Origin of the sequence: Candidatus Planktophila lacus (assembly GCF_002288385.1) — a bacterium.
GTDB classification, from domain to species: Bacteria; Actinomycetota; Actinomycetes; order Nanopelagicales; family Nanopelagicaceae; genus Planktophila; species Planktophila lacus_D.
Map to the genome: position 1 here is coordinate 1,083,454 of NZ_CP016783.1, position 114,696 is coordinate 1,198,149.

121 protein-coding genes, 3 tRNA genes and 2 pseudogenes (2 of these 126 cut by a window edge) are annotated in these 114,696 nt (G+C 48.1%); 6 read left to right on the forward strand and 120 right to left on the reverse strand.

Annotated elements, in window-relative coordinates; genetic code table 11:
- From A1sIIB60_RS05450 to pcrA, 16 genes are all read right to left on the reverse strand, one after another.
- Positions 1–399, reverse strand: partial view of a phosphotransferase family protein gene (locus tag A1sIIB60_RS05450; protein ID WP_095689425.1) — the beginning only. 573 nt of this gene lie to the left of the window's left edge; only the first 399 of its 972 coding nucleotides appear in the window; its start codon is at positions 397–399; the stop codon falls past the left edge of the window.
- 27 nt (positions 400–426) lie between these two features.
- The gene (locus A1sIIB60_RS05455) at positions 427–1,320 is read right to left on the reverse strand and encodes a carbohydrate ABC transporter permease (protein WP_095689426.1); all 894 of its coding nucleotides are present in this window, start codon (positions 1,318–1,320) and stop codon (positions 427–429) included.
- A complete protein-coding gene (locus A1sIIB60_RS05460; RefSeq protein ID WP_095689650.1) occupies positions 1,317–2,150 on the reverse strand; it encodes a carbohydrate ABC transporter permease in 834 nt (277 codons plus the stop codon). The genes A1sIIB60_RS05455 and A1sIIB60_RS05460 overlap by 4 nt, the downstream gene beginning before the upstream one ends.
- Positions 2,151–2,369: 219 nt before the next feature.
- Positions 2,370–3,635 (reverse strand): ABC transporter substrate-binding protein, encoded by a 1,266-nt coding sequence (locus tag A1sIIB60_RS05465; protein WP_095671467.1) that lies wholly within the window; start codon positions 3,633–3,635, stop codon positions 2,370–2,372.
- Positions 3,636–3,825: 190 nt separating this feature from the next.
- A complete protein-coding gene (gene araA / locus A1sIIB60_RS05470) occupies positions 3,826–5,337 on the reverse strand; it encodes an L-arabinose isomerase (protein ID WP_095689427.1) in 1,512 nt (503 codons plus the stop codon).
- Between the two features lie 21 nt (positions 5,338–5,358).
- Complete coding sequence (locus tag A1sIIB60_RS05475; protein ID WP_095671469.1) at positions 5,359–6,066, reverse strand: Type 1 glutamine amidotransferase-like domain-containing protein; 708 nt, start codon at positions 6,064–6,066, stop codon at positions 5,359–5,361.
- 2 nt (positions 6,067–6,068) lie between these two features.
- The gene (locus A1sIIB60_RS05480; protein ID WP_095689428.1) at positions 6,069–7,283 is read right to left on the reverse strand and encodes an NADP-dependent isocitrate dehydrogenase; all 1,215 of its coding nucleotides are present in this window, start codon (positions 7,281–7,283) and stop codon (positions 6,069–6,071) included.
- Positions 7,284–7,295: 12 nt separating this feature from the next.
- Positions 7,296–8,276: a malate dehydrogenase gene (gene mdh, locus A1sIIB60_RS05485; protein ID WP_095689429.1), complete on the reverse strand. Its 981-nt coding sequence runs from the start codon at positions 8,274–8,276 to the stop codon at positions 7,296–7,298.
- A 44-nt stretch (positions 8,277–8,320) separates the two neighbouring features.
- The gene (locus A1sIIB60_RS05490; RefSeq protein ID WP_095671472.1) at positions 8,321–8,548 is read right to left on the reverse strand and encodes a hypothetical protein; all 228 of its coding nucleotides are present in this window, start codon (positions 8,546–8,548) and stop codon (positions 8,321–8,323) included.
- The gene (locus A1sIIB60_RS05495; protein ID WP_095689430.1) at positions 8,536–9,378 is read right to left on the reverse strand and encodes a bifunctional methylenetetrahydrofolate dehydrogenase/methenyltetrahydrofolate cyclohydrolase; all 843 of its coding nucleotides are present in this window, start codon (positions 9,376–9,378) and stop codon (positions 8,536–8,538) included. The genes A1sIIB60_RS05490 and A1sIIB60_RS05495 overlap by 13 nt, the downstream gene beginning before the upstream one ends.
- A 39-nt stretch (positions 9,379–9,417) precedes the next feature.
- Positions 9,418–10,959, reverse strand: coding sequence for a bifunctional phosphoribosylaminoimidazolecarboxamide formyltransferase/IMP cyclohydrolase (purH, locus tag A1sIIB60_RS05500; RefSeq protein ID WP_095689431.1), 1,542 nt, complete (start codon positions 10,957–10,959; stop codon positions 9,418–9,420).
- Positions 10,956–11,531, reverse strand: a complete 576-nt coding sequence (gene purN / locus A1sIIB60_RS05505; RefSeq protein WP_095689432.1) for a phosphoribosylglycinamide formyltransferase — start codon at positions 11,529–11,531, stop codon at positions 10,956–10,958. Before purN ends, purH begins: the two co-directional genes overlap by 4 nt.
- Complete coding sequence (locus A1sIIB60_RS05510) at positions 11,528–12,604, reverse strand: cell division protein PerM (RefSeq protein ID WP_223298667.1); 1,077 nt, start codon at positions 12,602–12,604, stop codon at positions 11,528–11,530. The genes purN and A1sIIB60_RS05510 overlap by 4 nt, the downstream gene beginning before the upstream one ends.
- A 7-nt stretch (positions 12,605–12,611) precedes the next feature.
- Positions 12,612–13,493: a succinate--CoA ligase subunit alpha gene (gene sucD, locus A1sIIB60_RS05515; protein WP_095689433.1), complete on the reverse strand. Its 882-nt coding sequence runs from the start codon at positions 13,491–13,493 to the stop codon at positions 12,612–12,614.
- Positions 13,493–14,659 carry an ADP-forming succinate--CoA ligase subunit beta gene (gene sucC, locus A1sIIB60_RS05520; protein WP_095689434.1) on the reverse strand — a complete coding sequence of 389 codons (1,167 nt, stop codon included), beginning with the start codon at positions 14,657–14,659 and terminating at the stop codon, positions 13,493–13,495. The genes sucD and sucC overlap by 1 nt, the downstream gene beginning before the upstream one ends.
- A gap of 76 nt (positions 14,660–14,735) precedes the next feature.
- The gene (gene pcrA / locus A1sIIB60_RS05525; protein WP_095689652.1) at positions 14,736–17,015 is read right to left on the reverse strand and encodes a DNA helicase PcrA; all 2,280 of its coding nucleotides are present in this window, start codon (positions 17,013–17,015) and stop codon (positions 14,736–14,738) included.
- 28 nt (positions 17,016–17,043) lie between these two features.
- On the opposite strand from pcrA, the gene A1sIIB60_RS05530 reads away from it, so the two are divergent.
- Positions 17,044–17,769 carry a PIG-L deacetylase family protein gene (locus A1sIIB60_RS05530; protein ID WP_095689435.1) on the forward strand — a complete coding sequence of 242 codons (726 nt, stop codon included), beginning with the start codon at positions 17,044–17,046 and terminating at the stop codon, positions 17,767–17,769.
- A 13-nt stretch (positions 17,770–17,782) separates the two neighbouring features.
- Here the strand turns inward: A1sIIB60_RS05530 and A1sIIB60_RS05535 are convergent, their stop codons facing one another.
- From A1sIIB60_RS05535 to A1sIIB60_RS05555, 5 genes are read right to left on the reverse strand one after another with little or no spacing between them, the layout of a single operon-like run.
- Positions 17,783–18,460, reverse strand: a complete 678-nt coding sequence (locus tag A1sIIB60_RS05535) for a peptidylprolyl isomerase (protein ID WP_095689436.1) — start codon at positions 18,458–18,460, stop codon at positions 17,783–17,785.
- Positions 18,461–18,470: 10 nt separating this feature from the next.
- Positions 18,471–20,024, reverse strand: coding sequence for a glutamine-hydrolyzing GMP synthase (gene guaA, locus A1sIIB60_RS05540; protein ID WP_095689437.1), 1,554 nt, complete (start codon positions 20,022–20,024; stop codon positions 18,471–18,473).
- On the reverse strand, positions 20,025–21,134 hold the full coding sequence (locus A1sIIB60_RS05545) for a GuaB3 family IMP dehydrogenase-related protein (protein ID WP_095689438.1): 1,110 nt from the start codon (positions 21,132–21,134) through the stop codon (positions 20,025–20,027).
- Between the two features lie 11 nt (positions 21,135–21,145).
- A complete protein-coding gene (gene guaB, locus A1sIIB60_RS05550; RefSeq protein WP_095689439.1) occupies positions 21,146–22,261 on the reverse strand; it encodes an IMP dehydrogenase in 1,116 nt (371 codons plus the stop codon).
- A 44-nt stretch (positions 22,262–22,305) separates the two neighbouring features.
- Positions 22,306–23,181, reverse strand: coding sequence for a MerR family transcriptional regulator (locus A1sIIB60_RS05555; protein WP_095689440.1), 876 nt, complete (start codon positions 23,179–23,181; stop codon positions 22,306–22,308).
- Positions 23,182–23,327: 146 nt separating this feature from the next.
- On the opposite strand from A1sIIB60_RS05555, the gene A1sIIB60_RS05560 reads away from it, so the two are divergent.
- Complete coding sequence (locus tag A1sIIB60_RS05560) at positions 23,328–23,627, forward strand: WhiB family transcriptional regulator (RefSeq protein ID WP_095689441.1); 300 nt, start codon at positions 23,328–23,330, stop codon at positions 23,625–23,627.
- Between the two features lie 58 nt (positions 23,628–23,685).
- Here the strand turns inward: A1sIIB60_RS05560 and groL are convergent, their stop codons facing one another.
- From groL to rpsL, 67 genes and pseudogenes are all read right to left on the reverse strand, one after another.
- Entirely contained in the window at positions 23,686–25,323 is a 1,638-nt protein-coding gene (groL, locus tag A1sIIB60_RS05565; RefSeq protein ID WP_095689442.1) for a chaperonin GroEL, read from the reverse strand.
- 2 nt (positions 25,324–25,325) lie between these two features.
- Complete coding sequence (gene groES / locus A1sIIB60_RS05570; protein WP_095526936.1) at positions 25,326–25,619, reverse strand: co-chaperone GroES; 294 nt, start codon at positions 25,617–25,619, stop codon at positions 25,326–25,328.
- A gap of 52 nt (positions 25,620–25,671) precedes the next feature.
- Positions 25,672–26,703: a tRNA (adenosine(37)-N6)-threonylcarbamoyltransferase complex transferase subunit TsaD gene (tsaD, locus tag A1sIIB60_RS05575; protein WP_095689443.1), complete on the reverse strand. Its 1,032-nt coding sequence runs from the start codon at positions 26,701–26,703 to the stop codon at positions 25,672–25,674.
- The gene (gene rimI / locus A1sIIB60_RS05580; RefSeq protein ID WP_095689444.1) at positions 26,700–27,158 is read right to left on the reverse strand and encodes a ribosomal protein S18-alanine N-acetyltransferase; all 459 of its coding nucleotides are present in this window, start codon (positions 27,156–27,158) and stop codon (positions 26,700–26,702) included. The genes tsaD and rimI overlap by 4 nt, the downstream gene beginning before the upstream one ends.
- Positions 27,155–27,688 carry a tRNA (adenosine(37)-N6)-threonylcarbamoyltransferase complex dimerization subunit type 1 TsaB gene (tsaB, locus tag A1sIIB60_RS05585; RefSeq protein WP_095689445.1) on the reverse strand — a complete coding sequence of 178 codons (534 nt, stop codon included), beginning with the start codon at positions 27,686–27,688 and terminating at the stop codon, positions 27,155–27,157. The genes rimI and tsaB overlap by 4 nt, the downstream gene beginning before the upstream one ends.
- A complete protein-coding gene (gene tsaE, locus A1sIIB60_RS05590) occupies positions 27,685–28,122 on the reverse strand; it encodes a tRNA (adenosine(37)-N6)-threonylcarbamoyltransferase complex ATPase subunit type 1 TsaE (RefSeq protein ID WP_223298669.1) in 438 nt (145 codons plus the stop codon). Before tsaE ends, tsaB begins: the two co-directional genes overlap by 4 nt.
- Before the next feature lie 80 nt (positions 28,123–28,202).
- On the reverse strand, positions 28,203–29,807 hold the full coding sequence (locus tag A1sIIB60_RS05595) for a hypothetical protein (RefSeq protein ID WP_095677632.1): 1,605 nt from the start codon (positions 29,805–29,807) through the stop codon (positions 28,203–28,205).
- A gap of 4 nt (positions 29,808–29,811) precedes the next feature.
- Positions 29,812–31,161: an ABC transporter substrate-binding protein gene (locus A1sIIB60_RS05600; RefSeq protein WP_095677633.1), complete on the reverse strand. Its 1,350-nt coding sequence runs from the start codon at positions 31,159–31,161 to the stop codon at positions 29,812–29,814.
- A 184-nt stretch (positions 31,162–31,345) separates the two neighbouring features.
- Complete coding sequence (locus tag A1sIIB60_RS05605; RefSeq protein WP_190277169.1) at positions 31,346–32,344, reverse strand: branched-chain amino acid ABC transporter permease; 999 nt, start codon at positions 32,342–32,344, stop codon at positions 31,346–31,348.
- On the reverse strand, positions 32,337–33,248 hold the full coding sequence (locus A1sIIB60_RS05610) for a branched-chain amino acid ABC transporter permease (RefSeq protein ID WP_095671492.1): 912 nt from the start codon (positions 33,246–33,248) through the stop codon (positions 32,337–32,339). The genes A1sIIB60_RS05605 and A1sIIB60_RS05610 overlap by 8 nt, the downstream gene beginning before the upstream one ends.
- A complete protein-coding gene (locus tag A1sIIB60_RS05615) occupies positions 33,248–33,961 on the reverse strand; it encodes an ABC transporter ATP-binding protein (RefSeq protein ID WP_095671493.1) in 714 nt (237 codons plus the stop codon). The genes A1sIIB60_RS05610 and A1sIIB60_RS05615 overlap by 1 nt, the downstream gene beginning before the upstream one ends.
- On the reverse strand, positions 33,954–34,742 hold the full coding sequence (locus A1sIIB60_RS05620; protein ID WP_095671494.1) for an ABC transporter ATP-binding protein: 789 nt from the start codon (positions 34,740–34,742) through the stop codon (positions 33,954–33,956). The genes A1sIIB60_RS05615 and A1sIIB60_RS05620 overlap by 8 nt, the downstream gene beginning before the upstream one ends.
- Positions 34,739–35,839 (reverse strand): alanine racemase, encoded by a 1,101-nt coding sequence (gene alr / locus A1sIIB60_RS05625; protein ID WP_095677635.1) that lies wholly within the window; start codon positions 35,837–35,839, stop codon positions 34,739–34,741. Before alr ends, A1sIIB60_RS05620 begins: the two co-directional genes overlap by 4 nt.
- The gene (locus A1sIIB60_RS05630; RefSeq protein WP_095677636.1) at positions 35,836–36,177 is read right to left on the reverse strand and encodes a holo-ACP synthase; all 342 of its coding nucleotides are present in this window, start codon (positions 36,175–36,177) and stop codon (positions 35,836–35,838) included. Before A1sIIB60_RS05630 ends, alr begins: the two co-directional genes overlap by 4 nt.
- A 20-nt stretch (positions 36,178–36,197) precedes the next feature.
- Complete coding sequence (locus tag A1sIIB60_RS05635) at positions 36,198–36,866, reverse strand: phosphatase PAP2 family protein (protein ID WP_223298670.1); 669 nt, start codon at positions 36,864–36,866, stop codon at positions 36,198–36,200.
- Between the two features lie 2 nt (positions 36,867–36,868).
- Positions 36,869–38,713 (reverse strand): glutamine--fructose-6-phosphate transaminase (isomerizing), encoded by a 1,845-nt coding sequence (gene glmS / locus A1sIIB60_RS05640; protein WP_095671497.1) that lies wholly within the window; start codon positions 38,711–38,713, stop codon positions 36,869–36,871.
- A gap of 6 nt (positions 38,714–38,719) precedes the next feature.
- Positions 38,720–40,096: a phosphoglucosamine mutase gene (gene glmM, locus A1sIIB60_RS05645; protein ID WP_095671498.1), complete on the reverse strand. Its 1,377-nt coding sequence runs from the start codon at positions 40,094–40,096 to the stop codon at positions 38,720–38,722.
- Between the two features lie 18 nt (positions 40,097–40,114).
- Positions 40,115–40,609, reverse strand: a complete 495-nt coding sequence (gene rpsI / locus A1sIIB60_RS05650) for a 30S ribosomal protein S9 (protein WP_095671499.1) — start codon at positions 40,607–40,609, stop codon at positions 40,115–40,117.
- Between the two features lie 14 nt (positions 40,610–40,623).
- Entirely contained in the window at positions 40,624–41,076 is a 453-nt protein-coding gene (gene rplM / locus A1sIIB60_RS05655) for a 50S ribosomal protein L13 (RefSeq protein WP_095671500.1), read from the reverse strand.
- 153 nt (positions 41,077–41,229) lie between these two features.
- Complete coding sequence (locus tag A1sIIB60_RS05660) at positions 41,230–42,831, reverse strand: ABC-F family ATP-binding cassette domain-containing protein (RefSeq protein WP_095689447.1); 1,602 nt, start codon at positions 42,829–42,831, stop codon at positions 41,230–41,232.
- A complete protein-coding gene (gene truA, locus A1sIIB60_RS05665) occupies positions 42,831–43,667 on the reverse strand; it encodes a tRNA pseudouridine(38-40) synthase TruA (RefSeq protein ID WP_095671502.1) in 837 nt (278 codons plus the stop codon). Before truA ends, A1sIIB60_RS05660 begins: the two co-directional genes overlap by 1 nt.
- Positions 43,668–43,712: 45 nt before the next feature.
- Positions 43,713–44,066: pseudogene (rplQ, locus tag A1sIIB60_RS05670) on the reverse strand (50S ribosomal protein L17); the annotation flags it as partial.
- A gap of 11 nt (positions 44,067–44,077) precedes the next feature.
- Positions 44,078–45,088 (reverse strand): DNA-directed RNA polymerase subunit alpha, encoded by a 1,011-nt coding sequence (locus tag A1sIIB60_RS05675; RefSeq protein WP_095526917.1) that lies wholly within the window; start codon positions 45,086–45,088, stop codon positions 44,078–44,080.
- A 61-nt stretch (positions 45,089–45,149) separates the two neighbouring features.
- Entirely contained in the window at positions 45,150–45,776 is a 627-nt protein-coding gene (gene rpsD / locus A1sIIB60_RS05680) for a 30S ribosomal protein S4 (protein WP_095671504.1), read from the reverse strand.
- 16 nt (positions 45,777–45,792) lie between these two features.
- On the reverse strand, positions 45,793–46,212 hold the full coding sequence (rpsK, locus tag A1sIIB60_RS05685) for a 30S ribosomal protein S11 (RefSeq protein ID WP_095671505.1): 420 nt from the start codon (positions 46,210–46,212) through the stop codon (positions 45,793–45,795).
- Positions 46,212–46,589: a 30S ribosomal protein S13 gene (rpsM, locus tag A1sIIB60_RS05690; protein WP_095671506.1), complete on the reverse strand. Its 378-nt coding sequence runs from the start codon at positions 46,587–46,589 to the stop codon at positions 46,212–46,214. The genes rpsK and rpsM overlap by 1 nt, the downstream gene beginning before the upstream one ends.
- 173 nt (positions 46,590–46,762) lie before the next feature.
- On the reverse strand, positions 46,763–46,876 hold the full coding sequence (rpmJ, locus tag A1sIIB60_RS05695) for a 50S ribosomal protein L36 (protein WP_017955275.1): 114 nt from the start codon (positions 46,874–46,876) through the stop codon (positions 46,763–46,765).
- 19 nt (positions 46,877–46,895) lie between these two features.
- A complete protein-coding gene (gene infA, locus A1sIIB60_RS05700) occupies positions 46,896–47,117 on the reverse strand; it encodes a translation initiation factor IF-1 (protein WP_095527782.1) in 222 nt (73 codons plus the stop codon).
- 191 nt (positions 47,118–47,308) lie between these two features.
- On the reverse strand, positions 47,309–48,280 hold the full coding sequence (locus A1sIIB60_RS05705; protein WP_095671507.1) for a DUF4436 family protein: 972 nt from the start codon (positions 48,278–48,280) through the stop codon (positions 47,309–47,311).
- An 8-nt stretch (positions 48,281–48,288) separates the two neighbouring features.
- Positions 48,289–50,055: a hypothetical protein gene (locus A1sIIB60_RS05710; RefSeq protein WP_095671508.1), complete on the reverse strand. Its 1,767-nt coding sequence runs from the start codon at positions 50,053–50,055 to the stop codon at positions 48,289–48,291.
- Positions 50,056–50,059: 4 nt separating this feature from the next.
- Positions 50,060–51,769: a hypothetical protein gene (locus A1sIIB60_RS05715; RefSeq protein ID WP_095671509.1), complete on the reverse strand. Its 1,710-nt coding sequence runs from the start codon at positions 51,767–51,769 to the stop codon at positions 50,060–50,062.
- Positions 51,766–53,448, reverse strand: a complete 1,683-nt coding sequence (locus A1sIIB60_RS05720; RefSeq protein ID WP_095689448.1) for a hypothetical protein — start codon at positions 53,446–53,448, stop codon at positions 51,766–51,768. The genes A1sIIB60_RS05715 and A1sIIB60_RS05720 overlap by 4 nt, the downstream gene beginning before the upstream one ends.
- A gap of 123 nt (positions 53,449–53,571) precedes the next feature.
- Positions 53,572–55,458, reverse strand: a complete 1,887-nt coding sequence (locus A1sIIB60_RS05725; RefSeq protein WP_095671511.1) for a hypothetical protein — start codon at positions 55,456–55,458, stop codon at positions 53,572–53,574.
- 105 nt (positions 55,459–55,563) lie between these two features.
- Positions 55,564–56,211, reverse strand: coding sequence for a hypothetical protein (locus tag A1sIIB60_RS05730; RefSeq protein WP_095671512.1), 648 nt, complete (start codon positions 56,209–56,211; stop codon positions 55,564–55,566).
- Complete coding sequence (locus A1sIIB60_RS05735) at positions 56,204–56,806, reverse strand: RNA polymerase sigma factor (protein WP_095671513.1); 603 nt, start codon at positions 56,804–56,806, stop codon at positions 56,204–56,206. The genes A1sIIB60_RS05730 and A1sIIB60_RS05735 overlap by 8 nt, the downstream gene beginning before the upstream one ends.
- Positions 56,807–56,827: 21 nt before the next feature.
- A complete protein-coding gene (locus A1sIIB60_RS05740) occupies positions 56,828–58,768 on the reverse strand; it encodes an MFS transporter (protein ID WP_095689449.1) in 1,941 nt (646 codons plus the stop codon).
- A complete protein-coding gene (locus A1sIIB60_RS05745) occupies positions 58,769–60,265 on the reverse strand; it encodes a tripartite tricarboxylate transporter permease (protein ID WP_095671515.1) in 1,497 nt (498 codons plus the stop codon).
- Positions 60,262–60,750, reverse strand: coding sequence for a tripartite tricarboxylate transporter TctB family protein (locus A1sIIB60_RS05750; protein WP_095671516.1), 489 nt, complete (start codon positions 60,748–60,750; stop codon positions 60,262–60,264). The genes A1sIIB60_RS05745 and A1sIIB60_RS05750 overlap by 4 nt, the downstream gene beginning before the upstream one ends.
- Before the next feature lie 6 nt (positions 60,751–60,756).
- Positions 60,757–61,878 (reverse strand): Bug family tripartite tricarboxylate transporter substrate binding protein, encoded by a 1,122-nt coding sequence (locus A1sIIB60_RS05755; protein WP_095671517.1) that lies wholly within the window; start codon positions 61,876–61,878, stop codon positions 60,757–60,759.
- 142 nt (positions 61,879–62,020) lie between these two features.
- The gene (gene map, locus A1sIIB60_RS05760; RefSeq protein WP_095671518.1) at positions 62,021–62,833 is read right to left on the reverse strand and encodes a type I methionyl aminopeptidase; all 813 of its coding nucleotides are present in this window, start codon (positions 62,831–62,833) and stop codon (positions 62,021–62,023) included.
- 16 nt (positions 62,834–62,849) lie between these two features.
- Positions 62,850–63,482, reverse strand: a complete 633-nt coding sequence (locus tag A1sIIB60_RS05765; protein WP_095671519.1) for an adenylate kinase — start codon at positions 63,480–63,482, stop codon at positions 62,850–62,852.
- Entirely contained in the window at positions 63,482–64,777 is a 1,296-nt protein-coding gene (gene secY / locus A1sIIB60_RS05770) for a preprotein translocase subunit SecY (RefSeq protein WP_095671520.1), read from the reverse strand. Before secY ends, A1sIIB60_RS05765 begins: the two co-directional genes overlap by 1 nt.
- A gap of 54 nt (positions 64,778–64,831) precedes the next feature.
- Entirely contained in the window at positions 64,832–65,272 is a 441-nt protein-coding gene (gene rplO, locus A1sIIB60_RS05775) for a 50S ribosomal protein L15 (protein ID WP_095671521.1), read from the reverse strand.
- A 2-nt stretch (positions 65,273–65,274) separates the two neighbouring features.
- Positions 65,275–65,457: a 50S ribosomal protein L30 gene (rpmD, locus tag A1sIIB60_RS05780; protein WP_095526899.1), complete on the reverse strand. Its 183-nt coding sequence runs from the start codon at positions 65,455–65,457 to the stop codon at positions 65,275–65,277.
- Positions 65,457–66,098 carry a 30S ribosomal protein S5 gene (gene rpsE, locus A1sIIB60_RS05785; RefSeq protein WP_095671522.1) on the reverse strand — a complete coding sequence of 214 codons (642 nt, stop codon included), beginning with the start codon at positions 66,096–66,098 and terminating at the stop codon, positions 65,457–65,459. Before rpsE ends, rpmD begins: the two co-directional genes overlap by 1 nt.
- Positions 66,098–66,475 carry a 50S ribosomal protein L18 gene (gene rplR, locus A1sIIB60_RS05790; protein ID WP_095671523.1) on the reverse strand — a complete coding sequence of 126 codons (378 nt, stop codon included), beginning with the start codon at positions 66,473–66,475 and terminating at the stop codon, positions 66,098–66,100. Before rplR ends, rpsE begins: the two co-directional genes overlap by 1 nt.
- Positions 66,475–67,014 carry a 50S ribosomal protein L6 gene (gene rplF, locus A1sIIB60_RS05795; RefSeq protein ID WP_095671524.1) on the reverse strand — a complete coding sequence of 180 codons (540 nt, stop codon included), beginning with the start codon at positions 67,012–67,014 and terminating at the stop codon, positions 66,475–66,477. The genes rplR and rplF overlap by 1 nt, the downstream gene beginning before the upstream one ends.
- 6 nt (positions 67,015–67,020) lie before the next feature.
- A complete protein-coding gene (rpsH, locus tag A1sIIB60_RS05800; protein ID WP_095671525.1) occupies positions 67,021–67,425 on the reverse strand; it encodes a 30S ribosomal protein S8 in 405 nt (134 codons plus the stop codon).
- Between the two features lie 107 nt (positions 67,426–67,532).
- Positions 67,533–67,718 (reverse strand): type Z 30S ribosomal protein S14, encoded by a 186-nt coding sequence (locus A1sIIB60_RS05805; protein WP_095526894.1) that lies wholly within the window; start codon positions 67,716–67,718, stop codon positions 67,533–67,535.
- Between the two features lie 2 nt (positions 67,719–67,720).
- Positions 67,721–68,278, reverse strand: a complete 558-nt coding sequence (gene rplE / locus A1sIIB60_RS05810; RefSeq protein WP_095671526.1) for a 50S ribosomal protein L5 — start codon at positions 68,276–68,278, stop codon at positions 67,721–67,723.
- Positions 68,278–68,589 (reverse strand): 50S ribosomal protein L24, encoded by a 312-nt coding sequence (gene rplX / locus A1sIIB60_RS05815; RefSeq protein WP_095671527.1) that lies wholly within the window; start codon positions 68,587–68,589, stop codon positions 68,278–68,280. The genes rplE and rplX overlap by 1 nt, the downstream gene beginning before the upstream one ends.
- Positions 68,590–68,591: 2 nt before the next feature.
- Positions 68,592–68,960 carry a 50S ribosomal protein L14 gene (gene rplN, locus A1sIIB60_RS05820; RefSeq protein ID WP_095526891.1) on the reverse strand — a complete coding sequence of 123 codons (369 nt, stop codon included), beginning with the start codon at positions 68,958–68,960 and terminating at the stop codon, positions 68,592–68,594.
- Between the two features lie 15 nt (positions 68,961–68,975).
- Positions 68,976–69,239 carry a 30S ribosomal protein S17 gene (rpsQ, locus tag A1sIIB60_RS05825; protein WP_095689450.1) on the reverse strand — a complete coding sequence of 88 codons (264 nt, stop codon included), beginning with the start codon at positions 69,237–69,239 and terminating at the stop codon, positions 68,976–68,978.
- A complete protein-coding gene (gene rpmC, locus A1sIIB60_RS05830; protein WP_095671529.1) occupies positions 69,239–69,451 on the reverse strand; it encodes a 50S ribosomal protein L29 in 213 nt (70 codons plus the stop codon). The genes rpsQ and rpmC overlap by 1 nt, the downstream gene beginning before the upstream one ends.
- A 1-nt stretch (position 69,452) precedes the next feature.
- Positions 69,453–69,866: a 50S ribosomal protein L16 gene (gene rplP / locus A1sIIB60_RS05835; RefSeq protein WP_095671530.1), complete on the reverse strand. Its 414-nt coding sequence runs from the start codon at positions 69,864–69,866 to the stop codon at positions 69,453–69,455.
- The gene (rpsC, locus tag A1sIIB60_RS05840; protein WP_095689451.1) at positions 69,867–70,652 is read right to left on the reverse strand and encodes a 30S ribosomal protein S3; all 786 of its coding nucleotides are present in this window, start codon (positions 70,650–70,652) and stop codon (positions 69,867–69,869) included.
- A complete protein-coding gene (rplV, locus tag A1sIIB60_RS05845; RefSeq protein ID WP_095689452.1) occupies positions 70,652–71,113 on the reverse strand; it encodes a 50S ribosomal protein L22 in 462 nt (153 codons plus the stop codon). The genes rpsC and rplV overlap by 1 nt, the downstream gene beginning before the upstream one ends.
- Positions 71,106–71,387, reverse strand: coding sequence for a 30S ribosomal protein S19 (gene rpsS, locus A1sIIB60_RS05850; protein WP_095671533.1), 282 nt, complete (start codon positions 71,385–71,387; stop codon positions 71,106–71,108). Before rpsS ends, rplV begins: the two co-directional genes overlap by 8 nt.
- Positions 71,388–71,399: 12 nt before the next feature.
- Positions 71,400–72,233, reverse strand: coding sequence for a 50S ribosomal protein L2 (rplB, locus tag A1sIIB60_RS05855; RefSeq protein ID WP_095689453.1), 834 nt, complete (start codon positions 72,231–72,233; stop codon positions 71,400–71,402).
- 40 nt (positions 72,234–72,273) lie between these two features.
- Entirely contained in the window at positions 72,274–72,567 is a 294-nt protein-coding gene (gene rplW, locus A1sIIB60_RS05860) for a 50S ribosomal protein L23 (protein ID WP_095689454.1), read from the reverse strand.
- Positions 72,564–73,247, reverse strand: coding sequence for a 50S ribosomal protein L4 (gene rplD / locus A1sIIB60_RS05865; protein WP_095671536.1), 684 nt, complete (start codon positions 73,245–73,247; stop codon positions 72,564–72,566). The genes rplW and rplD overlap by 4 nt, the downstream gene beginning before the upstream one ends.
- Before the next feature lie 2 nt (positions 73,248–73,249).
- Entirely contained in the window at positions 73,250–73,948 is a 699-nt protein-coding gene (gene rplC / locus A1sIIB60_RS05870) for a 50S ribosomal protein L3 (RefSeq protein ID WP_095671537.1), read from the reverse strand.
- A gap of 16 nt (positions 73,949–73,964) precedes the next feature.
- Positions 73,965–74,273 (reverse strand): 30S ribosomal protein S10, encoded by a 309-nt coding sequence (gene rpsJ / locus A1sIIB60_RS05875; protein WP_017955300.1) that lies wholly within the window; start codon positions 74,271–74,273, stop codon positions 73,965–73,967.
- Between the two features lie 129 nt (positions 74,274–74,402).
- Positions 74,403–75,596 (reverse strand): elongation factor Tu, encoded by a 1,194-nt coding sequence (tuf, locus tag A1sIIB60_RS05880; protein WP_095671538.1) that lies wholly within the window; start codon positions 75,594–75,596, stop codon positions 74,403–74,405.
- A 62-nt stretch (positions 75,597–75,658) separates the two neighbouring features.
- Positions 75,659–77,713 carry an elongation factor G gene (gene fusA, locus A1sIIB60_RS05885; RefSeq protein ID WP_236857349.1) on the reverse strand — a complete coding sequence of 685 codons (2,055 nt, stop codon included), beginning with the start codon at positions 77,711–77,713 and terminating at the stop codon, positions 75,659–75,661.
- Positions 77,714–77,813: 100 nt separating this feature from the next.
- A complete protein-coding gene (rpsG, locus tag A1sIIB60_RS05890; protein ID WP_095671540.1) occupies positions 77,814–78,284 on the reverse strand; it encodes a 30S ribosomal protein S7 in 471 nt (156 codons plus the stop codon).
- Entirely contained in the window at positions 78,284–78,664 is a 381-nt protein-coding gene (gene rpsL, locus A1sIIB60_RS05895) for a 30S ribosomal protein S12 (protein WP_095526877.1), read from the reverse strand. Before rpsL ends, rpsG begins: the two co-directional genes overlap by 1 nt.
- 273 nt (positions 78,665–78,937) lie before the next feature.
- Between rpsL and deoD the strand changes: the two genes are divergently transcribed.
- A complete protein-coding gene (deoD, locus tag A1sIIB60_RS05900) occupies positions 78,938–79,639 on the forward strand; it encodes a purine-nucleoside phosphorylase (protein ID WP_095689456.1) in 702 nt (233 codons plus the stop codon).
- On the opposite strand, the gene A1sIIB60_RS05905 is transcribed toward deoD, so the two are convergent.
- The 10 genes from A1sIIB60_RS05905 to A1sIIB60_RS05950 form a co-directional block, all read right to left on the reverse strand.
- The gene (locus A1sIIB60_RS05905) at positions 79,636–80,268 is read right to left on the reverse strand and encodes a pyridoxamine 5'-phosphate oxidase family protein (protein WP_095689457.1); all 633 of its coding nucleotides are present in this window, start codon (positions 80,266–80,268) and stop codon (positions 79,636–79,638) included. The two genes, deoD and A1sIIB60_RS05905, sit on opposite strands and share 4 nt — an antisense overlap.
- A gap of 119 nt (positions 80,269–80,387) precedes the next feature.
- Positions 80,388–84,200: a DNA-directed RNA polymerase subunit beta' gene (locus A1sIIB60_RS05910; protein WP_095689458.1), complete on the reverse strand. Its 3,813-nt coding sequence runs from the start codon at positions 84,198–84,200 to the stop codon at positions 80,388–80,390.
- Positions 84,201–84,217: 17 nt separating this feature from the next.
- Positions 84,218–87,670: a DNA-directed RNA polymerase subunit beta gene (gene rpoB, locus A1sIIB60_RS05915; protein WP_223298671.1), complete on the reverse strand. Its 3,453-nt coding sequence runs from the start codon at positions 87,668–87,670 to the stop codon at positions 84,218–84,220.
- A 261-nt stretch (positions 87,671–87,931) separates the two neighbouring features.
- Positions 87,932–88,318, reverse strand: coding sequence for a 50S ribosomal protein L7/L12 (rplL, locus tag A1sIIB60_RS05920; protein WP_095689459.1), 387 nt, complete (start codon positions 88,316–88,318; stop codon positions 87,932–87,934).
- 18 nt (positions 88,319–88,336) lie between these two features.
- Positions 88,337–88,981, reverse strand: a complete 645-nt coding sequence (gene rplJ / locus A1sIIB60_RS05925; protein WP_095689460.1) for a 50S ribosomal protein L10 — start codon at positions 88,979–88,981, stop codon at positions 88,337–88,339.
- A gap of 278 nt (positions 88,982–89,259) precedes the next feature.
- Positions 89,260–89,964 carry a 50S ribosomal protein L1 gene (rplA, locus tag A1sIIB60_RS05930; protein ID WP_095671547.1) on the reverse strand — a complete coding sequence of 235 codons (705 nt, stop codon included), beginning with the start codon at positions 89,962–89,964 and terminating at the stop codon, positions 89,260–89,262.
- Positions 89,965–90,067: 103 nt separating this feature from the next.
- The gene (gene rplK / locus A1sIIB60_RS05935) at positions 90,068–90,496 is read right to left on the reverse strand and encodes a 50S ribosomal protein L11 (protein ID WP_095671548.1); all 429 of its coding nucleotides are present in this window, start codon (positions 90,494–90,496) and stop codon (positions 90,068–90,070) included.
- 30 nt (positions 90,497–90,526) lie between these two features.
- A complete protein-coding gene (gene nusG / locus A1sIIB60_RS05940) occupies positions 90,527–91,276 on the reverse strand; it encodes a transcription termination/antitermination protein NusG (RefSeq protein ID WP_095671549.1) in 750 nt (249 codons plus the stop codon).
- A gap of 8 nt (positions 91,277–91,284) precedes the next feature.
- Positions 91,285–91,509, reverse strand: coding sequence for a preprotein translocase subunit SecE (gene secE / locus A1sIIB60_RS05945; protein ID WP_095671550.1), 225 nt, complete (start codon positions 91,507–91,509; stop codon positions 91,285–91,287).
- Positions 91,510–91,594: 85 nt separating this feature from the next.
- Positions 91,595–91,668: transfer RNA gene (locus A1sIIB60_RS05950), tRNA-Trp, on the reverse strand.
- Positions 91,669–91,792: 124 nt separating this feature from the next.
- Between A1sIIB60_RS05950 and A1sIIB60_RS05955 the strand changes: the two genes are divergently transcribed.
- Entirely contained in the window at positions 91,793–92,989 is a 1,197-nt protein-coding gene (locus tag A1sIIB60_RS05955; protein WP_095671551.1) for a pyridoxal phosphate-dependent aminotransferase, read from the forward strand.
- Here A1sIIB60_RS05955 and A1sIIB60_RS05960 read toward each other — a convergent pair.
- From A1sIIB60_RS05960 to A1sIIB60_RS06035, 16 genes and pseudogenes are all read right to left on the reverse strand, one after another.
- Entirely contained in the window at positions 92,976–93,995 is a 1,020-nt protein-coding gene (locus tag A1sIIB60_RS05960) for a UDP-N-acetylmuramate dehydrogenase (RefSeq protein ID WP_095689461.1), read from the reverse strand. The genes A1sIIB60_RS05955 and A1sIIB60_RS05960 overlap by 14 nt on opposite strands.
- A 759-nt stretch (positions 93,996–94,754) precedes the next feature.
- Positions 94,755–94,871: pseudogene (locus tag A1sIIB60_RS07380) on the reverse strand (CysS/YqeB C-terminal domain-containing protein); the annotation flags it as partial.
- A gap of 14 nt (positions 94,872–94,885) precedes the next feature.
- Positions 94,886–95,293: a MaoC/PaaZ C-terminal domain-containing protein gene (locus tag A1sIIB60_RS05970; protein WP_095689462.1), complete on the reverse strand. Its 408-nt coding sequence runs from the start codon at positions 95,291–95,293 to the stop codon at positions 94,886–94,888.
- On the reverse strand, positions 95,290–95,679 hold the full coding sequence (locus A1sIIB60_RS05975; RefSeq protein WP_095671554.1) for an FAS1-like dehydratase domain-containing protein: 390 nt from the start codon (positions 95,677–95,679) through the stop codon (positions 95,290–95,292). The genes A1sIIB60_RS05970 and A1sIIB60_RS05975 overlap by 4 nt, the downstream gene beginning before the upstream one ends.
- Entirely contained in the window at positions 95,679–95,849 is a 171-nt protein-coding gene (gene rpmG, locus A1sIIB60_RS05980) for a 50S ribosomal protein L33 (protein ID WP_017955317.1), read from the reverse strand. Before rpmG ends, A1sIIB60_RS05975 begins: the two co-directional genes overlap by 1 nt.
- A gap of 126 nt (positions 95,850–95,975) precedes the next feature.
- Positions 95,976–96,049 (reverse strand) — tRNA-Met (locus A1sIIB60_RS05985).
- Between the two features lie 18 nt (positions 96,050–96,067).
- Positions 96,068–96,140, reverse strand: a tRNA-Thr gene (locus A1sIIB60_RS05990).
- A gap of 47 nt (positions 96,141–96,187) precedes the next feature.
- Positions 96,188–97,138: a quinone oxidoreductase family protein gene (locus A1sIIB60_RS05995; protein ID WP_095689463.1), complete on the reverse strand. Its 951-nt coding sequence runs from the start codon at positions 97,136–97,138 to the stop codon at positions 96,188–96,190.
- Between the two features lie 155 nt (positions 97,139–97,293).
- Positions 97,294–98,475 carry an FUSC family protein gene (locus A1sIIB60_RS06000; protein WP_095689464.1) on the reverse strand — a complete coding sequence of 394 codons (1,182 nt, stop codon included), beginning with the start codon at positions 98,473–98,475 and terminating at the stop codon, positions 97,294–97,296.
- 13 nt (positions 98,476–98,488) lie between these two features.
- Positions 98,489–99,586: a RuBisCO large subunit C-terminal-like domain-containing protein gene (locus tag A1sIIB60_RS06005; RefSeq protein WP_190279200.1), complete on the reverse strand. Its 1,098-nt coding sequence runs from the start codon at positions 99,584–99,586 to the stop codon at positions 98,489–98,491.
- 34 nt (positions 99,587–99,620) lie between these two features.
- Positions 99,621–101,591, reverse strand: a complete 1,971-nt coding sequence (locus A1sIIB60_RS06010; protein ID WP_095689466.1) for an SDR family oxidoreductase — start codon at positions 101,589–101,591, stop codon at positions 99,621–99,623.
- Positions 101,588–102,601, reverse strand: a complete 1,014-nt coding sequence (gene mtnA / locus A1sIIB60_RS06015) for an S-methyl-5-thioribose-1-phosphate isomerase (protein WP_095689467.1) — start codon at positions 102,599–102,601, stop codon at positions 101,588–101,590. The genes A1sIIB60_RS06010 and mtnA overlap by 4 nt, the downstream gene beginning before the upstream one ends.
- Before the next feature lie 58 nt (positions 102,602–102,659).
- A complete protein-coding gene (locus tag A1sIIB60_RS06020; protein ID WP_095677662.1) occupies positions 102,660–103,445 on the reverse strand; it encodes an SDR family NAD(P)-dependent oxidoreductase in 786 nt (261 codons plus the stop codon).
- Positions 103,438–105,201 (reverse strand): D-apionate lactonase family protein, encoded by a 1,764-nt coding sequence (locus A1sIIB60_RS06025; protein ID WP_150131917.1) that lies wholly within the window; start codon positions 105,199–105,201, stop codon positions 103,438–103,440. Before A1sIIB60_RS06025 ends, A1sIIB60_RS06020 begins: the two co-directional genes overlap by 8 nt.
- A gap of 7 nt (positions 105,202–105,208) precedes the next feature.
- The gene (locus A1sIIB60_RS06030; protein ID WP_095689469.1) at positions 105,209–106,243 is read right to left on the reverse strand and encodes a Gfo/Idh/MocA family protein; all 1,035 of its coding nucleotides are present in this window, start codon (positions 106,241–106,243) and stop codon (positions 105,209–105,211) included.
- Complete coding sequence (locus A1sIIB60_RS06035; protein WP_095689470.1) at positions 106,240–107,088, reverse strand: sulfurtransferase; 849 nt, start codon at positions 107,086–107,088, stop codon at positions 106,240–106,242. The genes A1sIIB60_RS06030 and A1sIIB60_RS06035 overlap by 4 nt, the downstream gene beginning before the upstream one ends.
- A gap of 47 nt (positions 107,089–107,135) precedes the next feature.
- On the opposite strand from A1sIIB60_RS06035, the gene ilvD reads away from it, so the two are divergent.
- Positions 107,136–108,821, forward strand: a complete 1,686-nt coding sequence (ilvD, locus tag A1sIIB60_RS06040; RefSeq protein WP_095689471.1) for a dihydroxy-acid dehydratase — start codon at positions 107,136–107,138, stop codon at positions 108,819–108,821.
- Here the strand turns inward: ilvD and A1sIIB60_RS06045 are convergent.
- Genes A1sIIB60_RS06045 through A1sIIB60_RS06065 form a run of 5 tightly spaced genes read right to left on the reverse strand, consistent with a single transcriptional unit; the run spans position 108,818 to position 113,224 of the window.
- Complete coding sequence (locus tag A1sIIB60_RS06045) at positions 108,818–109,831, reverse strand: YeiH family protein (protein ID WP_095689472.1); 1,014 nt, start codon at positions 109,829–109,831, stop codon at positions 108,818–108,820. The two genes, ilvD and A1sIIB60_RS06045, sit on opposite strands and share 4 nt — an antisense overlap.
- Entirely contained in the window at positions 109,832–110,839 is a 1,008-nt protein-coding gene (locus A1sIIB60_RS06050) for an Ldh family oxidoreductase (RefSeq protein ID WP_095689473.1), read from the reverse strand.
- Positions 110,839–111,777 (reverse strand): NAD(P)-dependent oxidoreductase, encoded by a 939-nt coding sequence (locus tag A1sIIB60_RS06055; RefSeq protein ID WP_095689474.1) that lies wholly within the window; start codon positions 111,775–111,777, stop codon positions 110,839–110,841. The genes A1sIIB60_RS06050 and A1sIIB60_RS06055 overlap by 1 nt, the downstream gene beginning before the upstream one ends.
- Positions 111,777–112,943 (reverse strand): UxaA family hydrolase, encoded by a 1,167-nt coding sequence (locus A1sIIB60_RS06060; RefSeq protein WP_095689475.1) that lies wholly within the window; start codon positions 112,941–112,943, stop codon positions 111,777–111,779. Before A1sIIB60_RS06060 ends, A1sIIB60_RS06055 begins: the two co-directional genes overlap by 1 nt.
- Positions 112,922–113,224 carry a UxaA family hydrolase gene (locus A1sIIB60_RS06065; RefSeq protein WP_095689476.1) on the reverse strand — a complete coding sequence of 101 codons (303 nt, stop codon included), beginning with the start codon at positions 113,222–113,224 and terminating at the stop codon, positions 112,922–112,924. Before A1sIIB60_RS06065 ends, A1sIIB60_RS06060 begins: the two co-directional genes overlap by 22 nt.
- 123 nt (positions 113,225–113,347) lie before the next feature.
- Between A1sIIB60_RS06065 and A1sIIB60_RS06070 the strand changes: the two genes are divergently transcribed.
- Positions 113,348–114,451 (forward strand): Gfo/Idh/MocA family protein, encoded by a 1,104-nt coding sequence (locus tag A1sIIB60_RS06070; RefSeq protein WP_095689477.1) that lies wholly within the window; start codon positions 113,348–113,350, stop codon positions 114,449–114,451.
- Here the strand turns inward: A1sIIB60_RS06070 and A1sIIB60_RS06075 are convergent, their stop codons facing one another.
- Positions 114,452–114,696: the 3' portion of a hypothetical protein gene (locus A1sIIB60_RS06075; RefSeq protein ID WP_095689478.1), read on the reverse strand. The gene runs 637 nt beyond the window's last position; only the last 245 of its 882 coding nucleotides appear in the window; its start codon lies off the right edge, out of view; it ends in the stop codon at positions 114,452–114,454. It lies immediately after the preceding gene.

Here is a 114,696-nt window from a genome sequence, read left to right on the forward strand (position 1 = left end):
CCATTGCGCCAAGATCTTGCCGAGTTTTTCACCCATTTCCGGGTGGATTCGTCCCTCCAACATATCTTGCTTCCAGTTGGTGCAGGTGTTGGGCAGACGTGACATTGATAAAGTGAAATTGGCTTCATCGCAATCAATCAACTCTGGAACGCTATCTGGAGTAATTGATTGATAGACGCGCATCGCCTCTGCCTCAACAATTGCGCGGCGTTGATCTGCCACCCACTTTGCTTTCGTCTTTAGTTCGGGCAGAGCCTGCTTAACAACTATCTCGCGCTGCGCACTTTTGACCGCTAAAACAACACAGGAAACGCCACCTGTGAGAACTTCCACGGTGGCGTTGCCTGAAATTAATCCGCGCTCATTAAGGTAGGAAATTACCGAACCTTCATCGAGCACGAGGTCTTGTTACTTAATCTCTTGAAACTAACCCTTTAGCGAGCCGGACAAGAGGCCACGCAAGAAATAACGACCTAAGAATAGGTAGACCAGAAGCGTTGGGATCGAAACGATCAACGATGCGGTCATGTTATTTCCGTAGTAAACCTGGTTGCCAGAACCGGTGATGAAGTTAAGCGCTGTTGTTGCAACAGATAACTTCGGAGAACCACCAGTTAAGAAGATCGCAAAGAGGAAGTCGTTCCAGGCAGATGTGAACTGCCAGATAAGCACGACGACGAAGCCGGGAATCGAGAGTGGCAAGAAGATAGTGCGGAAGATACGTACCATTCCGGCGCCATCAACACGTGCGGCCTCAATTAGCTCATTAGGAATCGCTGCATAGTAGTTACGGAAGATCAAGGTACAGATCGGAATACCGTAGATAACGTGGGCAAATACCAATACGTAGATCGTGTTACCGATTCCGGCCCACTGGTTGAACTTAGTTAGCGGAATCATGATCGCTTGGTAAGGGATAAACATTCCGAATAGGAATGTTGTGAAGACAAATGTAGATCCGCGGAAGCGCCACTTAGCGAAGACGAATCCATTGATCGCACCGATTATCGCCGAAATAATTGAGGATTGAACAACGAAGAAGAGGGTGCGGAACATTGGCTCTCGCAAGATCTCCCATGTTGGGCCCCAGGCGCTGAAATCGAGTGAAGTCGGTGGAATAAATGCCGCTGACTGAGTTACACCGGTAATTCCCTTTACGGAGTTGATCACCATGATGTAGATAGGCAGAGCGGCGATTACAAAGAGAATGGTTAGCGCGAAATAGCGAAATACCAACCAGAATTGACCGACGCCATCGAGTTTCTTCTTATTGCGAACATCAACCTTGCGGGTGACGCGGGATGCGATATCTGAACTCATTTGTTCGCCTCCTCTGTCTTATTTACATAGATTAGATATGGAATGACTGCTAAAGCGATCATCAAGAGGATCAAGATCGCAATTGCAGCTCCCTTGGCGTAGTTCTGGAAATCGAAGATAACTTGCCACATATAGATCGCAAGAACCTTGGTTACATAGCTCTTAGTTGCGATACCGAAGATGAGGTCGAAGACCTTCATCGAAATATGGCCCAAGATAATCAAGACCGTTAAGAATGTTGGTGATAGTTGTGGGAACAAGATGTGGCGATAGATCTTAAATTCGCTGGCGCCATCTACACGCGCTGCTTCGCGAAGATCATCTGGAATGCCACGGAAGCCGGCTAAGAAGAGCGCCATTACATAACCCGCCATCTGCCAGATAGCAGGCAGTGACATCGCATACATGGAACCAGCCTCAGATGTGTACCAGTCGCTCTGAAGAGCGCCTAGACCTACTTGCTGCAATAGGTAGTTAAGGCCTGTTGCATCTGCATCGCGGGCTGAGTCCATCAACCAGCGCCATGAAGTTCCCATAGCGATAAATGAGATCGCCATTGGATAGAGATAAGTAGAGCGGAAGAAGCCTTCGCCCTTGATTCCCTTTTCTAACAATAAAGACATAATCAAGCCGGAGAGCAAACATCCGATCATAAATACTGCAGTGAATTTTAGAAGGTTAGAGAGTGCGTGTGTAAATTCAGGATCTTGCCAAAGTTCTACATAGTTGGCGAAACCTACATAGCTAACATCTTCGGTGTATGAGTTGGTGCGATTCATCAAAGATTCACGAAGTGTGTAACCAATCATTCCGTATACGAAAACCGCCATCGCGATAATTGATGGGAGTACGAAAAAGAATCCGCCCCATGGGCTATGGACTCGATTTTTCTTTACTTTCACTTAGGTGTCGCCTCTCAAAATATTTAGACTATTTAGAAACTTAAGAATCTCTAGAAATATTAAAAGTGTCGAAGTTCTGGCGAAACCTTTCGATTCCGCCAGAACTTCGACAACTTCTTTAAAACACTTACCTAAATAACTAATTAATTAGCTATTTACGTGTGCCTTTAGAGCTGCATCGAGTGCCTTTGCAAAGCCCTTCTTATCTTTTCCTCCGCCTGAATAGAAGCGTCCAACTGCTGAGTTGTACGCAGCCATTCCAGCATTGCCCCAGTTAACGCCGTGGACAGTTGAACCGACTAGGCGATCCTTCTTCCATGACTTCATTGCTGCCTGGAGGTAGCTGTCATATAGCTTTGGATTTGAATCTGTACGAACTGCGATTGAACCCTTCTTAGGGTTGAAGGCATCCTGTCCAGCCAAAGATCCGCAGACCTTCAACCAGGCGATACCTGCATCGCGGTTTACAGCGCCCTTAGGCAATGTAAATGAATCTGATAGCCACTGGTAGATACCGTTAGTACCTGGACCTGGAGCCCATGTGTAGTCCTTGCCTAGCTTTAGGCCTTCTGACTGCCACTGTGATGAAGCCCAGTCGCCCATGATGAAGAAGCCGGCTTTACCTGTTGTTACAAGCTTGCCTGCATCTGGCCAGTCAAGTGACTTGCTTGAGTTACCGAATGCAAGAATCTTTGCAAGGTAATCAATTGCCTTAGCAACTTCTGGACCGCTCCACTTTGTCTTACCTGTCCATAGACCGTTGAACTTATCTGGTCCCATTGAAGCAAGTAGTACGTAGTCGAATAGGTGAGCAATCGCCCAGTCGCCGTTACCAGCAAGTGCGATTCCGTCGATTCCGACCTTCTTGAACTTGGCCATGTCAACGAGCATTGCATCTAGTGATGCAGGAGCCTTAGTGATTCCAGCCTTCTTTGCAGCTGCTGGGTTCCACCATAGAACGTTTGAACGGTGAATGTTTACAGGAACTGAGTAGATCTTTCCGTTTGTTGTAAGGGTCTTTACGAGATCCTTAGGGAAAATCTTGTCCCATCCTTCTGACTTGTAAAGGAATGAAAGGTCTTCAACCTGTCCAGCCTTTACATATGATGAAAGTTCTTCACCAGCATGTGCCTGGAATGTGTCAGGTGGATTTCCAGCTTGCATACGTGATACAAGAACACCCTTTGCGTTAACGCCAGCTGCACCTGCAACTGTTGCGTTAATAAATGGAGTCTTTGGGTTCTTTGCATTGAACTCAGTTGTCATTCCTTCTAGACCTGCAGCTTCTCCGCCTGATGCCCACCAGGTAAAGATTTCAAGTTGCTTATCAGTTGCAGCAGATGATGCTGGAGCTGTTGTTACAACAAGTGCAAGTGCAGCGAAGACAGCTGCTACTTTTGACTTCTTTAGCATGTAACGCCTTTCTCGATGTAGAGGGATTTCCTACTACGGGATATGTATCAGCCTGGATTTTTGGGGACCAGGAATCTACATATAGGTATCTTTGTTCGGGGCTAGGGGTGAGTCAACCCATTGCGGCCCTTTGGCGGTAACGTTTAGGTTACAAAGGGCGGGCTAAAAACCCCGCCCAACGAAGGGTTCTCTAGGTAAGAGAAGAGAGCTTGTAATAAGCGCCATTCCACTTGATTTCCTTGTGGAACTCATCGCTGGTGGTCCCGGCGCTGATGCGCAAGTGCTCTACGGAGGCGATATTGGCGAAATCATTTAGGGTCTCGATATCTAGGGATGTACTCAGGACGGTGTGGTGGGAGCCGCCGGCGTAGATCCAGGATTCGGCCGAAGTGGCAAGAGATGGGGCCGGCTTCCAGACCGCACATGCAACAGGTAACTTCTTTAACTCTTTATCTGGCTTAACAACTTCGATGTCATTTGAAACGATGCGAAAACGATCACCGAGATCCATTAAACCAACTACGCGACCTTGTGCAGGTGTTGCGTTGAAAACTAAACGAACTGGGTCATCTTTTCCACCGATACCAAGTGGATGAATTTCGCACTTTGGTTTTTGATCTGTAATTGTGGGACAGACTTCGAGCATATGTGCGCCCAAAACTTTTGGTTCGCCAGGTCCGAAGTGATAGGTGTAATCCTCCATAAATGAAGTTCCACCTTTCAGGCCTTCGGTCATGCTCTTAATAATGCGAAGCAGTGCTGATGTTTTCCAGTCTCCTTCCCCACCAAAGCCATAACCCTTCGACATCATGCGTTGCACTGCTAAACCTGGGAGTTGCTTGAGAGCTCCTAGATCTTCAAAGTTAGTTGTAAATGCGGTGAAGTTTCCGGCTTCTAAGAATCGCTCGAGCGCAATTTCAAGAGATGCCTGATAGCGCAGTGAATCGTGGCGGGCTCCACCTTTTTTAAGTTCGGCAGAAACTTCAAAGATCTTTTCATACTCGGCAACTAGCGAATCAATTGCGCTCTCTTCAACTGCAGCAACGGCGTCGACAAGTGCGTTTACACCGTATGCCTCAATAGACATGCCAAGTGCAATCTGGGCACTTGTCTTATCACCATCGGTAACTGCTACATAACGCATATTGTCGCCGAAGCGTGCGAGCTTTAAGTTTTGCGCTGTATGCCAACCAATAGCAGCGCGCATCCAATGTGCGATACGAGTTGTAACGTTCTTATCGCTTACATGCCCGGCAACTACTTTGCGCGCCATATGCAGGCGTGCTTGCACGTGGCCATGTTCGCGATCGCCGTGCGCGGCCTGATTTAGATTCATGAAATCCATATCGATGCTTTCCCATGGAAGTTCAGAATTCGCCTGAGTATTTAAATGCAGGATTGGAACTTGAAGTGCGTTAAGGCCACCGATCCACATTTTGGCTGGTGAAAATGTATGCATCCAAGTAATTACGCCTATGCAGTTGGGATTCGCTGAAGCTTCTAGACAAAGCGCTTTAATTGCTTCAGGTGTTGTAAGGACTGGCTTCCAAGTCGCCTTAATTGGAAGATCACTTGCGGCATTTAGCGTTGCTACTACTTGCTTAGATTGTTCGGCAACTTGAGCCAAAATATCATCGCCGTAGAGTGGCTGGCTTCCGGTGAGAAACCAAACTTCTAAACCTTTTTCGCTAAGTGATTTCATTCTGCAGATAGTACATGAGCGTTAGTTAATGGGAAATAGATCCGTGGCTATCTCAATATCCCCACGCAAAATATGTACATTTCCACTTCCATATTTGCGCCAATTATCAGTAAGAACTAAGGCGGTATTCTCATCTATTCCCACAAGGGCGGTACCGGCATCTTTACGCATAATCGCCGCGGTAACGCGATCAGGTAGCCATCCTAAAAATTTGTCGTAATGCGGAATTACTTCGATTTCAGGTAAGAGATTTAACCCAGGACTAATGTGCGATCGGCGAATTCCAATAATCTTGCCGCAGAAGGCCATCGCTCCTGCAGAGCAACCAGCTAGCGAAGCTCCTTCACGCCATGCGCTAACTATCGCTTCCCACATAGGAGTGTCTGCAAATACTTCAGATAAATGAACTGGGTCTCCCCCAGAAAAGTAAATTAATCCGGCGCTCTTTATCGCTTCGATCCACTGCTCATTGAAAGCATCTTCACGGCTAAGCACCGGCAAGTATCTAACTTCGCAGCCAATGCGCGCTCCTTGATCGGCGCCGCGTCGTCGCCAGAAATCTAAACGGTCATCGCCTTCTTTCCCGGCGGCGGTAGGAATCTGTACATAAGTATTTGATTTACCGCGAGAAATACCTAAGCGCAGTAGCTCTGTTTCGAGCAACTGCGCTTCGGGTAAATACTCTCCAGAACCAACTAGCGCTAAAGCACCCGGTTGGTTAACAGACATCTTTAGGCCATTGCAACTTTCAAGTTTTCATCAATTGAATTGAGGAACTCTTGAGTTGTTTGGTAAGGAGCAGTCTTTGAGATTAGCAGCGCAAGATCTTTGGTCATCTTCCCTGATTCAACTGTTTCGATGCAGATGCGTTCTAGCGTTGAACAGAACTTCGCAAGCTCAGCGTTGTTATCTAACTTGGCGCGGTGAGCAAGCCCCTGAGTCCAAGCAAAGATTGATGCAATCGGATTAGTTGAAGTCGCCTTACCTGCTTGGTGATCGCGGTAGTGGCGAGTAACTGTTCCGTGCGCTGCCTCTGATTCGCAGATCTTTCCATCTGGAGTCATAAGTACTGAGGTCATCAAACCTAGTGAGCCGTAACCTTGTGCGACGGTATCTGATTGCACATCTCCGTCGTAGTTCTTACATGCCCAGACATATCCACCTTCCATACGAAGTGACATAGCGACCATGTCATCGATTAGGCGGTGTTCGTACCAAATGCCAGCAGCATCAAATTGTGGCTTGAACTCAGCTTGGAAGATCTCTTCAAAGATATCTTTAAAGCGACCGTCGTATGCCTTAAGAATTGTGTTCTTGGTTGAAAGGTAAACCGGGAACTTACGAAGTAGTCCGTAGTTAAGTGAAGCGCGGGCAAAGTCGCGGATTGAATCATCTACGTTGTACATCGCCATTGCCACGCCTGAAGATTCGAAGTTGAAAACTTCAGTGTTAATTGGCGCAGAGCCATCTTCAGGAACGAATGAGATCGTTAGCTTTCCTGGACCTGGAACTTTGAAATCAGTTGCGCGGTATTGGTCACCGAATGCGTGACGGCCGATAACGATTGGCTTGGTCCAGTGTGGAACCAAACGTGGCACGTTAGAGATGATGATTGGCTCGCGGAAGATCACTCCACCCAAGATATTGCGGATTGTTCCGTTAGGTGACTTCCACATCTTCTTAAGGCCGAACTCTTCAACGCGGGCTTCATCAGGGGTAATAGTTGCGCACTTGATACCGACGCCATGCTTTTGGATAGCGCGGGCAGAGTCAACAGTTACTTGATCATCAGTGGCATCGCGGTGTTCCATACCTAGGTCGTAGTACTCAAGATTTACATCAAGGTAAGGAAGGATTAAGGAATCTTTGATGAACTGCCACATGATGCGGGTCATCTCATCGCCATCTAGTTCGACGACAGTTCCGGTTACTTTGATTTTGCTCATATCTTTTCCTTACTAGAGAGTCTGTACATCTGCCTGCTTGGCACGGACTGCTTCCGCAGCTTCCTTTAGCCCAGCAAGTTCTGAATCGGTGAGTTTTGTTTCGACAACTTTCTTTACACCAGAGCGGCCTATCTCAGCTTCCACTCCGAGGTAAACGCCTGAAATTCCATATTCGCCATCTACCCAAGCGCATACTGGCATTACCGCACCTGAATCTTCGATTACCGCTTTAGCCATACGCGCCGCTGCAGCTGATGGTGCGTAGTAAGCAGAACCGGTCTTGAGGAGCGCAACAACTTCTGCGCCACCGTTACGAGTGCGATCTACAAGTTCATCAATTTCTGCCTGTGAAAGAAGTTCAGAGAGTTGCTTGCCATCTACTGTGCAGCGACTTGGAACTGGAACCATGGTGTCGCCATGTGAACCCAAAGTCAGAGTCTTAACTGAACCAACGGCAACGCCGAGCTTTTCAGCGACAAAGTTGGTAAAGCGCGCGGTATCGAGCATTCCAGCCTGGCCCATTACGCGATTCTTTGGAAAGTTAGTTGCGATCTGAGTAAGTGCAGTCATTTCATCGAGTGGATTTGATACGACGATGATCACTGCGTTTGGTGAGTGCTTTGCAATATTTTCGGCAACGCCACGGACGATTCCGGCATTTACACCGATCAGATCCATACGGCTCATGCCTGGCTTACGTGGCAGGCCTGCAGTAATTACAACGACATCAGAGTTTGCAGTCGCTTCATATCCTGCGCCATCAGCAGTTGTTGTAGCGCCAATAATTTTTGTTTCAAATCCCTCTATTGAACGTGATTGATTCATATCGAGAGCCAAGCCTTCAGGCTTTCCTTCGAGGATATCTGTGAGTACCACAGTTTCGAAGATGTCGTATTCAGCTAAGCGAAGGGCAGTTGTTGAACCGTAGAAACCAGCACCAACAACGGTAACTTTTCCTGAAACAGCATTTTCTAAATTAGATTGTGCGGACATGGCAGTTTCTTTCTCCCGTATTTCTCTTGACGTCAAGCGAAACTCTACAACCCGCGCGGAAGTGAAATCGCCACGGCCAAGAGAGCCAGCGCTATTCCGAGGGCTAAATACCGTTCAACTTTTCCAGTTTTCCAATGTGCGATCGCAATCACACCCATACCGATGGCGATCGCGATCGAGCCGAGGCGAACAAAGGATGCCACCCCAGCTAGAAAACCAAGGCCAATGATTAGGTATGCCAGACGCACACCGATTGAATTTATCTCTCGCATGCTTCAACAACATTCTGTAGCAACATCGCCCGAGTCATCGGTCCGATTCCACCAGGCATAGGCGCAACAAAAGAGGCAATGTTCATAACACCTGGGTCAACATCTCCGAGTAAACCAGCAGAAGTTCTAGAGATTCCAACATCAATAACAACTGCGCCCTGTTTAATATCGCTCGCCTTTAAGAAATGTGCGCTACCAATTGCAGCGATAACAATGTCGGCACGCTTAGTGTGTGAAAGCAAATCTTTAGTGCCGGTGTGGGTCAGAGTTACTGTGGCATTTTCTTGCTTGCGAGTTAGCAGCAACCCAAGTGGACGTCCCACTGTTAGGCCGCGACCAATAACCACAACTTCTGCACCTGCTAGCGGAATTTTGTAATGGTTGATTAATTCGACGATGCCTCGCGGAGTGCATGGAAGTGGTGCATCAAAACCAGAGACTAGTCGACCTAAGTTAATTGGATGTAGACCATCAGCATCTTTTACCGGATCAATTGATTCCAGAACTAATTGAGTATTTATCCCTTTGGGAATCGGCAGTTGCACGATATATCCAGTGCACTCTTTAGCGTTGTTTAAATCCTTGATTGCTGCAAGCACATCGGCTTGCGATGCATCTGCCTTTAGATCAACGCGAATTGAATTGATTCCGACTTCTTGGCAGTCGCGATGTTTTCCCGCAACATAAGAAATAGAACCTGGGTCATCGCCAACGAGAACTGTTCCGAGACCTGGCGCAATCCCATTAGCCTTTAGCGAGGTTACGCGTGCAGCAAGTTGCCCTTTGATGGTGGCGGCAAGTGCTTTGCCATCAAGGATTGTTGCTGTCATAACTCCAGATCCTATTCGAGTTAGTTGTGGCTAGCGAAATTAGGCGTGCGAGAAGTGGCGGGTATCAGTGAAAAACATTGCAATTCCTGCGGCGTTTGCTGCTGCAATTACTTCTTCATCGCGAACGCTGCCACCTGGCTGCACAATCGCTGTTACACCGGCATCGATCAGAATCTGTAAACCATCTGCAAATGGGAAGAAGGCATCACTTGCCGCAACTGTTCCGGCAACGCGATCACCAGCGCGCGCAACTGCAAGTTTTGCAGAGTCCACGCGATTTACTTGGCCCATTCCGATTCCGATTGCTGCCCCATTGTGTGCCAACAAGATCGCATTGCTCTTAACTGCGCGCACCGAGCGCCAAGCAAATTCGAGATCAGCTAACACTTCAGCGGAAACTGCAGCACCTGTCACTTGCTTCCAGTTAGCTGGAGAATCACCTTCGGCGCTGATCTTGTCGGTATCTTGAAGAAGTACTCCACCTGATACGGGGCGAATTTCAAAGGGCGATAGAAAGGTATTAGCGCAGGTGAGAATTCTGATGGAAGGTTTACGCATCAGAATTTCCAACGCTGCTGGTTCGTACTCTGGAGCGATTATTACTTCAGTAAAAATCTGAGACAGCGGTTCGGCCATAGCAACGGTTACTTTGCGATTTGCTGCTACGACTCCCCCAAATGCTGAAACGGGATCACATGCATGCGCTGCTAAATAAGCGCTAGCGATATCTTTACCAGTTGCTATTCCACATGGGTTGGCATGTTTAATGATTGCAACACAAGGCTGTTGGTGATCTAACGCTGCGCGCCAAGCGGCATCAGCATCGGTGTAGTTATTAAATGACATCTCTTTGCCATGGCTCTGCACGGCGTTAACAATTCCCGGAGGACCACCGCGATAGATCGCCGCCTTTTGATGTGGGTTCTCGCCATAACGAAGTGAACTCTCACGGTTCCAGATCAAGCCAAACCAATCTGGAATATCGGTGCTGATCTGTGTGCCAAGCCAAGATGCAATTGTTAAATCGTATTCAGCGGTGGTGCGAAAGACTTCTAGGGCAAAGCGGCGACGTTCATCGAGCGTAGTTCCGCCAGCTTTAATCGCTGTAAACAGATCGTCGTACTGTGAAACTTTTGAGATAACAGCAACTGAGCCGTGGTTCTTAGCTGCACCGCGCAACATCGAAGGACCGCCGATATCAATTTGTTCAATGCACTCGACATATTCAGCGCCCGACATAATCGTCTGTAAGAACGGATAAAGGTTAATTACAACTAAATCAAAGGGTTCGATATCTAAATCTGCGATCGCCGCTAAATGTTCGGGATTCTCTTGATCAGCCAAAATTCCTGAGTGGATCTTGGGATGTAGGGTCTTTACGCGACCACCCATGATCTCGGGAAAGCCGGTGTAAGAACTGACTTCGGTAACTGCGTAACCTGCTTGGGCTAAAGTCTTTGCTGTAGATCCAGTTGAAAGAATTTCGATCTTGGCATCTGTTAATACTTTGCCGAGTTCCAAAAGGCGATCTTTATCGTAAACGCTTACCAGCGCCCGACGAATAGCTTTACGATCACTCATGAAAACCTCAAAACATCGGTAAGTAGCTTCTGCAACGTCGCGACATAGAGACGTCTTTCGACAATCTTAATGCGTTCATGCAGCGACTCTTCAGTATCGCTAGGCGTAATCTCAACTTCTTCCTGAGCGATTATGGCGCCGGTATCTACACCAGCATCAACCCAGTGGATTGTGGTTCCAGTTTTTCTGGCGCCGGCAGCCAGGGCATCTCGAACCGCGTGGGCGCCTGGAAAGAGCGGTAACAACGCCGGGTGGCTATTTACGATCTTAAATTTGCTTACGCATTCGGCAGAGAGAATTCGCATAAAGCCTGCGCTTGCGATGAGATCGGGTTGTAGATCAGTTAGCGCTGCAACAATTTCTTTATCCCAGTCCGTACGATTTTCGGTCATCGCAATAATTTTGGTTGGAATTCCTGCCGCTTCGGCGCGTTCTAAAACTCTGGCACTTGCTTGATCGGAGATAACGCAGACGATCTCGGCCTTTAACTCACCGCTGTGCTGCGCATCGATTATTGCTTGGGCGATACTTCCGCTTCCTGAAGCAAGTATGACGATGCGCGGATTGGTCATCGTTTAGTGCGAATTCTTATCTGCGGCAGTAGAACTACTAGCGCAATCCCGATCGCTATTTCTAATGCAATTGAAAGCGTGAACTTCCAGATCGATAATCCAACCGCGCTCATCGCTGGCGTCATTAACGAACCGCTGGTTAGATAACTTAAAAGAGCGGTTGCGATCAAGAGCTGCACGAAACTTTGAATAAGTGTTGTGGTACTAGAGCTCTGTGCCCAGATCGCAAGAGCAGCGCCTACGACTACAACTAGTGCGACCGCAATTAGCGCCCACCGTGAAGAAGTTGTAGGAAGCACTGATAGAAGAGGAAGTGCGGGTAGTTCACCTAAGCGATGTGTAAATGGTGAGACCAGAGTTCCAGCGCCAACTGCAAAGCCAGTTCCGGTGAAGTATCCGAGTATCGATAGCGCCGCATTGGGAAGATAGAAAGCATTTAGCGCAAATAGTAAGAAGGAGCCGAGGATTCCTGGCTGTAAGACAATTGAGATATTTTTAAAGGTAGCAGTATTTGTAAAGATTAAGATGGCAAGAATAATAAATGAGAAGCCAAGCAAGATTGCTAGTACTCGGCTTGCCAAAGATGCGGCCTGCGAAATTCGAACTCGTGATCCAGCAGTTAACGTCGCTAGGTATGCAATCCCAAAGGTAAATATGGGCGTTAGATACCACTGTGGTGACACGTTGGTTGAACGGCTAAAGAGCGAAAGAAGTGTTGCGACCAATGCATATTGACCGGCAAAGATTGAACGAACGCTATTAATGTTATGAAAGTCGCCGTGTAATTTACTAAGGGCTTTAGTGAATCCAACTCGAAGCGCAAAGAATGGGATCAACATCGCACCAATCGGAAGGAAAGATAGATACCCAATCGTTGTTCCGCTTAAGTTAAATGGAATGTGGTGCGCACCTAGCCAGAGCCAGAGCGCTGCCCGCATTGGATCTGAAGTATTTCCAGTTGCGCTTCCAGCTGTCGCCCAGGCGATTAGAGATATAAAGGCAAGCGGAAGAAGGATTACAAAGACGCTACGCAAAACCTGTGCAAACGAGACCGCTAGGACACGTTGCAACATTTGACCGCTAGCGACCGAGTATGGCGCGCATTAAGCGCGCAGTTTCACTTGGAGTTTGTCCGACCTTAACGCCAGCTGCCTCAAGAGCATCTTTCTTTGCTTGCGCAGTTCCAGATGACCCAGAAACGATTGCGCCTGCATGGCCCATCGTCTTTCCTTCTGGCGCAGTAAATCCAGCGACGTAACCTACAACTGGCTTGGTTACATATTCAGCGATAAATGCAGCAGCGCGCTCTTCAGCATCTCCGCCGATTTCACCGATCATAACAATTGCAGTTGTATCAGGATCATCTTGAAAAGCCTTTAGGCAATCAATATGTGTTGTACCGATTACGGGATCTCCACCGATACCAACTGCAGTAGAAAATCCAATATCGCGAAGTTCGTACATCATTTGGTAGGTAAGAGTTCCGGACTTAGAAACTAATCCGATTGGTCCGCGCTTGGTGATATCTGCAGGGATGATTCCGACATTTGACTGTTCTGGGCTGATCAGACCTGGGCAGTTTGGCCCGATGATCTGAGTTGTGCCTTTTTGAACTGAATATGCGTAGAAGTATGCAGAGTCATGAACTGGAATACCTTCGGTGATCACAACAACGAGAGGCATCTTGGCATCAATCGCATCGATGACCGCAGCCTTTGCAAACTTTGGCGGAACGAATACAACTGAAACATTTGCGCCAGTTGCAGCCATTGCCTCAGCAACGGTGTTAAAGACTGGAAGTTGATGGCCATCGATATCGACAACCTGTCCACCCTTACCTGGCGTAACTCCACCAACAACTTTGGTGCCTGATGCCAACATGCGACGGGTGTGCTTGGTTCCTTCGGAACCAGTCATTCCCTGAACGATTATCTTGCTTGCAGAATTGATAAAGATTGACATTACTTTGCCGCCAATTCTGCAGCGCGTGATGCTGCTCCATCCATAGTTTCAGCTTGCTCAATCAACGGGTGATTGGCTGCCTTCAAAATTGCGCGACCTTCAAGGACGTTGTTGCCATCAAGGCGAACAACGATTGGCTTAGTGGCCTTTGCGCCAAGTAGTTCAAGTGCTTGAACGATGCCGTTTGCAACAGCATCACAAGCGGTGATTCCGCCGAATACATTTACAAATACGCTCTTTACATCGGGATCACCCAAGATGATTGAGAGTCCATCGGCCATAACTTGGGCAGATGCACCGCCGCCGATGTCGAGGAAGTTTGCCGGGCGCATACCGCCGAATTTTTCACCAGCGTATGCAACGACATCGAGCGTTGACATAACCAGGCCAGCACCGTTGCCGATGATTCCGACCTGACCGTTATCTAGCTTTACGTAATTCAAACCTTTTTCTTTGGCGGCGGCTTCGAGCGCATTTGCCGCATCATGATCTACAAGCGCCTCATGTGTTGGTTGACGAAATTCCGCGTTGTCATCGAGAGTCACTTTGCCATCGAGTGCGATGATGCGACCATCTTCGGTCTTAACAAGCGGGTTGATTTCAACGAGGGTGGCATCTTCAGATTGGAAGGTCTCCCATAGTTTTACAAGAACATCTGCGACTTGATCTGCGATATCTGCTGGGAACTTTGCCTGCGCAACGATCTCTTTCGCTTTTGCAAGTGAAATTCCATCAACAGCGGTTACTGGAACCTTGGCAAGTTTTTCAGGTGCAGTGTGTGCAACTTCTTCGATATCCATACCGCCGGCAACTGATGCCATTACAAGGAATGTACGGTTTGAGCGATCTAGCAAAATCGACATGTAGTACTCGTCCACAATTGGCGCAGCTTGCGCGATCATAACTTTGTGAACAGTGTGGCCCTTGATATCCATTCCGAGAATGGCGCCGGCTTTCTCTTTCGCATCGTTTGCATCAACGGCTAGTTTTACTCCGCCTGCTTTTCCGCGACCGCCAACTTTTACTTGTGCCTTAACAACTACTTTTCCGCCCATTTTGCTAGCAGCAGCGAAGGCTTCATCAGCGGTAGTTGCAACAGCGCCTGCTAAAACAGGTACGCCGTGCTTTTCAAAGAGGTCACGTGCTTGATATTCAAAGAGATCCACAGATAACTACCATTCGAAGAATTACTAGCTCGTCTTTGCGCTAGCGGATATGGGTAATCCTAATCCTTGGTAAAGGCTACAAAACCACAACTGGGGCATAGCGCAGTAAGAGGCGTTTTTCTCCGTATTGGCCGAAGTTGATCGTCGCCTCTGATTTATCGCCTTCACCCGCTAGCGCTACAACTGTGCCGAGACCGAATGTGTCATGTGACACACGCTGACCAACTTCAAGAACCATCGCAGAAGATGTTTTGCCGGTCGCTCTCGGTGGCGGAGTAGTTGGAGTGCGACGGCGAAGTCCAGAACTACCAGATGAAGATGAGGAACGCGCTTCGTTCTTCCATTCGATTAAATCAGTTGGAATTTCATCTAAGAATCTTGAACCAGGGTTGTATTTAGGGGTTCCGAAAGTTAAACGATATTCAGCGCGGGAAATATAGAGTCGTTTTTCCGCGCGCGTTAAACCAACGTATGCCAAGCGACGTTCTTCTTCAATCTCTTTGGGATCATCCAAGGTGCGGGCATGCGGAAAGATTCCATCTTCCATGCCGGTTAGAAATACCGTTGGAAATTCCAGACCCTTTGCGGTGTGCAGAGTCATCAAGGTAACAACTCCCCCGTGATCTTCACCGTCCGGCAATCCATTCAATCCCGAATCGCTTTGCTTATCGGGAATGTCGTCTGCATCGGCAACTAGCGAAACTTTTTCCAGGAATCCTGAGAGTGAAATTTCTTCATCTTCACCAAGTTCTTCAAAGGGACGCTCTTCATATTCCATTGATGCCGAGACAAGTTCCTTTAAGTTTTCAACTCGTACTTCATCTTGCGGATCGGTGCTGGCCTCAAGTTCAGTCAGTAACCCTGATTGTTCAAGCACCGCTTCGATAATCACAGATGGCTTGGTCTTGGCTTCAACGAGTACAGAAAGGGCGGTAAGCATTGAGGTAAATGTGCCGATGGATTGCGCCGCTTTATTGGGAACACTTGTTGCCTCAGTAACGCGCAGCAGCGCTTGCCAGAAAGAGATTCCGTTGGCCTGAGAAAAGATTTCCACTTCTTCGAGGGCGCGATCGCCAACCCCACGTTTTGGAAAGTTGATGATGCGGCGTAGTGAGACTTCATCATCTGGATTAGCCAGTACGCGCAGGTAGGCGAGGAGATCTTTAACTTCTTTCCGTTCATAGAAACGCAAACCACCCACGACTTTGTAAGGAATGGCAGCGCGCATAAAGATCTCTTCAAAGATACGAGATTGGGCATTTGTACGATAGAAAACCGCAGTATCTCCTGGATTGGAGTAACCCATATCTTGCAGTGAGCGGATCTCAGACTTTACGAATTCAGCTTCGTCATATTCGGATTCGGCGACATAACCAACTAGCGGCGCACCAGAACCGGCATCAGACCACAAGTTCTTCTCTTTGCGAGATTCATTCTGGGTAATAACTGCGTTCGCTGCATTAAGGATATTTTGTGTTGAACGATAGTTTTGCTCTAGTAACACGGTGGCAGCATTTGGATAGTCGACTTCGAATTGCAAAATATTGCGGATCGTTGCGCCTCGGAAACCGTAGATAGATTGGTCGGCATCTCCCACCACACAAAGCTCGGCAACTGGAAAACCATCGCCTTCGGTGCCGGTGAGCTCTTTAACTAAGACGTATTGTGCGTGGTTGGTGTCCTGGTACTCATCCACCAGAATGTGGCGAAAGCGGGAACGGAAGCGCGCCTTGGTTTCAGGGAATTGCTGCAAAACCTGCACGGTCTTCATAATCAAATCATCAAAATCTAACGCGTTTGCCTGTTTCAGGCGCTTTTCATACATCGTATAAACATCGGCGACGATAGTTTCGAATTGATTCTGCGCTGCAGATAGGTATTGATAAGGAGTTTGTAGCTCGTTCTTGGCGTTGGAAATAAGTGATTGGAATTGGCGCGCTGGATAGCGCTTGGGATCTAGGTTTAAAGTCTCCATTACCCGCGAAATTAACTTCTGCGAATCAGCAGAGTCGTAGATACTGAATGTACTGCTGTAACCCAGACGTTCGATCTCTTGGCGAAGCAAGCGCACGCAAGCAGAGTGAAAAGTTGAGACCCACATTGATTTTGCGATCGGACCTACAAGTTCGGTGACGCGATCTTTCATCTCACCAGCTGCTTTATTGGTAAAGGTGATCGCCAAAATTTCGTAGGGTTTAACTGAACGAGCCGCCATTAAGTAAGCGATACGACGAGTTAGAACTCGCGTCTTTCCAGAACCCGCACCTGCCACCACTAAAAGAGGTGCGCCTTCGCTGGCAACCGCTTTCTGCTGCTGCGGATTGAGCCCCGCCAGTAGCGCTTGCGTATCAACCATGGCGCGGAGTCTATTAGGCTTAACTGTCATGGAGCCGCTACCAAATTCAGAGATAAAGCGCGTACTAGTCATCAACGCACATCCCGATGACTCTGATTTTGGCGCATCCGGAACTATCGCCCAATGGGTCAAGGCGGGCATTGAAGTCGCCTATGTCTTCTGCACCAATGGCGATCAAGGCGGCGAAGAATCAGGATTTACCAAAGAGGAGATGCCGGCGATCCGCCAGCGCGAACAACGCGCAGCAGGAGCAGCAATCGGCGTCACCGACATTACATTTTTAAATTATGTTGATGGCCATCTCGAACCAACACTTGGACTTCGTAAAGATATTGTCCGTCGTATTCGCATAAGCAAACCAGATCGCATGGTCTGCCAATCACCAGAGCGCAATTGGGATCGGATCGGCGCAAGCCACCCAGATCATTTAGCTGCCGGTGAAGCTGCGATCCAAGCGGTTTACCCAGATGCACGAAATCCTTTCGCATTTACTGACTTACTTGATAACGAGGGCTTGCAACCACATCGCGTTAAAGAAGTTTGGATGATGGGCTTTGCAAACCCTGATCACTGGGTTGATATCACCGATACCTTTGATTTGAAGATGAAGGCGTTAAACGCACATGCATCACAGACTGCGCACAATAAGGAACTTGAAAATATGGTGCGCGAGTGGGGTCACCGCAACGCTGGAATGGGCGGCTTACCTGAAGGTCGTATCGCTGAAGCCTTTAAGATTATCAATACCAATTAATAAATCTAAAAAATTATCGAACTGTTACCGATTTAATTTCAATTGGCTGTACCGGAATTCCATCGCCCGCGTAGTAAGCGTTTCCGGTTGATTGATCAACTTGGTATGCCCCAACTTTTTCAATGCGCAGCAGGAGCGGCAAACCAGTTTTAATCTTTCCCCAGATTGTGTAGCTCGGTGGCAGCGTTGTGTCCTTATAGACCAAGAAGAACTGGCTGCCGTTGGTATTTGGGCCAGAGTTAGCCATGGCTACTGTTCCTGCGGGATAGGTAAGAATCTTCTTAGTTGGAAGGTTCTCGTCTTTGTAACCTTTCCAAGAACCAGGTGAACCATTTCCTTGCGCAGAAGGATCTCCGCATTGCAGAACGTAGATACCTTCAGTAGTTAGGCGGTGACAGAAAGAGCCATCAAAATATTTTGAGCGCGCAAGTGTTGCGAGGTTGGTAACGGTTTGAGGCGCTGCTGGATCTAGCTCGATAGTAATGACGCCACAATTTGTAGTAATCGTCATCGTTTTAGCAAGTTTCTTATCAACGCTAGTTGGCTGCTTAAGCGTTGCTGGCACATGCGCCTTCGCAGTTGGCTTAGCGCAACCCTTAACTGAAGTTGGGCGCTCAGCGGCTGTCGAAGTAACAGGAGCTAACGAAGCCACGGCGATTGCCAAGGCACAGAGCGCAGACATTCTTTTCATAGTCGAGTTCCTACTCCCATTCGATCGTTCCAGGCGGCTTACTAGTTACATCAAGTACAACGCGATTTACTTCGCGAACCTCATTGGTAATTCTCGTAGAAATCTTCTCTAGAGTTTCGTAAGGCACGCGCGACCAATCTGCAGTCATCGCATCTTCACTTGATACTGGACGCAAAACTATTGGGTGGCCATAAGTACGGCCATCACCTTGCACACCAACGCTGCGCACATCCGCCAAGAGAACTACCGGGCATTGCCAGATCTGACGATCAAGTCCTGCCGCCTTTAGCTCTTCGCGCGCAATTAAATCTGCATGGCGCAGAATTTCCAGGCGATCTTGCGTTACTTCACCGATGATGCGGATACCAAGACCCGGACCTGGGAATGGTTGCCGCCAAACGATTTCTTCAGGAAGACCGAGTTCTAAACCGACCTGACGAACTTCATCTTTAAACAAAGTACGAAGTGGCTCTACAAGAGTGAACTTCAAATCATCTGGAAGACCACCAACGTTGTGGTGTGACTTGATATTTGCAGTACCTGTACCGCCACCTGATTCAACAACATCCGGGTAAAGGGTGCCCTGAACTAGGAATTCAACATCTCCCCCAGCGGCAATGTCGCGCGCTGCCTTTTCAAAGGAGCGGATAAATTCACGGCCAATAATCTTGCGCTTAGTTTCCGGATCAGTAACACCAGCAAGGGCACTTAAAAATTGATCAACCGCATCTACAACAACTAGATCAATACCGGTGGCTGCTACAAAGTCTCGCTGTACTTGTTCGGATTCGCCACTGCGCAACAATCCGTGATCTACGAATACGCAGGTCAACTGTGATCCGACTGCGCGCTGCACGATTGCGGCAGCAACTGCTGAATCAACGCCACCTGAAAGTCCGCAGATAACGCGCTTGCTGCCAATGAGCGCCTTCGCTTTAGCAACTTCATTCTCGGCAATGTTTCCGGTTGTCCAGTTTGGTGTGCAACCGGCAATATTGATCAACCAGTTTTTCAGGATTGCCTGGCCATGTTCTGAGTGAAGAACTTCGGGGTGGAACTGCACGCCAGCGATTTTTCCGGTGGCATCTTCAAATGCTGCGATAGGAGTATCAGCTGTTACTGCACAGATTGTGAATCCAGCAGGTGCTTGTGTAACGGCATCGCCGTGCGACATCCAAACGCTCTGTGACGCAGGTAGCGTTGCAAAGATCTTCGAACTTACTTCTGCCTTAATTTCAGTGCGGCCGAATTCTGATTTACCTGTCTGGCTTACAACGCCGCCAAGTGCTGCCGCCATCGCTTGGAAGCCGTAACAAATTCCAAATACTGGAATACCAAGTTTGAGAATTTCAGCATCGAACTTTGGCGCGCGACCTGCATAAACGCTTGAAGGCCCGCCCGATAGAACAATTGCTGATGGCGCCTTGGCCGAAACTTCTGCAGCGGTGATATGTGATGGAACAATTTCCGAGAAAACATTTGCTTCGCGAACTCGGCGTGCGATCAACTGCGCATATTGCGCACCGAAATCAACGACCAGTACGCCGTTCTGCGAATTACTCATTTACGCTCCGTGAATGATTACTTCTACGCGCTGGAATGACTTAACATCTGAATAACCAGAAGTTGCCATTGCGCGACGAAGTGCGCCAAAGAGGTTCATTGAGCCATCAGATGTATGTGATGGTCCGTTAAGAATTTCTTCGAGTGTGCCAACGGTGCCAACGTTTACGCGTTCGCCACGTGGAAGTTCTTGGTGATGTGCTTCAGATCCCCAATGCCAGCCGAGTCCGGGCGCCTGTGTTGCCTTCGCAAGTGGGGAGCCCATCATTACTGCATCTGCGCCAACGGCAATTGCCTTTGCGATATCGCCAGAGCGACCAACTGAACCGTCTGCAATAACGTGAACATATCGTCCACCTGATTCATCTAAATATTCACGGCGCGCTGCAGCAACTTCAGCAACAGCAGATGCCATCGGAACTTCGATACCTAAAACTTTACGAGTCGTGTGTGCAGCACCGCCACCGAAACCAACTAGAACACCAGCTGCTCCTGCGCGCATCAAGTGCAGCGCACCTGTTGCAGTAGCAACTCCACCAACAATTACTGGCACATCGAGTTCGTAGATGAATTTCTTAAGGTTTAGCGCTGAGTCATCGTTACCAACGTGCTCTGCAGAAACTGTTGTTCCACGAATTACGAAGATATCTACACCAGCATCGATAACTGCCTTGTGAAGTTCAGCGGTGCGCTGTGGGGAAAGTGATGCCGCAACTGTGACACCTGAGTCGCGAATTGTTTTGATGCGCTCTTTGATTAACTCTGGGCGAATTGGCGCGCTGTAAATTTCTTGCATGCGACGAGTGGCATGCTTATCTGGCATTGATGCTATTTCACCAAGTGGAATACGTGGATCGTCATAACGAGTCCAGAGGCCTTCTAGGTTTAGAACGCCGAGTCCGCCGAGCTTTCCAATTTCAATTGCAGTTTCAGGAGAAACAACAGAGTCCATTGGCGCTGCCATCATTGGAATATCAAATTTATAAGCATCGATCTGCCAAGCAGTTGAAACATCTTCGGGGTTGCGAGTACGGCGGCTTGGAACGATGGCGATATCGTCAAATGAGTAAGCCTGGCGGGCGCGTTTTCCTGGTGCGATCTCGATATCCATGGCGGCCTTCCTTAGCTCTTCTTGCTGTAATTAGGGGCATCGGCAACGTGCAAGACATCGTGAGGATGGCTCTCTTGTAGCCCTGCTGCAGTAATTTGAATCAAGCGACCTTCACGGCGCAGCGTTTCGATATCGGGTGCGCCGGCATAACCCATTCCGCTGCGCAGACCGCCAACGAGTTGGTGCACAACTTCAGCAACTGGGCCGCGGTAGGCAACTCTTCCTTCGATACCTTCAGGGACAAGTTTGTCTTCAGATAAAACATCGTCTTGCATGTAGCGATCTTTGGAATATGACTTCTGTTCTCCGCGAGATTGCATCGCACCTAGTGAACCCATGCCGCGATATGCCTTGTACTTTCGGCCATCGATTTCAACGAGTTGTCCTGGTGATTCTTCGCAACCGGCAAGAAGTGAACCAAGCATTACTGAATTTGCGCCAGCAACAATTGCCTTAACAATGTCACCTGAATATTGAAGACCACCATCTGCGATTAGCGGAATGCCGGCCTTGTTACATGCCTTAGCTGCTTCCATGATTGCGGTGATTTGTGGAACACCGACACCTGCAACAACGCGCGTTGTGCAGATTGATCCGGGGCCAACGCCAACCTTTACCGCATCAGCACCTGCGTTAATTAGCGCTTGTGCGCCTGCACGCGTTGCGACGTTGCCACCGATAATTTCGATAGTGGACGAAAACTTTTTTATGCGTTCGATCGCATCTAATACAGCGCGGTGATGGCCATGTGCGGTATCAACAACAACTACATCTACGCCGGCTTCGATTAAAGCCTGTGCACGGGCAAAACCATCATCGCCAACGCCAACTGCTGCACCTGCAAGGCCAACGTTCTTAACTAACTTAACGTGGGTTACTTGTTCTTCGATCGGCAGATTGCGGTGAATGATTCCGATTCCGCCGGCCTTGGCCATAGCGATCGCCATCGTTGATTCGGTAACGGTATCCATCGCAGATGAAATGACCGGAACGGCAAGTGAAATATTTCGAGTTAACCAGGTTGCGGTATTTACTTCGCTGGGAACAACCTCAGAGGCATCTGGCAATAAGAGCACATCGTCGTAAGTCAGCCCGAGCATCGCGACTTTGTCGTTATCGCTGCTCATGGGCCCTCCGAACTATCGTTGAGCGCCCTAGTCTAACTTGAGATTTAGGCTCCGATCGCCTGCTTAATTTGCTCGCAAGCCAGGGTTAAATCATCGGCAAAGGCCACATCAGCGCATTGTTCGCGGTCCCAACCAGGTCCACCCAAGATATAGCGCGGTGCTGGGCGAATCGCAGGAGTGTCGCGGAAGTACATTGGGTCGCCATTTTTTGAAAGCTGTGCCCAAAGGAAAACAGCAGGTGGGGCGCTGCGGGTTACGACATTTGATAGCGCTTCAAGTGGAGTTCGCGCACCTAAGAAATGACACTCCACTTTTATATCAGAGAGGGCGGCATGTAAGGCATGAAGGGCCAAGGTGTGAAGTTCTTCGCCAACAGATGCGAGTAATACAGGGCGAGAATTGATTGGCGTTTTCATCGACTTGGTGCGATCTCGTAAAATTGATGTAACGATCTCAGAAAGTAAGTGCTCTACTTCAATACCAGTGCCGGTTTCAGCCCAGGCATTTCCAACTATGACAAGAACTGGAACAATGACTTCCTGCCAACTATCAATAACCCCGTATTTATCAATATCTTTTCGCAGTATGGATTCAACAAAATTTCGATCGAGCGAATTAGCCGCATTAACAATTGCGGCAACAACATCTTCGCGAACTTCAAAAGTCTTTAAAATCTTTTCTACTTTTACTTCGCCCTTATGCGCCAGCGCTTGTTCGGCTGCTTCAGCGGGTGCAACGCCTGCTGTGATTAACCGGCGCATCAGAGTTAACTTGGCGAGATCACTGGGACAATATCTGCGGTGTTCGCCGGCCTCGTGGCTGGAAGGTCCCAGGCCATAACGGCGAGCCCAGGTCCGCAGAGTGGCAGGGGCTACGCCTATTTGGCGGGCAACGGCTGCAACCGTCAGGAGCTCTTCCATACGCCTATGGTGGCGTGAACTGGCCCACCCCACCACTTGAAACACGCTCGCACAGTGATGAAACGAACAACTTTTGAACCGATAGGTACTTGAACAACCTATGGCGCGGTTGTATGGTTGGGCTACAACAAGGCAAGGAGAAAAACATGGCTGAACTATCACGTCTACCGCTTCCTATCGCAGATCATTGGGAATGGCAGTACGAAGGCGCCTGTCGCGAACTTCCTGCTGAGATGTTCTTTCATCCAGATGGGGAACGCGGCCCACGTCGTCGCAATCGCGAGAATGCAGCGAAGGCTGTCTGCGCAACTTGCCCAGTTATCCAGGCATGCCGTGCACACGCGCTAGCAGTGCAAGAGCCTTACGGAATCTGGGGCGGTTTATCTGAAGATGATCGCGCAGTATTGCTTGGCAAAGAAGGGCCAACGATTTACGAAGCGTCATAAAGATTTAATTAAAAACCCCTCTAACCAAATCGGTTAGCGGGGTTTTTTAATTCCTTACTTAGTGGCTGTGCCCACCGGGACCATGGCTGTGGCCATGTCCGCCAGCTGCATCTGCAACTTCATCTGCTGGACGCTCATATACAACTGCTTCAGTTGTAATGAACATCGCTGCAATTGATGCCGCGTTTGCAAGTGCTGAACGAGTCACCTTAACTGGATCGATTACGCCATCTTTTGCAAGATCGCCGTAGACATCAGTTGCTGCGTTAAAGCCTTCATGGGCCTTAAGCGCGCGAACCTTTGCAACTACAACGTAGCCTTCTAGGCCAGCGTTCTCTGCAATCCAACGAAGTGGTTCATCGCAAGCTTTGCGAACTAGGCGAACACCGACAGCCTTATCGCCAGTGAATCCGAGATCGCCTTCAAGAGCATCAGCTGCATGCACAAGTGCTGCGCCTCCGCCGATAACGATTCCTTCTTCAACTGCTGCGCGAGTTGCTGAGATCGCATCTTCAAGACGGTGCTTCTTCTCTTTCAACTCAACTTCAGTGTGTGCGCCAACTTTGATTACGCAAACGCCACCAGCGAGTTTTGCAACGCGCTCTTGTAGCTTTTCGCGATCCCAGTCAGAGTCGGTGTTAGCGATCTCGTTGCGGATTTCAGCGACGCGTGCAGCAACAACTGCCTTATCCCCTGCTCCATCAACGATCGTTGTTGCATCCTTAGTGATAACGATGCGACGAGCCTTACCGAGATCTTCAATGTTCACCTGATCTAGCTTCATACCAACTTCAGCAGAGATCACTGTGCCGCCGGTCAAGATTGCAATATCTTGCAACATCGCCTTGCGACGATCGCCAAAGCCAGGTGCCTTAACTGCCGCTGATGTAAATACTCCGCGCATGCGGTTTACAACGAGAGTTGAAAGCGCTTCGCCTTCAACATCTTCAGCGATGATCAGAAGTGGCTTATTTGCTTGCGCAACCTTTTCAAGTACTGGCAGCAACTCTGCGAGCGCGGAGATCTTGTTGCCAGAGATCAATACGAAAGCATCCTCGAGGATTGCTTCCATACGATCTTGATCAGTTACGAAATATGGAGAGATGTAACCCTTATCAAATTGCATACCTTCAGTGAACTCGAGTTCGAGCGCTGTGGTTGATGCTTCTTCTACGGTGATTACGCCATCTTTGCCGACCTTGTCCATCGCTTCAGCAATTAACTCGCCGATTGCGCGATCTTGGGCAGAGATAGTTGCAACGTCTGCGATCTGTGCCTTGTCTTTTACGACAGTTGCGTTCTCGGCTAAACGTGCAGATATAGCAACAACTGCTGCTTCGATACCAATCTTTAGATCCATTGGCTGTGCGCCAGCGGCCAGGTTGCGAAGGCCTTCTTTAACCATGGCTTGAGCAAGCACGGTTGCTGTTGTTGTTCCGTCACCAGCAACATCGTTGGTCTTTGTCGCAACTTCCTTTACGAGCTGTGCGCCCATATTTTCTGCTGGATCTGAAAGTTCGATCTCTTTGGCAATTGTCACGCCATCGTTTGTGATGGTTGGTGCGCCAAAAGACTTTGAGATAACAACGTTACGTCCCTTAGGACCTAGTGTTACCTTGACTGTGTCAGCGAGGATATTTACTCCACGCTCCATCGCGCGACGAGCTTTCTCGTCGAATTCAAGAATTTTTCCCATTACTACTTCTCGATTACAGCGAGAATGTCACGGGCTGAAAGTACGAGGTACTCCTCGTTGTTGTACTTAACTTCAGTTCCGCCGTACTTGCTGTAGAGAACAACGTCTCCGACCTTGACATCCATAGGAACGCGAACGCCGTCATCGAAACGACCAGGACCTACGGCAACAACGGTGCCTTCCTGTGGCTTCTCTTTTGCAGTATCAGGGATAACAAGACCTGAAGCTGTGGTTGTCTCAGCCTCTGAGGCCTTTACAACGATGCGATCTTCGAGTGGCTTAATGGCAACTGCCATGGTTTTTTCTCCTTCAATTAGCAGTGTGGGGCTTAGAGTGCTAACTCTAGTTCTAGAGGGCTACGCGCTCAACTTGGAGCGCAGAATCGGCATCGAAGGCCTGTGGGCCAGGTGCGCGGCCGGCAGCGACCATCAGCGAGCCCAGAGCAGCGACCATCGCCCCGTTATCGGTGCAAAGCGCCGGGCTTGGGATCCGCAGACGAACCCCGGCCTTAGCGCAGCGCTCTTCAGCCACTGCACGTAGACGTGAATTCGCAGCAACTCCTCCTGCGATAACAAGTGAATCGATTCCGGTGGCTTTGCATGCAGCGAGTGATTTCTGCAGAAGTACATCGACGATTGATTCTTGGAAAGAGGCAGCGACATCTGCTTTCGCATAATTCGGAGTGCTTTCCAAATAACGAGCAACTGCAGTTTTAAGCCCCGAGAACGAGAAATCATAAGGACGAGTTGCCCAGTCGTTGCTCGTTGTTAAGCCGCGTGGAAAATCGATTGCAGTTGGCGAACCAGAAAGAGCTGTGCGATCGATCGCCGGGCCGCCCGGAAAACCAAGTCCCATAACGCGGGCAATTTTATCGAAAGCTTCACCTGCAGCATCATCCATCGTTGCACCGAGTTTGGTAATCGATGAAGTGATGTCATCTACTTGCAGCAGGGATGAATGTCCACCGCTAACTAACAAAGCGATCGTTGGATCAGTTGGTTGATCGTGAGTTAAGAAATCAACGCTGACGTGCGCTGCTAAATGGTTTACGCCATATAAAGGTTTGCCCAGTCCAAGTGCTAAACCGCTGGCAGATGCAACGCCGACGAGAAGTGCACCAACTAAACCAGGGCCAGCAGTAACTGCCACAGCATCGATATCTTTTAGCGAAATCTTAGAGTCCTTAATTGCCTTTTCAATGCTGGGTAGCATCGCCTCTAAATGTGCTCGGCTCGCGATTTCAGGTACAACTCCCCCGAATCGCGCATGTTCATCAACGCTAGAAGCAATTACATTGGCAAGCAGCGTGCGTCCGCGGACAATGCCGATTGCGGTCTCATCACAGGAAGTCTCAATGCCCAGGACTATTGGCTCGCTCATGCGCCAAACTCCTTACGCATTACAAATGCATCAAGGCCTTGGCCGTAGTAATTCTTACGTGTGGCAATAGTTTGATAACCCAACTTTTCATACAAGGCGATCGCGCCAGCATTTTCAACGCCGACTTCGAGCATCATCGCTGATGCCTCTTTCGATTGCGACCATTTTTCGAGCTCGCCCATGAAGTGCGTAGCAATGCCTTGGCGCGCATATTCAGGCAGTACTGCCACCGTTAATACATCGGCTTCTACGCCAGGTGCCACCACCAAGACAGCGGCATATCCGACGATCTGATCTTGCTCATTTGTAGCAACTAAGAAGTGACGGATAGTCGGAACGCCTTGAAAAGCTTCTTTAAATTGTCCGGTTGTCCATGGTGAATCGGCGAAGAGAACTCGCTCCATTGAAACTAGAACAGGAAGATCGAGTTGGATCGCGGCGCGGTAGCTAATCATTTACGCTCCGCGGTTGGTACTGCATCTGGACGTCGCAAGTACATTGGCTCTGAAACATTTTGTGAAGCACTTAGCGCGACTAACTTCTTTAAACCTGGATACTGATCGATAATGAAGTCACTTACTTCGGCAGGTTTGCTAACTTCAGGGCCAGCAACTCGTTGCCCATCTCTATAACTTGCCCAGTAAATCTCCTTGCGGCGCGCATCGATGGCAACTGTGTATTCGTTTTTTTCAACTGCAATTGCATCCAGTGAACAGACTCCGATCACCGGGATATCGCGGGCAATCGCAAAGCTGCGTGCAAATGTAATTCCCACTCTTAATCCAGTAAACGGTCCTGGCCCCATGCCGACAACTACTTGATCTGGCTTTGGGCAAACCGCTAAGGCTTTGACAACTAATTCGGTTATCGCAAAACCGTGTTCTGTTGCACCTTCATGAAAGCCTTCAAATAAGACTTTATCGCCATCGAGAATTCCAACAATTGTTCGTGAAGTTGCCGTATCAATTGCAAGTGAAATTGTCATAGTTTGAAGCCCGCCCAACGAGGGCCAACTGCGCGAATTGTTACAACTCGGTCCTCAGCGCTGCGATCGATATCTATTTCTAGACGATCATCTGAAAGGCGAGCAGATTCGGTGCCACCCCATTCGATAACCGTAACTGCGCTTTCGCGCGGAGTATCTAAATCCAGATCATCTAAGTAAAGCGCTGCGTTGCCACTTTCAAGTAAGCGATAAGCGTCTACGTGAATTAAAGAGAGTGGGCCTTTATGAATGCGTGAAATAACGAAGGTGGGCGAAGTAACTTCCTGAAAGCCCAACGCTGATCCAATTCCTTGTACAAGAACCGTTTTACCTGCGCCGAGCGGACCATTTAGAAGAATCAAATCACCGGCGCGCAGTTGAGAACCGAGTTGTTGGCCCAGGCCGAACATCTCCTGCGCGGTAGAAATCTTCACTCACGAAGGATAGTTGGTAATAAAAAGTAGAGAATGCGAAAGGGCCCCGAGTTTCCTCAGGGCCCTTTCGTACTTCAGATTTATCCGAAGTTGTACTTCAGATCAGTTGGACGATAATCGAGATCATCGTTTAGGTAAGGAACCTTCTTGGCGATGTATTGAACATACTTGCCAGTTGGGATCTTTCCTGATTTAGCAGAGACAGCCAACATACGTACCCAAGCCATTGTCTGGTCCGTGGTGAACGATTGGTGTCCGACGCCAGATGGTGATGGAGCTCCAGCAAGATCAGGCAAGCCTGCTGCTGTGAACTTTGTGTAGGTCTCTGGTGTCATCGCATAGAGAGCAAGTGTGTTCCAAACTGGCTTCTTACCAGTCTTGCTTGCTTCCCACTTTGCAAGTGCTGCTTCGTAAACTGCGCGCTTCTTATCTACATAGCGAGCAGAGTTACCTGAGAACACAAGACGATCTGCTTCATTAGAAAGCAGAATCGTAGGATGCGTTGAGGCAAATGTTGATTTATCGAGCGCCTTGAACTTGGCGATTGCATCAGCGTTACCTGTAACGCGTGGCACAACAGCTAGAACTCCAAGCATTGCTGCGATCGCTTCATCACCTGAAAGTCCGAGGTTGTAACGACCAGCATCGCCCTCATCGAGCATCGCTGCCCAATCAGTCTTTGTGTTGTCGTAGAAGCCAGGACCTGTGAGTTCGGAGATTGATTGACCAGCAAGTGTGCCGGTTGCAATTGCTTCTCCCATGTTTTCAAGGATTGCAACTGTTGCGTTGATGCTGTGTTCAGCAATAACTGCGTTAGTTGAAATTCCATCCATGTGAGCGCTCTTTGTTGGAACTCCAGTTAGAAGACCAGTTAGAAGTAGCGCTGAACGTTGTGGAATTGGTGATCCCTTAAGTGGTGCTGGATATTCAAGTCCTGGTGCACCGAGGTTTTTGCTCCAAGTAGTAAGTAGTGCAACTACTTTGAGAAGTTCGCCAACTGATGCCATATGGCCAGGAACTCCCTTAACGCCCATCGCCGCGCAACCCTTGATGGTTGGGTCAGCAAAGATGCTCAAGAGATAGAAGATGTCGCATGCAGATTGAAGTGCATCAGCAGGAGAAGGAGTAAGTCCAGCCATGATGCCGACTGAATCAGCATAAGTTGGATACTTTTCAACGAATGGAGTGATGATTGCTCCCGCTTGGGATGAGCCGTAAACAACCTTCTTCGTAATTCGGGTTGTGTACTTAGCCATCGCAGTGTCGATAACTTCCTTGAGCATTTCTACACGGAAGGTGTTGTTCCAACCACGCATACCCTTGACGGTTCCATCGTATGCTGCAATGCCATAACCGGCGCGCAGCATCTCTTTTGTGACATCAGTTTTAGTAGTAGCGCTTGCAGGTGTCATTTCTTCGATACCAGTTGGGACAGCTGAAACACCTGGGTAGGTTGGACGGAATCCGTGCTCCCAGAAGAACATTGTTCCACCGAAGTTTGTTGGCACGATAAACCGGTATGCAGCGCCATTTGCAAGCGTTCCATTACATGTTTCAACGCCTGCTGCAGTTGCACAAACAGGTGCTGCTGCAGTTGCCGAAGGTGTAATCGCAACGCTAAGTGTTAGTGCAAGTGTTGCTGCACCAAGTGTTGCGATTGATTTACGCATTGTTAGTGATTTCATGTGATTAACCAACCTTTGGTAGGGCATCGGCTGCAATTGCAGGACGTGTGTACTTGAGTTCAGTTACAGCGCCCTTTGCAGAGTCTGTTGTCCAAACTTTACGAGTTGCATCAATTGGCTTTAATACTGTTGCTGCATCGTACTTACCGATCCAGAAACCAGTGAAAGCTTCGTGAGTCTTTGTGCTGTAACCAAGTGGTGACAGCGCCGCACTTGGAAGCTTTGCTGCATTTGCTTCGATGTATTTGATGATTCCAGGACGTGTTAGATCCTTACCAACACCCAATAGTGCAGATGTAGTTAGGTATCCAATATTCATTCCCTGAAGAATGTTGTTATCCCAACGCTTATCTGGACCCTTGTTGAACTCATCGTTGATCTTCTTAAATGCCTTTACGAACTCGTCATCTGCTTCACCTGGTGATGGAGCATGTGATGCTGAGATGGTTCCGGCTAGAAGAGCCGCTGAAACTGCTGGTGCAATTCCGCGAGCGCCAAGAATTGTCTGGAATGTAGTTGCATCTGCACCTACTGAGATAACGATCCACTGTGCTGGCTTGTAGCCAATCTTGTTTGCAGAAGAAACTGCTGCAGCAAATGCTGAAGCAACTGCGCCAACGACAACAACATCTACGTTGTTATCTTTGAGCTGCTGCATCTGAGCATCAAGGCCTGAACCCTGAGTACCCGCGATAAATGTTGCTGCGGTCTTCTTCGCTGTGAATGTCACGCCAGCTGTGGCAAGCCCTTCAACAGTGTTACGGCCGAAGTCATCTGTCTGATAAACGATACCGACAGTGTTCTTTGAGTAATTCTCCTTGATGTGCTTTCCAAGGATCTTCGCTTCAACGACGTATGTGCCGAGGGCGCCGAAAGTTGTTGGGTACTTCTTTGGATCTGTGTAGAAACCGCTGTATCCGCTGTTTACAAATAGATCTGGAATTCCACGACGGTTAATATCTTTGATAACAGAGATATGTGTCTGGGTTCCAACGCTTCCGACCATTGCAAAGACTTTATCTTTGTTGATCAGCGCAGATGCAGTAGAAACTGTTAGACCTGCCTTGTATGTATCGTCTTTGACGACCAAAGTTATCTTGCGTCCGTAAACGCCGCCCTTGGAATTTACATAATCAAAGTAGGCGCGCATTGCGTCATCTACTTTGTTATAGCCTGGGCTTGCTGCGCCAGTTTGAGGTAGTTGCATTCCAAGAACAATTTCAGTGGCTGAAACACCAGGAGTGCTTGCTCCTTGCGCTGGAACTGCTGAGAGCGCTAGCGCGCCAGCAAGTACAACAGCGGCAGTTGATATAAAACTGCGCGGTGATCTAGACAGAGATGCACGATTTCTCACTACATTCACTCTTTCTCTATTCAATGAATGCAATGGAGAAAACGAGGTATCCCCATTGCCACCAACCCTGAACTGGGTTGAACGGCTTCACTTTAACCGAATGTGAACGTAAAGTGAATGCGAGGCGACGAAACGCCGAAGGCGGAGGGGTGATCTCACGCCCGTGGGCGCCGCTTTATAACAATTATTTATGCTTGTGTTTATGCAGGTGGGTACCCGCGACCCCGGCGGGATTAATCACCACGGTCAAAATCAATAAGAGGCTAGAGACCAGGGCGGGCATGAAGTTAGAGACTTGCTCGCTTAATTCGAATTGGTGAAGCACCGCATCGATCCAATCAGGTAGGAATACAACGATTACCGTTCCGATAAAGGCTCCGAAGATGCTGCGAATGCCACCAAGAACTGCAGCTGTGAGAAGTAATAGCGAAAGTGAAACTGGGTAAACGCTGGGACCGACCAGACCGCGAAGTCCATAAAGGGCGCCAGATAAACCGGCGAAGGTTGCCGATACAACGAAGACAAATATTTTTTGGCGCGAGAAGTTGACGCCGCTTAGCGCTGCTGCTGTTTCGTTATCTCTAATCGCGCGCCACATACGACCAGTACGTGAGAGCAAAATATTGGAGGCCAAGAACAACGCGATCGCTGCAAATGGAAGTGCTACATAGAGCTGCCATTGTTCGTAACTTGGTTCGCCAAATAAATTTGTAAACCAAACTGGTGGATAACCAACATCTACCGGTAGTCCCTCATCGCCTTTAAGCACCGACATAAATCGGTTCGCCAGAGTTGGGATCGCAAGAGCGATAACAAGAGTTGTGCCTGCAAGATATGGCCCAGTTAAGCGCGCTGCTGCAATTCCCAAGAGCAGACCGGCAAGTGCTGATCCAACTATCGCCAAAGGAATTGCTACCCATAGCGAGTAGCTCTGATTGATCATCAATAGCGCCATGCAATATCCGCCCACCGCCATTAACGCGCCTTGACCAAGTGAGAGTTGGCCAGAGATTCCGGTTAACAAAGTTACGGAAAGGACTCCGATAAAGAGTATGAGAACTAAAGCCAACTGGGCTTGGTTGTAGGCATCGAAAGTAGATGCCGCGAAGAGAATTGCTGCGACAAAAAAGATTGTCCGGCGCAGACTCTTGCGAGCGATCGAGTGGTTCTTGGCTTTAGACACGGCGCGCATCCTTTGCTCCCAAGATTCCACGTGGTCGAATAATCAAGACCAGAATCAATACCGCCAAGATCGCTAAGAAAACATCTTCCGGTGTGTCATAGAAGCTAACAAATGAGATAACCATTCCGACAAGGAAGCCGCCAATTACAGCACCAGCCGGGCTATCAAGTCCACCTACAACTGCTGCGGTAAAGCCGATGATCAAAACTAAATCCAAAGTATTCGGTGAAAGGTTTGAAGTTGGCGTAATCAGAAGGCCAGCAAGTGAAGATGCCGCACCAGAAAACGCCCAGCTAAGTGAGCGAGTGAAGTTAGTTCTAATTCCACTGAGTCGAGCAACCTCTGAATTCAAAGCTGTGGCGCGCATTGCAAGTCCTACGCCGGTTTTCTTAAAGAAGAGCGTCGTTAAAGCCAAGGTAGATAAAACAACGGTAATTACAAATACATCGAATGAGGTAAATGGCATCACATTGCCAGCAACGGTGAAACCTTCTTGCGCATATGGCGCTGGAAACCCTCGTTCCTCAGCAGCCCAAATAATTCCTGCTAAAGCTTGTAGAACTCCCAAAATACCAAGGGATGCGATTACCGGAATCGCCGCGCGCATTGATTCGCTGCTCAAAAGTTCGGTCTTCTTTTTATTGGATAGTGGGCGCATTACCAAGATATCTAACAAGGCTCCCATTACAGCGCCTACTAAAATTGCAACAACAAATGCCAACCAGTAAGAATTTCCATTGGTAATCATGGTCGATGCGATGTAAGTGCTAAACATCGCTTGGCCCATCTGGGCATAGTTAAGGATTCCAGCCCCGCGCCAAACGATGACAAGACCCAGTGCAACTAATGCATAAATTGCTCCGCGAGATGTGCCAGAGAACAGGGCCGCTAGAAATGTATCCATCAGTACCCCAAATATGCGGCGCGCAAATTAGCATCCGCCCTTAACTCAGCTGCTGGTCGATCGGCAACGACTTTGCCAAGTGCCAAAAGAACTCCGTGATCGGCTACGCCAAGTGCCGTATTGGCATTTTGTTCAACTAGTAAAACTGTGAGACCAGTTGTGCGACAGAGAATATTTATTGAATCAATGATCTGTTCTACAACTAACGGTGCAAGGCCAAGAGATGGTTCATCTAAAAGCAGTAACTTGGGGCGCGAAACCAGCGCGCGACTAATGGCCAACATCTGACGTTCGCCACCTGAGAGAGTTCCAGCCAACTGTTTGCGGCGTTCTTTCAAACGAGGAAATAGTTCGAACATCTCATCCTGTGCAGCAATTACATCTGCTTTGAATTTACGGCGCCGAAATAGCGATCCCATTGAGATATTTTCTTCAACGGTTAACTCTGAGATAACGGCGTGGCCTTCAGGAACATGGGCGATGCCATCTCGCACAATATCTTCGGCGCGCTTGCCGATTAGAGATTTTCCGCTCCAGGTGATTGAGCCAGACGCTGGATGTTCTAGGCCAGAGATGGTGCGTAACAAAGTGCTCTTACCGGCGCCGTTTGCACCGATAACTGTTGTTATCTTCGATTCTTGTGCTGTAAACGAAACGCCGTCGAGTGCAATTACCGAACCAAAACTGGTTACTAAATCTTTAACTTCAAGCATTGTTGACTCCTAATTGATCGGTGCCACTTTGATTTGAAGTTCCAAGATATGCCGCAAGAACTGCTGGGTCGCGCTTAACGGTATCGAAGGATCCGCTGGCGATAACTTTGCCAAAATTCAATACGTAGACTTGATCTGAAATCGCACCAATGAAATCAACGTGGTGCTCAACGATGATAATTGCACAGCGTTGCTTTAACTGCCTTAGCAAGTCGGCGAACTTATCAATATCATCTTGGCCAAGTCCAGCAGCTGGTTCATCAAGAAGTAAAATCTTCGGTTCTGAAACTAGAGCTCTTGCAATGGATACGCGCTTTGTTTCGGGATACGTTAACTCTGATGGCGTCTTATCTGCTAAATCCAGCGCTCCTGCCCAGGCCAGCGCATCTTGTGCTTTAGCGCGGAGTTTGCGTTCTGATTTTGCAGATAGCCCAAAGAGATCTTTTAGGAAATTGCTCTCACGCTTCTTATCTGCACCCATCATGACATTTTCAATAACACTTAACCCGCTAAATAGACCAACGCCTTGCAAGGTACGGCTTATCTCAAAATTTGCTAGCTCGTAACTTTTTAGCCAATCAACTTTCTTGCCATGGATTGAGATCTCACCAGATGTCGGTGCGACTAAGCCTGAGATGCAATTAAACAAAGTGGTCTTGCCTGCGCCATTTGGACCAATTAGCCCAACGATCGAATTAGGCGCAACGTCGATGAAAACATCATCGAGGGCAATGAGTCCACCAAAGTTGACTCGTAAATTTGCAATCGCTAAAACGCTCATGGTTCGTAAATTCTAGGCACACGCGGGCCAATTCGGGTAACTATCTCGTAATTAATTGAGCCCGAAGCTGCACCCCAATCATCTGCCGTGTACTCGCCATCTGCACCGGATCCGAAAACTGTGACCCAATCGCCAGATTGCGCAGGGGAATCCGCTGCTAAATCAACAACGAATTGATCCATAGATACTCGTCCAATGATTGGCGCTTTTTCTCCCAGAAAACTGACACCCGCGCTTTGTGCAACACGAGGAATTCCGTCGGCATAACCCATCGCAACCAGTCCTAGCTTGGTCGCTGACTTTGTAACCGCCGTTGCTCCGTAACCAACTGGGCTTCCGGCGGGAACTTTCTTTACAAGATGTAACTTGGCGCGCAAAGTCATCGCAGGAATTAACCCAAGATCTTTAGATGTACCGAGTGTTTTTACATCAGGACTTAGGCCATACATAGCAATTCCAGTTCGCACCATGTCAAAGCCAGATGCCTGATCTTTGATCGTGGCAGCTGAATTTGAAAGGTGGCGAATCAAATTTGGGTATCCAAAAGATTCAAGGGATGCAACCATCTTTTTAAATCGATTGAGTTGACTTAAATTTTGTGGCTGTCCAGGTTCATCTGCGCGCGCGAAGTGGGAGAAGATTCCAACTATTTCAACCCCGTGTAGATGAAGTGCATCAATCTTCGGCCATTCATCCAAGAATCCGCCACGAGTCATTCCGGTATCAACTTCTAAATGAACGCGCGGGCGCTTGTCACTTTTTACTGCGCTAACTTCATCCAACGCCTTTATTGATGCAACTGCAATATCGATGTTGTTATCTACTGCGCTTTGAAAATCTGATCCCGGTGGAACTAACCACGCCAAGATCGGTGCAGTTATTCCAGCAGCGCGAAGAGCAATCGCTTCTTCAAGGAGTGCAACACCTAACCAAGTAGCTCCGCCATCAAGTGCCGCTTTTGCAACTGGCACGAGCCCGTGTCCATAAGCATCTGCTTTCACAACTGCCATCAAGTCAACGCCAGCTTTCGCCTTTAGCGTTGCCACGTTGGCTTTAATTGCAGAGAGATTTACGACTACTTCGGCGCGATTTGTCATCGTTCCACCACCACCATCGCCGATGCGATTCCGGCATCGTGAGATAAAGAAAGGTGCACGCGTGCACCATCTACTAACTCTGCTATCTCGCCGCGAAAGAGAAAATCTGGTTTACCGCTCTCGTGATTTATGACTTCGGCTTCGTGCCAAGAAAGTCCATGGCCGGCATTAAGCGCTTTCGCTAAAGCCTCTTTGGCGGCAAAGCGCGCTGCCAGTGAATGAATTGGTTTTACTTGTTCAGCAGGAGTGAACAGTTTTTCGCGAAGTGATGGCGTGCGCTCGAGCGATTGGGAGAAACGTTCGATATCTACGACATCTATTCCAATCCCATCGATCATGGGGTGGAGTCTAATTGGCGTTAGGAGAGTTGGCTATTAGATGGGTAATAGCGATCTACCGCGATCACCAAAACCAAGAGAGATGCGCCGATGAATAAACCGCCGAGTAGATCCGAGAACCAATGAGTGTCGCGGACTAAAGAGACTATGCAAACGGTCAAACTAATTGTGGCAACGCCTGCGCTAGCCAGACGGCCGCGATAACGATCGACGTGGGCATAGCGATAAATTAAATATGCAAGGACTCCCCAAGTAAGAAGTGCATTTGAGGCATGGCCACTTGGGTATGACATTCCGCCGAAGTGAAGTAGATCGATTCCAACCTTTGGCTTGGTGCGACCTAGGCCAAATTTAAATAGACCTACAACTAAGTTAAGAGAGATCAACGAAAGAATTGCCAAATTCAGTGGACGCCAGGTTTTAAATCTCCGCGCAATGTAGAAAGCGGCGATAAGAAGTGCGGTAGCAGTAACGCCACGCAAACCAAGGTCATCTAATCTGCGAATAATGAATCCACTTACTCCACGAAATTCTGGACGCTCTAGATCATGGATCCATTTGTCGATTTCAATTAGCGGCCCATTAATGATTACTTGATGAGTAATTAGGAGAAATCCAGCAAATAGCGCTGCAGACCAGCGCGCAGCGCGCACCATCTGGGCGCGACGCGAATCAAGGACTGCCTGCATAATTATTCGACCGTTACTGATTTAGCTAAATTGCGTGGCTGATCAACATCATTTCCGCGCGCAATCGCCATTTCGTAGGCAAAGACTTGTAGGGGAACTGTGGCCAAGATTGGTTGAAAGAGCGGTGAGCACGCTGGGATGCGAATGATGTGTTCTGCGCCAACAACTTCAGCGCCTTCGTGTGCGATGACAATTACGCGCGCACCACGAGCTTTCACTTCTTGGATATTGCTAAGCATCTTTTCATCTAGTGAGTGATCGCTGCCGGAAGGCAAGATCGCGATTACGGGCGTGCCTTTTTCGGCATCGATTAACGCGATCGAACCGTGCTTGAGCTCTCCCCCAGCAAATCCTTCCGCGTGGATATATGCGAGTTCCTTCAGCTTCAAAGCACCTTCTAGAACAACTGGGTAACCAATATTGCGACCGATAAAGAGAACGGTTTCAGATTTTGCAAAAGTGCGAGTAAGTGCGCGAAGTGGTTCGACGGTTTCGAGGATTTGTTCGATCTTGCCTGGTAGTTCGAGCATTTCGTTGTAAAGATCGCGAACCTGAGCATCGGTTAACTCACCACGAACCTGTGCCAAATGCAGACCAATTAAATCAACGGCAACGATCTGGGTTAGCAGCGCTTTAGTTGAAGCGACTGCAATTTCAGGACCGGCATGTGTGTAAAGAACGGCATCTGATTCGCGCGGAATCGTTGAGCTATTTGTATTGCAGATCGCAAGTACTCGCGCACCCGCAGCCTTAGCATGGCGGATAGCCATCAAGGTATCCATCGTTTCGCCAGATTGAGAAATGGCGATAACTAAAGTGTTGGAATCAATGATCGGATCGCGGTAGCGATATTCGCTGGCAATTTCTACTTCTACAGAAATCTTCGCCCATTTTTCAATTACATATTTAGCGATCATTCCTGCGTGATAAGCGGTTCCACAAGCGATTACAACAATCTTCTTGAGCGCTTTAATTTCAGCCTCTGACATATGTAATTCATCGAGTTCGATCTTGCCGTTATCTGTTAAGCGGCCAATCAAAGTGTCGGCAACTGCCTTGGGTTGCTCGAAGATCTCCTTGAGCATGAAGTGGGAGTATCCACCTTTTTGCGCAGATGCTGAATCCCAAGTAATTGCATATTCCTTGGGAACTACTGCTTTGCCATCTAAGCCAATGATGCTGATGCCAGCTGGCGTCATGGTGATGATCTCGTCTTGGCCAAGTTCTACCGCGCGCTTGGTGTAATCGATAAAGGCTGCAACATCGGAGGCCATAAAGTTTTCGCCATCGCCTAAACCAACAACGAGCGGTGAATTGCGGCGTACTCCAACAATTACTTCAGGGGCATCGGCGTGAACTGCAACGAGAGTAAATGAGCCGCGTAAGCGCTTTACCGCATCTAACATCGCAGCAGTTAAATCGCCGCCATGAGATTTACGAAGTTCAGAGAGTAAATGTGCAACTGATTCAGTGTCAGTATCTGATGAAAATTCGTGGCCGCGTGATTGGAGCTCGGCCTTTAGCTCTGAATAATTCTCGATGATGCCGTTATGGATAACGGCAAGCTTTCCTTCATTGTCAGTGTGCGGATGTGCGTTGCGATCTGTTGGTCCACCATGTGTTGCCCAACGAGTGTGGCCAATTCCAGAGTGAACAACCGGCATATTTGCAGGCAGTGAGCCTTCAAGATTTGTTAACTTACCGGCGCGCTTTTCAATAAATAGAGCGCCCGATGTACCAAGTGCGATTCCGGCTGAGTCGTAACCACGATATTCAAGGCGACGTAGACCTTCGATGAGCGGAGTAATTGCAGACTGTGGCCCTGTGTAACCCACAATTCCGCACACTGTTATCTACCCCAGCTCTGATTGAACGACCTTTGCCAAGTCGTTTGCTATTTCGCTGGCTAGGTTATCACTCTGGGCTTCAACCATCACGCGGACAAGCGGTTCGGTGCCAGATGCTCTTAATAAAACGCGACCATGTTCGCCAAGTTTTGCCTCTGCCGCTGAAACCGCTGCCTTAATCACTGCAGAATCTGCAAGACGCTCTTTGGCAACGTTCTTAACATTTACCAATACTTGTGGGAAACGCACCAATGTTGATGCAAGATCTTGCAAAGGTTGACCTGATTTAACAACTTCTTGCGCAAGTGCAAGAGCGGTCAATATTCCATCGCCCGTTGTTGCGAATTCGCGCATGATTAAGTGGCCAGATTGTTCTCCGCCAAGTGAATAGCCTTTTTCCAGCATCTTCTCTAATACATAACGATCGCCAACGGCAGTTGTTTCAACGTTGATATCTGCGTTCTTCATCGCGTGGAAGAAACCGAGGTTGCTCATCACAGTTGCCACAATCGTGTTTGATTTCAGCGAACCAGATGCTTTAAATCCGCGCGCCAAAATAGTCATGATTGCATCACCATCGACCTCATTGCCTTGCGCATCTATCGCTAGCGCACGGTCGGCATCGCCATCGTGGGCAATTCCAAAATCAGCGCCTTCGCGAAGCACTGCAGTGCGAAGCTGGTGTAAATGTGTAGAGCCGCAATCATCGTTGATATTCCAGCCATCTGGGGCATCGAAGATTGAGATTACTTCGGCACCTGCGCGGCGGTAAGTATCAGGTGCAACAGTTGAAGATGCGCCATTTGCACAATCGACGACGATCTTTAAACCCTTTAGCGGTGTTGAAACGGATGAGAGAAGGTGTGAGATATAACGTTCGCGAGCGCTTTCATCGTTGATCGCACGTCCCACACCGCTGCCGGTAGGGCGCTCCCATGGTTCGCCGATGCGCGCTTCGATCGCTGCTTCAATGGAATCGTCTAACTTTCCGCCACCGCGTGAAAATAACTTAATGCCGTTATCGGGCATTGGATTGTGTGATGCCGAAATCATTACGCCGAGGTCGGCACCGGATTCGGCAACTAAATGTGCAATTGCAGGAGTTGGTAGAACTCCTACGCGATAGACATCAACGCCGGCACTAGTTAGACCAGCAACAACTGCTGCTTCTAGGAATTCACCAGATGCGCGTGAGTCATGGCCGACGATTGCTATAGGTCGAGAATTGCTTGCAATCTCGCCAGAAGAACTAGGCCGGTGTGATTTATTAGGATTTGTTTCGACGAGAATATGTGCAGCGGCAACGGCGACATCAAGTGCTAATTCAGCAGTTAAATCACGATTGGCTAAGCCACGTATTCCATCGGTTCCAAAGAGTGCCACGTTGGGGCGCCTTTGAAATTAACGCTTGCTGTATTGCGAACGCTTACGGGCCTTCTTCAGACCGTACTTCTTGCGTTCGATAACACGTGCATCACGTGAAAGGAATCCAGCTTTCTTGAGCGCTGGACGGTGTGCTTCAACATCGATCTCGTTAAGTGAACGAGCAACGCCAAGACGAAGTGCACCGGCTTGACCAGATACTCCGCCACCGTTGATACGAGCAAATACGTCGTACTGGCTTTCAGCACCAACAGTGCGGAATGGCTCAGAGACTAGTTGCTGGTGAACTTTATTTGGGAAATAGTTTTCCAGGGTCTTACCGTTTACAACCCAACGTCCTGTTCCAGGTACGAGACGAACGCGAGCGACTGCTTCTTTACGACGACCAGTGCCTGCACCAGGTGCCTTGATTGCTGGGCGGTTAGTTGCAGCAGCTGGAGTTGCTGAAGAGTATGAAGTAGGAACTTCGTTCTCGTCTAGATCTGTAACTTCGTTATAAGTTGTATCTGACATTTGTTATGGGTCCCTTACTTTGCGATCTGTGAAACTTGAGTGAATACATATGGTGTTGGTGATTGAGCAGCGTGTGGGTGCTCAGGTCCTGCGTAAACCTTTAGCTTTGATGCAACCTGCTGGCCAAGACGGTTCTTTGGAAGCATTCCCTTGATCGCCTTTTCAACAGCGCGTGTTGGGTGCTTTTCGATTAGCTCGCCGTAAACAGTTGAGCGAAGACCACCTGGGAAACCTGAGTGGCGGTGTTCAAACTTTGAAAGCGCTTTGTTTCCTGAAAGAGCAATCTTTTCTGCGTTGATGATTACAACAAAGTCGCCCATATCCATGTGTGGTGCAAATGTTGCCTTGTGCTTACCGCGAAGAAGAACAGCAGCATGTGTTGCAAGGCGGCCAAGAACTACATCTTGTGCATCGATGACGTGCCATTTACGGACGACATCTCCGGCCTTAGGACTATATGTACGCATGCTTTATTACCTTCTTCTTCTTAGTTTGAACTTAGTTTGAGCTCTTGGTTCTGCGGTTTTGCCTTCGGCGCCTTATCTGGCGCAGGGGATGAACTTTACCTTTCATGCGTAGCAGGGTCAAAATGGCCTAAATCCACGCATACCAGCCGCCCCTTAATGGTAGAAGATCGGCTCTGGGCTCTCATAAACCTGGCCATTTGCCCCAAAGACCAAGAAGCGGGTAAATCCACGAGTAAACCAGCGATCGTGAGTTACAGATAGAACTGTTCCTTCGTAACGATCGAGCGCTTTCTCTAAACTCTCGGCGCTCGCTAGATCTAAGTTATCGGTCGGTTCGTCAAGCAACAACAAAGTAGAGCCAGATAGTTCTAGCAATAAGACTTGAAAGCGCGCTTGTTGTCCACCAGATAGGGAAGAGAATTTCTGTTCTGCTTGCTTATCAATTTCATATTTGCGAAGCACGCCTTTAGCGGGGCCAAGTTGAAGTGAATACGTCTCCCACAAGATTTCTAGCAGAGTCTTTGATTCAAATTCTGGGTGAGCATGGGTCTGTGCGAAGTAACCGATCTCAACGCGTGCACCAATTTTAAAAGTGCCACCGTATTTAACAGTTTCATCGCCAGCGATCATGCGCAGGAAGTGAGATTTGCCGGTGCCGTTCTTACCCAGCACTGCGATGCGATCGCCGAAGAATACTTCGAAGTTAAATGGTTCAGTTAAGTTAGCAAGAGATAAGTTTTCGAAGGTAAGTGCGCGCAGACCTGTGCGGCCGCCACGTAAACCGACTTTTACATCTTGTTCAATTGGTGGGGCTTCTGGCGCACCTGCTTCTTCAAATTTACGCAAGCGCGTCTGCATCGCATGATATTTACTTGCCATATCTGGAGAGATTGCGGCTTGTACCTGAAGCGTCTTAACTAGATCAATGAGGCGTTGGTGTTCTTGTTCCCAGCGGAGCAACATTTCAGCAAAGCGTTCGTTGCGCGCCTTGCGGGCATCATGCCAAGTCGAAAACTTTCCGCCATGCACCCAAGTGGTATTTCCATTAACGCCTTGTTCGAGAGTCACAATTCGGTTAGCGGTATTTTCAAGTAATTCACGATCGTGGCTAACGAAGAGAACGGTCTTCTTAGTTGCACCGATAACTTCTTCCAACCAACGCTTTGAAGGAACATCAAGATAGTTATCTGGCTCATCAAGTAACAAGACTTCCTCAGGTCCTTCTAGCAAGGCACGCAGAACTAATTTTTTCTGCTCTCCCCCGGATAAAGTGTTCACCTTTCGGGCTGCAACTTGATCAAAAGATTTATTGAGCATCTCGGTGCAGCAGACATCCCAAATTAGTTCGAAGTCATATCCCCCGGCATCGCCCCAATCGATAATCGCTTGGGCGTAACTCATCTGATCTTTCTCTGATCCACTAGCGTTCATCGCAGCTTCAGTTGTAACAACTTTTTCAGCGGCATCGCGGATTCGCTTTGGTGCAATTGAAAGCAGTAAGTCCCGCACTGTTGATTCATCGCGTACCGAACCAATGAACTGGCGCATCACACCTAAGCCACCAGTAATGGCAACCGCTCCTTCATCAGGTTTTAAATCTCCACAGATCATGCGGATTAAAGTTGTTTTGCCTGATCCGTTAGGACCAATTAGCGCAACCTTGGCGCCATCACCGACGCGGAATGAAACATCGTTTAGCAATACTCGGCCGTCAGAGAGCGAGTATTCAACAGCGCTTACATCAATGTGGCCCATTAGTTATCTTCTTCTTCGCGGCGGGCAACGGTCTTCTTAGCGCGCTCAAGTAGCTCTGCCGCATCAGGGTAATCGACTTTATAAAGGGATAAGCCATGAGCTGGAAACACCAGCGAATCACTTACACGCTCTTTATCTTCTAGCAACGTTGATATCCATTCGGGATCTTTGCGGCCATCGGCAACGCAGACTATTGCGCCAACCAAGTTGCGCACCATTGAGTAACAGAAGGCATCTGCAACAACATCGGCCACTAAGCAGCCTTCTTCGTCACGGCGCCATTGGTAGGTCTCAAGAGTGCGGATCGTTGTTGCACCTTCACGGTATTTGCAGAAAGCGGCGTAATTGTGGGTGCCAAGCAGCAAAGCGCTGGCGCGGTTCATGACATCTACATCCAACGGGCGATACCAAGATGCGGTATTTAAACGAGCAAGTGGCTGAATAACTTTATTTTCATCAAGGATTCGGTATTCGTAATAGCGACGTAGCGCCGAGAAGCGGGCGTGAAAAGCAGTTGGTGCGATCTCGATCGCATTGATTCGTACATCTTCATCAAGAATTCGATTTAACTTATAGGCAAGGTCTTCGAGCTCTAGGGTTTCTGGCAGATCAACGTGGATCACTTGACCCGTTGCATGTACTCCGGCATCGGTGCGACCGGCAACGATTGTCGGTGCAGGAGATTGCGCCACGGTGCTGAGTGCGGTTTCAACTACTTCTTGCACGGTGCGGCGATCAGGTTGAATTGCCCAACCCGAAAAGTTAGTGCCGTCGTATGCCAGATCTATCCGTAAACGACGAAACCCACTCTCGGGATAGAGAGTGGGCTCGGTCATTTAATTATTTGTTAACTAGTTAAAACTTGAGAATTAGTTATCTTTCTCAGTTAGAACTTCGATGACTGCCATTGGTGCGTTATCGCCCTTGCGAGGACCGATCTTGGTGATACGTGTGTATCCGCCATCGCGAGCTGCAAAACGTGGACCGATTTCAGTAAAGAGTGTGTGAACAACGCTCTTATTTGCAATGCGAGCCATGACCTGACGACGTGCTGGTAGGTCGCCCTTCTTTGCGAAGGTGATTAACTTTTCAGCCAACGGACGCAGGCGCTTAGCCTTTGCCTCTGTTGTTGTGATCTTTCCATGTTCGAACAACTGCTCAGCAAGTGTGCGAAGGATTAGACGCTCATGTGATGGGCCGGAGCCCAAACGAGGACCTTTAGTTGGTTTTGGCATTGTCGTATCTCCTAGGCCTGATCTGCTTCAGCGAAGTCGTCGTCTGATGCATTGAAGTTCTGGTGCTTTGTTGGATCGAATCCAGCTGGGCTGTCCTTAAGAGACATTCCCATTGAGACAAGCTTTGCCTTGATCTCATCGATGGACTTTGAACCAAAGTTACGGATATCGAGTAGGTCTGCCTCTGAACGGTTTACCAACTCGCCAACTGTGTGAATGCCTTCGCGCTTCAAGCAGTTGTATGAGCGAACTGTTAGATCGAGATCTTCGATTGGAAGTGCAAGATCAGCAGCGAGAGCAGCATCCATAACAGATGGCCCCATCTCGATACCTTCTGCATCAACGTTAAGTTCGCGAGCAAGTCCGAAGAGTTCAACAAGAGTCTTACCAGCTGATGCAACTGCATCGCGTGGCTTCATTGATGGCTTTGTCTCAACATCAACAACAAGACGATCGAAGTCGGTGCGCTGTTCAACGCGAGTTGCTTCTACCTTGTATGTAACCTTCAAAACTGGTGAATAGATTGAGTCAACAGGAATGCGACCGATCTCGGCACCCGCTTGCTTGTTCTGTACAGCAGTTACATAACCACGACCGCGCTCTACTGTGAGTTCGATTTCGAGGTTTGCCTTGCCGTTAAGTGTTGCGATGTGGAGTTCAGGGTTGTGAACTTCAACGCCACTTGGAACAGCGATATCAGCGCCTGTTACAGCTCCGGCACCTGATTTGCGGATGTAGATGACGCTTGGCTCGTCGTTATCTGATGAGAGCACCAAGTTCTTGATGTTCAAAACGATATCGGTGAGATCTTCCTTAACGCCTTCAAGAGTGGTGAACTCATGGAGTGCACCAGCAACGCGAATGCTTGTAACCGCTGCACCTGGAATAGATGAAAGCAGAGTACGGCGCATTGAGTTGCCGAGTGTGTAACCGAAACCTGGTTCCAACGGTTCGATGATGAACCGTGAACGGTTTTCGGAGATTACTTCTTCACTGAGGGTTGGACGTTGTGCGATTAGCACTGCTGAGCCTCTTTCTTCTCGCGGAAATCCACTATTTGATTTCCTCTTTTGGAATTAAAAATTACTTGCTGTAGAGCTCAACAATGAGCTGTTCTTGAACCTGGGTATCGATTACTGAACGTGCAGGGACGCCGTGGATGATGATGCGCATCTGCGAACCAACAACCTCCATCCATGCTGGAACAGCTTTTTCACCAAGTTCAGCGCTTGCAACGATAAATGGTGTGAGATCGAGTGACTTTGGAAGAACATCGATGATGTCCATTGGAGAAACGCGATATGAAGGAATGTTTACCTTCTTGCCATTTACGAGGAAGTGACTGTGACGAACCAACTGGCGCGCCATGTCACGGCTCTTTGCAAAGCCTGCACGGAATACAACGTTATCGAGACGTGTCTCAAGAAGAACGAGAAGGTTTTCACCAGTCTTGCCCTGCTTGCGGTTTGCCTCTTCGTAGTAACCACGGAACTGCTTTTCGAGAACACCGTAGATACGTGCGCACTTCTGCTTTTCACGCATCTGTAATAGGTATTCAGATTCCTTGGAACGTCCACGACCATGTTGTCCTGGTGGATATGGACGAGATTCGATAGGACACTTTGGTCCATCGCACTTTGCGCCCTTAAGGAAGAGCTTTACTTTTTCGCGACGGCAACGCTTGCAGTCTGCTCCGGTATAACGAGCCATTTATTCTCTTCCTTCCTTAAACTCGACGTGGTTTCGGTGGGCGGCAGCCATTGTGTGGAGCTGGAGTTACATCAGAGATGGCTCCAACTTCTAGGCCTGCTGCTTGCAATGAACGAATTGCAGTTTCGCGTCCGGAACCTGGTCCCTTTACGAAAACATCTACTTTCTTAAGGCCGTGCTCCTGTGCGCGACGAGCTGCTGCTTCTGCTGCAAGCTGTGCTGCGAATGGAGTCGACTTACGTGAGCCCTTGTAACCAACTTGGCCAGATGAAGCCCAAGAAATTACAGCGCCGGTTGGATCGGTGATAGAGATGATGGTGTTGTTAAAAGTGCTCTTAATGAACGCCTTACCAACAGCAATGTTCTTCTTCTCTTTTTTACGTGTCTTGACTTTGCCCTTTGCAGGAGCAGCAGTCTTAGATTTAGGAGCGGCCATTACTTAGTCACCTTCTTCTTACCAGCAATTGCTTTACGAGGACCCTTACGAGTACGAGCGTTTGTATGTGTGCGCTGACCACGTACAGGAAGTCCCTTGCGGTGACGGATACCTTGGTAGCTCTGAATTTCAACTTTACGACGAATGTCGCCAGCGATTTCGCGGCGAAGATCGCCCTCAATCTTGTAGTTAGCTTCGATGTATTCACGAAGCTGTGCGAGTTCTGATTCTTGCAAATCCTTAACGCGTGTATCTGGTGAAATCCCAGTTGCCGCGAGAGTTGCATGAGAACGAGTTAGACCCATTCCGAAGATATAGGTGAGTGCGATTTCCACGCGCTTTTCGCGTGGTAGATCGACACCAACAAGACGTGCCATTTAATCAACCGATCTGTAATCCGGAGGTCCTTCGCAGTGCTTCTCAACTTTGTCGAGTCTCGGCCTACCGGTCCGAGAGTCCTAAGTAATTACTTACTTAGTTGCACCACGCGTATTTATTAAGTTGTAGAACTAACTAATTAACTATTCCTTCGGGTTAAAACCTAAAGGTTTTAACCTTGACGTTGCTTGTGACGAAGGTTCTCGCAAATCACCATGACGCGACCCTTGCGGCGAATGACTTTGCACTTATCGCAAATCTTCTTAACGCTTGGATTAACCTTCATGATCTTGCTCCAGTCTTCGTTACTTGTAACGGTAAATAATTCGACCTCGGGTGAGGTCATATGGACTTAGTTCTACGATCACACGATCACCAGGAAGGATGCGAATGTAGTTCTTTCGCATCTTGCCGCTGATGTGCGCAAGAATTTTGTGCCCATTAGTTAGTTCAACGCGAAACATTGCGTTAGGTAAAGCTTCTGCAACGGAACCTTCGATCTCGATGGCGCCATCTTTGCTAGCCACTAACACCCACTTCTGTTTCAAATTGAACCCACGCCCGTTTGCGAGCGCGGTTGCACCCACCAAAAACCCTCAGGATTTTCGCTAGGCGCGAAGGTGCATTCTAAAGCCCCGCCCCTTATAAAGGGAAATTGGCTAAATCGCCCCTATTGGACCCCCTAGACACGCCCAGACTTTCGGGCGAAAAGGCGGTTTTAGCTCTGGAAATCCTCGCGGCGGACCCAGGTGACTAGCACCCAGAGTGAGCAGACCAAGGTCACGATCAGCGCTGGGAAGTAGAAGATCTTGTCTACGAAGATGCCGATCGGTGGAGATCCTGGCATGAGCCCGCGAAGTGAGATCAAAGAATAGGTAAGTGCTGCAGCCCAGGTAAGAGATGAAAGCGTTGGTGGGCGCTGACCGGTAACCACCATGTAAGTCATGATCGTCACTGAAACCATCGCTGTGATCATGAGTAACAGAATGATTGTTACGAGCAACTTAGTTGAATTTGAGCGAACTGCCTCAAATACTGAAGAAGATTGACCGTTGTTGAATTCTTCCACTGCCATATCAAATGACTTTGCATCATCCATAGTCACGGTGGTGAAGGCATCGTTCCAAAGGCCATGGATCATATGGATATCAAAAGTGTCGATCTTCTTTGTGTAATCCAGTGGCAAGATGTTTAGCGTTGCTTGATCGCCATCTTCCAAAGTACCGATCGCGCTCATTGGTATCTCAAATGAATACTTATCCATTGGATACCAGCCAACATCAGAACGTGCACCAGCACCTGGTTGCTCATCTATCTGAACATCAAAGCCACCAGTTGGAACATCTTTCTTAAAGCTATAAGTATTACTTCCACCATTACTGGCTCCGATTACCGAGTCAACAATCAAATCAACATCTTGACTAGGCACCCAACCGCTCTTTAAGCGGTAACCAACATCGTCGCTATTTGGCCAAGGCAGTACACGTGCATTTGCCGTTCCCTCAAGTGGATTAACTCCGGTGATCTGAACCAATAGTTCGAGGCGATTATCCGAGCTCATCTCAATCAACTTGTCATCGATCGCAGTTGCATCATCGGCTGGGTTCTGTGAAATCACCACAACTATTCCGAGATAGGCAACCGTGATCAAGATAAAGGTCTGAAAGAACTTGGTGCGGAAAACTTTCACAAGAGCCCCTACTTCTTCTTATAGCCAGCCGGACACTTTGGTTTTACCGCAGTCACCTTTTTACTGGTCTTGCCTTTGATACATGTAATTGTGACAGCCTTCGTAACCGGTTTGGCTGAGGCGCTCGGGGTTGGAGTAGCAGATGCAGTAGGAGTTGGTGTTGGCGCTGGTGCATCTTGCTCAAGTTTTACCTTGATAGTTGGTGATGAATAAGTGAATCCGCCTGCTGAAAGATAGAGCCAGCCGTTCTTTTCACCAAGAATTTCAGTTGCAACCTTTTGATTTCCTTGATCATTAACAATTGAAAGCTCAGCCCTAATAGGTGCACTCGTAAATCCATAAACGCATCGAGCAACATCTGAGCGCATAATCAAGTCATAGGTACCAAGGAACTCATCACCCTTTGTCGTGAAGTGAGGCGCAGCAACTTGGTATTCAAGTGTGCCTTCACCTTTATTTAGAGATGGTGGCCCAGCGGAATATTGAGTTGCATTTGTTGTGACAATTCCGGTTACACCTTTATCGCCACTGGTGAAGCACTGCGAAGCACCTTGGGTTTCATTTTCATCAAGTGTACGAACCGACCATGTACCCATGAGAGTTGTTGCCTTATCCCCCACAAAAGGTAGCCACACCTTTAATTGATCCATACCAAATTTACTTGAAGCCGAAGGAGCGATGATCACATTTCTCGTCATTGGATCTTCTGTACAGGCGCTACGTCCACAACCTTGCGGCGCTCCATTTGAATTTGGAGATCGGAGTGCGACCTCTGGTTTGTATCCACCTGTTTTAATGTCGTACTCATCTTTGAGTGCTTGTGGCATCTCTGGATAGCGATACATCTTATAAACCACTGGAACAGCGACAGGATTTGCTGCGATATAGAAGGAATATCCACTACTAATTTCGGTAAATGACACGTCTGGCTTTGCAATTCTGCCGTGCAACCAGCCCTTTGGCTTATTTTGAAGCTTTAGCTTTATATAGAACTTCTTATCGGCAGGGAATGAATATCTCTGAGCGCACAATCTTTCTTTAGCGCTACCTGCCACACAGAAGCTAGTTCCAGAAAAACCGAAGCTAGCAAATCGCCATTGACCCACAGGATGTCCAGATCCGCCATTGGTCTCTTTTGACATACCAGAATCAATTTCTTGGATTGCACTATCGCCAGATTCAAGTTTCACCGGATAAATCTCGATATTTAGCGCCTGCAAGTCAGCACCCGTTGATTTATTCAAAGTACCCTGCGTTAAGGCGGAAACGTAATACAAGGTTCCACCATCGTGTGGCGCACTAGGTAAATCAAAGATACTTCCCGTGGCACCAAACGGTAACCTTAATTTCTCGGATGCTTCAAATTTGTTTAACGCCTCATTAGGGAAGTATCGCGAAAATGCGGCCTTAGTAGTTTCTCCGCCAGAACTAATAACTCCAAAATCTTCAATGCAGTAAACCGTACTTAACGTTCCGCACACAGGCAGCATCGATTTAAAGCCGAGTGATCCTGCGGTGCAATTAGGGTCTTCTGCGCTCTTACATGTTGGATCTTTGTAAGCATCGCTTTGGTACTTCTGAAAATCAATCAAATATGAGGCTGGAGTTCCGGGAGGGGAATCCAGGAATCGCTGGATATGCATGCCACGGTCAGCATCGTTCGGAATGGCCCAGCTTCGTCCCGCATCGCCGACCGTTTCACCTGCTGCAACTACGGCGGAAGAGCCGCCCAATATAAATGCGATAGCAACGATTATTGAAGTTAGTTTTTTCATATCTCTATCTCTTCTTATATCCGGTTGGGCACTTTGGGTTAACGGCAGTCACCTTCTTAGTCATTTTTCCTTTAACGCAATTGATTGAAGTCTTCTTCAAGGCCGCAGGCTTTGATGCTGCAGTTGGTGATGGGTTAGCCGCTGGCTCGACCGCTTGAGTCAACTTAACTCGAACTGTTGGTGAAGAAAACGTGAAGCCACTTGCTGTCAGGTAAAGCCAACCATTCTTCTCACCAAGGACTGTTGTAGCAACTTGCGCCGTTCCGTCAGCGGCAACGATGGAGACTGTTGCAGAAACCGGGGCAGCGGTGAATCCGTAGATACATCGAGCAACAGAAGATCTCATAAGTAAGTTATAAGTACCTTTGAAAACTTCGCCATTTGGAAGGAAGTGAGGAGATGCAACTTTATAATCTAAGGAATTCTCTGTTTGATTGTAAACAGGTGGACCAGATACGAAGAAGTTCGAATTGGTTGCAACGATGCCACTTAGGCTCGCATTATTTCTGAAACAACCCTTTTGATCCGATCCAGAATTTGTACTGCGAATTGACCACTGAGTTGGCGCCATAGGTGCTTTATCTTTGAGTGCTGAGTACCATGCGATCGCTTCAGGAAATTGGCTTTCACGATAATCCAAATAGTCTTTTAATAAGGACGGCGAGACCAAACTTCCTGCCAGGCGATCACCAAAACCTGTGCCGTATGCAGATTCTTCAGGTCTCGTTGCGTAATAATCCGCTACTTGCTTTGGAATATCAGTTTTTGGAAACCAAGCATAAACGCTAGGGACTATCGAAGCGCGTCCCGAAACTTGAATTACTTGATCTCCATCGGCGGCTGTATTTATTTCGGCAACCGTGTTGTTAGTTCTTCCATGTAGCCAGCCATTTATCTTTGCATGCATCTTCAAGCTCAGACCAAAATCTATGTCCAGCGGTAGTGGCCATGCCAGTAAACATTCAGTCGCCGAAGATTGTGCGCAACGAGCTGTTGTGCCTGTGCTCTGATCGAATGGGACTCGTTGGTTCGAGACCATACCGAGAACCTTGAAGGCGGCAACCTCTGTTGTTGGTCCAGTAATTTGATAACGCCCTGTTACTTTGGAAACAGCAAATATTCCCAAAGAAAAGTCATTTACATTAAATAGCGGATTTCCTGCAACTTTAATACCTGTCGCTTGTGCGACCACCAAATATTGAGTGCCGGCAACGTGAGGCGCCTCAGGTATATCAACTAAAAATGTAGATCCACCAGTGGGTAGGTTTGCCTGGAGATTTCCTTTAAATGCGTAAGCCATTTTCTCTGGGAAAGCTCCTACGTAATTCACTGCAAGCTTCTTGCCAGCCGAATTGGTAGCAGTTACCCCCTGAACGCAATCAGTTGTGAGTTCTTGGCTGCAATAACCCAAATTAGCCATGAAATTCATGAATTTGTCTTGGCCACATTCTGCAGTTCCATACTCGAAACAGTTGTTGACGCTTAAGACTTTGCTGGTACCAACTTGAGTGCCATCACTAGTGAATGCTTGAAGAGTAGAAAAGGTATTCTTCAATTTCTGAGAGTCTTCTATCACTACCCCGAATGAAGGCACATTCCCCGGCGGTGAAGAAATCACAAATTGCTCATCTGGAATATCTGCTGCGCTAACTGGAGAAAAGACTCCGAGTGTTAGCGCAAATACTGTGCAAAATGCAATGAATATCTTCTTCATTTCTTCTTATAGCCTTTCGGACAAACTGGATTTACTGCGGTCACCTTCTTACTTGTCTTTCCCTTTAGGCAAGTGATTGAGCTCTTCTTGATCGCGGCCGGCTTCACCGGCACCACTGGGGCTGCTGCCTCTTGAGTCAGCTTTACTCTTACTGTTGGTGAAGAGAAGGTGAAGTTATAGGCGGCAAGATTGAGGAAACCATCTTTTTCGCGAACCAAAGTTGTGGCAATGTTCGGTTCGCCAGATTCAGAGACAATAGAAATAGTTGCGCCAATTGGCGCTTGCGAGAATCCGTATAGGCATCTTGCAACTACTGAACTCATCACTAAATCGTAAGTACCCTTGAATACATCCCCTGTAGAAGTTAAGTGCGGTGCTGCGACTTTATAATCCAACACACCTTCGTTTTTATCAAAGCTAGGTGGACCGTCTAAGTACTGTGCAGCATTTGTTGAAACTACTCCAGCGAACCCATTACTCTTAGCAAAACATGGACTTTCATTTTTGGTGTCACCAAAAGAGATCATCGTCTTGAGCATCCAAGCTGTGGGCATACCTTGTGCTTTATCACCGATAACTGGAAGCCAATTAACAAACTCTTTCATTGTGTTGGCATTGTTACCATAATTGCCATCGCGTCGTAGAGCGATTTCTGAAAGTGGTTGATCTTTTGTGCCAAAAGTTGTGCTTCCCCAGTTGGGAATACCTGAATAGTAATTTTTTAGCCCTGCAGGCATGGCGTCGTTATTAACCCAAACATCAATAAGTGGAACCTTGATTGCATTTGCCTGAACTGTAAGTAATTGAGTTCCGGCGGCTTCTTTTACCAATGTTATTGATGGTGCCTTCATGCGTCCATGCAGCCAACCGTTTAACTGGTTGTTCATTCTAAATTGCAAACCGAATGCAACGTTTTGTGGAAGTGGAAAACCTTTTGCGCATTCGGTTACCGAAGACATAACGCATTTTCCTGTCTCTGGAGGATTTCCGACTGGCGCTCCAATTAACCAATCCGTTGTTGGATATTGCTTTGGATCAGTAGACATTGAGCTAAAACCAAAAGTGCCTTTTTCTATAGCAATAGCAAATATTCCAGTCTGCATGCGTTGCATCAAGAATTTGGCAGTCGGTGAATTATTGGTATCACGAACGCCGACCATTTCAGATTTAATTAAATATAAATCTCCACCAGCATGTGGCGCATCAGGAATTTTTACAAGTATCGCACCACCACCTGTTGGCAAATTCTGGGAAGGGTCGCCTTGAAAGTCGTACTTTCCTTTGTCAGCAAAGATTCCAGCTGGTTGAATGTCTAGTTCCTTGCCGTCATCGGTCTTAGCAAACACCTTGGTAATGCAGTCAACTGTGTTAACAGAGTCGCACTTTGGCAAGATTGCGCGGTAGAACTGTTTTGAAGTGAACTCACAACCTGATTGCCCAAGTGAAGAGCAAGCCGTTATTGATTCGACACCTTGCGCTGAGTTAACTTTAAAGCTAATGAATCCTGAGTTGAATCGAGTTATTTCTGCTGAATCTTGGAGTAAATATCCTTGGAAATTCTTAGCTGGAGCAGGAGACGCTAGATGCTGTTCATCATACGAATCTGCGCCATGGGCCAGCGTTGGAGCAATTAGCGCTACTGAAATCAGTAGAAGTACGAATTTTCCTAAACGCTTCACGCGATCCCCAGTCTTAGAAGTTTTTTAGAGTACTTACGAAGAGACCGCCCCCGGTTCACTAATCTCTTAGTGAACCGAGGAACGGTTTTGCCCTCGTTTATCTATATGGAAGAAGTGTCGAAACTACTTCTTCTTATAACCTGCTGGACATGCTGGCTTAACTGCAGTGATCTTCTTTACAGCCTTGCCCTTAACGCATGTGATGGTTGTCTTGTTCAAGATCTTGGCAGCAGGCTTGTAGCCCTTCTTGATGCCGATCTTGAGCTTTGGACGTGAGTATTCGAAGCCAGATACATCAATGATGATTCGGCCGTTCTTCACGCTGATGTTCTTTAGGAAGGCTGCAGTTCCGCCTTCTTCTGTTGTTAGCGAGATTTCTAGAGCTGATGCAGCATCGTTTGGATTAGTCATACCCCAAAGAAGTGCAGCATCTGCTGTAGGAATTACCGCCTTGTAGAAGCCCTTGTTCACTGTCACACCATCTGGTGCAAAGTGAGGAGCAGCTGCGCGCCATGTGAATGCCTTATCCTCTTCGCTCCAGACTGGAGTTGAGAGTCCGCAGACACCGTTTGAGCCGACGTACATTCCACCGGAAGTACCTTCAACACCGAAGCCGGAGTTGTCGTCGTTGGCTGCCATAGCAATCATCTGGAATTGACGAACGTTGGCCTTTGATACGCCTTCTTCGCCTTCGCAATCCTTAACGTTCTTCGCAAGAGGAACAGTTACAGGAGTACCTGTGATTGAGATTGCGTTGTATTCGCCACCTGGCTCTTGCTTAACAACGATATCTGTACCAACAGCAACGGTAACGCCAGTCTGCATTTCGCCGACGCGAACCTTAACTGTAATTACGATATCTGAATCAAGGCTTACTGCATATGCCTTGTTACCGACCTGGCCTGCGAGGTTGGTCTTCTTATCAGCACCTGTAAGTGTTGGAAGAACATCGACGAATAGCATGCTTGATACGAACTCGTTAGGAGTACGTGCTTCAACATAAAGTCCGTCATAACCAAGTGCGCCAAGGTTTAGACCTTGCCAATCAGGGTGTGTCCAGCGACCGACAAGTGCGCGACCGGCTTCAGCTGGCGTTCCAACGGCAACACCTGGAGCTGGTGCAAGTGGAGCTGTTGCAGCTAATTCAGTTGCTTCAGCAGTTGCGCTTTCGGTTGTTGGAGTTGTTGTAGTTGCAGCAGCTGCTGGATCAGCAGGAACTGCAGCAGGTGTACCGGCAACAGCCCAGCCGTTAACAAGTGCATCACGAGTTACCCAGATAGGAATGATAATTCCTTCGGTAGCCTTAAATGTCTTGGTAGCAGCATCGTAAGTAGTTCCCCACACTGGACGCTGTTGAGTTGCTGACAGTTCAGCAAGATCAATAAATGTCACGCCAGTAAAGTTAGCAATCTGCTTTGCTGCATCTGCAGCTGTTGGATAGAAGAAGAAGAACTTAACTTCATTATCTTGCACGAAGGCAACTGAGCCCTTGTAGCAAGCACCAAATGTTGATTTAGTTGATGACTTAGTCGCTGGATTAAAGCAATCCATTGGATAGCTATAGAAATCTAGCGGCTTGTTAATGTCATAGGTCTTTGTTTTTGGATCAAACTTCGCACCCTGTTCTGGGTGATTAGCTGTCCCGAAAAGTGAAGAGAGATCCTGCATTACGTATTTGCCTGAAGCAAGTACATCGCGCTGGTATTGAGACATCCACCAGTTGTTGTCGATTACTTTTCCACCCTTGATCTGTGCAACTGGTGCAAAGAAATCAACTGGTGTCTTCTTAGCTGGAACTTCTGCTCCGCTTGGCACATAGGTCAAAGGAATTTTCTGTCCTGAACCTGTGGCAATTGTTACTGATTCGATGCAATAAATACCGTTTTGAATTACACAGGCATTCATTGGTGACTTAGGCAGGCGGATGGTTGCAGCACTTGCTGAAGTAGCAGTGAGCAATCCCGCGAGCATTGCTAGGGACGCAGCCCCAGCGATTAGCTTCTTTTTCACATTTCCCCCATAGAGATAGGTGAAGCCACGGGTATGGCTTCATAGTGGTTACCGCACTATGGGGGCTAATTTATGCGCTTTGGGGGCAGGTAAAAAGGGGGTTTCCTATCGGAGTTGAGCTAAGTACCAGTTCCACTGCCACGTCTCACGCGGAGAAGTCTCCAAAGAATCCTTGAATTCAGGGAAGGTATAGACCAGCAGCGCAGTGCCTCCAGGCAGAACGGTTGTTGGCCGTGAGTCGCTGACGATTGGGGTGTGATTGGTGAAGATGCCCAATGATGGCGCAGTCGAAATCAAATCTTGAGTGTTGTTCTGCAGACTTAAAACCCAAGTAACCGGACACTGTCCTCTGCCACAACGTTCCCAAGAAATCTTCAGACCATTTGCCGTTAAACCACCGAGAGTGTCACCGATTCCACCAGCACCACTAATAGCACCGAGATCGCCAACGCTCTGTTCCCATGTAACTGGGTAATCAGATTGCAGGCCAACGATCTCCGGCTGGCTATTTGAATTAGCGCCGGTAACTCCGTTATCAGAGGCCACAATAATTGGGGCTGGCTTTTGAATTACTTCATAAATTCCAATACTGGCCGCACCAACGGCAATTACACCAAGTAAGGCAACAAGTGCGCGACGAATTCTTTGGCGACGCACTTTGGCGATAATAATCGGAGCGAGGTCACGATTTTCAAGGACGCCAAGTGCCATCCACTGCATCTCGCGTTTAATTAGCGGATCTACATCACTCATTGTTATCCACCACTTCTGCGATTACGGTTTCGATTTCAGATGGTCGCTGAGAACTTCCAGTCAACTCTTTATTTGCGGACTTTTCTAGCTCTGGAACTAACTCGACATATGCGGCTACCGCTGCTTTGCCGCGGGCTAAGTGTGAAGCTGCAGTGCCCATTGGAATCTGCAGAACGTCAGCGACTTCGCGCAAGACCATGCCGTGCTCGTAAATCAAAACTAGAACTGCGCGTTGTGCCGCACTCAGCGACTTTAGGGCTGCTTGGACAAGTAAGCGCTGAGTTACATCATCTGTTTGATCAACTAAGTCGCGAATATTTTCAGCCAGATCCCAGGAAGTTTCCTTCTCTTGCTGACGGCGCAACCATTTGCGACGCATATCTGCATGCTTGCTAACCATTACACGCATTAAATATGCCTCAGGATTTTCGTGGCTGCGGATCTTGCTCCAGCGCTTGTAAACATCTGCCAGCGCTTCTTGCAGAACATCTTCGGCGTTCTGGGTATCAAAACAAATTACCTTTGCAGCACGCAGAAACGCCTTCTGGTTTTCGCGTAACCAGAGGGTGAACTCAACTTGGTTCTGTTGGCTCATGCGCACTCCATGAGAGGAAGGTTACCTGCTTGCTGCACCAAAGAGCGAGGTCGCCAGCAATACTGATAGCCCGATAAATACTCCGCTTGCGCCAGCCGATGCGGCGAGTGCGCCTGCGGCGGCCGGTACTAAAAATTGTCCAAAGCGATTACCCATTAAGCGCGCTGAGACGGCTAGCGCTCGTTCATTAGCGGCAGTCTTTTGTGAAACCAAGGACATTGTTAACGGTTGGCCAATTCCAAGTGAAAATCCTGCGATAAAGACAATGGCGCCAAGAGTTAGTGGTGTTTTTGCAAAAGCCATACCTGCACAAGCAATAACAGAGACTGTGGTGCTGACCATCAACAATTGATACGTAGAAAAACGTGCGCTTAGCCGGCCGAGGAAGAAGCGAGAGATCATCGTTGTACCGGCACGAATGGCCAGAATGATTCCGATCGCATAGGGAGAGAAATTATTCTCTGTGCCGAAGAGCGGTAAGAAAACAACAAGAACATCGGCAACTGACGAGATAGCTAGTGAGACATAGATTGCAGCCAAAATGCCAGGCTTCTTTAGTAGCGCAATCGCTGCGGTATAGGTGCCTTCATCAGATTTAGCTTCAACGCTTGGCTTCTCCTTGCGCCATCTGATAACCGGCACTAGTGCAACCACACAAAGAACAAAGCCTAAAAGAAAAGCGTTAGATGTTGATTTAGGAAGTGTTCCATCGGAACCCGCAACAAGTGCAGCCACTAGCGGTCCAATTAAATGTCCAAGAGATGCGCTAAATGTGTAGTAGCCAAAGTATCTGTCGTAATTTTCGCGAGGTGCCCGAAGTGCAACCATAGATTGGCCACCCACCATACAAGCCAGATGCGATATGCCAGCAAAGGCGGTTGCGATTGCGAGAGTAAAGACCGAGTTAGCAAAGATTAGGGCTACGGCTGTTAGCGCCATGGAAATAGTTCCGGCGATTATGAACTTACCTTCACCGATCTTTCCTACTAATCGGCCAAATTGCAGCGCCAATAAAACCGGAAAGAGTGCGTAGAGCGCGGCAACTACACCGATTTCATAAGTGCTGGCATCTAGTTCGATCGCTCGATAGGTAATCATCGGGCGAAGAACGTAGATCGTGGCCTGAGTAAGGGTAGAACTCAATAAGAGCGGACGCGCCCAGAAGAAGCGAGAGATCATCGTTGTACCGGCACGAATGGCCAGAATGATTCCGATCGCATAGGGAGAGAAATTATTCTCTGTGCCGAAGAGCGGTAAGAAAACAACAAGAACATCGGCAACTGACGAGATAGCTAGTGAGACATAGATTGCAGCCAAAATGCCAGGCTTCTTTAGTAGCGCAATCGCTGCGGTATAGGTGCCTTCATCAGATTTAGCTTCAACGCTTGGCTTCTCCTTGCGCCATCTGATAACCGGCACTAGTGCAACCACACAAAGAACAAAGCCTAAAAGAAAAGCGTTAGATGTTGATTTAGGAAGTGTTCCATCGGAACCCGCAACAAGTGCAGCCACTAGCGGTCCAATTAAATGTCCAAGAGATGCGCTAAATGTGTAGTAGCCAAAGTATCTGTCGTAATTTTCGCGAGGTGCCCGAAGTGCAACCATAGATTGGCCACCCACCATACAAGCCAGATGCGATATGCCAGCAAAGGCGGTTGCGATTGCGAGAGTAAAGACCGAGTTAGCAAAGATTAGGGCTACGGCTGTTAGCGCCATGGAAATAGTTCCGGCGATTATGAACTTACCTTCACCGATCTTTCCTACTAATCGGCCAAATTGCAGCGCCAATAAAACCGGAAAGAGTGCGTAGAGCGCGGCAACTACACCGATTTCATAAGTGCTGGCATCTAGTTCGATCGCTCGATAGGTAATCATCGGGCGAAGAACGTAGATCGTGGCCTGAGTAAGGGTAGAACTCAATAAGAGCGGACGCGCCCACGGCAAAAGTTTTTGGGACGCCATTTACTTCTTTAGTGCAAGCTTCTTCTTAAAGTTCCAGATCATCGGACCGATAATCACAATAAGGAGGATTACGTAGAGGATTTTTGACATTGGAGTTGCATATAGCGCGCTAAGTTCGCCACCGCTGATCTGCAGCGCACGACGCATCTGAAGCTCAGCCATCGGCCCAAGAATTAGTCCAATAATTAGCGGTGTAATTGGAACTCCAAAACGGCGGAAGGCAAAACCGATTACACCAACACCCAGCGCGATCCAGAGATCAAAGATTGCATTGTTCGCAACGTACGCGCCCATCAATGCGAAGGCGGTGATTCCGGAGAAGAGATAAGGGCGTGGAATATTTAGAAGTTTTGCCCAGACGCGCACTAGCGGCAGATTAAGCGCCAGGAGCAAGGTGTTTCCGATAAAGAGCGAAGCGATTAAGGTCCAGACGATTTCAGGGTTTGTTGTAAATAGCAGCGGACCAGGTTGAATGTTGTAAGTCTGAAGAGCGACCAGAATTACTGCAGCAGTTGCAGATGTTGGAAGTCCAAGTGCAAGAAGTGGAACAAGAGCACCAGCGGCATTTGCATTGTTAGCAGCCTCTGGGCCTGCTACGCCTTCAATGGCGCCATGACCAAACTCCTCTTTATTCTTCGATAAAGATTTCTCTGCCGCATAACTTAAAAATGTTGGGACTTCAGAGCCTCCGGCAGGGATAACGCCTAATGGAAAACCAATCGCTGTTCCGCGAAGCCAGGGGCGCCAAGAACGTTTGAAGTCTTGGCGAGACATAATCGCCTTGCCCTTCATCGGAATGATCGACCAACCAGTTGCCTTCGCGCGGCCTGCGATATACAAAGCCTCGCCAAGTGCAAATAGCGAAACGATTACAGTCACTGTTTCAATTCCATCGATTGCTTGAAGGCTTCCAAAAGTTAGGCGAACTGCGCCAGATTGCAGATCAGAACCAACCAAGCCAATAACTAGGCCTACGCCAAGGGATGCCATACCGCGCAACATTGAATTTCCTAAGAGCGTTCCGACCGTTGTAAAAGCGATCAACATCAGCGCAAAGAAATCTGCCGCCGTAACTTTAAAGGCCCACTCGGCAAGTGAGGGGGCGGTAAATGCCAAGATCGCAGTTGCGATTGTGCCTGCGATGAATGAACCAATAGCTGCAGTCGCAAGGGCAGAACCAGCGCGTCCACGCTTTGCCATTTGATGGCCTTCGAGCGCTGTTATTACTGAACCGGATTCACCAGGAGTATTTAATAAAATCGAAGTTGTCGATCCGCCATACATGGCGCCGTAGTAAATAGCAGCAAACATAATTAGCGCAGATGCCGGGCTAACTGAATAAGTAATTGGCAACAAGAGTGCGATAGCAAGTGCGGGTCCGATACCGGGAAGAACTCCGACCAGCGTTCCAAGGATTGTTCCGAGTAGACCGAAAAGTAGATTGTTTAGGGTAAGGGCTGAGGCGAAGCCCTCCATAAGCGAGTTAAAACTACTCATTCAAAGATCCCCAGGATTCCTGCTGGAAGGCCAACGTTTAGACCTTTAGAAAATGCAAAATAAACGATAAAAGAGAAGATGATCGAGATAAGTAAATTCTTAAGTAGATTTTTGGCACCGTATGCAAAGGCGACGCCAAAGAACACCACTGTGCTCGCGATGATAAATCCAGCACGCTCAATTAAAAGTGGGTAGGTCAACATTGAGCCGGCGACCATGGCTAAAGATTTAAAGTCTGTCTTTTCAACTATTTCGCCGAACTCGGTTCCTTCAGGTACGCCGAGATTTCCGCGGAAAATTTGTACAAATAAACCCAGAGAAATAAAAATGACAAAACCGCTTACTACGTAAGGAAAAATTTGCGGACCAACGGTTCCAGATCCCGGTGGAACTAACATCTTGGAAGTGTCGTATAGAACGACCAACCCAAGAATTAGGAGAGAGCCCGCAAAAGCGAGCTCTCCCCCAATCTTCTTAGATTTCAAGAGGACTTATGCCAAGCCAAGTGAAACTAGCGTGGTTGTGATGTCCTTCTTTTGTGATGCAAGGAATGCTTCGAAATCCTTGCCGTAATCTGTTTGGTTCTGCCAATCCTTAGCAACCAATGTTGCCTTCCAGGCATCTCCTGCACGAGTTACATCAACAGCCTTTAGCCAGTTAACGCGCTCTGCTTCGGTAAGTGCTGCTGGAGCAAGAATTCCGCGCCAGTTACCGAATGTGAAGTTGATTCCCTGCTGGATCAATGTCTGACCCTTGATTGACTTCAAACGTGATGGTGATGAAAGGGCTAGAACACGTAGCTTTCCGGCCTTTACAAATGAAGCGAATTCAGATGTACCTGAAACGCCAGCTACTGTCTGTCCGCTGAGTACAGAAGTTGTTACTTCTCCACCACCTGCGTATGGAACGTAGTTCATTTCAGTGGCTTTTCCGCCAGCTTTTTCAACTAGAAGACCCATGTAAACGTGGTCAACAGTTCCCTTTGATCCACCAGCGATAGGTAGCTTTGGATTTGCAACGATATCTGCGAGTAGTTGATTAATTGTCTTGTACTTAGAAGATGTAGGAACAACAATCGCTTCATATTCGCGCATCAATCCAGAGATTGCCTTTGAATCTGCTTGGTTTAGCTTTGACTTAGTTGAAGCAACGCCTGCAACCATCGCAAAACCTGTAATGAAAGCAAAATCTTTAGCCTTTTGATCTTGGAAGTATCCAAGACCTACAGTTCCGGATCCGCCTGACTTATAAGCAACTGTGTAATCGCTAAGCATGCCTTCTGCCTTCATAGCATCAGCAAATGCGATTGCAGTGGTGCCGTAACCGCCACCTACGCCAGATGAAGCAACCCACTCAAGCTTTGAGAGTGGGGTTACATCTTTGTACCACCATTTCAACTTGCCTTTTAGGGTTCCAGTTGAAACTACTAAACATGTTAGATCAGAGCCTTCGACTCCACGAGCCTTTGCTACGCGACCTGCGGTAATGCAGTCATCGCCAGCCTTTGCAATTGCTGCCGCTTTTGGTGCTGCTGTTGCTGTTGGAGCAACTGTTGCAAGTACTGAAAGCGCCAATGATGCAACGAGTGCACCGGCAAATTTCTTTTTTAACATCAAGACTCTCCTTTAAGAGTTAGCCCACGAGGGATGGGGTTTGAGAAAGGTTATGCGTTACTGGCTAGCCAGGTAAAGGGATTTTCATAACGATTTAATACTAATTTGTGAGGTCAGACACCTCAAAAAGAGATTATGAGCGTCAGGAAAGCAGGCTTGATATTTCAATGCCTAGAGAGGCTAACTTTGCCCGTCCCCCGTCAGCAGCCGTTAATACAAATGGCTTTCCATCTGGCAAAAGTGCAAATGAATGCTCGAAGTGGGCACCTCTAGATTTATCTTGAGATACAACCGTCCAGTCATCGCCTAAAACTTTTGTCTTATGTGTTCCGCGCGTAATCATCGGTTCAATTGCAAGTGCCATCCCGACAATTAACTCAGGACCATTTCCACCTTTTCCAAAGTTTAAAACATGTGGCTCTTGATGCATCTCGGTACCGATTCCGTGGCCACCGTACTCTTGCAGAATTCCGTACTTACCTTGCGAATCGATGTAATTTTCAATTGCTGCGCTGATATCAGTAAGGCGCGCACCTAATTTACCCGCGGCGATTCCGCGCCACATTGACTCTTCGCAGACATCCATAAGTTTTTGATCTTGTGCGTCAACGTTGCCGACTCCGACAGAAAATGCAGCATCGCCATGCCAACCATCGATGATTGCACCGCAATCGATTGAGACTAGATCACCATCGTTGATGAGGCGATCCCCAGGGATACCGTGAACGATTTCTTCATTTACTGAAACACAGATCGTTGCGGGAAAGCCGTGATAGTTAAGAAAGTTGGGGGTTGCACCGTTTCTTTTGATGCAGGCTGCTGCAACTGCATCGAGTGCGCTAGTTGTCATTCCTGGCTTAATCGCAGCTCGTATCGCTTGGTGAATTTCGGCGACTACTAAACCGGCGCGACGCATTACCTTTAATTGTTCAAGGGTTTTTATCTGGATCGCCATAAAAGTACTTTAGTTACTAGAGGCGACCGAGCGCAGTAATCGCATGCTCGGTGATTTCAGCAACGGTTCCTACTGCTGGGATAGTGATCAATAAACCTTCAGAGCGGTAGAAAGAGATGATTGGCGCGGTCTGCTCTTCATAGACCTCAAGGCGGCGTGCGATAACTTCTTCTTTATCGTCTTCACGCTGATAAAGATCGTTGCCATTGCAAGAAGCACAGTTTGTAGCTCCCGCTTCATTGGATGCACCGCATCCACGACAGGTACGACGAGAAGATAAACGCTTAATGATTTCATCAGATGCGATAGCAAGTTCTAAAGCTGCTTGCAACGGAGTCTTGGCCTCTGCAAGAAATGCACGAAGAACTTCAGCCTGTGCCACGTTGCGTGGATAGCCATCTAGAAGAAAACCATTGGCAACATCGTCATGGGTTAGACGATCTTTGACCATATCGTTGGTGACTGAATCGGGAACTAGTTCGCCGCGATCCATAAATGCTTTCGCTTGGTTTCCGAGTTCTGTTCCGGCCTTCAAATTAGCGCGGAAGATATCGCCAGTTGAAATATGCGGAATTGAATAGTGCGCAGATAGGAATTGAGCTTGTGTTCCTTTACCAGCACCTGGTGGTCCAACCAGGATTAAACGCATTAGCGCAAGAACCCCTCATATGAACGCTGTTGCAACTGGCTTTCGATCTGCTTTGCAGTATCAAGACCAACACCGACAACGATCAGGATCGCAGTTCCACCGAATGGGAAGTTCTGAGTTGCACCGAATACGATCAACGCACCGATTGGAATAATCGCAACGAGCGCGAGGTATAGCGCACCTGGCGCTGTAATGCGTGAGAGAACGTATTGCAGGTATTCAGAAGTTGGGCGACCGGCACGGATGCCTGGAATAAATCCGCCGTACTTCTTCATATTGTCTGCAACTTCATCTGGATTAAAGGTAATCGCTACATAGAAGTAGGTGAAGAAGATAATCAAAGCTGAATAAGCAGTTACATAAAAGACGTTATCGCCATTTACGAGGTTACGAGAAACCCATACCGCCCAAGCCGCTTGGCTATTGGTGAAGTTAACGATCAAAGATGGGATGTAGAGAAGTGATGAAGCGAAGATAACCGGGATAACGCCAGCCTGGTTTACCTTGATTGGAATATAAGTACTTGTTCCGCCGTAAGCCTGACGTCCAACCATGCGCTTTGCGTACTGCACAGGGATTCGGCGCTGTGCTTGTTCAACGAATACAACCGCTGCAACAACTGCAATACCGACCGCTAAAACAACGATAAATGCGAAGAGGCCCTTTTGAACGCGGATGCTCCAGAGTTGTCCAGGGAAGCTTGCTGCGATAGATGTGAAGATCAAGATAGACATACCGTTACCAATACCGCGATCAGTGATTAGCTCACCGAGCCACATGATTACAGATGTACCGGCTGTCATAACGATGATCATCGTTGCTATGCGCTGCCATGAAGTATCAGGAATGATCGCTTCATTACAGCCTGAGATCAAACGACCAGGTGTACGAGCAACTGCAACCAAACCTGTTGATTGAAGTACTGCTAAACCGATTGTTAGATAACGGGTGTATTGAGTTAACTTCGCAGTTCCAGATTGTCCCTCTTTCTTAAGAGTTTCAAAGCGTGGAATTACAACTGTAAGAAGTTGAATAATGATCGAGCTGGTGATGTAAGGCATGATGCCAAGTGCAAAGACAGAGAGCTGAATTAGCGCTCCACCTGAGAACAAGTTGATCAGACCGAAGAGACCACCTGTTTGAACTTGGTTAAGACATGTCTGAACTGCTGTGTATGAAACGCCAGGAGTTGGGACGACTGAACCGAAGCGGAACAGAGCCATGATTGAAAGAGTGAAGAAGATCTTCTTGCGCAGATCTGGTGTCTTAAAAGCCATTCCAAATGCTGAAAGCATCAATCTTCTCCCTCTATCAAATCAATGAAACTTTTATAAGTTTCTTTTTGAAACTTATAGAACTTTGGTTGAACCACCAGCGGCAGCGATCTTTTCGACTGCTGATGCTGAGAATGCATGTGCTGTTACAGATACCTTGACGGCGATATCGCCATTGCCAAGAACCTTTACAGGCAAGCTATCGCGTACTGCGCCCTTAGCAATTAGATCTGCAACTGTTACATCTCCACCCTTAGGGAAGAGATCGTTAATTGTTGCAACGTTAACTGCTTGGTACTCAATACGTGCTGGGTTCTTAAAGCCGCGAAGCTTAGGCAAACGCATAACCAACGGAAGCTGGCCACCCTCAAAACCTGGGCGAACAGTGTTACGTGCATGTGTTCCCTTGCCACCGCGACCGGCGGTCTTACCCTTTGATGCTTCACCGCGACCTTTACGGGTCTTAGCTTTCTTTGCACCTGGGGCTGGACGAAGGTGATGAAGTTTTAGCGTCATCTTTATTCGACCTCCTCAACCTTGATCAAGTGGCGTGCTGCGTACACCATGCCACGAATTTCTGGACGATCTTCTTTGACGACAACATCGTTGATGCGCTTTAGACCAAGTGAACGCAAGGTCTCGCGAATCTCAGGTTTGTTACCGACCTTAGATTTAATTTGAGTTACTTTTAAACGTGGCATTAGGCACCAACTGTCATCTGTGAAGCGCGGATAATTGCTGCAGGTGCAACATCTTCAAGTGGACGACCGCGACGAGCAGCGATTGCTGCTGGTGACTCAAGCATCTTCAACGCTGCAACAGTGGCGTGGACCATGTTGATTGCATTGTTCGAGCCGAGTGACTTGGTCAATACATCTGAGATGCCAGCACATTCGAGTACTGCACGAATTGGGCCACCGGCGATAACTCCGGTACCTGGGCTTGCTGGGCGAAGAAGAACTACGCCAGCTGCTGTTTCTCCTTGTACTGGGTGAGGAACAGTTCCTTGGATGCGTGGGACTACGAAGAATGACTTCTTTGCTTCTTCAACAGCCTTAGCGATCGCTTGTGGAACTTCCTTAGACTTTCCGTAACCAATACCGACTGTGCCATTGCCGTCGCCGACAACTACTAGTGCGGTGAATGAGAAACGACGTCCACCCTTAACAACTTTAGATACACGGTTGATAAAGACAACGCGCTCCATGTATGGAGACTTGTCCTTCTCACGATCGTCGCGACGTTCACGGCGTTCGCCATTTCCGCGGCCACGGCCTTTTTCAGAAACCTTGTCAGCGCCCTTGTTGTCTGGTGCAGTTGCGGTTGTTGGATTTTCAGCCATTAGAACTCCAATCCGTTCTCTCGTGCACTATCAGCAAGTGCTGCGATACGACCTGTGTACTTATTTCCTGCGCGGTCGAATACAACGGTAGAGATACCGGCATCCTTTCCACGCTTTGCGATCAACGCGCCAATCTCGCGAGACTTTGCAGTCTTATCGCCAGTTGACTTGCGGAAGGCTTCTTCCATTGTTGATGCGTAAGCCAAAGTCTTACCTTGTGTGTCATCAATGATCTGTACGAAGAGGTGACGCGCAGAGCGAGAAACGACTAGACGTGGACGCGCAGGAGTGCCAGAGACCTTCTTGCGGACGCGGAAGTGACGACGGGCGCGAGCATTAGTAGCTGACCCCTTGCGGACTTTTACACCGATTGCCATTACTTCTTACCTGTCTTTCCTTGCTTACGGCGAACAACTTCGCCTGCCAAACGTAGGCCCTTGCCCTTATAAGGATCTGCTTTACGCAGTTTCTTAATCTTGGCTGCTACTTCACCAACGAGTTGCTTATCAATTCCGGTGATGTGCAACTTGGTTGGAGATTCAACCTTGTAAGAAATTCCTTCTGGAGCTAGGAATGGAACTGGGTGGCTATATCCGAGCAAGAATTCGAGATCCTTACCCTTCTCAGCAACGCGGTAACCAACACCGACGATGTCGATAGTTAGCGTGTAACCAGTTGTTACGCCGGTGACCATATTTGATACCAATGTGCGTGATAGGCCATGAAGTGAACGTGTAACGCGCTCTTCATTTGGACGAGCAACGGTGATAACACCATCTGCTTGTGAAACTTGAATTGGTTCAGCGACGTTTAGTGAAAGTGAACCCTTTGGTCCCTTAACTGAAACGTTCTGACCTGCGATTGTTACTTCAACGCCAGCAGGAACAGCGATTGGCATACGACCGATACGTGACATATTCGATCACCATACGTAGGCGAGAACTTCTCCGCCTACACCCTGTTTGTTGGCTTGCTTATCAGTAAGCAATCCAGATGAAGTTGATATGATTGCAACGCCGAGTCCACCAAGTACTTTTGGTAGAGCTGTTGACTTTGCGTAAACGCGAAGTCCTGGCTTGCTTACGCGGCGAAGACCGGCGATTGAACGCTCGCGGTTTGCACCGAACTTGAGGTCAAGAACTAGGTCCTTGCCAACACCGTTTGTTGCTGATTCAACGCGATAGCCTGCGATGAAACCCTCCTTTTGAAGGATCTCTGCAATGCGTGCTTTAACCGATGAAGACGGCATTGAAACCGAATCATGGTAAGCAGAGTTCGCGTTGCGCAGACGTGTCAACATGTCTGCGATCGGATCTGTCATTGTCATACGTGGCCTATGGCCTTTCTCGAAACAGTATCCAAGCAATTTGCCTGGACTTTCTTCGTTGTAGTTTTAACTAGCTTGCTCCGGTAAAAATGATGGCGCCATCATTTTTACCAAGAAGCCTTTGTAATACCTGGAAGTTCACCACGATGCGCCATTTCACGGAAACAGACGCGGCAAATTCCAAACTTTTGATAGACAGAGTGCGGACGACCGCAACGCTGACAACGTGTATAGCCACGAACCTTGAACTTAGGCTTGCGAGCAGCTTTAACCTTGAGTGATGTCTTTGCCATTCTTATGCCTCCCGGAAAGGAAAACCGAGCAACTTCAAGAGTGCGCGGCCTTCTTCGTCGTTCTTCGCTGTGGTTACAACAGTGATATCCATACCGCGTGGGCGATCGACCTTATCTTGTTCGATTTCTGGGAATACAACCTGCTCGGTTAGACCGAATGTGTAGTTGCCCTTGCCATCGAATTGCTTAGGTGAAAGTCCACGGAAATCGCGGATACGTGGAAGAGAAATTGAGAGTAAGCGATCTGCGAACTCCCACATACGATCTCCACGCATTGTTACGTGTGCACCAATTGGCATACCTTCACGCAACTTGAACTGCGCGATTGATTTGCGTGACTTGGTTACTTGTGGCTTCTGGCCTGTGATGATTGCTAGATCGCGGACTGCGCCTTCGATTAGCTTAGAATCACGAGCAGCTTCGCCAACACCCATATTTACAACGATCTTTACGAGCGTTGGAACCTGCATTGGATTCTTATATCCAAATTGAGTCGTAAGTGCGCCAGCGATTTCGCTACGGTAACGAGCCTTTAAACGAACATCAGTCGTTGTTGACATTAGATGTCCTTTCCGGTGCGACGTGAGATGCGAACATTTTTGCCTTCTTCATCTTTACGAACGCCAAGGCGAGTTGCCTTGCCATCGCCATCGACGACCATGACATTTGAAATGTGGATTGTTGCTTCAGCAGTAACGATTCCGCCGACCTTGACGCCGCGTTCGGTTGTTGACTCTTTGGTGTGGCGCTGTACGCGGTTAACACCTTCAACAAGAATGCGGTTCTTATCAACATCGAGAACCTTGCCTGTAACGCCCTTGTTCTTGCCAGCGATTACGAGCACTGTGTCATCTTTCTTGATCTTCGCCATGGTTAGAGCACCTCCGGAGCGAGTGAAATGATCTTCATGAACTTCTTGTCGCGGAGTTCGCGAGCAACTGGTCCGAAGATACGAGTTCCGCGTGGTTCGCCATCTGCTTTAAGGATGACTGCTGCGTTCTCGTCAAATTTGATGTAAGAACCGTCTGGACGACGACGTTCTTTAACTGTACGAACGATGACAGCCTTTACGACTTCACCCTTCTTAACTTGTCCGCCAGGAATTGCATCCTTAACAGAACAGACGATGATGTCTCCGATACCGGCGTAACGACGGGAGGAGCCACCGAGAACACGAATACAGAGAAGCTCTTTGGCTCCTGTGTTATCCGCGACGCGTAGGCGCGATTCTTGTTGAATCATTTTTTATCCTGCCCCTTACTTAGCTTTCTCGATGATTGAAACTAGACGCCAGCGCTTTGATGCTGAAATTGGTCGTGTTTCCATGATCAAAACACGATCTCCAGTACCTGCGCTATTGGTCTCGTCGTGAGCCTTTAGCTTTGTTGAACGAGACAGAACCTTTGAGTACATACCGTGCTTTACGCGGTTTGATACTTCAACGGTGATCGTCTTATCCATCTTGTCTGAAATGACAATGCCTTCACGTGTCTTGCGATCTGCGCGATTTTCGGTAGTCATTAGGCAGCGCCTCCGATTCCTAGTTCGCGTTCGCGGATAATTGTGTAAAGACGTGCGATCTCCTTGCGAACTGCTCCGAGGCGACCATGTGATTCGAGCTGACCAGTAGCAGCCTGGAAGCGCAGATTAAAGAGTTCCTCTTTAGCCTCACGCACCTTCGATGCTAATTCGTCATCGGTTAATTGGCGTAGTTCTTCATTAACGTTAGCCACTTTATGCCTCCTCACGCTTTACTACACGACACTTCATTGGAAGCTTATGAATCGCAAGACGCATAGCTTCAGTTGCAATCGCTTCTGTTACTCCAGAGATTTCAAACATGATGCGACCTGGCTTCACGTTTGCAATCCACCATTCAGGTGAACCTTTACCGGAACCCATACGAGTTTCAGCAGGCTTCTTTGTAATTGGACGATCTGGATAAATATTGATCCAAACTTTTCCACCGCGCTTGATATAGCGAGTCATCGCAATACGAGCAGCTTCGATCTGACGGTTGGTTACGTATGCAGGCTCTAGAGCTTGGATACCGAAGTCACCGAATGCAACAGCTGTTCCGCCCTTTGATGCGCCTGAACGCGATGGGTGGTGCTGCTTACGGTGCTTGACCTTACGAGGAATTAACATTTACGCCTCGCCTCCTTCAGTTGCTGGTGCTGCTTCTACAACTGGCGCTGCTTGCGTAGTTGTAACTTCTGCACGTGGTGCACGTGGTGTGCGAGGTCCGCGACGTTCTGGCTTTGGAGCGCGTGCTTCTGCAAGCGCCTTTTCAGCGCGCTCTGCGCGTGAACCAATAACTTCGCCCTTGTAGATCCAAACCTTTACACCCAAGCGACCGAATGTTGTTGCTGCTTCATAGAAGCCGTAATCAATATCGGCGCGAAGTGTGTGCAATGGAACGCGACCTTCACGGTAGAACTCTGAACGTGACATTTCTGCGCCACCAAGACGACCACCGCACTGAACACGAATGCCCTGTGCTCCGGCCTTCATCGCTGACTGCATTGACTTCTTCATTGCGCGGCGGAAAGAAACGCGAGCAGCAAGCTGTTCTGCAATTCCTTGTGCAACAAGTTGCGCATCAATCTCTGGGTTCTTAACTTCGAGAATGTTTAGCTGTACTTGCTTGCCGGTTAGCTTCTCAAGCTTCTGACGGAGTACGTCAGCTTCTTGTCCGCGACGACCAATGACGATGCCAGGACGCGCAGTGTGTAGATCGATACGGACGCGATCGCGAGTACGTTCGATCTCAATGCGAGATACGCCTGCGCGCTCCATACCTTTCTGCATCATGCGACGGATTTCGACATCTTCCTTGACGTAATCCTTGTAAAGCTTGTCTGCATACCAACGTGACTTGAATTCAGTTGTGATGCCCAGGCGGAACCCGTGTGGGTTAACTTTTTGACCCATTACTTGGTCGCTCCCTTCGCTGAATCTTCAGCACGCTTTGGATTACGTGTCTGAGTCTTTGTTGATGTGCGTGAAATTGATTTGCTAGTTGCCTTTACATCGCTAACTGCAAGTGAGATATGGCTTGAGCGCTTCAAGATACGGAAACCGCGACCTTGTGCACGTGGGCGGAAACGCTTCATTGTGCGTCCTTCGTCCACGAGAGCTTCAACAACCCATAGTTCGGATGCATCGCGAATTGCAGGGTTTTTAGCCTTTGCATTTGCAATAGCAGAGTTAAGGAGTGTGTAGACATCTGAACCTGCAGCCTGTGGCGCAAACTTCAGAATGTTAAGTGCTTCATCTGCGCGCAGACCACGAACCAAGTCGACAACGCGACGAGCCTTCTGTGCTGTGTGGCGGATGTCGCGCAATACAGCGCGAGCGATCAAAGCATCTGCTTGAGGAGTTGTATTAGCCACGAGCTGCTCTCCGATCATCTTTAACGTGTCCACGGAATGTACGAGTTGGTGCGAATTCACCAAGCTTGTGTCCGATCATTGCGTCAGTTACGAAAACCGGAACGTGCTTGCGGCCATCGTGTACTGCGATTGTGTGTCCGATCATTGAAGGAATAATCATTGAGCGGCGTGACCAGGTCTTGATCACGTTCTTAGTGTTGGCATCGTTCTGTGCATCCACCTTCTTGGTGAGATGTCCATCAACGAATGGACCCTTCTTGAGACTTCTTGGCATAAGGGTTCTCTCCTACCGCTTCTTATTCGACTTGCGACGACGGACGATCATGGAATCAGATGCTTTCTTCTTACGGGTACGTGCTTCTGGCTTACCCCAAGGTGAAACTGGGTGACGTCCACCAGAAGTCTTACCTTCACCACCACCGTGTGGGTGATCTACAGGGTTCATAACAACACCACGAACAGTTGGGCGAATACCTAACCAACGCTTGCGGCCAGCTTTTCCGTAGTTGATGTTGGATTGTTCTGCGTTTCCAACTTCACCAACAGTTGCGCGGCAACGAACATCTACGTTGCGAATTTCGCCAGATGGCATACGAAGTTGCGCGTACGCACCTTCTTTTGCAACGAGTTGTACAGATGCACCAGCTGAACGACCAATCTTTGCTCCACCACCTGGGCGAAGTTCGATTGCGTGGATTGTTGTACCTACTGGGATGTTACGTAGAGGCAAGTTGTTTCCAGGTTTGATATCGGCCTTTGGACCGTTCTCAACTGTTGCACCTTGCTCAAGTTTATTTGGAGCGATGATGTAACGCTTTTCTCCATCTGCGTAGTGAAGAAGTGCGATACGCGCTGTGCGGTTTGGGTCGTATTCAATGTGCGCGACCTTTGCTGGAACTCCATCCTTATCGTTACGGACGAAATCGATCAGACGGTATGCACGCTTGTGTCCTCCACCTTGGTGGCGAACTGTGATGCGACCTTGATTGTTACGGCCACCCTTTGAGTGGATTGGACGTACCAATGACTTTTCAGGAGTTGTGCGTGTGATTTCAGCGAAATCAGGAACGCTTGCGCCGCGTTGACCGGGGGTCGTTGGCTTGAGTTTGCGAAGTGCCATGATGATCCTTTTCTAGAAATCCCTATTCGTAAGGTTGCCCTTAGGAAACGGGACCTCCGAAGATGTCGATACGGTCGCCAGCGGCCACATGAACGATTGCTCGCTTTGTGTCTTTGCGCTTTCCATCACCAAAACGTGTGCGCTTGTTCTTTCCTACTCGGTTCATAGTGTTAACACTGATGACCTTGACTCCGAAAACCTTCTCGACTGCGATCTTGATCTCAGTCTTGTTGGCATCTGGAGCAACAATGAATGTGTACTTGTTCTCATCTAGCAATCCGTAGCTCTTTTCAGAAACTACTGGCGCTAGCAAGACGTCGCGGTGATCTTTCATGCTGTTACCTCGCTTTCACGTGCAACAGATTTAACAGACTTACCGGCTGCCTTTGCTGTGCTCTTTGCCTTAAGGAAATCGTTGATCGCTGCTTCTGAGAAGACAACGTCATCGCTCTTCAAGATGTCGTATGCATTTAGCTGATCAGGAACTAGAAGGTGTAGATCATCAGCGTTGCGAAGTGAACGCCATGCAGCGTCTTCGTTACGTGAGACAACAACCAAAAGGTTCTTGCGTGTTGAGAACTGACGAACTGCTGCAAGCGCTGCCTTTGTTGAAGGAGCTGCTGTTACAGAGTCGATAACGTGGATACGTTCGTTGCGCTGACGATCAGAGAGGACGCCGCGAAGTGCTTGTGCGATCATCTTCTTTGGCGTGCGCTGGAAGTAAGAACGTGGGCGAACAGCATGTGCTGCACCACCACCGCGTTGCAAAGGAGCGCGGATCGAGCCCTGACGAGCGCGGCCGGTTCCCTTCTGCTTAAACGGCTTCTTACCTGAACCAGAAGTTTCACCACGGTTCTTAGCCTTTTGAGTTCCTTGACGTGCAGCAGCAAGTTGCGCTGTCACGACTTGGTGGATCAAAGGAATATTTGTCTGCGCATCAAAGATGTCAGATGGAAGATCAACGCTTCCAACTTTCTTTCCTTCTGCGTTCTTTACTTCAACGGTAAGCGCCATGGTTATGCACCAACCTTTCCTGATGCTGTTTCAAAGATTGCTTTCTTTGCAGCAGAGCGGATGAACACCAATGCGCCATCAGGACCTGGTACTGAACCCTTGATGAGTAGCAAGTTATTTTCTGCATCAACTGATTGAACTAACAAGTTCTGTGTTGTGACTTTCTCTGCACCCATACGGCCCATCATGCGCATTCCCTTGAAAACGCGACCTGGTGTAGAGCAAGCACCGATTGAACCTGGCATGCGGTGCTTACGATCAACACCGTGAGATGAACCAAGACCACCGAAACCGTGGCGCTTCATAACACCAGCAGTTCCTTTACCTGTGCTTGTGCCGGTTGCATCAACGATGTCACCAGCAGCGAAGGTAGTTGCGCCGATTTCTTGGCCAACTGTGTATTCAGCAGCTGACAGTGTGCGCAGTTCTGCAACGGAGCGACGAGGAGTGACGCCTGCCTTTGCATAGTGGCCTGTTAGCGGCTTTGAAATTTTCTTTGGATCGATTGCACCGTAAGCAAGTTGCACGGCTGAGTAGCCATCCTTTTCAGGTGTGCGAATTTGCGTAACAACACATGATTCAACTGAAACTACAGTTACAGGAATCATCTTGTTGTTGGCATCGAAAACTTGTGTCATTCCGAGCTTCTTACCGAGGACGCCCTTAATGGACGAGCCGGCAGATTGAGTTGTATATGTCATGTTTCTCGTCCTTTCCTTAGAGCTTGATCTCGATGTCGACGCCAGCTGGCAAGTCAAGACGCATCAATGAATCAACAGTCTTAGGTGTTGGGTCGATGATGTCGATTAGGCGCTTATGTGTGCGCATCTCGAAGTGTTCGCGGCTGTCCTTATATTTGTGAGGAGAGCGAATCACGCAATACGTGTTCTTCTCTGTTGGTAGCGGCACTGGACCCGCGACCGTTGCACCTGTGCGCTCAACTGTTTCAACGATTTTCTTCGCTGAAGAGTCAATCACCTCATGGTCATAGGCCTTGAGTCGAATGCGGATCTTTTGTCCCGCCATGTCGTTCTCCTCTTTCGTTTTTACTACTAGTTAATTTTTAGTTTTCAAGCTTTTACTTCTTTTAAAACTTTTCCTGTTTTTGCGCCGGCGGGTTTAACGCCGCCGGCGCATCAACAACGGATTTTTTGTTTACTTCTTGATCTTTGTAACGCGACCTGCACCTACTGTGCGGCCACCTTCGCGGATCGCAAAGCGAAGTCCTTCTTCCATAGCGATTGGTTGAATTAGCTGTACAGCCATTTCAGTGTTATCGCCAGGCATAACCATTTCGGTGCCTTCTGGAAGTGTTACTACGCCAGTTACGTCAGTTGTACGGAAGTAGAACTGTGGACGGTAGTTGTTAAAGAATGGAGTGTGACGACCGCCTTCATCCTTTGAAAGGATGTATGCAGATGCATCGAACTCTGTGTGAGGTGTGATTGAGCCAGGCTTGCAAACAACCTGACCACGCTCTACATCTTCACGCTTTAGTCCACGAAGAAGAAGACCGACGTTCTCGCCAGCCTGACCTTCGTCGAGCAACTTACGGAACATTTCAACGCCTGTAACTGTTGTCTTCTGAGCTTCAGTGCGGATACCAACGATTTCAACTTCTTCGTTGACCTTTACAACGCCGCGCTCGATACGACCGGTGATAACTGTTCCACGACCTGTGATTGTGAAAACGTCTTCAACTGGCATAAGGAATGGCTTGTCGATTTCGCGTGCTGGCTGTGGGATGAATGCATCTACTGCATCCATGAGCTCCATCAACTTATCTGCCCACTTCTGGTCACCCTCAAGTGCCTTAAGTGCTGAGATGCGAACGATTGGAGTGTCATCGCCTGGGAACTCGTACTTAGATAGAAGTTCGCGAACTTCCATTTCAACGAGTTCAAGAATTTCTTCGTCATCGACCATATCTGACTTGTTAAGAGCAACAACGATTGATGGAACGCCAACTTGGCGAGCAAGAAGAACGTGCTCTTTAGTCTGTGGCATTGGACCATCTGTTGCAGCTACTACGAGAATTGCGCCGTCCATCTGTGCAGCACCAGTGATCATGTTCTTGATGTAGTCAGCGTGGCCTGGGCAGTCAACGTGTGCGTAGTGACGCTTTTCAGTCTGGTATTCGATGTGTGCAATAGAGATCGTGATACCGCGTTGACGCTCTTCTGGCGCCTTATCGATATCAGAGAATGCTGTTGCAGCGTTAAGGTCTGGGAACTTGTCATGAAGCACCTTGGAGATCGCAGCAGTAAGAGTTGTCTTACCGTGATCGATGTGGCCAATGGTGCCGATGTTTACGTGCGGCTTAGTGCGCTCGAACTTGGCTTTTGCCATTTTGTTTCCTCTTTCGTTTTTCTAGTGCTAGTTATTAGGGGTTGTGCTTTGTTTAGGGAGTTTTATTCGCCACGAACTTTTGCGATGATTTCTTTCATCACATTGCCTGGAACTTCGGCATAAGAATCGAATTCCATGCTGTAGCTCGCGCGACCTTGTGTTCTGGAGCGGAGATCTCCGACATAGCCGAACATCTCTGACAACGGAACTAGCGCCCTAACAACGCGGGCACCTGACCGCTCATCCATGGCCTGAATTTGGCCACGACGACTGTTGATGTCGCCGATGACATCACCCATGAAGTCTTCAGGGGTAACAACTTCGACGCGCATCACTGGTTCGAGAATTGCAGGATCAGCAAGTTTTGCTGCTTCCTTAAATGCTGCGATACCAGCCACCTTGAAAGCGAGCTCCGATGAGTCAACATCGTGATACGCGCCGTCAAGAAGAGTTACTCGTACATCTGTAAGTGGGTAGCCAGCAAGAGGACCTGCGGTCATTGCTTCACGGCAACCTGCATCAACTGAAGGGATGTACTCGCGTGGAACGCGACCACCAGTGATCTTGTTTACGAACTCGTAACCGCCTTCAACTTCACCAGTTGGAAGTGGCTCGATTGCGATCTGAATCTTTGCGAACTGACCTGAACCACCGGTCTGCTTCTTATGTGTGTAGTCGTGACGTGCAACTGGCTTACGAAGAGTTTCGCGGTAAGCAACCTGTGGCTTACCAACGTTTGCTTCAACCTTAAATTCGCGACGCATACGGTCTACAAGAATTTCAAGGTGGAGCTCGCCCATACCAGCGATGATTGTCTGGCCGGTTTCTTCATCAGTGTTGACGTGGAAAGTTGGATCTTCTTCAGAGAGACGCTGAATAGCAACGCCAAGTTTTTCTTGGTCGCCCTTGGTCTTTGGTTCGATAGCAACAGAGATAACTGGTGCTGGGAAGTCCATTGACTCGAGAACGACTGGCTTTGCAGGATCGCAGAGAGTTTCGCCTGTTGTTGTGTCCTTAAGTCCCATAACCGCAACGATCATGCCCGCGCCAACGTTGTCGCGTTCTTCGCGCTTGTTAGCGTGCATCTGGTAGATCTTGCCGATGCGCTCTTTGCGATCTTTTGTTGAGTTAAGAATTGTTGAACCGGTCTCAAGCACACCTGAGTAAACGCGGATAAATGTGAGCTTTCCAAGGTGTGGATCAGTCATGATCTTGAATGCCAGCGCTGAGAAAGGCTCGTCATTCTTTGGATAGCGCTTCATTTCCTTCTCTTTATCGTCCATATCCATACCGACGATCGCATCAACATCTAGAGGTGATGGGAGGTAGCGAGTTACTGCATCGAGCATTGGCTGTACGCCCTTGTTCTTAAATGCAGAACCAGTAAGAACTGGTGAAAGCTTGGCAGCGATTGTCGCGCGACGGATACCTGCGATTAGCTCTGCCTCTGAGAGATCTTCACCTGCAAGGTACTTCTCCATAACAACATCGTCATTCTCGGCAAGAGTTTCAACCATCTCGTGGCGAGCTTGCTTTGCCTTCTCCAACATATCTGCTGGAATTTCTTCAATTGTGTAATCTTCACCCTTTTTAGTTTCGCCGCGCCATACAAGCGCCTTCATTGCGATTAGGTCGACGACGCCAATGAAATCTGATTCGTTACCGATTGGAAGTTGTAGAACTAGAGCAACTGCATTTAGGCGATCCTTGATCATGCCTACGCACTTATCGAATGAAGCGCCGGTGCGGTCTAGCTTGTTAATAAAACAAATACGTGGAACTGAGTAACGGTCTGCTTGACGCCATACTGTTTCAGATTGTGGTTCAACACCGGCGACGCCGTCGAATACAGCAACTGCGCCATCGAGAACACGGAGTGAGCGTTCTACTTCAACTGTGAAGTCAACGTGGCCAGGTGTATCGATGATGTTGATGAGATGGTCTTTCCACATACATGTGGTTGCAGCAGAGGTGATTGTGATACCGCGCTCTTGCTCTTGTTCCATCCAGTCCATCGTTGCTGCACCTTCGTGCACTTCACCGATCTTGTATGAGATACCTGTGTAGAAAAGGATGCGCTCAGTAGTAGTGGTTTTGCCCGCGTCGATGTGAGCCATGATTCCGATATTGCGAACCGTAGCTAGATCGATCTTTTCTACTGTTGACGTTGCCAATTAATTATCCTCTTCTCAACTTTTGAATACTTTAGTTTCTTAATTACCAGCGGTAGTGAGCAAACGCCTTGTTTGCTTCCGCCATTTTGTGGGTATCTTCGCGGCGCTTTACTGCTGCTCCGAGACCATTTGATGCATCGATTAATTCGTTCATTAGACGCTCTGCCATTGACTTCTCGCGACGTAGTCGTGAGTAATCGATTAACCAGCGAAGTGCCAAAGTTGTTGAGCGACCAGCTTTTACTTCAACAGGAACCTGGTAAGTAGCTCCACCAACGCGGCGAGAACGTACTTCAACTGCAGGCTTGATGTTGTCGAGAGCGCGCTTCAAAGTGATGATTGGATCAACCTGAGTCTTTGTGCGCGTGCCTTCAAGTGCGTGATAGACAATGCTTTCAGCAGTTGAACGCTTGCCGTGAAGCAATACGCGGTTGATTAGAGCAGTAACAACTGGTGAATTGTAAACAGGATCTGCAACAACAGGAGACTTTACGACCGGACCTTTACGTGGCATTAGCTAGCCTTCTTCTCTCTCTTAGCACCGTAACGAGAACGTGATTGCTTACGGTTTTTAACACCTTGTGTATCGAGTGATCCACGAATAATTTTGTAACGAACGCCAGGTAGATCTTTTACGCGACCACCACGAACAAGAACAATGGAGTGCTCTTGTAGGTTATGACCTTCACCTGGGATGTATGCAGTAACTTCCATGCCACTTGTTAAACGAACACGTGCCACTTTGCGAAGCGCAGAGTTAGGCTTCTTAGGTGTTGTTGTGTACACACGTGTACATACACCGCGACGCTGTGGTGAACCTTTTAGCGCAGGTGTATTTGTCTTCGTAGTCTTTTCTGCACGACCACGACGAACTAGTTGTTGAATCGTTGGCACTTCGTCTCCATTTCGGTTACTGCTTTTTTACGCTCGTTGTCCGACCCACGCGGTCGGGTGTGTTGCACCCGATGCGCAGTTGCAACTGATAATTTCTTAACAGGGGCAAGGCAAAAAGCTCTTAAAAGAGCAGACGCGAAGGGTATCGGGGTTCAGGCGTAAAGGTCAAAACGGCCCTTTTACTCTTCTAGGGCTCCCCTGGCCTCAAAAATGGCCTTTTTTCGTTGTACGGCGTGTCGCTTTCGGGGCGCCTTTTGGGGCCATAATCAACCCATGAGCCTTCACATTGGAGCCCAAAAGGGCGAAATTTCCGAGAAAATCCTCCTCCCCGGCGACCCATTAAGGGCGAAATGGGTGGCCGAGAACTACCTCGATGGGGCCAAGCAGTACAACTCGATCCGAAATATGTTCGGCTATACCGGCACCTACCGCGGTGAGCGGATCTCGGTCCAAGGCACTGGAATGGGCCTTCCTTCTCTATCTATTTACGTAACCGAGCTCTTCAATGAACACGGTGTTGAGTCTGCGATCCGTATCGGCACATGCGGTGCGATCCAAGAGAAGACAAAAGTCGGTGATTTAATTTTAGCGATGACGGCATCAACTGATTCCAATATCAATCGTCGCTTCACCAACGGTTTAGATTTTGCACCACACGCAGATTTCGGTTTATTGCAAGCAGCGCACGAAGCTTCTAAGAAATTTGATCGCGTTCATGTCGGTGGAGTTTCATCGATGGATTATTTCTATGATGAAACTGATGCCAACGAAAAATTAATTAAGCACGGTGTGCTGGCACTTGAGATGGAAGCCAGTCAGTTGTATTCAATCGCTGCACGTAAGGGAAAGAAAGCACTTGCTGTGCTAACAGTTTCTGATCACGTGATTACACATGAAGCGATGGATGCAGATGCAAGAGAGCGCACCCTCAATGACATGGTGGAAGTTGCACTCGCTGCGCTAATCGCTAATTAATTAGCGATATGTGGAGGAACGGCAATACCAGCAGCATTTGCCGCGGTAATTGGTGCACCGAGCTTTGTTTCAATCGGAAGTATGCCCGCCCAAATCGGTAGAGCTACATCTTCGTCATCATCTAAAGGATCACCTTCGCGTGACTTTGCCGAGATTTTATTGAGCGAGAGTTCAACGATCATCGTTGCAGCAATCTCTTTACTTACCAAGGGGCGACCGTATTTTGAAAGGCCAGGCACTAACTTTTCGGTAATTCGCTCCAGCGCTAGATCTTTCTCGGACTCTTCAAGTACTCGAGCAACCCCGAAGATCATTACCGATTCGTAGTTCATAGATGAGTTAAATGATGAGCGCGCTACGACAATTGCATTTAGCTGGGTTACCGTCACACATAGGTCAATCCCCTGTGCGATCTGGCGCATCATGCGGGAGCCGGTTGATCCATGAAGCAAAATACGGTCGTTATCGCGGGCAAAGCCCATTGGGATTACAAAGGGCAGTTGGTTATCTTGATCGATAAAGCCTACGTGGGCTACATATTGGTTATCTAACAGGCGATTTATCGCATCGCGATCAAATAGTTCGCGTTCATCGTGACGTGCAACGTGGAACTTTTTTTCATCGCTCATTACATAAGTGTAATAAGAAAGGCCTGTCCCAACCAACGATTTATTTAGATGGCAGGGGTTCCAGGAAAAGCAAAGAGGCCCAATCCGTAGTGGGATTGAGCCTCTTTAGTGAGCTTGTGTTATCGAGGAATCTCGACTTCATCCAAGCGAACTGCTTCGCCTGAACCACCCTGATCGAACGGTGTGAAGTCGTACTCATCGTATGCAGCGTAGACCGCAGCCTTTGCAGCTTCTGTAGGTTCAACGCGGATATTGCGGTAACGAGCAAGGCCGGTACCAGCAGGAATCAACTTACCGATGATGACGTTTTCTTTCAGACCGAGCAATGGATCGCTCTTCTCTGAAAGCGCAGCATCTGTAAGTACGCGAGTTGTTTCCTGGAATGAAGCCGCTGATAGCCATGACTCAGTTGCTAGTGATGCCTTGGTGATACCCATAAGTTCTGGACGACCTGAGGCTGCCTTGCCACCTGTTGTGACTACGCGACGGTTTTCGGTTTCAAAGCGACCGCGTTCTACGAGTTCGCCAGGAAGTAGATCCGCATCTCCTGCTTCAAGCACTGTGATGCGCTTGAGCATTTGGCGAACGATTACTTCGATGTGCTTATCGTGAATGCCTACGCCCTGTGAGCGATAAACAGATTGGATTTCGTTAACCAAGTGAACTTGTGTTGCACGAGGTCCGAGAATACGAAGTACCTGCTTTGGATCAATTGCGCCGACGACCATCTTCTGGCCAACTTCAACGCGTGAACCTTCTTCTACAAGTAGCTTCTGGCGACGTGTGATTGGGTAAGCAACTTCTTCTCCACCATCATCTGGTGTTACGACGATCTTCTTACCCTTTGCATCTTCACGGAATGAAACAACGCCGGCGGTCTCTGCGATTGGCGCAACACCCTTAGGTGTACGTGCTTCGAAGAGCTCGACGATACGTGGAAGACCGTGAGTGATGTCATCACCTGCAACGCCACCAGTGTGGAAGGTACGCATTGTTAGCTGTGTACCAGGCTCACCGATTGACTGTGCAGCGATAATTCCGACTGCTTCGCCGACTGCAACGAGTTGACCTGCAGCAAGTGAGCGACCGTAGCAAGCTGCGCACTGTCCGACCTTGCTATCGCAAGTTAGAACTGAGCGGATTTTTACTTCGTCGACACCGGCAGCAACTAGTGCATCGATGACGCGGTCACCAAGATCTGAACCAGCCTTAGCAAGAACGGTTCCGTTAACTTCAATGTCATCAGCCAATGTGCGGCCGTATACAGATGTTTCAACGTGATCGTGCTTTACAAGGTTGCCAGCTTGCTGACGTGTTGCGATTGGAAGTACGAGACCACGATCGGTTCCGCAATCTTCTTCGCGAATGATTACATCTTGTGCAACGTCGCAGAGACGACGAGTCAAGTAACCAGAGTCAGCGGTACGAAGCGCTGTATCTGCAAGACCCTTACGTGCACCGTGCGTTGAAATGAAGTACTCAAGTACTGAGAGACCTTCACGGAAGTTAGCCTTAATTGGGCGAGGAATAATTTCACCCTTTGGGTTAGCTACAAGTCCACGCATACCTGCGATCTGACGGATCTGCATCATATTTCCGCGAGCACCTGAGTAGACCATCATCCAAACTGGGTTGACGCGAGGGAAGTTTTCTTCCATCTCTTTACCAACTTCAGCGGTTGCCTTGGTCCAAATTTCGATGAGCTCTTGGCGACGCTCGTCATCTGTGATGAGTCCCTTTTCGTATTGAGATTGAACCTTGTCAGCCTGTGTTTCGTAGCTTTCGAGGATCTCTTTCTTACGAGGAGGTGTAACAACATCTTCGATACCGATTGTTGCGCCGGCGCGAGTTGCCCAGTGGAATCCAAGTGACTTCAGCGCATCAAGAGTTTGAGCAACTGTGACCTTTGGATAGAACTCAGCCAACTTGTCAACGATTCCACCAAGTTGTTTCTTGGTGACATCAACATCGACATATGGGAAATCTGCAGGAAGTGCTTCATTAAAGAGTGCGCGACCAATTGTGGTTTCAATTGTTTCGCTTGTCTTTGTGATGCGGATCTTGATCTTTGCCTGCAATGAAACTGAGTGCTGATCATGAGCCATGATCGCTTCAGCGATAGAACCGAATGCGCGGCCTTCGCCGAGTTCGCCTTCGCGTTCCATGGTGAGGTAGTACAAACCAAGAACCATGTCCTGTGTAGGAGATGTAATTGGTCGACCGTTAGCAGGAGACAAGATGTTATTTGAAGACAACATCAAGATACGAGCTTCTGCTTGCGCTTCAGCAGATAGCGGCAAGTGCACAGCCATCTGGTCACCGTCGAAGTCAGCGTTAAATGCTGTACATACGAGTGGGTGGATCTGAATTGCTTTACCTTCAACCAGTTGTGGTTCGAAAGCTTGGATACCTAGACGGTGAAGAGTAGGAGCACGGTTTAGGAGCACTGGGTGTTCTGCAATTACTTCTTCAAGAACATCCCAAACAACTGGACGTGCGCGCTCAACCATACGCTTTGCAGATTTAATATTCTGCGCGTGGTTGAGATCTACAAGACGCTTCATTACGAATGGTTTGAAGAGTTCTAGCGCCATCTGCTTTGGCAGACCACACTGGTGCAACTTCAACTGTGGACCAACAACGATTACTGAACGACCTGAGTAATCAACGCGCTTTCCGAGCAAGTTCTGACGGAAACGACCTTGCTTACCCTTGAGCATGTCAGAGAGTGACTTAAGCGCACGGTTACCCGGGCCTGTTACTGGACGACCACGACGACCGTTGTCGAACAAAGCATCAACTGCTTCTTGCAACATACGCTTTTCGTTGTTGACTATAATTTCAGGAGCACCGAGATCAGCAAGACGCTTCAAACGGTTGTTACGGTTGATAACGCGGCGATAGAGATCGTTTAGATCTGAAGTAGCAAAGCGTCCACCGTCGAGCTGCACCATTGGGCGTAGATCTGGCGGAATAACCGGAACGCAATCAAGCACCATTGATGCTGGGTGATTGCTTGTTGTCATAAATGCATTTACGACCTTGAGACGCTTGATGGCGCGAGTCTTCTTTGCACCCTTTCCATTTTCAGAAAGGTCGGTGAGGATCGCGTATTCAGCTTCAAGATCAAAAGTTTCAAGGCGCTTCTTAATTGCAGCAGCTCCCATGTCACCCTTGAAGTAGATTCCGTAACGATCGCGCATTTCGCGGTAGAGGTTCTCGTCGCCTTCAAGATCTTGAACCTTGAGGTTCTTAAAGCGAGCCCAAACATCTTCCAAGCGAGTTATTTCGCGTTCAGCGCGATCACGAAGTGTCTTGAGCTCACGCTCTGCAGATTCGCGAACCTTGCGCTTTACATCTGACTTTGCATCTTCTGCTTCGAGTTCAGCAAGATCAGATTCGAGCTTCTTCTGGCGGCCATCGAGATCATTGTCGCGACGTGTTTCGATCTTCTTACGATCGCTAGCCAGCTTCTTCTCGAGCTGTGGCATGTCTTCTTCGCGGCCTTCTGCATCAACTTCAGTGATCATGTATGCAGCGAAGTAAATAACCTTTTCAAGATCCTTTGGAGCAAGATCAAGTAGGTATCCAAGACGTGAAGGCACGCCCTTGAAGTACCAGATGTGGGTTACAGGAGCAGCAAGCTCGATGTGTCCCATGCGTTCGCGACGAACCTTGGCGCGTGTTACTTCAACACCGCAACGCTCGCAGATGATTCCCTTAAATCGAACGCGCTTGTACTTACCGCAATAACATTCCCAGTCACGAGTTGGTCCGAAAATCTTCTCGTCGAAGAGTCCGTCCTTCTCTGGCTTGAGTGTGCGGTAGTTGATTGTCTCTGGCTTCTTTACTTCGCCAAATGACCAATCACGAATGTTCTGAGCCGATGCGAGACCGATTCTTAATTCATCAAAGAAGTTGACATCTAACATAGTTATTTATCCCTCTCTCAAACTTCTTCTACAGAGCTTGGTTCAACTCGTGACAAGTTGATACCTAACTCTTCGGCGGCACGGAAAATTTCTTCATCGTTATCGCGCATTTCAATTGCGACACCTTCTGAAGAGAGAACTTCGACGTTCAAGCAGAGTGATTGCATTTCCTTGATAAGTACCTTGAATGACTCAGGGATACCTGGCTCAGGGATGTTCTCGCCCTTAACGATCGCTTCGTAAACCTTTACGCGTCCGAGAACGTCGTCAGATTTAATTGTGAGGAGTTCTTGGAGTGTGTAAGCAGCTCCATAGGCTTCAAGTGCCCAAACTTCCATTTCACCAAATCGCTGACCACCGAATTGCGCCTTACCACCGAGTGGTTGCTGCGTGATCATTGAGTATGGACCAGTTGAACGTGCGTGGATCTTGTCATCAACCAAGTGGTGGAGTTTCAAGATGTACATGTATCCAACTGAGATTGGTGTTGGGTATGGCTCACCGGAACGGCCATCAAATAACTTAGCCTTTCCGCTTCGGCCGATTAGCTGAAGGCCATCGCGGTTTGGAAGAGTGCTTGATAGCAAACCTGAGATTTCATCTTCAAGTGCACCGTCGAAGACAGGTGTTGCGAACTTAGTTCCAGGAGTTCCCTTTTCTGCACCGATTGCGCGCATGTGCTTCTGCCACGCTTCATCGACGCCAGAGAGATCCCAACCAGTTTTTGCAACCCAGCCGAGGTGCATTTCAAGAACCTGACCGACGTTCATGCGACCTGGAACGCCGAGCGGGTTAAGAACTACATCTACTGGAGTTCCATCTTCAAGGAATGGCATATCTTCAACTGGAAGAATCTTGGAGATAACACCCTTGTTACCGTGGCGACCAGCAAGCTTGTCACCATCTTGAATCTTGCGCTTCTGTGCAACGTAGACGCGAACCAATTGGTTAACGCCAGCTGCAAGCTCGAAGCCTTCTTCTGATTCGAAGATCTTTACGCCGATAACTTTTCCTGACTCGCCGTGTGGAACTTTAAGAGATGTATCGCGAACTTCGCGAGCCTTTTCTCCGAAGATTGCACGAAGCAAACGCTCTTCAGGTGTTAATTCAGTTTCGCCCTTTGGAGTTACTTTTCCAACCAAGATATCGCCAGGGACGACATCTGCGCCGACGCGAATAATTCCGCGCTCGTCGAGGTCTGCAAGTACTTCTTCAGAAACGTTAGGGATATCGCGAGTGATTTCTTCGGCACCTAGCTTGGTGTCGCGAGCATCGACTTCGTATTCCTCAATGTGGATTGATGTAAGAACATCATCTTGTACGAGACGCTGCGAAAGAATGATCGCATCTTCGTAGTTGTGGCCTTCCCATGACATAAATGCCACGAGCAAGTTCTTACCGAGAGCCATTTCACCGTTTTCGGTACATGGACCATCTGCAATTACTGAGCCAACTTCAAGCTTCTGACCTTCAGAGACAACAACCTTCTGGTTGTATGAAGTTCCTTGGTTAGAGCGTGAGAACTTAGATAGTGAGTATGTCTGGTAAGTACCGTCATCGCCCATGACCTTTACTTCATCGGCAGATACTTCAGTAACAACACCTGAATGAGTTGCTGTAACAACATCACCGGCATCTACTGCAGCGCGGAATTCCATGCCAGTACCGATAAGTGGCGCTTCTGCGCGCATCAAAGGAACTGACTGACGCATCATGTTTGAGCCCATCAACGCGCGGTTAGCATCGTCGTGCTCAAGGAACGGAATCATTGCTGTTGCAACAGAAACCATCTGGCGTGGTGAAACGTCCATGTAATCAACTTCATCACCGATGATGTATTCAACTTCGCCACCACGACGACGTACGAGTACGCGCGCTTCTGCAAAGTGGTTGTCATCTGTAAGTGGTGCGTTTGCCTGCGCGATGATGTGTTCATCTTCTTCATCTGCAGTTAGGTAATCAACCTGATCTGTAACGCGACCCTTTACAACCTTGCGGTAAGGAGTTTCGATAAATCCGAAAGCAGTTACGCGACCGTAAGTTGCAAGCGAACCGATAAGACCAATGTTTGGTCCTTCAGGAGTTTCGATTGGGCACATACGTCCGTAGTGAGATGGGTGAACGTCGCGAACTTCGAAGCCTGCGCGGTCACGAGATAAACCACCAGGTCCGAGCGCTGAAAGACGACGCTTGTGTGTAAGACCTGAAAGTGGGTTTGTCTGATCCATGAACTGTGACAATTGAGATGTTCCGAAGAACTCCTTGATTGATGCAACAACCGGACGGATGTTGATCAGAGTCTGTGGAGTAATTGCTTCTACATCTTGAGTTGTCATACGTTCGCGAACTACACGTTCCATACGAGATAGACCGATGCGAACTTGGTTCTGAATTAGCTCACCAACTGTGCGAAGACGACGGTTACCGAAGTGATCGATATCGTCCTTTTCTACGCGAACTTCGCGGCCGTAATCCATTGTTAGATCGCCGCGGTGTAGCGCTACGAGGTAGCGAAGCGTTGCAACGATGTCAGAGATTGTAAGAATGCTCTGTGAAAGTTCTTGATCAAGACCGAGCTTCTTATTTACCTTAAAGCGACCGACCTTGGCCAAGTCATAGCGCTTTACATTGAAATAGAGGTTCTCGATAAGGTTTTGAGCAGCTTCCTTAGTTGGTGGCTCGCCCGGACGAAGCTTGCGGTAGATATCTAGCAGCGCTTCATCTTGTGTCTTGACTGTATCTTTTTCAAGAGTTGCACGCATTGATTCGAAGTCACCAAACTCTTCAAGAATTTGTTCTTCAGTCCAACCGAGTGCCTTCAAGAAGACAGTTACAGATTGCTTACGCTTGCGGTCGATGCGAACACCAACGAGATCTTTCTTATCAACTTCGAATTCAAGCCAAGCGCCGCGGCTTGGGATGATCTTTGAAGTGAATACATCTTTATCTGATGTCTTTTCGATTGTGCGTTCGAAGTAAACACCTGGTGAACGTACGAGCTGTGAAACAACAACGCGCTCGGTTCCGTTAATTACGAATGTTCCGCGCTTTGTCATTACAGGGAAGTCACCCATGAAGACAGTCTGTGACTTAATTTCACCGGTTTCATTGTTGGTGAATTCAGCAGTCACGAAGAGTGGCTGCGAGTAAGTCATATCGCGTTCTTTGCAATCTTCGATTGAATACTTAGGTGGCTCGAAGCGGTGATCGCGGAATGAGAGCGACATAGTGCCCTGGAAATCTTCGATTGGTGAAATTTCTTCGAAGATTTCTTCTAAACCTGATTTTGATGGAAGTTCTCCACGATTTGTATTTGTTGATTGCGCAAGACGTGAACGCCACAAGTCGTTGCCCAATAGCCAGTCAACGCTCTCAACTTGGAGCGCTAATAGGTTTGGAACTTCTAGGGGTTCGCGGATCTTGGCGAATGAAATACGTTGCGGAGCTACAGAATTCTTTTTCGCGGCCAAGAGATGTCCTTCCAGACAATGTTCACTTACAACATTGTTTTTTTAACAATGTTGATTCACAAAGTGCGAGAACGCACAACTATTAGGTCTCAGCCGCTATATGCCCTGACCATAGAAGATTTATGCGAAGGGCAAGAGTAACGCTCACCCCCTCAGCCTGTCCAACCGGCCTCTTATACCCCCAAACCCTCCCCTTTGTCAGGCGATTGTGGAAGAAAAAAGCCCGGCCCCACGAGGGGACCGGGCTCTTTTACGCTGAACTTATTTGAGTGTGACCTTTGCGCCAGCTGCTTCGAGAGCCGCCTTTGCCTTCTCTGCTGTCTCCTTGTTTGCCTTCTCAAGAAGTGTTGCTGGAGTTGCATCAACTAGGTCCTTTGCCTCCTTCAAGCCAAGGCTTGAATTGAGGTTACGAACTTCCTTGATCACTGCAATCTTCTGTGAGCCTGCATCTTCGAGGATAACTGTGAATTCATCTTGACCAGCATCTGCTGCGCCGCCTGCTGCTGCGCCGCCTGCTGCTGCAGCTGCAACTGGTGCTGCTGCTGTTACATCGAATTCAGTTTCGAATGCCTTAACGAACTCTGAAAGTTCGACAAGTGTCATTTCCTTGAACTGAGCCATTAGATCTGCTGATGAGAGCTTTGCCATTTTATATTTTCCTTTTCTTTATTCCGCTGGAGTTTCTGCTGCATCTGTTGCTTCTGCAGCAACTTCAGCGACAACTTCTTCTGTTACTTCTGCAACTGCTTCAGCAGCTGGTGCTGCCTCTTCAACTGCCGGAGCTGCTGGGGTTTCAACCACAGCTGCTGGTGCTGCTGCAACTGGTGCACCAGCTTCCATCTTGATGCGAAGTGCATCGAAGATACGCGCTGCCTTAGCAAGCGATCCCTTCATTGCACCAGCAAGCTTTGCCAAGAGAACCTCACGGGACTCAAGATCAGCAAGCTGCATGATTTCTGCAGTTGTAACGAACTTGCCTTCGTAGATTCCACCCTTAACAACAAGTAGTGGGTTCTCCTTCTGGAAGTTCTTTAGATTACGAGCTGCATCAATTGGATCTCCCTTGATGAAAGCAAGTGCTGAAGGACCAACAAGTAGATCATCAGAGATATCTACGCCGGCGTTCTTAGCTGCAATCTTTGTAAGGGTGTTCTTAACGACGCTGTACTTGGTATCTGAACCAAGGCTGCGACGCAATTCCTTCATCGAAGTCACGGTTAGACCGCGGTATTCGGTTAGGTAGGTTGCATTAGCTGACTTGAAATCTTCAGTCAGTTCAGCAACTGCTGCTTCTTTTACTGGGCGAGCCATTCGGTTCACCTTTCCTTTTACATTACGACTTTGGTCAATAAAAGAAAAAATCCGTGACGCGTAAATGCGCACGGATTAATGTGAACACCTACGCGGGCTGATTTCTCAATTATCTGGTTCTTACGAACCAGACCTGCGGTCTTTGGTTATGGCAGAACTTTAAGGGTTTGCGTAAAGCGGGGTCAAATCCGAGCGCAAAAAATCCGGCTCCCGGTGGAGCGAAGGGACTTTAACGAGCAAGTCCCAAGCCCGCCGGGGCCGGATTTTTCCTAAAGAGATTAGTTAGCTGATGGTTCGCGAACTAGGTTTGGATCTACTTGGATTCCAGGTCCCATAGTTGTTGAAACAACTGCCTTCGCAATGTAGCGACCCTTTGATGAGTTTGGCTTTGCGCGGTGAACTTCATCGAGAGCTGCTGCATAGTTATCTGCAAGCTGTGCTGCAGTAAATGATGACTTACCGATGATGAAGTGAAGGTTTGAGTTCTTATCAATACGGAATTCGATCTTTCCGCCCTTGATGTCATTAACTGCCTTTGTTACATCGGTTGTAACTGTTCCAGTCTTTGGGTTAGGCATAAGTCCGCGAGTTCCAAGAACTTTACCGAGACGACCGACCTTACCCATCAAATCTGGTGTTGCAACAACTGCATCGAAGTCCAAGCGACCCTTTGAAACTTCTTCAATGAGTTCATCGCCACCGACGATATCTGCACCGGCTGCGCGAGCTTCGTCAGCGCGCTCTCCGTTTGCGAAAACAAGAACGCGAGCAGTCTTTCCTGTGCCGTGTGGCAAGTTAACTGTTCCGCGAATTGCTTGATCGGCCTTCTTTGGATCTACGCCAAGAACGAGTGCAACTTCAACAGTTGAGTCGTACTTAGTAGTTGTTGTCTCTTTGGCAAGTGTTACTGCCTCAAGCGGTGTGTAAAGGTGGTCTTTCTTAACCTTCTCTGCTGCCGCTGTATATTTCTTTGAGCGCTTCATTTCTTCCTCATTCCTAAGTCTTTCGACTTAGCTAGTGGTTGTGGTTAACGAACCAGCGAGGTTCTCCCACATCTACTTCTCACGGTGAGAAGTAGAAATTTAGTTATCCGACAGTGATACCCATTGAGCGAGCAGTACCGGCGATGATCTTGCTTGCTGCATCAATGTCATTTGCATTGAGGTCAGCCATCTTTACCTTTGCGATCTCCTGAACCTGAGCCATGGTGATATTCGCAACCTTGGTCTTGTGTGGAACTGGTGATCCCTTTTCAACTCCGGCAGCCTTCAAGATAAGACGTGATGCTGGTGGAGTCTTAGTGATAAATGTAAATGAGCGATCTTCGTAGACAGTGATCTCTACCGGAATGATCTGACCCTTTTGAGATTCAGTGGCAGCGTTGTAAGCCTTCACGAACTCCATGATGTTGACACCATGCTGACCAAGGGCAGGACCTACTGGTGGTGCAGGTGTTGCTGCGCCAGCTTGGATCTGCAACTTGATGAATCCGGTTGCCTTCTTCTTTGGTGCCATTTTTTTATTCCTTTTCTAGTTTTCCGGTAATTAAATTTTCTGTACTTGTGCGAATGAAAGTTCTACTGGTGTTTCGCGTCCGAAGATTGAAACAAGAACCTTGAGTTTTGCTTGCTCAGGCATGATCTCGGAGATTGACGCTGGAAGCGTTGCAAATGGGCCATCCATAACGGTGACTGATTCGCCAACTTCGAAATCAACGACGCGGATATCGGCCTTGTCAGATTTCTTAACAGGGCGTGGAGCAAGAATTTTTTCAACATCATCCATGCTTAGTGGACTTGGGTGATGTGCGTTTCCGACGAAGCCTGTAACGCCTGGTGTATTGCGAACTGCAGACCAAGACTCGTCAGTTAGCTCCATGCGGACAAGAACATAGCCTGGGTAGATATTGCGCTTAACCTGCTTGCGCTGGCCGTTCTTGATTTCCATAACTTCTTCTTCAGGAACTTCGATCTGGAAGATGAAATCTTCCATGTGAAGTGAAACTTTGCGGTTGTTGAGGTTATCGCGAACCTTCTTCTCGTAACCTGCGTATGAGTGGATTACGTACCAATCGCCGATCGCTGCGCGAAGGGTGCGACGGAATTCTGCATTTGGATCATTTTCGTCTGATTCGAGATCGCCATCTTCATCGCTAGCGAGCGCTAGATCATCAACAGGTGCGTCGGTGAGAACTACTTCCTCAACGATTTCTGGTGTAGCAACCTCAGCAACGATCTCGTCGGCATTAGCCGCAAGCGCTGCTTCGAAAGCATCAGGTGTCTGGTTCTCGGTCATTGTGTTCCTTACCCAAATACCCAGAAGACAAGCTTGGTGATTACCAAGTCAAAGATAGAAACGACTGCGATGATGAAAGTTACGAATACCAAAACAACGGCTGTGTATGTGCTCAGTTGCTTACGTGTTGGCCAAACAACCTTGGTAAGTTCGGAAACGACTTGGCGATAGAAAAGGCCAACGCGCGCAAATAGACCGAGCTTCTCGGCAACTTGTTCTGTTGACTCTGTCATCGTCGTTCCTTTCAATCGGTAAATCAATCGGTAAATACTTCGTAAAACTTTTACATATTTATTACTAATCTTTTACAACTTCTTGCAGGGCAGGAGGGACTCGAACCCCCAACCGGCCGCTTTGGAGACGGCAACTCTAGCCAATTGAGCTACTGCCCTTCGCGAGGGCATGACAAAACCCTAGGGAATTGCAAATCCTCGTGAGCGTCGAAGTGTAGAGGGTCAAAGGGGGGTAGGTAAAACTCGCGCTCAATTCTGCCCGCGCATAGGGCAGACTTCGCCTATGAGCAGAGTTTCCGCACGTATTGCCGCAATCGCAGAATCAGCCACTTTGGCGGTAGATGCAAAGGCCAAAGCGCTAAAGGCAGCAGGCCGTCCAGTTATTGGTTTCGGAGCAGGTGAACCTGATTTTCCAACGCCTGATTACATCGTTGAGGCAGCTGCTGCTGCAACGCGCGTTGTTGCAAATCATCGCTACACACCTGCAGCTGGTCTTCCTGAACTTCGCGAAGCAATTGTCACAAAGACAAAGCGCGATTCAAATTATGAAATTACAGCGGATCAAGTACTTGTAACTAATGGTGGAAAGCAAGCGGTCTACCAAGCATTTGCATCGATTATCGATCCAGGCGATGAAGTTCTTCTTCCATCACCATTTTGGACAACCTATCCAGAGTGTGTGCAACTTGCTGGTGGAAAGACAGTCGAAATTTTTGCCGATGAAACGCAGAATTATTTAGTAACTGTTGAACAATTAGAAGCAGCCCGCACACCAAAGACCAAGGCGCTGCTGTTCTGTTCTCCATCTAACCCAACGGGTTCGGTTTACTCTGTCGAGCAGGTTAAGGCGATCGGCGAATGGGCAGTCAAAAACAACATCTGGATCATTGCAGATGAGATTTACGAACACCTTTTATATGACGGTGCAACAGCGCCATCTCTTCCGGTTCTGGTTCCAGCACTTGCCGATACTTGTATCATCATCAACGGTGTTGCTAAGACTTACGCGATGACTGGTTGGCGTGTGGGCTGGATGATCGGGCCAAAGGATGTAATCAAGGCGGCAACTAACTTGCAGTCACATCTAACTTCAAATGTTTCTAACGTTTCACAGCGCGCCGCGATTGCAGCTCTCACCGGAGATTTATCTGCTGTTCATAAGATGGGCGAGGCATTTAACCGTCGACGCAAGTTAATTGTTGGACTTCTCAATGAGATTCCAGGATTTGTCTGCCCAACACCAACAGGTGCTTTCTATGTTTATCCATCGGTTAAGGGCGTACTCGGAACAACTATCCGCGGTAAAACTCCAAAAACTTCTGCAGAACTTGCAACGCTTATCTTGGAAGAAGTTGAAGTTGCCGCTGTTCCAGGTGAAGCCTTTGGTCCATCTGGTTACTTGCGTTTCTCATATGCAACTAGCGATGAAGATATCGTCGAAGGTATCGGCCGCATCAAGAAGTTAATTACTGAAGGTTAAGCCCGATCAGATTTACTTCAGGCTCTAAGGTGATTCCGAACTTATCCTGAACATGCTGCTGAGCGCTCTTTGCAAGGGATGCAATATCTTGCGCGGTTGCATTCGCTGCATTTGTTAGTGCAAGGACGTGTTTAGTTGATACTCGCGCTCCCCCAAAAGCATCTCCTTTTTTAATTCCAGAGTTTTCAATGAGCCAAGCAGCGCTAGTTTTAATCCGTCCATCGGCTTGCGGCCAACGAGGAGCACCCTCTGGCAAAGTTGCCGCAACTTCGGCGGTAACGATCGGGTTTGTAAAGAAAGAACCAGCTGACCAAGAATCGCGATCGCTTGGGTTTAACAACATGCCTTTTGCTGCACGAAGTTCAAGGACTGCTTTACGCGTTGCTGCTACTGGGGCCTTTTCGCCAACTGCGATCTCTAATTTAGTTGCAAGTTCTGCATAAGTAATTGGTGTTGTTTCAACACCGATTCGAAGTTGGAATTGCACTTCGATTACAACGTAGCGACCCGGATGAGATTTAAAGTAAGAATTGCGATAGGAAAATTCACATTCTTGGTTCGTAAAAGTCTTAATCGCCTTTGCTTGGCGATCGTAAGTACGAACCTGTGTAATGAATTCACTTACTTCATGGCCATATGCGCCGATGTTTTGAATAGGAGCAGCGCCAACTGTTCCGGGAATTCCGCTAAGAGTTTCTAGCCCTGCGAAACCTCTTTCAATACTGATTTGAACGAATTTATCCCAGTTTTCGCCGGCACCGATTGCCAGCGTTGCACCGCTACATGCATCGACCTCTGACTTCAGCGCGTGATTAGTAATTCGAATTACTGTTCCGTCAAAACCGCTATCGGCAACCAAGATATTGGTACCGCCGCCGATGATTAAGACTGGGGTATCTCCTGCAGCTTCGATCGCCGCGATAATTTCAGATTCATTGTGGGCATCGACAAAGTTCTTTGCGGGGCCGCCTACGCGCAAGCTGGTGTAATTACGGAGTTCGGCCATTGAGTTAGTTTACCTGCGTGGAGACAAGATTGCGCTCTTGCCTCTAAAGCGCTCGAGGATACGGTCGTAGTTCTTCTTTGATTGAACTTCACGGAATTCTTCATCAGCATCGTAATAACCATGATGGCGCGCTTGTTCTAGGGGTAGGTCTATCTGCAGCAATCGACCATTGGCATGGCGCAAGCGCAACGAAAATTCGATATCTGCGTTGCGATAATAAATTGCGCGGTTGTTAAATCCGCCGGCATTTGTGGCATCCAGACAGTTAATCGCTAAGAAGTAACTAAATAAGACATCGACTTCGCCAGCGCCTTTGTCGTCCACACTTCGCCATTCATCTTCAGTATTAACAAGTCCTCCGCGCCAACCAACTGCGCTGTATTCGCCCTTGCTTAACTCGGCAAGGACCGGAGCCATAGCATCGCCGATAAATCTCGTTGATGGATCCATGACCACTAGGTATTTGGAAGAGATGTTTTTAAGTAGCGCGTTGGCGTTCTCGCCCCAGCCAAAGTTTTCGGTAATCGCAATCAATTGAAATTGTGTATCTATCTCATCGACAAGTTCTGCCGGATCGCCAATTACTAAAGCGATAACTGGCGTATTTGTATGAGCCTTTATGGTGCGCACAGTTTCGGCTGCATCTGCTGCAAATCCATCAACGATCATGGCAATTGCAATATCGCCAGTTATCTTGATTGGGCGTAGGTCGCGCGTAGATGCAAAAGTTGGAAAGCGTTCTTTGACGCGGAATTCAAAGCCACCAGCAACATCGATTACTTCAAAGCCGAGTGCGGCTATTTGATCGCGTAGTTGATCAGCCTTTGCAAAATCCTTGGCTGCGCGCGCATCGAGTCTTTCTTGCGCTAACTCTTCTTTACTCTTCGCTGTCATTTCTTAATTACAACAGCCTTGGCCATGCCCAGCACTTTGATTCCAGCGGATGTAGCAACGAGATCTACTTTGATCTGATCACCAGAAACTTCGGTAACGGTGCCATTGATTGTTAAATCCACTTTTTCACCAGCAGGCACGATCACTGGCTTAATAAAGCGAGCGCCGAATTCTTTAACGCTGGCTGTGCCGCCAGACCAATCGGTGACATATTTACCAACGAGGGCCATAGTCAACATTCCGTGGGCAATTACATTTGGAAGTCCCACAGAGACTGCAACTTCTTCGCTCTGGTGAATTGGGTTTTGATCACCTGATGCATCGGCATAGGCCTTGAGCATCTGGCGATCGATCAGGACAACTCGCTCTGGAATTGCGAAACCGACTTCAATCTTTGTTGTCATGCGCGCACCACCAAAGTTGACCAAGAGGAGACAACTAATTCAGAGCCGCGATGAAGATCTGAACGCACGCTAACGATCTCGTTTCCGGCAGCTACGCGATAGCTTTCAATTGTTGCTGAGCAACTAAGTGAATCCCCTGCCTTAACTTGGGCGAAAATTTCAAACTTTTGATCGCCATGGACAAGGCGCGACCAATCCAAACCAATTTCAGGTTGGGTGAGAATGTTTTGAAATTGATCCAATGAGATGCGGATCGTAAATGTTGGGGGTGCAATGGATGTATCAGTCTCGCCAATTACGGCAGCGAAGGCATCGATTTCTGATTGCGAAATAGAGATTGAATCAGCACCAGCGAAGGTGCGCCCGACAGAATCGGGTGCGAGCATTAGCGAGTTTCGCGGTGAAGAGTTGAAGACTTGCAACGTGGACAGAACTTCTTGAGTTCCATACGGTCTGGATCGTTGCGGCGGTTCTTCTTTGTAATGTAGTTGCGCTCTTTGCAGTCAACGCATGCCATGGTGATCTTTGGACGAACGTCCGCGCTCTTGCTTGCCATGGTCTTGCTCCTTCTATCGGTTAGTACCGTTTTGGTACCTGCTTGTTACGAGGCGCTTAGGTTACCTGAGCGATCTCGTTGCGCGAAATTCACGCTTATTTAACTGCCAACTGCTGGTCAAACTAGTAGCGGAGGCGGGATTTGAACCCACGACACAGCGATTATGAGCCGCTTGCTCTACCAAGCTGAGCTACCCCGCCAAGGGTTGTGCACTTTCGAGCCCCCCACCGGAATCGAACCGGTGACCTTTTCCTTACCATGGAAACGCTCTACCGACTGAGCTAGGGGGGCAATAGGTAGAGGTGTGAGTGTACGACAGGTGCGGGGAAAGTTAAAAATTAGCGAGCAGGATCAAGCGTGACTTTGCCGGTTGTAGCCCGCGCCAGCATCGCTTGATGAGCCGCTTTTGCCTCAGATAATCCATAAGTTGCACCGATAACAGGCTTTAGCGCGCCAGATGAAATCAAAGCAAATAGCTCAATCAGAACATCGCCGAGCAACTCTTTCTTTCCAAAGCAATGTGCCAACCAGAAGCCTGCAACAGTTTTTGTTCCACCCATTAACGCACCCGGATGAATTGGAGTTGGCGCAGTCCGCGATGCCATTCCGTAGGTAATCAATCGACCAAAAGGTGCAAGTACTTCAAGGCTGGCATCGAAAGTTTTTCCACCAACCATTTCTAAGACGATATCTACTTTCTTTCCACCATTTGCCGCCATCATCGCGGCCGCCAGATCACTGGCATTCGCATCAACAACTTCATCTGCGCCCAATGATTTAGCAAGTTCATTCTTTTCCGCTGTTGATGTAACTGCAATAACTTTTGCGCCCCAAATCTTGGCTAATTGAATTGCCAGAGAACCAACGCCACCGGCTGCAGCTTGAACAACAACGGTTTCACCTGGTTGCACATGCGCCATGGTTTTCAAGATATGCCAAGCAGTTGTTCCCTGAACAAGCATTGCAACAGCTTGCGCATCAGAAACACTTTCTGGAATATCAACGCACATCGCTTTATGTGCCAGAGCTTTCTGCGCATATCCCCCGGTGCTAACACTTGCTAGAACGCGGCGACCAGTTTGGGTCTTGCCAACAACTTCTAGGCCAGGAATTAACGGCAGCTCTTGCTTGGAAAGATATGAGTTCTCAGTTTGGTGGGTATCGGCATAGTTGATTCCGATACAAGAGACATCTATTAACTCTTCGTTTTCACCTGGTGTGGGATCAGCCAGTTCAACGAGTTCGAGTACTTCTGGTCCGCCAAATTTCGTTATCTGGATAGCTTTCATTAGTTATCGCAGGTGCAGCGTTGGTCGGCAGGCACTCCTTGAAGCGCTTCTTCAATATGTTCGCCGCAACCTGACCAGGTGTATTTACTGCACTTCTTGCATACAACACGTGAACACATTTACTTCTCCCTTGTAGCCGATATTAAATTCTAGCGTTAGAAATACTTGCGGAAAATCTTCTTAAAACGCTTAGTTATGCGCTTATTAATTTTTAAGGTCTGGTCAATCGGTGATACCGCCATCACTTTGGCATGGGCTGGCTCATCAGGAGTGATCACATCTTTAAGTGCTGGAGAGTTTTGATCTAGTGAATCAGCGATTCGTTCGATATTGGCAACCATCGAAAGTCCACGAATGATCTGCTCTTGGTCAGCATCTTTTGCATCTTCAATTAGTGATTCGGCAAGTGCGGCACCGGCTTCGCGCGCATCATCAGTTGCCGTGGTTGTAGTTTCAAAGTCTTCTTCATCATCTATTTTGGATGAGATGGCATAACTTGCCGCAGATAGCGCAACTGCGATCTGCTTCTTGGTGGAATCTGCGATACCTCCGCTGACGGCAGAGTCAAAGAGAGTTCTGGCAATTGTGCGCACCTGAACGAGGGTGTGCTCGATCGCAATTCCTTGAACGTAAACTTCTTCGGCTACATCTTTCTCTGCTGTTGGGAACCATCTGGCATGTCCGCGCGCTTCAACTGATTGTGCACGTATCGCGGGAACTGCTTCCATTAACAACCTTGCTTTAGCTAACCAATTACCCGCTTCTTTCTGGGTGTAACCAGCGGCAACGCCTTCAGACATTTTCGCTAACAACTCAGCAGCTTTGGCAGATACATCGGTGATCTGATCGATCGCACGATCAACTGGTGTCTTGGCGTGAGAGAAATAGGAGAAGACAATTGCAATTGCTGCGCCGATAAGAGTGGAACCAAGGCGATGCGCTGCAGTTGTTCCACTGATTCCTGGGCCGATAACGATGAGTGCAGTAACCGGGACATTTACCGATGCCACCTCACCTAAGTGAAGTGCGCGCGCAACAACTGCGCAGAAGATAACTGTTAAACCGACTGCGATAAAGCCAAAATCAAAGATAGAAACGTTGATTAAAGCAACGGTTGCACCAATGGCAGTTCCGACTATCTGCCCAAAGCCTTCGCGAACAGATTTATGAAGTGAGATGCGGATCGACAAGGTGCAGACAATTGCCGCAACTACGCCGCCATCTTCAACGAGTAGATCTCCAACTTGCCAGGCGACTGCTCCAGCAAGGCCGGCCACGAGTATTTGACGTACCCAAACCCGGCGGTCGGCAAATAACTTCTTTAACTTTTTCCACATGATGTGGCTAAGTTTAGTAGGCGCGCACCAATTCGCACATGCGAGCCGCGTTATCTGCAAGGTTTCCGCGCGAAAGGGCTCCACCAATCAGTAGCGCGCTGTCATTGCCATACATCTTTATCATCTCTGGAATTCGCCCTAAATTCATTCCACCTGCAGGAGCGACAAACATTGGGTTTAACTTGCCAAGTTTTTCACGTGAACGCTCTGTTATATCTAGACAATGATCGCTGCTAAAGGCAAAACGTCCACCGATATTTGGAAAGATCGTGATGTCGGCCCCTGCAAGTCTCATCAAAGTGCCCAAGACAATTCCGTGTGAAATTCCCTCTGCTTTAGAGGTTATTAGTGATCCCAACATGGCAGGGTGTCCCTGAATAGGAAGTGCGATCGAGTCATCGGATGCGATCTTGCGCAACGAATCAAAGCCAGTTATTCCGGGAAGAATTAACAGCGCACCTGCACCTAAATCTTTTGCCGTGTGTGCAGCGTCAACTATCTGATCAAATGGAAGATTAAGGCTCGGTGCGTAAACAGATTTTCCACCGGTGACAGCATTTGCCTCTTTTACTGCACGAGAAATTAAAGTGACTCGCTCTTTCCATGTCGCCCAAGGTTGATTAGCAAGGCTGTGATCATCTTTAATCAAATCAAATCCCGCTAAGGCTAAGGTGCGGGCCATTTCTGCAAGTGTTTGCGCATCAGATCCCATTGGCTTTAGAGCAGTTGAAACAAGGGGGCGGGTTTCTGCGCCAAGTAATTTACGCAATCCACTGATTCCAAAACGAGGTCCACTAAATTTCGCGAGGAAAGAATCAGGCAGTTTTAAGCCAACAATCTTTACATTAGGGAATAGCGAAACATTTCCCCAGAGCACGTTAAGAAACTGGTTTAACTCTCCGCCAGTTACATCTGGGTTATAAGAAATAGTAATTAAGTGGCTAGTTTTATCTGAGGATGAAATCTCCTCAACTTTTCCAACCACTTCTTCCTGAATCCAACTTGGAGCTAATTCATAGGGAAATTCGATCGTCTGTTCTGCACGAATTACATCAGCGATCGACTTTGGATCTTCGCCAGTGAATTTATAGGTTACGTAGATACGATCCACTTTAAGCGCCTCCCCATTTGCCATGGGCAATTATCTACCTAGGAAATGCCGCCGCAACACCACCATCGACGGCGATAACGCTTCCTGTTGTGCGTGAAGATTCATCACTTAAGAAGAATGCTGCGGCACGTGCCACATCTAGGCTTCTTACGCGTGCATTTAAAAGATTTCGAGAGGCATAGAAGTCCTCAAGTTCCTCTGGTTTCACACCATGTGCAGCTGCACGTTGTTCGCGAATACCGCCCTCCCACAACTTGCTGTTATCGAAGACTGCGTCAGGGTTGATTCCGTTGAAGCGAATTCCGGCGTTTCCACCTTCAAGAGCTGCAATGCGCATCAACTGCAACATTCCTGCCTTGCTAACTGAATATCCACCAAATCCTGCGCCCGGTGCAAATGCGTTCTTGCTTGCGATGTAAACGATCGAGCCACCCATTTTCTGTTTGCGCATAACTTTCATCGCTTCTTTAGTCAACATAAACGCGCTGGAAAGATTTATATCTAAACCGCGGCGCCATTTTTCAACATCCAAGTCTTCAAGCTTGTCGCTGATGCCAATACCCGCGTTAATTACAGCGCCATCAAGTCCACCGAAGTGCTTAATAGTTTTTGTAACTGTCGCCTGAACATCTGCTTCCTTTGACTGATCACCCAATACCAATAGCGGCGGATTACATTTATTCTCGGCAAACTCTTTTTCAACTTCGAGAAGTCCTTTTTCTTCGATATCGGCAAGGACTACGTGAGCGCCACGTTTTCCGAGTTCAAGTGCCACGCCTCTTCCAATGCCGCTACCGGCACCTGTAACGATAATGATGTGTCCATCTAGTTGTGCGGGGGCTGGCTTGTTCTTTAACTTAAACAACTCCATTGGCCAGTAATCAAAACCAAAGATTTCTGCATCAGAGATTGTGTCTCCGTCACCAAATACATCGATGACTCGTGCTGCAACTTTGTGAGTATGTGAAGCGATATCTGCCAGCATCACATTCTCTTTAATTGTTGTTGCGGCGGTAACTGCACCTACTCCTGGAACAAGAATTACGCGTGGATCATTTCCATGGCTTGAATAACCAGCAGGTAATAATGACTTATTCGCTTCAAAATATGCGCTGTAGTTCTCACGGAATTCATTGATTCCAGTTTCAGTATCTTCCAAAGTCACTGTTGCTGACTTAGGGCGGATACGCAACATGTGATCGGCGCTAGATGCACCTAGAGCCAAGACCTTCTTCAGGTCTGGGCGCGATGCAATTTCAGCTAAACGAGTATCTGTTCTAAGTAACTGCTTCTTACCAAGAGTTCCGCGCAACTTTAGAAGCAAATCCTTTAACTCTTCATCGGGCAGATCTTGATGTTGGAAGTTCGCCGCTGGTCGTTTATTAAGTGAATCGAGGTATTTATCAGCCAACGCCACTGCATCAAGAGTCTTTTGGTAACAACGATCTGAATCTTCATCCCAGACAACTAGGCCGTGATGAGCAAGAACTACACCGGCATAATCGCCTAAACCGCCAACTAACTTAGACAGTTCAAAGCCCGGACGAATCCAATCGACATACGCGAATTCTTCACCGAGTGCTTCACGAACTGCTTTTTCTCCTTGTGGATGATTGGTCAGCGCGCAGATGGCATCAGCATGCACGTGGTCGATATGTTTTGCAGGAAGAAAACCATGTAAAAGAGTTTCTATAGAAGGACGGCGTGATGTTGGATCAACCAGCGCTCGAGTTACATAATCAACCATCGTGTCATCATCTAAAGCATCGAAATCGCGTAACGCTAGAAGTTCTTCAAGATAAAGCGCTGGGTAATCTCGATCAATGGCGTACTGCATATCTGCGCCAGAACCTTTAACCCATAAAACTTTCTTGAGGCGACCGAGATGGTCCTTTAATTCACCTTTACTCGATGTGTTGCCGCCACCGTAAACAACCATTGATTGGTCGGCACCGATCTTCTGTGAACGTGCGACTAGGTCGTGTAATGGCTTTAGATCACTCATAGTGTTTGGCCTTCTGCTATTTCGTAGGATTGTTTCTCGGTTATTACTGCGCTTATGTACTTAGCTGGTGTGACGTCAAAAGCTGGATTAAAGGTTTTAGCTCCAATTGGTGCGACTTGGATTCCCTTGAATTGGGTTAACTCTTCATCTCCACGTATCTCAATATGTATTTCACTTCCGGTTTTGATGCTGCGATCAACCGTTGATTCGGGTGCAACCACAAGAAATGGAATTCCTGCAGCGTGACAAGCAAGTGCAACGCTTAGCGAACCAATCTTGTTTGCAGAATCACCGTTTTCAGCGATTCGGTCCGCACCAATAAGCGCAGCGTCAATGCGACCGCTCAGGATCGCCATCGCTGCTGCGCCATCTGGCTCAATTCGATATGGAATCTCTGATTTCATCAACTCCCATGCGGTCAAACGTGAGCCTTGAAGCAAGGGACGAGTTTCATCTGCATAAACCTCTTTAACAAAGCCACGCTTATGTATCTCTTTAATGACACCTAGCGCGGTTCCGGTTCCGGTTGTAGCAAGTGAACCAGTGTTGCAATGGGTCAACAAAGTCATTGGCTTACTTCCCAGTTTATTGATCAGCCAATCTGCGCCAATATTTCCCATATCAGTACTCGATTGCTTATCTTCACTCGCTAACTGGTGGGCTGCGGCAAGAACTGCATCGCGTCCTTCTGGCAAATGTTTACGAATCTTCTCAACAGCCCAGGCTAAGTTAACTGCCGTTGGACGTGCATCGCGAAGTAAATCAAGGTTATGTTCTAACTCTTGCGCGCTATGTCCTTTACGCGCTGCTTCATCAATAACCAGTACGACGCCGTAGGCACCAGCAACGCCGAGCGCAGGGGCGCCTCTAACAACCAACCTTTGAATTGCATCGATATATGGAGCTAGTTCGTCGTATGAAATATAGGTTTCAGAGATGGGAATCTGTGTTTGATCGAGCAGAACAATCTTGTTTTCTTTCCAGACAATCGCTTCGAACCCGCTAGACATTTAAATGCTCCTTATTCAAGGTCTTGAACTTATCACTTCGCCTCTAAAAAAGAGATTGCTAAGCGTATGAATCCCAATCGCCACCACTCAAGATTCCACCATCTATAACAATAGATTGGCCAGTTATATAAGAGGATGCATCGGTTGCTAGGAAGATTACGGATCCGATTATCTCGTCAGGGTTGGAGAGGCGGCCAATCGGCGTTGTTTCGTCAAACCATTTTGTGCGATGGGGTTCGCCCCATAGCGGCTTGGTGAAATCCGTTTTGATAACTGAAGGTTCAATGCAGTTAACTCGAATTTTATCTTTTGCCCATTCACGAGCGGTGCTGCGGGTAATTGAAGTCACCGCTGCTTTGGTAGCTGCATATACAGAGATCGTATTGAAGCTATAACGAGCGCTAAGTGAGCTCATATTTACAATAACTCCGCCGCCGGCTGCCTTCATGATCGGATGCGCCGCCTGCGAAATAAAGTAGATCGCCTTCATATTCACTGAAACTATGGCGTTGAAATCTTCTTCGGTAACTTCAGTTATAGGTTTGCGACGATTTATTCCCGCAGTATTGATAACGATATCTAGGCCACCCATAAGCGCATTTGCCTCATTGACCACGCTGGCACATTGATCTGGGCTAGATAAATCAGCGCTAATTGAGAAAGCCTTACCTGATTCGCCAGAAATGGATTTGCGGACTTCATCGAGCCGTTCTTGATTTAGATCCTGGATAGTTACATCTGCGCCACGTTCGGCGAAGGCTTTAGCAATCAACGCACCTAGCGTTCCAGCGCCACCGGTTATGAGAACGCGCTTCTGCTTAAGATCGAATAATGGATCAAACATTTGCTACCCCTGTAACTTCTAAATAAGTAACGCTCTCGGGAGTTAAAGTCTGTGGCTTTAAATCAATTCCAGAGAATTTCACTTCCTGCTCAATAGTACTGAAATTAACCAGAATAACCTTTGCTTTTTGCCCTGAAGTAACGATTAGGCAATCAACTAACTCTGGAAGAGATGAAGCAGTTGGTCTGGCATGAGTAAATCCCTTGAGATTCTTGAACAAGCGCCAAACTGGAAATTCTTCACCTGCTTTACTAGCAAAGTTGAGTGCATCTTCACTTCCAGTAGATAGCTCGCGTATGCCACGCCATCCCAGAGTTTCGAAGTAAGTCACGGTTGAAATTGACGCTGACTCTGTAATCGAGCGAATAGACATCGCGGTCCAGCCTTCCGCAAACCAAGTGCGCTGGCGGGCATCGACCGACGATGGCAGAGGTGTATTGCTGACATCTTTATCGGGTTGAGTTGCATTTGGGTTGTACCTAGGACGTAGCGTTATTGGCCCAATACTTACCTTTTTTACTTTGGCAATCCGATGAGCATTTGTGGAAATCACTTTCTGGGTAGCAGTGTTTTGTATAAGAGTTCGATCGTCAAATGAGTGCACCTGGGGGTTAATTGAAAAATTGACTTGATCAACGAAATCGACTGAGCCTTGATTGCGATTGAGTTCGGTGAAGTACAGATCTGTACCACCAATGATTTTTGACTTATCCCCTAGTAACTCTTCGGCCGCTTGAATAAAACCAAGTGGCACTGTTTTATCGCTTGCCGAGAAGATATAGAAGCGGCGAATCTGATCCTTTAATTCATCTATTGGCTGCAGTATTACTTGAAGTTGCTGCGGGCTATTGGCGGTTATCGCAAGATCAAGATCAATCTTTAGCTGCTGAGTTACTAATAGCGCCTGTTCCACGGCAGAGCGAATTTGAGAATCACCGTTCAGTGAAAGGCGAAGGTGCTTGATCGCAAGATCTTCGAACCCCACGTACTCGCTGGCTATTAAGTGAGCAGGATCTTCACTTAACCCCAAACCAATTTCGGGAATTTCAATCTCTTTTGTGCCAACAGTAATAATGGCGCTTTCATCCTTTGAAATTGGTGTCGCGTGCTCGCCGGAAATTGAGATGGTTATCTTTTGGCTAAGCACCTCCCCCGGAGAAACTTGCGCAGGAAAAGGTAGAGAAATTGGTGTGCAGTAAGTCTTATATGACGCATCACTCCAGTTACGGTGATCTTCGCTTTCAAATATCTCGCCTTCAAACTTTATTGAAGCAATTTGTCCGCTTTGAAGCTTATGGCTAATGCCAGATAGATTTAAGAATGGTTGATCTGGAGAAATCGCTTCAGGGAATTTAGATTTTTCAATAGCGCCATCTGCCTTGGTTAACTCACAATCGCGTCCAGCTAAACCTGCAACGGGATGAAGCAGGCAGAGCCCCAAGCGGTTTCTCATAAAGGAAACTGATGTAGATGCGCTAAACCCGTAGGTGATTTCTCCGCTTTCTGAGCCAGTTATCTCTAACTCCACAGATAAATCTTTGGCATCGTGCGATCCCTGCGCTTTGATCTTCGCGCTGAACGAACGATCACTAACTTCCCAAATCTCGTCTTTGATAACAAATGGCCGAGAAGTCCAATTAATATCTTGGAACACCAGGTAGATCCTGCGAATTACCTCTTCGCTACCGTTACTTATATTCCAAAGACTTCCCTCGGAATACTCCAGAGTTAACGGGCCAGCGACAAGTTTTCTCATTTATCTACTACTTGAGTAGTGAGCCAACGTTAAAGACTTGGCCTGACTCGGCTGATTCATATGCGCCCAAGGTGATATCCAATAATTTGAGCGTGTCTTCGCCACTGGTTTCAGGTGTTCTGCCGGTTTTCAAACATTCAATCCAATGCTTATTTACATTTACGACGCTATCTTGAATTCCATTCCAGGGCTGAGAAGTCCACCCGTGATTCGGAATAACAACAACTTCATTAGTTACAGAGGTACCCGACACAACTTGAAGATGGTAATCAGCAGATAAGGTGATTGCTCCCTTGGTTCCTTCGATAATTACAAAGGTCTGCGGATAGGTGCTGTGGTCTGATCTAGTCTCGTAACTAGCATCAACAATGCAGCTGGCATCTGGCATATGCATCAGAATCGTGGCTGAATCTTCGCCTTTAATGATCGGATTTACTCGATGAGCGGAGGTAAAGATCGTATTTGGTTCACCGATAAAGTAACGAGCAAGATCGAAGAGGTGAACTGCGACATCAACGATAATCATTCGTTCGCTCTCAACCAGCCATGATTGAGCAGAGTAAACATCGTGTGCAGTTCTAAATGAAATTCGCCCGAAGAACGGGCGACCAATTGCGCCGCTATCGATAATCTCTTTGATTTTTCGCATTGGGGTCTGGAATCTAAAATTCTCGTGAACCATAAAGGGCAAGCCTTGATCTGACATCGCCTTAACCATTGACTTTGCATCTGCCATATCCCATGCAAGTGGTTTCTGACAGATTGCTGCAACGCCATGCTTTGCCGCTAGTTCGACCATATATTTATGAGTTGGTGGAGTCGTAGCAATATCTACGAAATCTAAATCTTCATTGGCAAATAACTCTTCCGCACTTGCATAAGCCTTGCCTCCGAAATTGGCGGCAGCCAACTTCGCTTTTTCAAAATCAACATCGCAAGTTGCAACTAGTTCGACGTCGGGATTCTGGCTCCATGCATGGAGGTGGTTCTGGGCAAAGAAGCCACATCCAATTAAGGCATATCTATATTTCTTCTGGGTCATAGCGCAATTTCTCTACTTGGATCTGTGATCCACTCGCTCCAAGAACCAACATATATTTTGCTTCCCGTGAAACCAGCGTGCTCCATAGCTAAGACATTTTGTGCAGCAGTTACGCCAGAGCCGCAATAGAAAATTGTGTTATCAGCGCTAACACCGTTGGTAAGTGATTCGTAGTGCTTCTTTAAATCAGCCTTGCTCTTAAAGAGCCCTTGCGCATCTGTAATTTCAGCGCGATCTGCCAGACCAGCGCCAGCGATATGTCCGCGTATTGGGTCATAGTATTTTCCGCCCCCGTGATATCCCTCTGCACCTCTGGAATCAAATACGCAGTAATTGGAATCATTTCTGGCCATTTCAACTTTTTCGACTTCGACTAAGAGATCGTTACGTAGCTTTGGAATGAAATTTGTAGGCGTTAAAACTTTCTTCTCTTGGTTTAAAGGTAAAGATTCGCGGTTCCATGCATTTAGGCCGCCATCTAGAACGGCAACTTTTTCATGTCCCATCCAGCGAAACATCAACCAAAGGCGTGATGCCGCCATCAAACCTGATTCTGCGTCGTAACAAATTACTTGGGTATCTGGGGTTATTCCCCAGTTAGAGAGAGTCTTAGTGAACGCTGCAACCGTTGGAAAAGGTCGGCGACCGGTAACGCCCGGAATAATTTCTCCAGACATATCAGTAGATAAATCTGCGTAATGTGCACCTGGTATGTGGGATTGGTCATAAACCTTTCTTCCCCAGGATTCGTCATCTAATGTGAAGCGAACATCAAAAATTACAAACTCAGAATTTTCTAAGTTGCGCGCCAAATCGCTAGTGGATATCAACGTTGTATAACTCATTGCTGCACACTCTTCACAAGGTATTGGGTTGTGGTTAGGGTACTACAGTGACTCTGACTCCGAGAAGTTCGCTTGTAACGCAAGGCCGTGACCGAAGCCCAAACCGCGCGATGTTGAGAGCGCTGGGTATGCAGGGCGATGATTTTAAGAAACCGCAGATTGGTATTGCATCTTCTTACAACACCATTACCCCTTGCAATATGTCGCTGCGCACCGTTGCTGAAGATGTTGCCGCTGGAGTAAGCGCTAACGGCGGATTCCCAATGGAGTTTGGAACGATCACTGTTTCAGATGTAATTTCTATGGGACACGAAGGAATGCATTTCTCCCTCGTTAGTCGCGAAGTAATTGCAGATTCTGTGGAAACTGTTATGCAAGCAGAACGCTTAGATGCGATGGTAACTCTGGCGGGATGCGACAAAAGTATTCCGGCGATGCTTATGGCAGCTGCGCGCATAGATGTGCCAAGTATCTTGATGTATGCCGGTTCTTTACTGCCTGGAAAAACTACTCTTCAAGATGGCACTGAGATTAAAGTAAATATCGTCACTTCTTTTGAAGCAGTTGGTGCAAATGCGCGTGGCTTAATGTCTGATGAAGATCTCGATCGCATTGAAAAGGCTGCCTGCCCAAGTGCCGGAACATGCGGTGGTATGTACACGGCAAACACGATGGCTAGCGCTTCAGAGGCGATGGGAATGTCACTTCCAGGCTCTTCATCTCCATCTGCAGTTGATAATCGCCGCGAACCGCTTGCAAAATTAGCGGGCGAATCTGTAATCAACTTACTTAAACTTGGAATCACAACCAGCGACATCATTACTAAAAAATCTTTGGAAAATGCCATCACGGTTGTCATGGCACTTGGAGGATCTACAAATGCAGTGCTTCATATGCCAGCGATCGCTCACGAACTAGGTATTGACTTATCTCTCGATGATTTCAAGCGAATTGGCGCACGCGTTCCATTGCTTGCAGATCTAAAACCATTCGGTGAATATGTGATGTTTGATCTCGATAAAGTTGGTGGCGTACCTGCAGTAATGAAGATTTTGCTTGATGAGGGTCTGCTCTACGGCGATTGCATGACCGTAACTGGAAAAACAGTTGCTGAAAATCTAAAGGATGTAAATCCTCCTGCTGCTGATGGAAAGATTATTTATCCAGCCGCTAAACCTTTTGGTAAAAATGGTGGCATAACTATTCTTAAAGGATCTCTCGCTCCTGAAGGTGCCGTTGTGAAGAACGCCGGTGTTGATGAGGAGAAATTCCAAGGCGCTGCTCGAGTATTTGACCGCGAAGAATCAGCGATGCAGGCGCTCTCTGATGGCACAATTAAAAAAGGCGATGTAGTTGTTATTCGCTACGAAGGTCCAAAGGGTGGTCCAGGAATGCGCGAAATGTTGATGATCACAAGTGCAATAAAGGGCGCAGGACTAGGAAGAGATGTATTGCTCGTTACCGATGGCAGATTCTCTGGTGGAACAACTGGACTTTGCGTAGGCCATATTTCACCGGAAGCTGTAGATGGTGGGCCGATTGGGTTAATTAAAGATGGCGATCAAATTTCGATCGATATCCCAAATGGAACTTTGGAGCTACTCGTTACACCCGAAGAGTTGCAAGAACGTGCCAAGAACTTTGTGCCACTCCCACCTAGATATACAAAGGGCGTGCTTTCTAAGTATGTGAAGTTGGTTGGTTCTGCAACCAACGGCGCAGTTTGTTCTTAAAGACCAGTAATTTGAACTGCCGCTAAGGCAACGCCGGCAACAATTACCCAAGCAATTAAGCCCATCACCATGGGGCGTGGGCCAATTGCTCGAATCGATTTCCAGCGCACACTTGAACCAAGTGCAACCAAACCAGCGCCAAGAAGTAACTTACTTACCAGAACGACTGCATCATGAATTCCTGAGGGAATATCAAGTGTGTTTTGGATCGTTGCAACTGCAATAAAGCCAATGACAAAGAATGGAATTAGTGGCACTTTCGTTGTCTTGGTACTAACCGCTATTCCATCTTTTTCATTTTGCATTGCAACTGAAGTTAAGTAGCGGCGGTGGCGAATCGAAAGAATTAGAACAATCGGAGCCAACATACATACTCGCGCCAATTTGATTACGACGGCAGATTGCACCGCCTCATCGCTCCAGACAGATGCAGTCGCAATTACCTGACCAACATCGTGTACGGCAGCACCAGCCCAGGCACCAAAAGTCTGATCACTTAGCCCAATTAGGTGGCCAATAAATGGCAGTGTAAAAATTGAAAGGGTGCCACAGAGCGAAATCAAAGCGATTGCATATGAGGTTTCTTCTTCGGTAGCGCGTGTTTGTGGGCGGATCGCAGCAACGGCAGTTGCACCACAGACTCCAAATCCAACGCCAATTAAAAGTCCAAGTTCACCACTCATCTTGAATACTTTTGATAGCGCCAAGATTCCAAAAATCGTGAAGGTCACAACCAAGATGACGGTTAGTACTCCCTTAAAGCCAATCGCCTTTAGCGATACAAGGCTTACTTGTGCGCCAAGAAGTGCGACTCCGATGCGCATTAACTTCTTGCTCGCAAGCCCTGTTCCGGCAGCGGCAAAGCTTGGCCATCTACCAAAGTTTGCAACCGCGAATCCAAATGCGACGCAAAGTGCAAGTGGACTTACCGCTGGTTGAAAATCATTGATTAGAAAGGCAACGCCAACAATTGCAGCTATCAGACCTAAACCAGGAAGGTTCTTAACCATTTAGATCCCTAACTTGCTTGACCATTGCGCTAGCTGATCAGCGACCGAATCGGTGATCGTAATGTTTTCTGCAATGTCGGGACGTTCTGGATTAGAACGATTTGCTCCAGGTAAGCGGCCTCCGGCAGCGTTTACCAGCGCTGAAAAGTCTGCAGTTCTTGTATTTTCACCATCCACCGAAAGTTTTGCGCTATCGATAGCGATAATGAAATGTGAAATTTTCTGTGGATTGGCATCTTGCTCGCTAGCGAACATATCTGGAATATCTTTTGCCAGTGATGGACCAACCAACATTCCCGTTAGCGATTCAACAAGTACTGCAATTGCATAACCTTTGACTCCACCTAGCGGCGCGAGCATTCCAGCAAGTGCTTCCTTAGCATCGGTTGTCGGGCTGCCATCTTTTGTAAACGCCCAGCCAGGTTCTAGTTCGGCACCTGCTTGCGCTTTTGCTTGAATCTTTCCACGTGCAACTGCGCTAGTTGCTAGATCAACAACAGTTGGCGGATTCGTTGGAATTCCCGCAGCAATTGGTGAAGTTGAAAGTAGCGCAGAGTTTCCACCCCATGGCGGCATTACTGCTGGCCCAGTGCTAAATGCGATTCCAACTAGTCCGCGATTAATCATCGGCCAGACATAAATTCCGAGAGCGCCACAGTGGTTGGATCGTCCAACTCCGACAGCGGCAATTCCATTTATTGCAGCGCGTTCAGCAGCAACTTCTGCCGCCTTCTGTAACTGCCAATGGCCAAGACCATCATCGCCATCAAAGACCACAAGGCTTGGTAGATCTGTTACTACCTTTAACTTCGCATCAGCTTTAATTCCACCTGCTTGCAAGCGCGCAAGATAGAAAGGAAGTCTCATTAAGCCGTGGCTTCCGATTCCCCAACGATCGCTGGCAACGATGCAACGAGCGGTTACATCTGCTTCTTGATCCGGAACACCGGCGGCTTTAAGAAGTGATTTCGCTAATTGCGTTGCAGAGCCAACAGTTAGCTGTGCCATTATTTTGCGCTCTCCTTGATTGCACCAACAGCATGTGTGGCAACTTCGTTATTTAAGACTTTCATAATATTTGAAACAAGGATTTCATTGATACGCAATTGGCTTTCCTTGGTAATCCCTGCAACGTGCGGAGTTAAGATCAAATTCGCAATTTGCTCCATTTCGCCTTTAACTGGTGGTTCTTGGGCGCGCACATCTAGGGCAGCGCCAGCAATAACCTTAGATTTCAAAGCTTCGATTAAATCGGCTTCGTTAATTACTTCACCGCGCCCCACATTTACCAATACGGCATCTGGCTTCATCAACTTCAAAGTTGCAGCGTTAATTGAGCCATTTGTTTCAGGGGTCGATGGCATATGGATGCTGATTACATCGCTCTCCTTTAAGACTTCTTCAAAAGACTTTAATTCAATACCGCTTAGATTTTTCGCATAAGGATCGAAACCAATCATTTTGCATTGAAAACCTTGCAATAACTTTGCCGTCGCTAGCCCCGTTGCACCACATCCGAGCAACCCCCAGGTTAAGCCCGATAGCTCGCGGCCTGGTGTGCGGATCCAATTTCCTTCGCGCGTGACTTGATCATGCCCAGGGACATTTCGTAATAAAGAAAGCGCTAATCCCAGAGTTAGCTCGCCAACGCTTACCGCGTTAGCTCCAAGACCGGCAACGACGACGACACCTGCAGCATCGGCTGCCTTGATATCAATGTTATCTAAGCCGACTCCGGCGCGAGCAATTACCTTTAACTTAGGTGCCGTAGCAATTACATCTGCAGTTACCTTCGTTCTGTTTCTTACAACTAGAGCAGTTGCATCTTTAAGAGCGCTCTTTAACTCATCGACGTTATTCCAAAGATCGTCATTTCGGACAATGGGAAAACTCCCCTCCAGCTTCTGGAAGGGAGTTCCCCATACATCTTCAGAGATGAGAATCATTATGCGGAGATATACAACTTTGTGAAGGTGAATTCACGGTGGCCCATAACTTCAGCCTTGCAGAGGCGTCCATTAACGGTCTGATTGATGACATCCATCATCATGTCGCCAGCCTTAGTTAAGTCATATTCGTAACGCAATAGACCTGAAACATCTAAATCGATGTGTTCAGTCATTGAGTTAGCAGTCTTAATGTTCGCTGTTAACTTGAGTACCGGAATAATTGGGTTACCAATCACATTGCCTTGTCCGGTTGGGAACAAGTGGATAACTGCGCCGCCTGCTGCCATCAGAGTTACGCACTCTGCAGCTGCTGATGAAGAGTCCATGAAATAAAGGCCCTTCTTCTTTGGGTCTGGAGCTTCAGCTGGCTTGAGAACGCCAACAACTGGAACTGAACCAGTCTTAGCGATATTTCCAAGCGCCTTCTCTTCAATAGTTGTTAGCCCGCCAGCGATATTTCCTTGCGTTGGCTGTGAACCTAGAAGGTTTGCACCAGTTGCTTCAATTACCTTGATGTAATTGTCGTAAGTTGTTTGGAACAAGTTACGGCAAGCATCATCGATACAACGGTCAGCGATCAAGTGCTCGCCACCAGTTAGCTCAGAAGTTTCGCCGAAGAATACGGTTCCACCTGCTGCTACCCAGCGATCGACTGCTTGTGATGTTGTTGGGCATGAGCCAAGACCTGATGTTGTATCTGATTCGCCGCACTTGATCGACATAATCATGTCGCCCATTTCGGCTGCTTCGCGCTCTAGGCCAGATGCATCTTGCAAGAACATTGCGGCAACGCGGCTTGCTTCCTGAATTACTTGGAGATCGCCCTTACCTTCAATAGAGAACGCTGCAACCGGCTTACCAGTCTTAGCGATGCCATCGGCAACTCTCTGTGTCCACTTTGGTTCGATACCAATTACAACTACAGCGGCAACGTTTGCGTTAACACCTGTTCCAATTAGCGTATTAAAAGTTAGCTCTAGATCTTCGCCGAATTGCAAACGCCCAAATGCATGTGGGAGTGCAAGAGTTCCTGGAATTACCTTCGCAACAGCTTCTGCAGCAGCATTTGAAAGATCATCAAGGGGCAAAATAATGACGTGATTGCGGATACCCATGGTGCCGTTTTCGCGGCGGTATCCCATTAAGCGCGGCTTGCTTCCCATCGATAACTCCTCATGTTGTGTGTGTGAATGTAATCGCCTTTTTTGATCGCAGCTGATGCCAGACCAACCTTGATTCCGTATTTAATAATCGCTTCGCCATTTGCAATATCTGCAAGGGCAAATTTGTGGCCGAGCGGAATCGCGTGATTTAAGATCGCGGTGCTCTCTGTTCCTTCTTTCACGGATCGCCCGTGAAGAGTTCCTGGTTGCATATCCGCCATAGCAACAGCGACATTGTCACCGTCGTGATGGAGCAGATATTGCGGTGGCGTAATTGCCATATCTGACTTTCCTCTCTCGCATAAAGGGGGTAGTGGTCTGACCTCTTGGTGGAGTCTAGGTTAGGTGAGCGTATTTCGTCTAGCCCTCTGCCCAAATTATCGTAAGTGGTCTAACCTGTGGCTATGAAGAGCGAGCTTCGATACGGGGTTATAGGCGTCGGCAGCATGGGGCGCGAGCATATTTCCAACATCAAGGTGATGGGTGGAGCTGTCGTCACGGCCATCAGCGACCCTCACCAGCCCTCCATTGAAGCGGCTCTAGAAATGGTTCCGGGGGCCAAGGTCTTTAGCGATCACCGCGCGCTCTTGGATTCTGGCTTAATCGACGCCGTCGTAATTGCAACTCCAAATGACACCCATGCTGAGGTCTTAAAAGATGCGCTCGCAACAGAATTAGCGGTCTTTGTTGAAAAGCCACTTGCTACAACTGTCGAAGATTTGAAATCAATTCTGTCTTGGGATGAAAAGCGTAGCGCTCTTACCTGGATGGGCTTGGAATATCGTTTTATGCCACCGGTGACTGAAGCAATTGCGAGAGCAAAAGAAGGTGAAGCCGGAAAAATACATCAGATTTCGATTCGCGAACATCGCGAACCTTTCTATCCAAAGGTAGATAGCTGGAACCGCTTCACGGAAAGAACTGGTGGCACGCTTGTCGAAAAATGTTGCCACTATTTTAACTTGATGGATTTAGTGATTGGTGAACAACCTATCCGCGTATTTGCTTCAGGCGGTCAGAGCGTTAATCACTTAAATGAAAATTATGGCGGGCGCCGAGCAAATATGCTCGATAACGCATATGTAATTTTAGAATATGCCAGCGGTGCTCGTGGAATGCTCGATCTCTGTATGTTTGGCGAAGGTTCCTTCGATAAAGAGATTTTAACGATCATTGGAGATCAGGGAAAGATTGAATCATTCCTTCCTTCTCAAGTTGTTAAAGCCTCACGTCGTGATTCAGTTGGAAACCTCGATAACTGGGCAAGTGGTGCTAGCCGTGCGCGTGGCAGCGAAACAAAGATTGTTCATAACTACGATGTTAAGTACATGGGCCACCACTACGGTGCTTCATATATCGAACATACAAAATTCCGCGATGCGATTTTAAATTCCACTGCCGCTGAAGTTACCTTGCTAGATGGCGTAACGAGCGTTGTTACAGGGCTTGCTGCACACAAGAGCATCAACGAAGGTCGCGTCGTTGAAATCAAAGAACTTTGGGGCTAATTACCAACTGCTCCATGGCTTGGCGTAGGTATCAACTGTTTCGGCGAGCTTTTCTAAGCGTGGAATAGAGATTTCGCGCAGCGCCTTTGGAATATCAGGGGCACCAACGATGTCGGCCCAAACCGCGCGTCCAGCAAGGAAACCGCTCGCTCCCCCAATTGCACAAGCCTTCACTGCATCGTTGAAAAATGGTTGCTTAACTCCGTTAGAGAGAACTACCCACGGAGATCCAATTGCCTCAGAAA

Coding starts and splice junctions, on each gene's coding strand:
- A1sIIB60_RS05455 (WP_095689426.1), bottom strand. CDS start 1,320: ATGAGTTCAGATATCGCATCCCGCGTCACCCGCAAGGTTGATGTTCGC.
- A1sIIB60_RS05460 (WP_095689650.1), bottom strand. CDS start 2,150: ATGGCGGTTTTCGTATACGGAATGATTGGTTACACACTTCGTGAATCT.
- A1sIIB60_RS05465 (WP_095671467.1), bottom strand. CDS start 3,635: ATGCTAAAGAAGTCAAAAGTAGCAGCTGTCTTCGCTGCACTTGCACTT.
- araA (WP_095689427.1), bottom strand. CDS start 5,337: ATGAAATCACTTAGCGAAAAAGGTTTAGAAGTTTGGTTTCTCACCGGA.
- A1sIIB60_RS05475 (WP_095671469.1), bottom strand. CDS start 6,066: ATGTCTGTTAACCAACCGGGTGCTTTAGCGCTAGTTGGTTCTGGAGAG.
- A1sIIB60_RS05480 (WP_095689428.1), bottom strand. CDS start 7,283: ATGAGCAAAATCAAAGTAACCGGAACTGTCGTCGAACTAGATGGCGAT.
- mdh (WP_095689429.1), bottom strand. CDS start 8,276: ATGTCCGCACAATCTAATTTAGAAAATGCTGTTTCAGGAAAAGTTACC.
- A1sIIB60_RS05490 (WP_095671472.1), bottom strand. CDS start 8,548: ATGCGAGAGATAAATTCAATCGGTGTGCGTCTGGCATACCTAATCATT.
- A1sIIB60_RS05495 (WP_095689430.1), bottom strand. CDS start 9,378: ATGACAGCAACAATCCTTGATGGCAAAGCACTTGCCGCCACCATCAAA.
- purH (WP_095689431.1), bottom strand. CDS start 10,959: ATGAGTGATCGTAAAGCTATTCGTCGGGCGCTGGTAAGCGTTTACGAT.
- purN (WP_095689432.1), bottom strand. CDS start 11,531: ATGACCAATCCGCGCATCGTCATACTTGCTTCAGGAAGCGGAAGTATC.
- A1sIIB60_RS05510 (WP_223298667.1), bottom strand. CDS start 12,604: ATGTTGCAACGTGTCCTAGCGGTCTCGTTTGCACAGGTTTTGCGTAGC.
- sucD (WP_095689433.1), bottom strand. CDS start 13,493: ATGTCAATCTTTATCAATTCTGCAAGCAAGATAATCGTTCAGGGAATG.
- pcrA (WP_095689652.1), bottom strand. CDS start 17,015: ATGGTTGATACGCAAGCGCTACTGGCGGGGCTCAATCCGCAGCAGCAG.
- A1sIIB60_RS05530 (WP_095689435.1), top strand. CDS start 17,044: ATGGAGCCGCTACCAAATTCAGAGATAAAGCGCGTACTAGTCATCAAC.
- A1sIIB60_RS05535 (WP_095689436.1), bottom strand. CDS start 18,460: ATGAAAAGAATGTCTGCGCTCTGTGCCTTGGCAATCGCCGTGGCTTCG.
- guaA (WP_095689437.1), bottom strand. CDS start 20,024: ATGAGTAATTCGCAGAACGGCGTACTGGTCGTTGATTTCGGTGCGCAA.
- A1sIIB60_RS05545 (WP_095689438.1), bottom strand. CDS start 21,134: ATGGATATCGAGATCGCACCAGGAAAACGCGCCCGCCAGGCTTACTCA.
- guaB (WP_095689439.1), bottom strand. CDS start 22,261: ATGAGCAGCGATAACGACAAAGTCGCGATGCTCGGGCTGACTTACGAC.
- A1sIIB60_RS05555 (WP_095689440.1), bottom strand. CDS start 23,181: ATGGAAGAGCTCCTGACGGTTGCAGCCGTTGCCCGCCAAATAGGCGTA.
- A1sIIB60_RS05560 (WP_095689441.1), top strand. CDS start 23,328: ATGGCTGAACTATCACGTCTACCGCTTCCTATCGCAGATCATTGGGAA.
- groL (WP_095689442.1), bottom strand. CDS start 25,323: ATGGGAAAAATTCTTGAATTCGACGAGAAAGCTCGTCGCGCGATGGAG.
- groES (WP_095526936.1), bottom strand. CDS start 25,619: ATGGCAGTTGCCATTAAGCCACTCGAAGATCGCATCGTTGTAAAGGCC.
- tsaD (WP_095689443.1), bottom strand. CDS start 26,703: ATGAGCGAGCCAATAGTCCTGGGCATTGAGACTTCCTGTGATGAGACC.
- rimI (WP_095689444.1), bottom strand. CDS start 27,158: ATGATTAGCTACCGCGCCGCGATCCAACTCGATCTTCCTGTTCTAGTT.
- tsaB (WP_095689445.1), bottom strand. CDS start 27,688: ATGACAATTTCACTTGCAATTGATACGGCAACTTCACGAACAATTGTT.
- A1sIIB60_RS05595 (WP_095677632.1), bottom strand. CDS start 29,807: ATGAAATCACTAACAATGCGTAAATCAATCGCAACACTTGGTGCAGCA.
- A1sIIB60_RS05610 (WP_095671492.1), bottom strand. CDS start 33,248: ATGGATACATTTCTAGCGGCCCTGTTCTCTGGCACATCTCGCGGAGCA.
- A1sIIB60_RS05615 (WP_095671493.1), bottom strand. CDS start 33,961: ATGCTTGAAGTTAAAGATTTAGTAACCAGTTTTGGTTCGGTAATTGCA.
- A1sIIB60_RS05620 (WP_095671494.1), bottom strand. CDS start 34,742: ATGAGCGTTTTAGCGATTGCAAATTTACGAGTCAACTTTGGTGGACTC.
- alr (WP_095677635.1), bottom strand. CDS start 35,839: ATGACAAATCGCGCCGAAGTAGTCGTAAATCTCTCTGCAATTAAAGCC.
- A1sIIB60_RS05630 (WP_095677636.1), bottom strand. CDS start 36,177: ATGATCGATGGGATTGGAATAGATGTCGTAGATATCGAACGTTTCTCC.
- A1sIIB60_RS05635 (WP_223298670.1), bottom strand. CDS start 36,866: ATGCAGGCAGTCCTTGATTCGCGTCGCGCCCAGATGGTGCGCGCTGCG.
- rpsI (WP_095671499.1), bottom strand. CDS start 40,609: ATGTCAGATACAACTTATAACGAAGTTACAGATCTAGACGAGAACGAA.
- rplM (WP_095671500.1), bottom strand. CDS start 41,076: ATGCGTACATATAGTCCTAAGGCCGGAGATGTCGTCCGTAAATGGCAC.
- A1sIIB60_RS05660 (WP_095689447.1), bottom strand. CDS start 42,831: ATGGGCCACATTGATGTAAGCGCTGTTGAATACTCGCTCTCTGACGGC.
- truA (WP_095671502.1), bottom strand. CDS start 43,667: ATGACCGAGCCCACTCTCTATCCCGAGAGTGGGTTTCGTCGTTTACGG.
- rpsD (WP_095671504.1), bottom strand. CDS start 45,776: ATGGCTCGTTATACCGGAGCAGACTGCAAGCGTTGCCGTCGCGAAAAA.
- rpsK (WP_095671505.1), bottom strand. CDS start 46,212: ATGGCCGCTCCTAAATCTAAGACTGCTGCTCCTGCAAAGGGCAAAGTC.
- rpsM (WP_095671506.1), bottom strand. CDS start 46,589: ATGGCACGTCTTGTTGGTGTCGATCTACCACGCGAAAAGCGCGTGGAA.
- rpmJ (WP_017955275.1), bottom strand. CDS start 46,876: ATGAAGGTTAATCCAAGCGTTAAGAAGATTTGCGATAAGTGCAAAGTC.
- A1sIIB60_RS05710 (WP_095671508.1), bottom strand. CDS start 50,055: ATGAAAAAACTAACTTCAATAATCGTTGCTATCGCATTTATATTGGGC.
- A1sIIB60_RS05715 (WP_095671509.1), bottom strand. CDS start 51,769: ATGAAGAAGATATTCATTGCATTTTGCACAGTATTTGCGCTAACACTC.
- A1sIIB60_RS05730 (WP_095671512.1), bottom strand. CDS start 56,211: ATGAGTGATGTAGATCCGCTAATTAAACGCGAGATGCAGTGGATGGCA.
- A1sIIB60_RS05735 (WP_095671513.1), bottom strand. CDS start 56,806: ATGAGCCAACAGAACCAAGTTGAGTTCACCCTCTGGTTACGCGAAAAC.
- A1sIIB60_RS05740 (WP_095689449.1), bottom strand. CDS start 58,768: ATGGCGTCCCAAAAACTTTTGCCGTGGGCGCGTCCGCTCTTATTGAGT.
- A1sIIB60_RS05745 (WP_095671515.1), bottom strand. CDS start 60,265: ATGAGTAGTTTTAACTCGCTTATGGAGGGCTTCGCCTCAGCCCTTACC.
- A1sIIB60_RS05755 (WP_095671517.1), bottom strand. CDS start 61,878: ATGTTAAAAAAGAAATTTGCCGGTGCACTCGTTGCATCATTGGCGCTT.
- map (WP_095671518.1), bottom strand. CDS start 62,833: ATGGCGATCCAGATAAAAACCCTTGAACAATTAAAGGTAATGCGTCGC.
- A1sIIB60_RS05765 (WP_095671519.1), bottom strand. CDS start 63,482: ATGCGTTTAATCCTGGTTGGACCACCAGGTGCTGGTAAAGGAACACAA.
- secY (WP_095671520.1), bottom strand. CDS start 64,777: ATGCTTTCAGCATTTGGAATGGCTTTTAAGACACCAGATCTGCGCAAG.
- rplO (WP_095671521.1), bottom strand. CDS start 65,272: ATGACGCTAAAACTTCATCACCTTCGTCCAGCCCCAGGTGCAAAGAAA.
- rpmD (WP_095526899.1), bottom strand. CDS start 65,457: ATGCCACGTTTAAAAGTAACTCAAATTAAATCTAAGGTCGGTAACAAA.
- rpsE (WP_095671522.1), bottom strand. CDS start 66,098: ATGGCTGAAAATCCAACAACCGCAACTGCACCAGACAACAAGGGCGCT.
- rplR (WP_095671523.1), bottom strand. CDS start 66,475: ATGGCAATCGGTGTAAAAGTCCGCAAGGGGTCAGCTACTAATGCTCGC.
- rplF (WP_095671524.1), bottom strand. CDS start 67,014: ATGTCACGTATCGGTCGTATGCCAATCGCTGTTCCTGCTGGCGTTGAA.
- rpsH (WP_095671525.1), bottom strand. CDS start 67,425: ATGACAATGACAGATCCGATCGCAGACATGTTGACACGTCTGCGCAAC.
- A1sIIB60_RS05805 (WP_095526894.1), bottom strand. CDS start 67,718: ATGGCAAAGACATCACTCAAGGTTAAAGCTGCTCGCAAGCCTAAGTTC.
- rplE (WP_095671526.1), bottom strand. CDS start 68,278: ATGTCAACAACGACTGATGTTCGTTTAAAGGCTCGTTACCGTAGCGAA.
- rplX (WP_095671527.1), bottom strand. CDS start 68,589: ATGGCGAAGATCAAGAAAGATGACACAGTGCTCGTAATCGCTGGCAAG.
- rplN (WP_095526891.1), bottom strand. CDS start 68,960: ATGATTCAACAAGAATCGCGCCTACGCGTCGCGGATAACACAGGAGCC.
- rpsQ (WP_095689450.1), bottom strand. CDS start 69,239: ATGACTACCGAAAATCGCGCAGATCGCAAGACACGTGAAGGCATTGTC.
- rplP (WP_095671530.1), bottom strand. CDS start 69,866: ATGTTAATTCCTCGTAAGGTCAAGCACCGTAAGCAGCACCACCCATCG.
- rpsC (WP_095689451.1), bottom strand. CDS start 70,652: ATGGGTCAAAAAGTTAACCCACACGGGTTCCGCCTGGGCATCACAACT.
- rpsS (WP_095671533.1), bottom strand. CDS start 71,387: ATGCCAAGAAGTCTCAAGAAGGGTCCATTCGTTGATGGACATCTCACC.
- rplB (WP_095689453.1), bottom strand. CDS start 72,233: ATGGCACTTCGCAAACTCAAGCCAACGACCCCCGGTCAACGCGGCGCA.
- rplW (WP_095689454.1), bottom strand. CDS start 72,567: ATGAAAGATCACCGCGACGTCTTGCTAGCGCCAGTAGTTTCTGAAAAG.
- rplD (WP_095671536.1), bottom strand. CDS start 73,247: ATGGCGCTTACCGTTGAAGTAAAGAACGCAGAAGGAAAGAAAGTTGGA.
- rplC (WP_095671537.1), bottom strand. CDS start 73,948: ATGACATATACAACTCAATCTGCCGGCTCGTCCATTAAGGGCGTCCTC.
- rpsJ (WP_017955300.1), bottom strand. CDS start 74,273: ATGGCGGGACAAAAGATCCGCATTCGACTCAAGGCCTATGACCATGAG.
- tuf (WP_095671538.1), bottom strand. CDS start 75,596: ATGGCAAAAGCCAAGTTCGAGCGCACTAAGCCGCACGTAAACATCGGC.
- fusA (WP_236857349.1), bottom strand. CDS start 77,713: ATGGCTCACATCGACGCGGGCAAAACCACTACTACTGAGCGCATCCTT.
- rpsG (WP_095671540.1), bottom strand. CDS start 78,284: ATGCCACGTAAAGGTCCGGTCGTAAAGTCTCCTGTTGTTGCAGATCCT.
- deoD (WP_095689456.1), top strand. CDS start 78,938: ATGAGCCTTCACATTGGAGCCCAAAAGGGCGAAATTTCCGAGAAAATC.
- A1sIIB60_RS05905 (WP_095689457.1), bottom strand. CDS start 80,268: ATGAGCGATGAAAAAAAGTTCCACGTTGCACGTCACGATGAACGCGAA.
- A1sIIB60_RS05910 (WP_095689458.1), bottom strand. CDS start 84,200: ATGTTAGATGTCAACTTCTTTGATGAATTAAGAATCGGTCTCGCATCG.
- rplL (WP_095689459.1), bottom strand. CDS start 88,318: ATGGCAAAGCTCTCATCAGCAGATCTAATGGCTCAGTTCAAGGAAATG.
- rplJ (WP_095689460.1), bottom strand. CDS start 88,981: ATGGCTCGCCCAGTAAAAGAAGCAGCAGTTGCTGAACTGACTGAAGAT.
- rplA (WP_095671547.1), bottom strand. CDS start 89,964: ATGAAGCGCTCAAAGAAATATACAGCGGCAGCAGAGAAGGTTAAGAAA.
- rplK (WP_095671548.1), bottom strand. CDS start 90,496: ATGGCACCAAAGAAGAAGGCAACCGGATTCATCAAGTTGCAGATCCAA.
- nusG (WP_095671549.1), bottom strand. CDS start 91,276: ATGACCGAGAACCAGACACCTGATGCTTTCGAAGCAGCGCTTGCGGCT.
- secE (WP_095671550.1), bottom strand. CDS start 91,509: ATGACAGAGTCAACAGAACAAGTTGCCGAGAAGCTCGGTCTATTTGCG.
- A1sIIB60_RS05955 (WP_095671551.1), top strand. CDS start 91,793: ATGAGCAGAGTTTCCGCACGTATTGCCGCAATCGCAGAATCAGCCACT.
- A1sIIB60_RS05960 (WP_095689461.1), bottom strand. CDS start 93,995: ATGGCCGAACTCCGTAATTACACCAGCTTGCGCGTAGGCGGCCCCGCA.
- A1sIIB60_RS05970 (WP_095689462.1), bottom strand. CDS start 95,293: ATGACAACAAAGATTGAAGTCGGTTTCGCAATTCCAGAGCGAGTTGTC.
- A1sIIB60_RS05975 (WP_095671554.1), bottom strand. CDS start 95,679: ATGCTCGCACCCGATTCTGTCGGGCGCACCTTCGCTGGTGCTGATTCA.
- rpmG (WP_017955317.1), bottom strand. CDS start 95,849: ATGGCAAGCAAGAGCGCGGACGTTCGTCCAAAGATCACCATGGCATGC.
- A1sIIB60_RS05995 (WP_095689463.1), bottom strand. CDS start 97,138: ATGAAAGCTATCCAGATAACGAAATTTGGCGGACCAGAAGTACTCGAA.
- A1sIIB60_RS06000 (WP_095689464.1), bottom strand. CDS start 98,475: ATGTGGAAAAAGTTAAAGAAGTTATTTGCCGACCGCCGGGTTTGGGTA.
- A1sIIB60_RS06010 (WP_095689466.1), bottom strand. CDS start 101,591: ATGAGTGATCTAAAGCCATTACACGACCTAGTCGCACGTTCACAGAAG.
- mtnA (WP_095689467.1), bottom strand. CDS start 102,601: ATGTCTAGCGGGTTCGAAGCGATTGTCTGGAAAGAAAACAAGATTGTT.
- A1sIIB60_RS06020 (WP_095677662.1), bottom strand. CDS start 103,445: ATGTTTGATCCATTATTCGATCTTAAGCAGAAGCGCGTTCTCATAACC.
- A1sIIB60_RS06025 (WP_150131917.1), bottom strand. CDS start 105,201: ATGAGAAAACTTGTCGCTGGCCCGTTAACTCTGGAGTATTCCGAGGGA.
- A1sIIB60_RS06030 (WP_095689469.1), bottom strand. CDS start 106,243: ATGACCCAGAAGAAATATAGATATGCCTTAATTGGATGTGGCTTCTTT.
- A1sIIB60_RS06035 (WP_095689470.1), bottom strand. CDS start 107,088: ATGAGTTATACAACGTTGATATCCACTAGCGATTTGGCGCGCAACTTA.
- A1sIIB60_RS06045 (WP_095689472.1), bottom strand. CDS start 109,831: ATGGTTAAGAACCTTCCTGGTTTAGGTCTGATAGCTGCAATTGTTGGC.
- A1sIIB60_RS06050 (WP_095689473.1), bottom strand. CDS start 110,839: ATGGCACAGCTAACTGTTGGCTCTGCAACGCAATTAGCGAAATCACTT.
- A1sIIB60_RS06055 (WP_095689474.1), bottom strand. CDS start 111,777: ATGATTCTCATCTCTGAAGATGTATGGGGAACTCCCTTCCAGAAGCTG.
- A1sIIB60_RS06060 (WP_095689475.1), bottom strand. CDS start 112,943: ATGGGAAGCAAGCCGCGCTTAATGGGATACCGCCGCGAAAACGGCACC.
- A1sIIB60_RS06065 (WP_095689476.1), bottom strand. CDS start 113,224: ATGGCAATTACGCCACCGCAATATCTGCTCCATCACGACGGTGACAAT.
- A1sIIB60_RS06070 (WP_095689477.1), top strand. CDS start 113,348: ATGAAGAGCGAGCTTCGATACGGGGTTATAGGCGTCGGCAGCATGGGG.